Source organism: Lutimonas halocynthiae, assembly GCF_030409835.1.
GTDB classification, from domain to species: domain Bacteria; phylum Bacteroidota; class Bacteroidia; order Flavobacteriales; family Flavobacteriaceae; genus Lutimonas; species Lutimonas halocynthiae.
In genome coordinates this window covers 115,344-216,612 of the sequence record NZ_JAUFQO010000005.1, presented here as the reverse complement: position 1 = coordinate 216,612, position 101,269 = coordinate 115,344, and the positions used below count along the sequence as shown (strand labels likewise).

Below are 101,269 nucleotides of genomic sequence, written 5' to 3'. Positions count from 1 at the left end.
ACCAACCATGACCTGGACCCTGGCCAACGCATGGCCCACCAAAATTACTGGGACCGACATGAAATCAGATGCCAACGAGGTAGCAGTAGAAACATTGGAATTGGCACATGAAGGTTTGACCATTAAAAATGGAGGGTAATGAGTAATGTTTACCCTCCAGTAGCCTTTTATTTTAAGCTAAGTTTTAGTGGGGTTTCCAATTCCGCTGATGCCGCATTCAAAGAGGCTACGGGAATTTCAATGGAAATGGATACAGAGGAAATTACGGAAGGCGGAAACAATAGCTATAAACACCGAGTTCCAACTAGTGTAAAATTCTCAAATCTGGTGCTGAAGCGAGGATTGGTTCCACAAGATTCTGAAGTTGTCCAATGGTGTATGGAAACATTGAGTGGCGGACTTTCAGATTTAATTGAAACCAAAACTATCATTTTATCATTGTTGAATGAAAATGGGCAACCCCTTAAAACATGGAATTTTGTAAATGCCTGGCCAGTTAAATGGTCTGCATCAGATTTGAATTCTATGAACAATGAGATTGTCATAGAAACTCTTGAATTTGCCTATAGTTATTTTAAAACGGTAAAAGTGCCGGTTTTCCCAACACCTGAAACAAATTAATTCAATTACAATGCCAATAGAAATTAGAGAATTATTGATAAAAGTTAAGGTTCAAGAACCTGTAAATGAGGGCAACAATCAAAAGGATACCTATCAATTACGGCAATTCCTTCTTAAAGAATGCAAGAATGAAATAAGGAAGCAATTGAGCGCCTTAAAAGAAAGATAGTATGAGTTTGAATAAGATGAAAATAGTGGCATATAGGAACAACAAATACCTGGGAAAGGGTAAAGATACCTGCGTTGTTAAAATCAATCCAGCCTCCTATAGTCATAATCATAAAGTGAATTATAATAATGAAACATCACAAGGAGCTCCTGGTACACCTTTGAAATTTAGAGGAATTCCACCTGAAACTGTTTCTTTTGACATCTATTTTGATGCCACTGGTGCCATTAAATACAGTAAAATGGCTGTTCATGATCAGATTAAGGTATTTAAAAATGTTTGTTTTGATTATAATGGAGATATTCATGAACCCAATTATTTAATTCTTTCATGGGGTACATTAGTGTTTAAATGTAAATTAACATCTTTAGACATTAATTATTCACTCTTCAAACCAGACGGAACACCTTTAAGGGCCAAATCTTCGGTTAAATTTGAAGAGGCTAGTGATACTAATACCATTGCTAAAGAAGCAAATCCACAATCTCCTGATTTGACGCATTGGGTACTTGTAAAAGAAGGTGATACACTGCCTATGATTTGCTATGATATTTATGGGGATTGTAGCTATTATCTTGAAGTCGCCAAGCAAAATAAAATTATCAATTTTCGAAATTTAATACCTGGAACAGAATTGTATTTACCACCAATTAAATAGTATATGTCAGTATCACCCCTTATAGAAGAAACGAATCTGATTTCATTTAATATCCTCTCCAATGGAAAAGATATTCCCTCGACCTATGAGGTTTTAAAAATCACGGTTCGCCAACAAATAAATAAAATATCCGAAGCCGTAATATCATTAAATGATGGCAATACAGCCAATCAAACTTTTGATATTACAGATTCGGATAATTTTAAGCCAGGCAGCGAAATTGAAATTAAATTGGGCTATCACAATAAAAACAACAGTGTTTTTAAGGGTGTCGTCATAAAGCAAATAATCAAGGTTGATGGTACAAGTGGATCTCAATTACAGGTCATTTGTAAAGACAAATCAATAGGTATGACAATAAACAGAAAAAATGCTATCTATTCCGACATGAAGGATAGTGCTGTTATGGAAGAGATTATTGGAAAATATAGTTTAAGCACATCTATTGACAGTACCAATGCTCAGCATAAAGAAATTATACAATACTATGCTACAGATTGGGATTTCATTGTAAATCGAGCGGAAATAAATGGTATGATTGTTTTAACTGAAAGTGGAAAACTCCTTGTTCAAAAACCTGATGTTTCTTCGTCACCTGCCCTTCAAGTTCAGTTTGGTTATGACATTATTGAGTTTGATGGCGAAATAGATGCAACCCATCAATACTCGGGAATTCAAGGAAATGCATGGGATATGTCCTCTCAAGCTGTTATAAATGCTACGGCTAAGGAACCATCAGTAAATGACCAGGGAGATCTTAGTGGTTCAGATTTAGCCAAGGTTTTGAATTCGGGGACAAAAAATTTAAACAGTTCTGCTTCAATTAGTCAAGAAGATATTCAATCTTGGGCGGATGCTGGACTGCTTAAATCGAGATTGTCAAGATTTATTGGAAATATAACCTTTCAGGGAAGTTGGAAAGCAAAAATCAATTCAACGATTAAATTAATGGGTCTAGGAAAACGATTCAATGGGAACGCATTCATTTCCGGATTAACGCACACCATTGATCAAGGAAACTGGAATACTGAAGTTAACATAGGCTTATCTCCCGACTGGTTTGTCGAACGTAACAAAGTTGAAGCACCTGAAGCTTCAGGGCTAATCCCAGGAATTAAAGGGCTGCAAACTGGAATTGTTAAAAAAACGTATGAGGATCCAGACAACCAATTTAGAATTCAAGTAGAAATTCCCATATTAGGTGAAGACGGTAAATCGGTTTGGGCGCGACTATCGAATTTTTATACCGGGAATTCCTTTGGGGCCTATTTTTTACCTGAAGTTAATGATGAGGTGATTTTGGGATTTATGAATGACGATCCAAGATTTCCAATAATTTTGGGAAGTGTATATAGTAGTTCTATTCCTGCACCAGAGACTCCAGATGAAAAAAACACCATCAAAACCCTCATTACCCAGAGTAAATTGCAAATTAAATTTGATGAAGAAAATAAAGTGATTACAATCTTAAGTCCTGAAGGGAATTCTATATGCTTGAGTGAGGAAGATAAAGGGATCATTATTACGGATCAAAATGAAAATAAGATCGAAATGAACGACCAAGGCATTGTCATAGAAAGCAAATCTAATATGACTCTAAAAGCTGCCGAAGAGGTCAAGATTGAGGGTAGTTCGATAAAAGTAAGTGGTACAGAATCAATCGATAATACAGGTGGTTCAGTGAGTATTACAGGAAATGAATCCACAACCATAAAGGGAAGTGCTCAATGTGATATTTCCAGTGATGGTCAAGTAAATATTAAGGGTTTAGCAGTAATGATTAATTCATGAAAAAAAACAATAAAAATAATAAATCATTTTTGGGTAAGGGTTGGAGTTTCCCTCCAACTTTTGAATATGATGGAAGTATGGGTATTAAAATGGTTGAAAACGAACAGGATATAAAGGAGTCTTTGGCAATTCTCTTCAGCACCAATTTAGGAGAACGGGTTATGCTCCCTGAATATGGTTGCGATCTTCAAAGGTATTTGTTTGATACAGTATCCAATTCGCAAAACCATTTTTTAAGAGAATTGATTCGTACTGCAATACTCAGATATGAGCCAAGAATAGCGGTAAACGAGATTAGAATTAACACCAAAGATTATCTCGACGGTATTATCAGAGTTTCCGTTGACTACACCATTCGAGCTGCGAATACCAGATTTAATTTAGTATTTCCATATTATAAAACAGAAGGAACCGATCTACCGCAGTTATATCATAATCAAATCAGTCAAGACTCAATTATTGAACAATCATGACAGTATCTAGCATAGGCATACATAGAAGTAAAAGATGGAATAATGAATTACTTAACAATTCCTTTAAACCTGATGATCGATCATTTTCGGATTTAATGGGGTATGTACAGGCATTTTTTACAAAAATAAATTTTTATGACACTAATGATGAAGTAAAAGACACCTGGAATAAAATTATCCAAAATGATGCAGTATTTTTTATGATTACCATTATTAATGAACCCATAGATGAGTTTGACACATTCATAAAAAAAATCGTTGATAATAGTACTGGTAAGGATGTAGATTCTCAGAAAATCGAAAAGTTTTTGTTCTATTGGTATGACAAAATTGAAAGGAACTGGTATCGAGGATTGTTAGTTCATCAAGAAGAAAACTTAGCTGCGAAAATAAAAAGTCTGCATCAGGACATTCTGAAAATTAAAATCGATCAACTCAAAAAATCTCAGGATAATCACATTACAGATTATGTTGCGGAACGACCAATTGATTCAAAGAATATTATAATATTAAAATCCCCCCCGCCACCTCGAGATGATTATAAAAACGAATTCGACAGATTAAACGGCATTTTACATTCCTTTAAAAAAACCATAATTCACATTCAAAAAATAATTGAAGAGCACCTAAAGGATCATTTGTTGTCAAAAAATAATCAGCTGCCGCATAATGCCATGTATATCACATTTACGTTGCTTTTTAAAGCTCTTCAGGAAAAGTTAAACGGTATACCCCAAAGACATTTAGATTTTTATTACAAGGATATATTAAAACAAAAAAGAAATGAGGCTCGAGCCTCTAAAACTACTGTGAGTTTTAATTTATTGCCAATTATTAAACATCCTTCATTAATTGAAAAGGGCAGTATTTTGTCGGCAGGAAAACTTTTCGGAAGTAAAACTGATATTCAATTTGAAACCTTAGAGAAGTTGGTTGCCAATAATATTGAATTGATCGAAATGGAAACGATCTATTTCAATGCAAGCCCATATATTCGATATGGTAATAAAAAAGCACTCATAGCCTCGGTATATAAAAATAAATTAATCCATTTAGGCAAAGACGCTAAAAGCACAAGAGATGATTGGATGTTATTTGGAGCAAATGGAGAAAGTCTGCAAGATTCTGGGATTGATAAAGAAAATATTGCTGACATAGGTTTTATTCTTGGTTCTCCAGTATTGTTTTTAAGTGAAGGACAAAGGGAGATCGTTGTCTATTTTAACTTAGAAGAAAGTTCTTCTGAAAAATACTTTTGGAGATTGTTAAGGCAAATTCAGAAGAAAAATAACATAACCTTGGATCTGGCTTTTTCTATGGTTATGGAACAAGGATTTAAAATTTCCTATTCGAGTAAAAATGGTTGGCTAGAAGTAAAAAATTATGCGGCAGATTTTGACAAGAATAGTATTTCTATTGAGCTCAATCTAGAAATTTCTGATCCGGCGCTTGAAAAATTTGATGAAGATACTTTATGGCCATCTCTTAAGTTTGAAATAAACCCTTATGCACCAATTTATCTGTATTCATTCCTTAAAGAGGTTGAAATGGATTCCATAAAGATTGACGTTTCCGTTAAGAAAATGCGAAATTTAGTATTATACAACAATGTAGGTAAAATTTCTGCAGACAAAGCTTTTGATATTTTTGGACCATTTCCATCGGCCGAGCCTTATTTAATGATAGGTAATACAGAATTGTTTAAAAAGAAATTAGCTGCTCTTGAAGTTGAACTATGTTGGGAATCTCTTCCTAAAAATAGCGGTGGATTTGATAGCTATTATGATGGGTATTCTCAAGAAATTAACAATGAGTCATTTCAGATAGCTAAATTCATTCTCACTGATAACTTCTGGATACCAATGGTCTCAAAGAATCAAGAAAGGAAGACTGAATTACTATTCAATACTACCGATATTATAAGTCCAGAAGGTTTTAAAAGCAGTTATCTGAACGATTTGAGTCTTATTCAATTTGAGGGAGTAAATGATTTAGGTTTAAACGAAACTCTCATGCTAAAAGAGCCACTGACCTATGGTGTAGGCACTCAAAGTGGTTTCATTAAAATCATGCTTAAAAGTTCATATCCAGATTTTGGGGCTGCAATATATCATAAAGATGTTACTGAAATAGCTATTTATAACGCGAAGAATAATAAAAACTTACCACTTCCTAACAAACCGTATAATCCTAAATTAAGTTCGGTAACTGTAAACTATAAAACTTCTGACACACTTTTTTTTAATCGAATTAAAGCAAAACAGAATAAAGGTCAAATGATACATATCAGGCCGTTTTGGAAAGATACAGCCCTTGAAGGATCCTTCGTTAAAGAATTTACTTTACTTCCAAATTATGAATCTCAAGGCTATTTGGTATTAGGTCTTAAAGGGGTCATAGATGAACCTATAGTTAGTATTTTCTTTCATTTTCTTCGATCCGGAGCAACCAATAAGATTAAAAATAATAAGCTGAAATGGAATTATTTCGATGGAATACATTGGGTAGAATTGGAAGATAGCAAGATTATGAAAGATGGCACAAGTAGATTAACGAAATCTGGAATTATTGAACTTATCTTGCCAGAAGTTGATGGTGTTCCTGACGGCGAGTTGTATTGGTTAAGGGTGTCGACTCAAGCATATGCTGATTTCTTCCCAAAGATTAAAGGAATTTATTTAAATGCCGTTCAAGTTATTTGTAAAAGTGATGACCCCTTGATCAGAGGGAAATTATTCCCTCCAAAGAGCATTAATAAAGTATTGGGTAATCTACCTGATATTAAAAGTGTTATTCAACCCGGCTCAACCTATCAAGGAATGGATGCAGAATCCACGGAAGATTTTTATGGACGTGTTAGTGAAAGATTGAGGCACAAATCAAGAGCCGTATCTGCGTGGGATTATGAACGAATATTAATGGACAAGTTTGATAATATTGAAGTAGTGAAATGTACCAATCTAGATAAGGGTTTTCATCCTGATCCAGGAAAAATAAAAATAATCGTTTTGAATTCTAAATGGACCTATTACGAAAGATACTATTTCAAAAAATCAACTTTGAAATACATGAAAAAATACATAAAAAAAAGATGCAGTTCCTTTGTTAATATTGACGTCATCAACCCAATTGTTGAATATTTGTTGGTCAATTGCGAGATTCAATTAAATCAAAATGATAGCGCTGGATTTTATATTGATGAATTGCGTAGTGAAATATCAAATTTCTTATCGCCTATTTCTAAACTAAATCAGTATGAAGTAGGCATTGGTGGTTCTTTTATGCCCAAAATATTGCTCAAATTTATCGAGCAATTGGATTATGTGAAAAAGGTAAAAGATCTATCCATAGAACATATTGTAAAAAAGAAACGGCAATATTCTATTAGAACTTATAGTGAGAATCAAATAATTAAAACTAAAACCCCCTATTCAGTTTTTAATCCGGTTAAGAATCATCGGATAATTGCCTTTAACAAAAAAGGTGACCAAATAAATAATAAGACAAATTTAGGATTTGACAGAATGGAAATTGGAACAGATTTTATTTTGCAGGGAAAATGTAAAAATAAAACTGAATTGGAAAGCAGTACTAAAGTTCATAAAAATGCATCAATGTCAATGATTAAATTCAAAAATAATTCTAAGTAATCATGAGCTCAAAACCTCTTAATAGACAAAGTTTAAAATCACTCTTCAAGAATGGAAAAAGGCCCAATGAGACCAATTTTGCAAGTCTTATAGATTCAACTTTGAATCAAGTTGATGATGGAATCTCAAGAAATATTGAGGAAGGCTTAATACTTTCTCCAAAAGGGAAAGATGCTGTGAGATTAATTAGTTTTAAAGATAAAATTCAAAACAGGCTTTCAAAATGGGGAATTGATTATGTGCAAAAAGGTTCGGAAGGCTTAGCTTTTGTGGAACCGGTTTCAGTAGATAAAGAAGCGACTCGATTATTTCTTGCCAAGGGTGGAAATTTGGGTGTTGGCACAGAAAAACCTAGAACTTCCTTAGAAGTAAATGGAATATTATCAGCAGAAAGTAGAATAGGAACCTATAGACTTTCCAAAGTTCCTGCAGATGGTAAATGGCATACCATCCTAAGTAATTTGAACGGATATTCTGCGTTTGAAATTGTTGCTCAAGTGGGTAAGCCAAAATCAGGCAGACATGCCTTATTACATGCCCATGCCCTTAGTACATATGGTAAATCAAGGAGCCGCATTAGAAAAACTCAAGCACGCTATAAATGGTGGTGGTGGGATAAAATCAATCTGAGATGGACCGGAGATACCTATAATTATCAATTGCAAATTAAAACCAGATCGAATTATGGTAGTGATCAGGATATTAAATACTATATCACCAAATTATGGGATGATGATATAATGACTCTTTTTAACGATTTATAAAATGTCGGAAACACCATTAAAAAATCATATAGATATAAAGAAATCGGGGTCGGGTGAATACCAGGAACTTTATCTTAAAGGGATTGAATATCTTCAAAGTCTCTCATCCGATCATTGGACTGATTTTAATGAACACGATCCAGGGGTAACGATTTTGGAAAACCTTGTTTATACGCTCACTAATCTATCCTATAAAGTTGATTTACCCATCAAGGATATTCTAAAGGAGTCCAAAAACGGAAAATTAAATTCAGGAGATAATGGTTTTTTTGTTCCGTCAGAAATTCTTACAACAAATCCGATCACAGTTAAGGATTTGAGCAAAATATTTATTGATAAAATTTTAAATATAAAAAATGTCTGGATTGAAGCTCCTAATGCTAAGTGCAAAAATAAAAATGCTCTGGAGCAAAATCATCTTAAGGGTCTTTATAATATCTATGTTGAATTGTTCCATTATGACGAGAATACTGCTAAATTAGAAAAGGAGAAAGAGAGAGTTCATGAAGAGACCAAAAGATTGTTTCTTGAACACAGAAATCTCTGCGAAGATATTTATGAAACGATCATTTTAGACCCTATTAGATTTCAAATGGAATTGGATTTGAATTTGCGCAGTAATGTGAACGGCGAAGAAATATTAGCTAAGATCTATTACAAAATCAATGATTATTTATCTCATGAAGTTAAGTTTTCCTCTTTAAATGATTTAATTAATAAGGATTTTGGAATCAACTTCATTTTCAATGGCCCTTCATTGGATAATGGATTTATTTTAAATAAGGAATTAAAAAAAAGAAAGAATAAAATTCGAAAAAAGATCCTATTAAGCTTGATCAATGAAAATTCTGATATTATTCATATAGAAAAATTTATGCTAAAAGTTGCTGATACTGGGGTGGATATATTTTTGGAAAATGACCAATATACATTTCCTAAAAACAAAACGGCTTTGTTGGAATTGCCAAAATCAAATGATCATCTTCAATTTAGAGATAGTGATATTAAGTTCAAACCTGATATAGTTGAATTGAAACATGCTTATGATTATTTAGTTTCAAAAAACTATGGGAATTATAAGTCTGTTTCTAATGCGATGAATATTGTAAATATTCCGGACGGAAATCAATTAGGGATTCGTTCTTATCACTCTATCAGAGAACAGTTTCCAGCAACTTATGGAATTAACAAATATGGGATTCCAAACAATGCATCATTGAAAAGACATGCTCAGGTAAAGCAGTTAAAAGCTTATTTGTTGCCATTTGATCAAATCATGATTAATTTTTTGGCTCAATTAACAGGAATATATCAATTATATGATGCTAACAGCAGGGAGTTTCAGTCATATTTTTATGGCCAACTGAAAGATATGTTGGATCTCAAACCCTTAGTTTCGGGTTACGAAAATTCGAAGGATTCTGATTTTATCATTGCATGGCAAAACATACTTGAAAGTATTAATTCCCGATTTGATACTTTAGAAATAGAAAGACACAGTGATGTTACTAATAATTTACTGGCAAGATTTAGTGAAAATATTCCAGAGTATTCTTTGGAAAATATCAACAAAGAGAGTTTCGGCAACGACCATGAAAGGAGGATATTTAAAAAAGAAGCTATTCTCAGCAAGCGCAAATTAATTGCGAATTATGCACGATTGAGTTATTATAGATCCAGAGGGTATAATTACAGCATGAACTACGATGACAATGTTGAGCAAAAGGAATCACATGCAACAGACCATACGGTTCCAAGTTTGATTCAAAAAGTAGCCATTATAATGGGTATTCAAAATTTCAATTTAAGGTTTCTTTCCGATGTCCTCTCCAATCATAAAATCAAACTGTTTTCTTTAAATGAAACTGAAACTTCTTCTTCAGAAGTGTTTTTAGAAGTTATTTACTTAACAAAAGGGATAGAAATTGTTGAAACAGTTAAAACCGAAATAGAGACTTCAGATAAATATTTGACACACACATTTTGCTTTAAAGGAAACTCTGAAAATATTCTGAATTCTGTCTTAAAAGACGGTATTATTAAGGATAATTATACCATCCCTGAAGAAAAACCATTCAATATTAAATTTACATCAGAAGAAAGTGTACCCGAAATTGTTCATGTTGCCAATTCTAAGGATAAGGCGAATCAAGCTATTCAATTCGCCATAAATCAATTGCGAATAGTAAGTCAACAGAGTGAAGGTCTTTATTTGGTTGAGCATTTGTTATTAGCACCTCCGTATCATGGTAATCATTTTGGTTATTCCTTTGTAATTAAAGTAAATAAGGATACAAAATTGCATTTTATTCAAGATCAATTGTTATCGTACCAGAGAAGAAATGAGCAATTGAATGAAATAACTTTAGGGAAAAGAAAACATATAAACTTCCAATATGTAGAGGCTGAAAACAAATTCTTCCTTCAAATACGTAACAGTAACGATTGTATTATAGCTAGAGGAACCAATGCCTTTAAAAATTTGGGATCTATCAATAAACAAATTAAGTATTTAGAGCTTCTTAATGGAAATACCAAATTTAGAAAGTCTATAAAAAAACTAAAATGTTATGCATATTATAATGAAGGAAAGGTAAATGAATCTTTTTTTTCATTTGGGATGAGTATCGTTTTACCATCATGGCCAGTCCGGTTTCAACAATTGGGTTTCAGAATCAAATTTGATGAAGTTCTATTAGAAACCGCACCAGCTCATATTGCTCATCATACATATTGGTTGAATATTGAAAAATTACATTCTTTTGAATTGGATTTTTATAAATGGATGGGCTTAAAAGATAATTGTGAAGAAAAAATGGAATATTCCTACAAATTGATTAATAAATTAAAAGAATACCACCATTCATGTCAATATTAGTTGAACATAACACACATTTGATTAAATCTCATGCATATGAAATTGAACTAAGTGATCAAAAAGACGCTTATCAGTTTCAATCGGATATTATATCTCTACAGAACAGTAGAATAACCCCGTTAATTGAAAAGGTTCTCAATCATTTTATACCTGAAAATTATTCATTTTATATCGATTCCATAGAACTCGATTTGGGAGTTGTTTCAAAATATAACTATGAAAATGAACTGCCAATCCTTATTGAAGAGAAATTGATTCAATATTTTAAATCTAATATGTTAGACAATGGAACCTTGAGGTCGGCCAAAAGAATAGAAGGCAATATTTCAACTTTGAATAATTTGGAATATTTTCTTCTAAACGGCTATTATTCCTGGCAAAATAATTCAGAGAAATCACCATCCCTTGTGCTCAAAGACCTGATTAAAACCAATGCAATAGATGTTGTATCGATGCTGAAGAAGATTGGTAAAAAGGAATTGGTTCGTAAACGAATGGTTTATCAATTTACAGAGGAATTATTAGAAAATATTGTTTTAACGGTAGTGGGTAAAGAGAATAAGTATATGATTTCTTTTAAGAACTATATTTTTCAACAAAAGGAAGAGAGCAATCAATTTAAACGGTCATCAATTCATTATAAAGATGCTATATGGGAGGTTATTCTGGCATTTGTATTTGAAAAAACCGGTGATTATACCAATAAAAAAACTTTCGTAAAGTACTTAATTGTTCACATATCTCAAAAGTATCAAATTGCCTTAGAATCCTTTCTTCTACAAATCACTCAGGGTATTGGGATTGAAAAAAGCAAAGAGAGCCCATCATTAGAATTTATAAGATTGATAAAAGAATTGAAAGGTCAAGAATTGAGGATAAATAATGATGCTAAGTATTCTTTGAATAAGAATAAAATCAATTGGGTTTATGAAATTGATTACTTTTTAAATTTTGGTGTTTTCAAATCAAAAATATTCATTGGGTCACAAAAAGAATTCAACAATCGATTAAAGCTTTTGATCCAGGAGAAAAATAAGGATTTTATCAAGCAAATTAGAAAATGGATTCTAGAACCTAGTCAATTAAATAGACTTCTAGTTTATTCAGATCATCATCTTTTTGATGAATTAGTTACTTTTTGTCCATCATCATCCTTTAAAGTCATTGATGATTTTATTCTTCATGTTGACAATAATAGAAACCGGCTAACACATGACACAAACAAATTATGGACTAGAATAAAAGACCAAAGATCAAAACTTACACTTCATTCTTTTCTTTATAATCCAAAAAATCTAAGTGATCGTTTACCTAGCTTTTTGATGAGTATTTTGAAAGAATTCGAGAAAGAGGAAGGTTTAATACATTTACTGATCAATGAAATATATCTGGTTCTGCCGAATAATTTACAAGACCCACTCGTAAACTCGGAAACTTTTGTGAGTGGATTATTAATTCAATCTGAAGTTCAAAAAATAATTGATGAAATAAATTTGTTTGCTTATCAGAATGAAAAAGTATTTTGGGAATTATGGTTTAAAAATAATTCGATTGAATGGTGCCAACGGCTTCAATGTACTCAGCAGGAATTGATTTTCAGATTTGAAAAATCCTTTTCACTGTCAGCATCTAAACAGCCCTTACAACTGATTTTAGAAGAAATTAGGAAGAAAGATTCAGGAATCTTGCCAGTACATTCTGACATAGAGAGAATAAACCCTAGGGAAAAGCATGATCCATTGGTTTTACCAACTTCTTTTGAGCCCGTTTTATATATTATTGACAAAGGAGAATTACCCTGGTGGATTCCTTCATTCAGTAAATCTATGATGAACGAATCATTTTCTCGAATATGGAAACATTCCGAAAAAAGAGAGAAGTTAATTAGTTCTCTTTCGAAAAGTAAAAATTGCAAATTGTTTTATAGGCTAATTGAATTCGAACAAATACAGAACATATGGAAAGCTGGGCATTTGGAACATAATGAGGGCCTTGATTCAATATTTATGGAATTTCAAAATTTATTTGCAAATAAATTTGTGCCTATAGGACTTCTAAAACACATTGATTACACCACGTTCATTTCAAATGTTACTTCTATTGGCTTTAATTATTCAGGTAGCAAAGCAACAAGTAAGGTATTTGATTATTTGAATGATTGGCTTTTAAAGGTTGAATTTATTAAATATGAAAATTCGGGTCTATATTTTTATCAACTCATTGACAACTTGTTAAACAAAGCCTTAGGTCCCAGCATAGAAAAGGAACTATTAAATACAAAGAGCATTCTTAAAGATCTTTCAAATAAATTAATCAAAAAGAAAGCTAACAAGTTATCAAACTCAATAATTACGCCCAAGTATGAAAAGGATAATTTAAAAATGGGATCTATTGCTTCTTCAACTTTAAACGAAATTCACAAGGATCTTTCGCAGAAACTGAATTCTGAGCAAGAAGACTATTTTGAGAAAAGTATTTCTTTTATATATGCGTTTAAAAATCTCTTGTCTATCGTTGAGTTTGAAAAAATCAGATTGCTTTTTTCCGAACTTGTATGGCTCTCATATCATTCAACTGGTTTAAAATCATGGTCAAAGCTTAAATGGAATCTATTGACTTTTCACAGTTTTTCTCAAATCATTGGTGTCCGAAAAAGTAAGTCATTAATAATTGAAAATGATCAGAAGCTTATGTCAGACCCTCAAATTAAGCTTTATCAAAATGGAATACTGGAGGCCTTAATTCAAGACAACAAAATTTTGTTGGGGTCTACAGTTGTAAAAATGGGCTCAATAACCAATGGTAATTCGGATTTCGAACAAGAAATTGACAAAACAAAAGAAACTAGTTATAATGAAATATTCGAAAATCAATTTAAAGAAATAGAAGCATTCAAAGACCCTATATTTGTAAACAATGCCGGATTGATCATATTATCGCCCTTTCTGGGGACCTTATTTGAAAAATCCGGGCTGTTGCAGAATGGAGATTTTATAGATGAGCAGCGTAAAATGAAAGCTGTTCGACTGCTATCCTATGCAGCTACAGGGTCTATCGATCTAGGAGAGGAGCACCTTATCATTCCAAAAATACTAAGTGGATTGGCCATTCAATTGCCAGTCAACAGAAGCATCCAACTTAACAGCAAAGACAAGGAGCTGGTAGATAGTTTATTATCTTCAATTACACAACAATGGAAACCTTTAGAGAACTCTTCAATCGATACACTGCGAGAGAGTTTCTTTCAAAGAAAAGGAAAATTAGAAAACAAAGAAGATTTCTTGCAACTGCATATCGAAACGAAAGGAATTGATATTTTATTAGATCAAATTCCTTGGAATATAGGAATGGTTAAAACGCAATGGATGGACAAATTATTACAAATAGCATGGAGGTAATAAAAAACCTAGCAAATAGTTTAGAAAATGAATTAATATGGTTTCAAGCTGTAGTTAATACAGCACTCACGCTATATTTTAAAAATGAGTCCAAAGAGACTAGCATCAAGGATCATGCTGCCCCTTCATTAAAAAATGATCCTTCCCCTTACGCCAAAATTATATCCGAATACGAATTAACATTTGAAGACAGAATCATTTTAATTCTAGCCTTAATTCCTATTATTAGACCTCAATTGTTAGATGTTTTTTTAATAAAAAACCAAAATTTAAACTGTGATTTTTCTGAGTTTGGAGGTATAAAAGAGAATAATTCAAAGGGTTTCCTTCCTACCTTAGAAACAGCTTGCTTCATCCTTGGTGATGATGAGCTAGAGAAACGATTTAATTTTTTAAAAACCTATAATCGCGAACATTTATTGTTTAGAATGAGCATCATAGAATTGGATGGAAATGATGATTTTGGACTTCATAGAAAACTATCCATTTCTAATGAATATATGGGTTTATTTACAACAGGGAAAAGATTATTACCTCAATACAGTACAAAATTCCCTGCAAAAGAAATTAAGACGGATTTGACTCGGGAAGATTTAATCGTTGAAGAGCAGGTTACTGACGATCTTGATGAAATACGCGATTGGTTGATTCATAGTGACCGAATTCTAATTGATTGGAATTTGGAAAAGAATTTAAAACCCGGTTTTAGGGCCCTGTTTTATGGTCCACCAGGAACCGGGAAAACATTTGCTGCTACCTTACTAGGTAAAGCAACCGACCGTCCAGTTTTTAGGGTAGATCTCTCAATGGTTGTTTCAAAGTACATTGGTGAAACAGAAAAAAACCTAGGACGACTTTTTGATGAGGCAGAACACAAGGATTGGATTTTATTCTTTGATGAGGCTGATGCCTTATTCGGAAAAAGGACGCAAACAAGAGGTGCCAATGATCGATATGCAAATCAGGAAGTAGCCTATTTACTTCAAAGAATTGAAGATTTTTCAGGTTTAGTGATACTGGCTACAAATATTCAATCGAATATTGATAAGGCTTTTTCACGACGCTTTCAAAGCATGATTCATTTTCCTAAGCCCAAGACGAAACAACGCAGACAACTATGGGAGAATCTATTTAAAGAGAACTTTATTGTTGAAGAAACACTAGATCTGGATACCTTGGCCGATACCTATGAACTGACCGGAGGAGAGATGATCAATATATTACGTTATTGTGCCTTAGAATCAGCTAAAAGAAACAAAAAAGAATTATTATACAAAGATGTAATTACCGGAATAAGAAGAGAATACGCCAAACAAAATAAAACTATTTAATATGCCACAACAAGTATGTATGGGAGCCATGATGACCTGTTCCTTTGGAGTAGCACCGTCCTCGCTCATTGTTTTGCCACAAAACAGAGTTATGACCAGTAATATGCCCGCAGCCAATATTATGGACAATAAACCTATGGTGAATATTCTTCCATTTGGAATGTGTTCTTCCTTGGCAAATCCTACAGTTGTTACTGCGACTACAGCAGCATTAGGGGTATTAACACCCATGCCTTGCATTCCAGTAACGGTGGCGCCGTGGGCACCCGGCAGCCCCACTGTAATGATTGCCAATATGCCGGCTTTAAATAATACTTGTACCTTAAATTGCACTTGGGGAGGGGTGATTTCGATTTCTCAGGCAGGGCAAGCACAGTGCGACGTGGCTTAGCGCAATGTGACCGATTATTGAAAACTATAAAAAAAGTAGAATTGTAAAAGATTAATTATGAAGAGTCATCTTGACAAATCGAAGAAAGACCAAAACCTAGCTCATGAATTCATTCAAGACCGGGGATCTAATGATAATGCTTTGCAATTTAATGACCATCGTTCAGATACAATTTTTCAACGCAAGGCACAGGAGATGGCTGATGAACATACTATGAGTCAGAACCCTCCTAAGTCTAAAAACAACACTGGCTTACCTGACAACTTAAAAACTGGAATTGAAAAACTCTCAGGTTATTCAATGGATGATGTTAAAGTACGTTATAATTCCAATCAACCAGCTCAATTGAATTCCCACGCTTATGCCCAGGGAACTGCTATTCATATAGCATCTGGCCAAGAAAAACATTTACCTCACGAAGCATGGCATGTGGTTCAACAAAAGCAGGGGCGTGTAAAACCAACTTTGCAAATGAAGGGAAATATTAATGTTAATGATGATACCGGTTTGGAGAAAGAGGCTGATGTGATGGGGTCTCGGGCCATTCAGATGCAAGATTATTGTAGATCTGAGACAAAAATGGCTTCAAGGTATTCTTCACCGATTCGACAGTCAAGATCGATCGATAGAATACAGAGTTTTGAAGTTTCGGATATTTCTTCTTCAAAATCAGTGATTCAAGGAAAATGGTTTGTCAATGCTAAAAATGAAACTTATTGGATCAAGGAACCGAAAGAAAATAACAAAGAAGGAAAACACCCCCCTAAAGGGTTCACATTTGTAATAGAGCCAACAGACCGCGAAGGAGAACGGCCAGCACCTGGATACATCCATGGGACTGCTGCAATTGGAGAGATCTTAGAAAGCGGGCAAATTCGAGGAGGGAATGCGGCTAGCAAAAATCTAGGTCCACGTGCTAAGGAGGTCATGAAAGAAGGAGAATTTAAACAGAACTTGCATTTCTTTACAACAGATGAATCTGATTCAGAAAATATTGGTGCTTCATTAGGACGTGTCACTAAATATTATGCGAATGACCTATCTGCAAACAAAGAGAAGAAGAATGGTGAATTATCTTTGGCAGCGTTAGTTAGAAACTGCCGACCCATTCCTGGTGTTCTTGTCTTTAGTCGAGAGCTTGAACTAATCAAAGATTTTCACCCTGGAACGGAACAAATCAATGCATCAGAAAAAAAATCGATCAATGCATCAGAAAAAGAATCGATCAATCGTTACCCCGTCATTTCCTGCGATGAAAGTGGATACTCTAAACTTAGCGTATTACCGTTCTCAAAAGTGCGCTTGCTAAATAAGTATGACTTATTATCTGTAATCTTCATATTGAGAATGGGAGGAAAATCGTTATCCAGTATTGTAGATTTTGTTCAATATGCGGACATGGAAGAAGTTACAAGAGATAATGTAAAAAAAGGCTTATCTGATAGTTTTCGAGAATTTGAAACGAAATCTATCGAAAAAAAACTAGAAGCATTGATTAAGGAAATTCCCTTGAATTTGAAACATACATTGGAAAATAAAAAAATGTTTCGTAAGCGATTCGTCAAAGAAATAATTGAGAAACATGAGTTATTCTGTTCAGAAGGCAAGGAAATCTTAGAGCAACCTGAAAAAAAGATTTCGACAGTAAAAATGGATGACTCAAACAACAACAACAACAACAACAACAACAACAACAACAACAACAACAACAACAATAATGAAGACAAAAAAAGATGAATATTTTATGATTTTAAACTACAATTAATTATCTCAAACTAATATGTGTTTGACTTTCTTATGAAGAAATATTTGTAATAATTATGGATAATGTTAATAATAGAATTTTAAACCCTTATAATAAAAAATAAACATCATTCAAAAGACCATCTATTGAATACCATGTACGAAATAAACTAAAACTATAAAAGATGAATCTATGAATACTCATGTAGACAGGTTAGAAGAACATACCAGGCCTACTGGAAGACATGAAAGCCAATCGGTTGCTAAGGTGACCGCTCAAGAGCAAGGCCATAGAGAGTCTATATTTCAGTTCGCAGATAATCGAATTGAGACTGTTATGCAATTCAGAGTTTTTCAGGATATGGCCAATAACAGCCAACAGGTAGATCAAATAGCCCAATTACAGGAAATGGTGAACAGTCGATCTACTGAACCTAGGGACTGCATACAAAAGAAAGAAAATAACACCGGCTTACCAGATCATCTAAAATCGGGTATCGAAAGTCTTTCCGGCTATTCGATGGACGATGTAAAGGTGCATCGAAACTCTCATAAACCAGCTGGATTACAAGCGTACGCTTATACCCAAGGAACCAATATTCATTTAGGTCCTGGGCAAGAAAAACATTTGCCTCATGAAGCTTGGCATGTTGTGCAGCAAAAGCAAGGGCGTGTAAAACCAACTTTGCAAATGAAGGGAAATGTTAATGTGAATGATGATTCAGGTTTGGAGAAAGAGGCAGATTTGATGGGGGGACAAGCACTTGGCAAATTGAGTACAACGGAAGTGAATAGATTAAGCAACACCTCTAATAATTGCGGAGAATCAATTCAATTTCGAATTATCGAAAAGACATATGATAATTTTCTCAACGAGTTTAAAAAGAAAATATTCTTAAAAAAAAACAAACATGATGAAGATTTGAATCCTGATTTTTATGAAATTTTAGATAATATTAGGTCTGTATACAAAGCAAGACTCGGAGGGCCTGACAGAGGAAAACAGGCTATCCTATTAAAAGATAAATTGCAGAAATGTTTAGAATCAGGTAAAAAACTCGGACATATGAAAATGGAATTAGATACGATTATGGAGAAACTGAAGGATGAATTACCAGAGCAAGTTCATAAAACTCTCACTAATCCTATTGAACTAAATGAATATTTAGAGAAGAACTTTCCTGCAATTGACCGGTCCAAAATAGAAAAATTGAGATCTGATAATGCAGAAGAGCGTTTTAATAGTGATGACACAAAATTGTCAATTTATAAGGCCATTCGACGTGTAATTTTATCTCAAAGCATAACTTCCTTAGGCAGAGCAATTTTACCCGATAAAGAATTAGATTCTGCAAGGCAAATTGAACAGGTTGAAAATTCAGCAGGAAAAGGAGCATGTCAGGTGGTTTCAGATACGATTAAAGAGATTGCAGGATCAGGTGCAAAGGTTATGAATGTAAACAATATTAAAGGAGCAGATAATCATTCTTATGTAGTTGCAGAATACCATAATACGAAGGAAAAAATAATTGTTGATCCCACGTGGCGTCAGTTTACCAAACAATTTGAAATTGAGAATTGGAAAGATTGTCCAGTTGTACTTTTCGGCACAAAAAAGGAATTAAAGACTAAAATAGTTCATTATGGTGCGAAAAATCCTGGTTTTGTTGATGATTTATATAAAATTTAAACACCTTGTATATTTGTTATAATCAAAATCACTTTCAATTAATAATGAATTGAAAAACCGTTAGTAATATTAAACAGGATTAAAGCGACCATATTTGGAAACTTTATTAAGTTAATAAAACAAAGAATGAAACAATTATTAAATGATAGCTCTTTTATTGATTACTCCAATACTGCTCCAACTTTTTAGCGTATTCTGAAGGCGTAATTTTAATATATTCAATAAACTGCTTTTCAGTCTTATGACCAGTTATTTTCATTATGGTTAATGTGTCTAGTTTACCGTATAGATTGGTTGCAAATGATCTCCTACATATGTGGCTGCTGACAAGTTCAAACTTTTTGTACTTACCAAAGGTTTTTCGAAACGCCTTCTTTCCGTTTATCATTTTGGCTACCATTTTTGATCCTTCCACTTCATTGGTGATTTTTGCAAGTTGGCAAACCGTCTTAATATAGGAATTGAATTTTTGGTCGCTTATTGGTCTTGGGAATTCGCCCTCTCTTTTGGATAGAATTTGTTTCACTTGATTATGAAGAGGTATTATTACAGGAATACCAGTCTTGATATTGGTAATATGAATTTGAGACTCTGCTAAGGACTCCTTTTTTAGAGTCAATAGATCGGAAACTCTTAACCCGGTCCAAACACCAATAATTAGCCAGTCTCTAACATTATCTAACTTTTCCTTTCCATGAAGATTCAATTCAAATATGCTTTTAATTTCAGCTTCATTTAAATAAATATCAATTGTTTTATTACTTGGGACATAGAAATCAGAACTTTTATATTCGTTATTAATATTAATCCCTTGTATGTCTGCTTCCTTACAGAATAACTTTAATTTTGAAACATAAAACCCTATCGTATTTGGATTAAGTTGTTGTTCTGTGGATAAAAATGTTACGAACTCTTGATGGAACTTAGTATTGACATCAATGAATTTAACTTTTTTCCCTTTAAATTCTTCAAAGGTTTTCAATTTATCCAATGTCATATGGTAATATTCAATTGTCCTTGGTGACAAAGTTCTGCCCAATTTTAATTTTACTGTATTTTTTGATTCGTTTATATAGTTTTCAATGAATGATCCTAAGAAGTAATCCTTTTCATTGTCAATTGTATCAGGCCGATTAAAGAACTGATTAACCTTTTTCTTGAGCCATAACTGAGAAATACCATTTCCATCACTTAATTCCTTAAAATATTCAGCCTCGATAAATGCTTTCAGTTTTCTTAGTTTAATATTTACTTTGTCCTTGTATGTGGCAACCGCAATATTTTTTACTGTTTGTTTTGGTTGACTCCAATGTTCTAATCTGCATTTTAATCCTGTTGATATTTCATAGTCAAAAGCATCACCTTGCTTAACTCTAATTCGAATATTACCTGGATTAGCCTTTCCTTTAATTCTATATGTGAATGTTGCCATATTATGATACAACCCCTGATGGGACCCCTGATTAAATGAATTTACATGAACATTAATGAACCAAATTGCACATTGTATTTCTTAAGTCATTGAAAATTAGTCAATTTATTTTAAATTTTGATCAGTTATATTCAAAGGTTTCACTTCTAGCGAGGGTACAAAAAAAGCCCTACAGTTATTTAGATTTGTAGGGCTTTTCTTTTAATTATAATTTCTAATTCAGCTTTCTTGACATCTTTTATCAATCAAAAACCAATTCACCACGAGATTCTTTGTCTTTTAATTTTTGAACCAATTCTAAAGCATCTGGAACTACATCGCTACACAAAATGATGAGTGAACCTTTTACCGCATTTTTTACTGCATAGGTAATGGCTTCTTTTTCTGATGGGATAATAGTAGTTTTCTTATTTGGATTTTTCATTTTTATTCCATCATTCACCATTTTAATAAGCTCTTCTTCTGTTTTACCTCTAAGACGTTTGTCTTGACGGATAATAATTTCATCAAACATTTCGGCTGCAATTTCTCCCATTTCATTGTTATCCTCTACTCGCCTATCCCCGATTCCGGCTATGATACCAACTTTAACTGTTGCATCTAATTCTTCAACAAATTTTTGAAGTGCTCGCATTCCAGCTGGATTATGTGCATAATCTAAAAGAATCGTAAAGTTGTTGAATTCGAATAAATTTAGACGTCCAGGAGTTTGAGCGGCAGAAGGAATAAAGGTTTCTAAACCAGCTTTCATATCTTCAATACTTATCCCTTGAACATGCGCAGCAAGAACAGCTGCCAATACATTTTGAATCATGAACTTCGCTTTTCCACCATAGGTTAATGGAATGTTTTCAGCTTTCATTAAACGCATTTTCCATTCACCTCTACAAATAGTAACATAACCATTTTCGTAAACTGCAGTGATTCCATTCAAGCGTTGTAAAGCTTTAATACGAGGGTTATTTTCATCTAATGAAAATAAAGTCACATTGCAATCCAAATTGCGTCGCATATCATATACCAAATCATCATCAGCATTTAATACAGCAAAACCATCTGGCAACACCGTTTCGGGCACGACCGCTTTTACTTTTGCTAATTGCTCAATTGTATGGATACCTTTTAAACCTAAATGATCTGCAGCAACATTCGTCACAACTGCAATATCACAATTTTTAAAACCTAAGCCAGCCCTCAATAAACCGCCTCTTGCACATTCTAAAACAGCAAAATTTACAGTAGGATCTTTCAATACAAACTCTGTACTTGCAGGCCCCGTGCAATCGCCAGTCATTAATAATCTATTCTGAATGTAAACGCCATCACTCGTCGTATAACCAACACGGTAACCATTCATCTTTGCGATATGTGCAATTAAACGAGTTGTTGTTGTTTTTCCGTTGGTTCCAGATGTTGCCACAATCGGAATACGACCTGTGTCTCCTTTTTGAGGAAATAATTTATCAATTACTGGTGCCGCAACATTGCGAGGTAATCCTGATGTAGGTGCTAAATGCATTCTAAATCCTGGACCAGCATTCACCTCTAAAACAGCACCTGCAGTTTCTGACAAAGGTTTAGAAATATCTGTGGTCATAATATCAATCCCACAGATATCCAAATCAATAATTTTAGAAATCCGTTCAGCCATACTTACATTGGCAGGATGGATGATATCTGTAATATCTTCGGCAGTTCCTCCGGTACTTAAATTCGCTGTGTCCTTCAATATAAGTCTCTCACCTTTTGAAATAACGCTATCTAAAGAATAACCTGCATCTTTAATGATAGTTTGAGTTAATTCGTTAGTTGTAATTTTTGTCAATACATTTTCATGCCCAAAACCACGACGTGGATCGCTATTTACTTTATCAATTAATGCTTGTATTGTTGACTCTCCATCCCCAATAACGTGCGCTGGTGTTCGAATAGCACCCGCCACCAACACATTATTGATCACTAACAACCGATAATCGTCACCCGTGATAAATTTCTCAACAATTATAGCACCACTTCGTGAGCTTTCTTTTGCATGATTAAAGGCAACCAGTGCGTCATCGTAATTTTGTATATCTACGGTAATACCTCTACCGTGATTCCCGTCTACGGGTTTAATCACTAAAGGGTAGCCAACATAGCGGCACGCCTCTTTCAAACTGCGTTCACGACGAATGATATCGCCTCGCGGCACATCTACTTCAGCTTTTTCCAATAAATATTTTGTGTCTTCTTTATCACAGGCAAGTTCAACACCAATACTACTGGTTTCACTTGTTACCGTTGCCTGGATTCGCTTTTGATTCGCTCCGTAACCCAATTGACAAAGGGAATATTTATTAAGTCTAATCCATGGAATTCCTCTACTTGCAGCCTCTTCAACAATAGATCCAGTACTTGGCCCCAAACGATCAGCTTCTCGAAGTTCCCGCATTTCCTGAATGTCATCAGATAAATCATAATCCTCCCCTTTAATCAATGCTTCGCAAATGCTAACTGCAGATTTAGCAGCAAAACGCCCAACGGACTCCTCCATATAAGAGAATACAACATTATAAACACCTTTTTCACCATATCCTCTGGTTCTACCAAAACCGGTATCCATGCCAGCAAGTGTTTGGATTTCAAGCGCAATATGTTCTATAATATGGCCCATCCATGTGCCATCATCTACACGCATAAAAAAACCGCCTTCACAACCTTCAGAGCAGCGATGCGAATACATGCTTGGAAACATTGTTTTTAAGCGCTCCGGAAAACCATCAATTTTATTAGAAGGTAATTCTTCCATCTCTTCAAGATCAAGAACCATTACTATTAATTTATGACGTCTAACCGACCAGTAATTTGGCCCTCTCATGGCGTTAATTTCGCGAATCTTCATGTTAATGGATTTAAGATTGATTTAGTGTAAGATTATAAATATAAATATATTTCTAATAAAAAATTACCTTATTTTTGCCCAAATTAAAAATTAACTGCAATTTTTATGCTGAATTATAAAGGAACATTAATTCCAATTGGCGGAAACGAAGACAAGGGGAGCGATGAAAATGAAATATACACGCTTGAATTTATTGATGAAGGTATTCTATATCATGTCGTTAAAGAAGCTGGTGGTGTAGAGGCTAAAATTGTAATAATTCCTACGGCATCAAGTATTCCTGTTGAAGTTGGTCAAAATTATATTGAAGCATTTACAACCTTAGGTTGTAAAAATTTGACTGTTTTAGATATTAGAAGTAAAGAGGATTCTGAAAAAAAAGAATCAATAGACCTTATAAAATCTGCTAATTGCATCATGTTTTCAGGAGGTAACCAATCTAAAATTACAGATAAAATTGGAGGCACAACTATTCATGATATTTTAAGAGATCGATATAAAAACGAAAGTGGATTCGTAATTGCCGGTACTAGTGCCGGAGCTATGGCTATGGCTAGCCAAATGATTGCAGGAGGAAGTGCTACTGAAGCATTTGTAAAAGGCGCAGTAACCATGTATACAGGTTTAGGCTTAATTCCTGAATTAATTATTGACACCCATTTTATTCGTCGTGGCCGTTTTGGAAGACAAAGCGAAGCGGTAGCAAAATATCCAAATTTAATTGGTATTGGTCTTGCAGAAGATACAGGTATGATTATCAAAAACGGTAATGATTGCACTGTAATTGGATCTGGTATGACCATTGTTTTCGATGGAAGTCAACTTACCCATAACAACGAAAAAAACTTAAAGGAAGGTACACCAATGACCATGGCTAATCTTAAAGTTCATGTGCTTTCTAATAGTGATCATTATGATATTAAGAACAGGAAAGTAACAGTCTTACCTATTGAAGCACCTTTTATATAGTTCTATTAGTCCTATTTAGTATCTGCAATAAATCGAATGATTTTCAAATCTTTGATAAGAAAAGGTCAAAGACGAGACTTTTGAAGTTTTGAAAATCAAGGAGTTCACTTTCGTGAATGACTGTTTTCAAAACGAGAGTAACGAAGTGATTGCCGTTTTCTTGCAAAGACTATTTATAAATAGAGATTTCCTCTTTACCGCTTGAAGATTTACTGGCGCGGTACATGCCTTCAGTGTTAAAAGGCATTGCAATATTTCCATTTGCATCAACAGCAATTAAACCACCATCTCCCTTAATTTCTAAAAGGCGTTTATTGACAACTTCTTGCGAAGCTTCTTTTAAAGACAAACCTTTGTGCTCCATTAAACAGGAAACATCATAGGCAACAACAGCTCTAATAAAAAACTCCCCGCTTCCAGTGCAACTCACGGCACAAGTCTTATTATTCGCATAGTTTCCTGATCCAATCATTGGGCTATCTCCAACGCGTCCCCATTTTTTATTAGTCATTCCTCCTGTAGAGGTGGCCGCGGCAATATTTCCATCTTTGTCACAAGCAACCGCCCCTACGGTGCCAAATTTGGAATCCTTTTTTGTTGAATGATCTAATTGAAAACTATCTGTGTCCTTTATTTCTAACCATTGATTATGTCTAAATTCATCATAGAAATAAGAATCATCTTCAATTTTATAATCTAATTGTTTCGCAAACTCCATAGCACCCTCACCAGCTAAAAATACATGTTCACTTTTTTCCATAACATCTTTAGCCAATGTTACCGGGTTTTTAATTCCCGTAATTAAGCTAACAGCTCCAGCTTCGAGCGTTTTTCCATCCATTATTGAAGCATCCATTTCATGGGTTCCTGCCGCCGTAAAAACGGAGCCTTTTCCTGCATTAAACAAATGTGAATCTTCTAAATATTTTACAGCAACTTCTACCGCCTTTACGGCATTTCCATCATTTTCTATAACCTTATAACCTTCAGTTAAAGCCAATTTTAAAGCACTTTTATATGCTGCTTCCAAATCTGGAGTCATCATGCCTTTCACTAAAGTTCCTGCACCGCCATGAATGGCTATCGAAAATGTTTTCATTCAATTTATTTAAGGGCCGTAAATTACAAATTGCAATTCAATTAATTTCAAATAGACCCTACGAATATATAAGTAAAAGTGTTGTAGCGACTCTACATGAACCCAAGCAAGTTTAAGAACTTATGATTGCTGACTACTGCGAATTCTATCCAATTTAACTACTTTCCTGTGGCCCCTTCAACATAGCTCTTGCATCCTCATCTGTTCCAAGTAAAACAGCTAACCATTTGGTACTCGGTTTTTGCTCTAACATGATCTTAATTGCCATCGTAAGCGGCACAGAAAGAAACATACCTACAGTTCCTAAAACAAAACCCCAGAAAATAAGGGCAACAAAAACCACAAAGGTTGAAAGCCCTAAGCCCTTTCCCATTATTTTAGGTTCAACCAGATTTCCAACAAGCATATTTACACTTATAAAAATGATAATAGTCCAAAAAGCACCTCCGGCACCCAATTGAATTAAAGCAAATAAAACCGCAGGAAACGCTGCAATGATAGATCCTATGTTAGGAATGAAATTAAGTAAAAAGGCAATGAGAGCCCAGATAATAGCATAATCTACACCAACAATCATGAGGCCTATCCAAATAACCAAACCGGTTAACAAACTCGTTACCGTTTTAATAGAGAGATAATGACGAATACTTTTACCAATAGCATTTAAGTAACCTATAGAAACATTAGAATTTGCGGCTATCGCTCGGGTTTTTATTGAAAAGCTATCCAACTCCATTAACAAAAACAACATGAGAAAGAAAATGGTAAAAATATTACTCATTACGCCACCTAACTGCCCTAGTGCTCCTGCCGTATAGCCCATTACTTTTCCAGGCGCAATAATTTCTGTCAGCCTATCAGTACTAATATCGATGCCTCTTTCATTAAAAAACTGCATGAAGCCCCCCCATATTTGTTCAAGGCGTTGTTCATAAAGATGGGCGTCTTTAGAAAAGGATGAAACTGAGTTACCGATAATATCGGCAAAACCTATAAAAATTGCAACAATCCCTAATAACACAATGAGAATTGCTATAACCGAAGGCACTTTTCTCTTTTGCATCCAAATAATTGGCTGGGCACAAACAATACTAAGGAAAATGGCCAAAAGCATAGCGTTTACAAAAGACTGGGCATACATCACCCCAGCAATTATAATAACTAATGAAGCGAATATTGAAATGATATGTAAGCTTGGTTTGGTTGTTTTTATGGTTTCCATTAGGAAAGGTTTAAATTAGTTCTTAAAATTTATTTCTGATAAGCTATCAGCATTGATATGGCCGGAATCTTTATCATACCATTTACTTCTACGCCCTGCTCCATTTCAATGGCATCACCAAACACTGCGATGTGCCATTCTCCTTCCATATCATAGCGAACAGACTCATTGCGGGCATTATAAACGACTAAGATATTTTTCCAATCATCACCGTTGGCATGATCACTGATCTGATACGAAATCAATCCGTTTTCCTTCTCTTTAAAAGAAAGGTGTTTCCTAACCTGATCCCCTGAGGCCATTCTAAATGCCGGATGTGCTTTGCGCAAGGCGATCAAATTTGAATAATAGTCAACTACTGCCTTGTTCTTCACTTTCCAGTTCCAATCAATTTGATTGATCGAATCTGGCAGGTTGTATGAATTGTGTTCTTCATTTTTCGTTCTTAGCATCTCTGATCCTGCATGTAAAAAAGCCACGCCCTGAGAGGTCAAAACGACTGCATTGGCAAGCTTATCCATGGCTATAAGCGTTTCTTTACTAGCACCTGGTTTGGACACTTCCAACTTGTCAATTAATGTGTGGTTATCATGGCAAGACACATATGAAATAGCCTGCCACGGATCATTCGCCCAAGATTCTTTTGAATAATTTACTTGGGAATAATCAATATCTGCATGCTCAATCGACCCTACGACACCAAAAGCAACGGACGTTTCCGTTCCTTGGGCACCGCTTACAAAACCTGTACTTTCATTTTCAAAAACTGAGCCTTTTAACCCGTCTCGAATGTCATCGCTAAAAGCCGAAATTTGCGGCATCTGCTTGGTATGTTTTTTGAGCGCTCTGTCTTTCTCGGGTAAAGGAGAATCGGAAGCCGTCCATCCTTCACCATATACCAATATATTAGGGTTAACCTGTTTTAAAGTAGCCACCACTTCATTCATAGTATTGATATCATGTATACCCATCAGGTCAAAGCGAAATCCATCCATATGGTATTCTTCTGCCCAATAACGTACAGATTCCAAGATAAATTTACGCATCATTTCATTCTCTGAAGCAGTCTCATTGCCACAGGCAGCAGCATCTGAATAACTGCCATCTTCCCTGAAACGATAATAATATCCTGGGTTCTCCAGATTGAAATTTGATTGCTCTGTACGGCCTGTATGATTATACACCACATCCAAAATAACACCAATACCATTGTCATGGAAGGCTTTGACCATTTCTTTAAACTCTCGAATTCTTACCTCTGCCTTAAAGGGATCTGATGAAAATGACCCTTCAGGCACATTGTAATTCTGCGGATCATACCCCCAGTTAAATTGAGCGCTGTCTAGGCGTTTTTCATTTATAGCGTAATGGTCAAAGGTCGGCAATAGGTGTACATAGTTGATGCCTAATTCTTTCAAATGATCTATACCCGTAGCCACTCCCGCTGGCCCCTTGGTTCCTGATTCAACCAAACCAAGATAGCTTCCAGGCATACTCGAACCTGATGCCGGGTGTATGGTCATATCCCTTATATGCAATTCATAAATAATCGCTTCATTCGGGTAGTTAAGCTTCGGACCTTTATCTTCATCCCAACCTTCCGGATCGGTAGTTTTCATGTCAAGTACCATCGCTCTTTTACCATTCACACCAACTGCCTTAGCATATATCCCTGGCGTTTCATCGAGCCACTTTCCGTCAATTTTCACCTGAAAGGTATAATAAACACCTTGTAAATCTCCGCTTATCTGTTTTTGCCATATCGTTCTTCCATCTTTAGGCTCCAATAAATAGGTTGCATAGGCTTCTCCTTCGTTTCCTGCATCATAAAGATAGATTTTCACCTTATCCGCGTGAGGTGACCAGAGCTTAAAAACTGTCGATTCTTTTGTATAAGACAACCATAAACCATCAGAATTGGATCTTTTACTGTCTTTGTCTGTATTGTGATGCTTGTCTGAACAGGATAATATCATGGTGATCAATAGAAAAGTAAAAGCAAATTTTAATTTGTGTATCATTACTACATGTTTTGATTTTCAACCTTACTGGTCGTCTTCATATAATCTCAGCCTACTTTGCATACTGTACACTTCATTTTGTAATGTATCCACTTTTTCCAATAAGTTTAAAACCACATCAATGCCTTCAATATTTACATTCAACTCTCGATGAATCCTGATAATTCGTTCAACTTTATAAAGTTTTTCCTCCAGCACATACATGCTGTTCTGTCTTGAAACCAATTCTATCAATCCCTCTTCATTTAATTCTTTAAAAAAAGAAATTTCTATTTGATACAAATCACAAAGATGAAGTACAGGTATATATTTTTCAGTATCCATATCTATCTCAATTTTGACAATTCGTTAAACAATTCTTTTTCCTTTTCAGTCAGGTTAACTGGCGTTTTGATATTAAATGTTATAATGAGGTCGCCAAACTGCCCTTCTTTTTTATAAACTGGAAATCCTTTTCCTTTTAACTTAACCTGAGTGCCATTTTGGGTTTCAGGAGCAATTTTAAGTTTAACCTTGCTTTCAAAACTATCTATAACCACCTCTCCTCCAAGTATTGATTTATACAAATCTAAATCAATACTTGAATATAAGTTATTGCCATCTCTTTTGAAATTCGTGTGATTGTCAATTTGAAAAGTAATATTCAGATCACCTTTAGGCCCTCCATTAACTCCTTCTCCACCATAACCTTTTATTTTAATGGTCTGTCCGTTTTTAACGCCCGCAGGAATTGTCAACCGGATGTTTTTCCCATTAATAGTAAGCGTGCGCTTATGGGTATGGTAAACATCCTGAAGATTTAAATGCAAGGAAGCTTGAAAATCCTGCCCCCTGAATTTCACATCTCTTTGACCTCCTCGAGCTCCGCCAAACATCGAACCAAAAAAATCCGAAAAATCTTCTTCTGAATACTGACCAGAACTTGGTCTTTGATATGACTGCTGAGACCTGCTCCTCTGACCTGCTTTTTCAAATTCCTCGGCATGTTTCCAATCCTTGCCATACGAATCATACTTTTTCCTATTCGCTGCATTACTAAGCACCTCATTGGCCTCATTAATCTCCTTAAACTTCCTTTCTGCCTCCTTATCATTAGGGTTCAGATCAGGATGGTATTTACGGGCCAGTTTTCTGTAAGCTTTCTTTATATCTGCTTCCGAGGCCTTTTTTGTAATACCTAAGGTCTTGTAATAATCGACAAAATCCATTTTATTCAAGTTTTCATTTTTCGCCTCTTCCCAATTAATCAACTGGGTTTTTCGAAATAATTTTAAGTCTACTAAAGATAAGGATAATTTAAAAGTTTCAACCTCTAATCAACCGAATTTAGTGGCGTATGTTCCATAATGTAATCGCTAATTAAAGTAAACAAATGCTTTCTGGTATTGTCACCCTCATAAATGCCATGAGAACGATTTGGATAAGACATCATTTGAAACTTTCTATCTTGTTTAATCAATTCATTGATCAAAATTTCAGCACTTTGATAATGTACATTATCATCTGCTGTACCATGGATAAGTAACAAATTGCCTTCCAAATTCTTAGCATAAGTTACCGGAGAACCATCTATAAAGTCTTGCATGTTTTCTTGTGGCAAGCCCATATAACGCTCCTGGTAAATATTGTCATAAACCAGTTGATTTGATACGGCAGCTATGGCCACACCAGTCTTATATATTTCTGGGTATTTGAACATTAAATTCAAGGTCATGGTACCACCACCACTCCAGCCCCAGACAGCAGTTCTGTCTGCATCCAGGTAATCCAGTTTTAAAATTTCCTTGGCTGCCATAGCCTGGTCTTTAGAATTAATCCTACCAACTTGCCTGTAGATACTCTTTCTCCATTTAGAACCATTTAAACAAGGGGTGCCTCGGTTATCCATATCTATTACCACATAGCCCTTTTGCGCCATCATAATGTTCCATAACCCTACCTGCGTATCTGTAGCTACTTGTCCCCAAGGCTCTCCATATACATGAAAAACTACTGGATACCTTTTACTTTTATCAAAATTGACAGGAAGTACTATTCTCGCATCAATCTCAATACCCTCATCAGTTGTCACCTTTTTAAAAATGACCTCCGGCAATGCTAAACCAGCCAATTGCTTTTCATAAGCACTATTATCAACAAGGGTTTTAATGACCTTATGATCAGGAAGACTGATCAGCCTAACCGTTCTTACCTTTTTAGAACTCTGATGCGTATGAATGGCAAAAGCCCCGTTAGGAGACACATTATAGTTGTTCAGCCCGTCAAAAACCTCAGGTGTAAGACGCTTCGACTTCCCTTTGCCTTTCAAATCAGTTTGAAAAAGATAGCGTTGCATGCCATTTTCAGGAGAAGCCATATAATACACGTTTTTCTCTGTAGGGACACGCATTGAAGCAACATCATAATCAAAAGGCGTGATCAAAGTTTGGTCTCCCGTTGTAATATCCACTTTATAAATATGTCGCCATGCGTCATTTTCAGTCATTCGTAAAAATGCCTTTCCGTCCGCAACTATTGGCAAATCATTACTCCCCCAAGCATTGGATGAAAGGTCAGGGTAATTTAATTCAATATAGGTTTCCTCTTTTTCGGTGTAGATTTTCTTTAATTCTCCACTTGAGGGCATATAAGTCCAAACGATCAATGTATTCTGATGCCTGTTCATTTGCTGGATCAACAATAAGTCATCTTGCACCCATTGCATCCCAGGTATATAATTTTCTCGTTCCCCGCCTGGCAGAGGTATCCAAGCTGTTTTTTTAGATTTTAAATCGATCACACCAATTTTGGCAGCAGAAGGTTTCTCCCCTACCTTTGGGTATTGTACCGGAATAGGTTTTGAATAAATGGAATCCGTATTGTTGATCATATAAAAAGTACCCGTATCACTAGCATCCAAATGCCAAAATGCCAGATTAGAATCTTTAGAACTTAGCAAAAAGCCATCTCTTTTTCCGAACTCTTCTTCATAGACCCAATCAAAAGTACCATTAATGATATCTCCTGTACCGTCAAAAGTCAATTGCTGAACCTCATTGGTTTGCGTGTTTTCCTGATAAACATTGAAATCATGAACATAGAACACGGCCTTATTATCAGCTGAGAATTTTGCAAACATGAGCGATGAAGCCTCAAAATTACTACCTACCTGATTCAATTTTTTAGAATGTAAGTCATACACCCAGTAGTCACCTTTTGTATTGGTTCTCCAAACCCTACTCGAATTAGTAAAGATCAGCACTTTGCTTCCATCAGCGGACAACGAAAAACTCTCTATCGGCAAAGAACCTGAATCTATCTGTAATCCTTTTGCCGGAACGTAGATACTCTTTTCCAGGCTTTTGCTATCATAGCGTATCAATTCATCTGCTCCTTCTGACGACGCCGACTTTTCAATAATAACATAGGCATCTCCATTTTCAATCCATTGGATCTTTCGCTCTGTATCCTCCTTAAATTCATCTGAATAGATTCGGTCAATATTCAAAAGACCTGTATGATCTACTTCTTGAGCAGACATAAATAATACTTGAATGAGCAAGAAGAGGCTCAATTTGGCTTTAATTGATTGTAACATTTTTAATATTTACTTGGTTAGTTTGTTAATATATCCGTGAATATGAACTCATTTACATGGATTAAAAGACGGTTTTAGGCTGTAAGTTCGATCCAATTACCTTCAGGGTCTTCAATGACGCTTTCAAAATATCCATCTCCAGTGGTTCTTGGCTCCCCTATGATCTTGAGTCCCATTTCTCGGGATCTCTCCGTTAATTCAATCACTGCCGTTACTGATCCTAATGAAAAGGCCATATGAGCCATACCGCTGATTTGCCCCCTTTCACCCAAAGCCTCTTTGATATCAGCCCTATGCATTAATTCTATCCTTGTACCAGATTCAAAAGTGAGAAAATAAGATGAAAACCCTTTTACTTCATTTACATATTTTTCATTACTACTCATTTTAAAATGAGTCACATAGAAGTCTTTCATTGCTTCCAGGTCTTTTGTCCAAAGCCCTATATGTTCTAATTTCATAAGAAAGATTTAATCGAAATTGGTATTGTACTTCGGTTAGTCTGATGTAGAATTGAGACACAACTCAAAACTAGTCAATTTCAATTTGGTACTTCGTAAGCAAACCTGAGAGACCGGATTGTGAAAATTTACTTTTCTTTACTTTATTCATTTCAGGGTCAATTAAAAAATTGATGGTGTTTCTAAAATCAGCTTGTTCTAGATTTGACATATTAAATACAGCCCCACCTAAATCACTCCCATCAAAGACCGACGCCTGAAGGTCGGCATTGCTAAAGTCAACTTTATGCAATTGACATGCTTTAAAAACAGTCTTCTGCATCTTTGTTTCATAAAATGAAGAATGATCTAGAACGCAGGATTCGAATTGTACTGAAAGTCCAAATTTATTGCAGTTTTCGAACCTCAAGCCAAGCATTTTACAACCTTTAAATGAACATTCCTGAAACAAAGTGCCATTAAGTGTTGCCAGACTGAGGTTGCAATCTATAAACTCGCAGTCAATGAAATCTATCAATGAGAAATCCGCATTTGACAAATCACAGGCATTGAAAACACAGTTTTCATAGTCTGCCTCTTCAAAAGTGCCTTCGGAAAAAACCAATCTGTTAAAGTCTTGTTCTCCAAAATACTTTTCCTTCATAAACGATCTGAATTCAGTCTAAAACTAATCAGTGATTAAACTGAAGGAGTTCATAAACTTTGAAATTGATTCGTTAGAATCCTTCTCTGTTTTAGTAATGACTTGCAGCATGTAAACCTTATTCTCAACAAGGAAGACGCGGATTCTTATAACAGCCATCCCATCTTGGAAATTGATCTTAACTTCTTTACCTGGATATGAATCGATCTTAACCTCTTTTTTGGAGAGTATTTCTCCATCAATAGAACTTACCAGACCATCTAAAGTTTCTTTAAAAAAGCCGGCTAATTGTTCTTTTCGATCTGAATGCACCAATGAATCAGGGTATTGCGCAAAACTGCTTAAGTAGATCATGTTACTGTCCTCATCTTTCTTAGAAAGATCCAGCATGTTGATATGCATGTCTAACGGCCCAGCCTTTGTATTAACTGTTTGGACACTTACAGAAGGTTCTTTAGGGAATTCAATCTGATATCCCTGGTCTTTGTTTTTCATTAAAAACCAGTCTGAAGTAATTATAAAGCCTGAAGAAAGCGCACTAATGAAGAAAATGAGTGAAAGGGTTGAAATTTTTTTGAAATCCATCTTTTTAATTTTTCCATAAATATAAAACATGCAATTCAAAAATCCTTGTTTCCTTCTGTGTTTTCCACAAAAACGCAACAAATTAGACAAGCAAGAGAAGCTATCCTGAAAAACCTCCTCCAATAATAATCCAAAAAGCACTTAATTTGAGAAACCTTAATCCCAAGTAACACTCACGGTCAGTTAAACCAGACGAACCTCTTTCAAATTAGCTGAATTCATCTCATTTCGATTTTACCATCAACCCATGGAGAACCAAACAAATACATATCAATACCTGTTTTGTTTTGCACTTCCACCAAGTCATTTCTCAGTTGCACAGATCTTAGACCGATGGCAGCGCGCAAGGAATCTGTTTTCGTCAGACTTTTCGCAAAAGGAGCCTCTAAAAATCCATAACTCACCTCTGAAGGCTCCGTCATGGTAGCCATTCTCCATTCCTCAATAAAAGCAAAATCAACAGGTTGCATTTCCCCTCTATCGATTGCTTCAATCAGTAATGGTCGTAGTTGCGGATATAAAGTATCCTTCTGTACATACTTTTGTGAAATGGAATTATGGTGGCTTAAAATTATAGACATCCACATATCATTCCCAATGAGCCTCCCTCCCGGATAACCTACTTGGTTTAAAATAATCAAGAGTTGGGCCATCTGTTTTTCACTATGAGGAGCAAATTTTTTCTCCGCATATTTATCCTGAGATGCTGAACTCAACTTAAAAAGAGCCTTTATAGCGAGCTTTTGATCTCTTTTGAACATATCGTGCACCTTAGCAGCTAAAGTATCATTGACACCCTGCTCAAAGCTTTCATGGTACTTATCGTAATCAAGAAGAATAGCCTTTCCATCTTGAGTATCAAGCCAAGGCTTAAGTAGTTCATTGTTTTTAATAGATTTCTTCGTCCATCCGGTTTCGATGCCTCCTCGTAAAAATAAAGCAGCTTCCTCATCCTTCTTTAGTTTTATCGCCAATTGTGTGGCCAGCTGATATTCTCTCAATAAAACATAATCATAGGTTTTAAAAATATCTTTATAAACAACAAGAGCAGAATCAAGTGCTTCCCTAGCTACAAATGTCTCAGCTAAGATTACTTTTTGGTGGTATTGCGTATAGCTATATTTATCGCTATTCTTTTGAGTTAACACATTTGAGAAGTGTAATGACCCAATTAGAAACATCAATAATAAAATATAATTATACATCTGAACCATAAATAATTACGATTTATTAATTAAAATTATTGTTGAACTTATTTTTATGATTTTATTTAGAGTATAAGCTTATTCTCTGAGTCTTAAACCCTTTCGATTTGACTTCTAATATGATTTCTCCCGGCGTCAATTTTGATTCAACCAAGACCACTAATTTACCACTAAATAATTTCATTTTTGGCAGATGAAACATTTCCAATGACGTTGGGTCACCGTTACAAACTGCCTTAAAACTGCCATGACCTTTCACTTTAAATTGCAGATCATTGTCTGCCAAAGGACAAAAATTTCCATCCCTATCAACGGCTGATACCGTTATAAAAGAAAGGTCTTTACCGTTCGCTGAAAGTGTAGTTCGATCAGCTTCCAAAGAAAAATTTATGGGTTTACCTGCAGTGTGAACTTCCTTTACAGCCTGTTCTTTTCCATTTTCATCATAGGCTAGCACTTTAAGTGTTCCCGGCTCATAAACCACATCCATCCACATCAAACGATAGCGTGTTTGCGCCGTAGCTTTATGCTTTTTCTGGACTCCCATGCTTTTCCCGTTAACGAACAATTCAGCACTCGGATAGCTTGTATAAACAAATACGGGCGTTTTCTCACCCTCTCTGCCTTCCCAGTTCCAATGCGGTAAAACATGTAAAGTCTCCTCCTTCGTATTCCATCGACTGCGATATAAATAGTATCTGTCTTTAGGGATTCCTGCCAAATCACATATTCCAAAATAAGAGCTTCTGGATGGCCAGACTTCATCATATGGTGTTGGCTCCCCTAAATAATCAAAACCCGTCCACACGAACTCTCCAATAACCCAGGGCTTATCATCCTGTAACACAAAATCATCATCCGGAAGATTTGACCAGCTGCAGCATTCCAAATCATAAGAAGATGAATGCCCGTCATCATATTGTTTCATCTTGCCTTGCTCAACCGGAAACTTATAAACCCCTCTTGAACTTACTGTAGATGCCGTTTCAGACCCTAGTAAAAGTCCTTGTGGAAATCGCTGATAAGCCTCTTCATAAAGATGTAATCTATAATTTAAACCCGGAATGTCCATAAGGGCACCAAACCCTGATTCCATTGTGGCTTCAACCTGATCCATACCAACCGTCACCGGTCTTGTCGGATCTTCCCGATGAAATATATCTTGTAACCATTTTGCTCTTTTAACACCTTCGGCACCCCATTGATCAGGCACTTCATTCCCGGAACTCCACATCACAATGCAAGGATGATTTCGGGTGGCATGAACCAGACTAACAACATCTTTTTCAGCATCTTCTTCAAAATACAGGTTATAACCATTCTCAACCTTTGGTTTGGCCCATTCGTCAAAACTCTCTGCCAAAAACATAAAACCCATTTCATCGCAAAGCGCTAATTGCTCTAATGATGGCATATTATGCGAACTTCTTATGGCATCAACCCCCATATCTTTAAGAATCACCAACTGCCTTCGCAATGCAGCTTCATTGATCGCCGCACCCAAAGGCCCCAGATCATGGTGGAGACAAACTCCTTTAAATTTCCTGGATTCACCATTTAAACTAAACCCAGTTTTTGCTGTATAACTGATACTTCGAATTCCAAAAGTTTCGCTTATCTCATCTTTTAATTCATCTCCAACATAGAACTTAAGTACCGCTGTGTACAAGTCTGGTGACTCAGGGCTCCATAGATTAGGATTATTAACCGCCAGACTTAAATCAAACTCATTTAAGAATAGTTCAGTAGCTTCTCCTTCAGCTACTGTTTGTCCATTTTTATCAATTAATTGCGCCTCCATCCTGCCCTGCTCAGCAGTTACTTTCAATTTGATGTTCACCTTCGCCTTAGCTGTTGTTACAACTGGAGTTGTGATATAAGCTCCCCAGTGTGCTATGCTTTCCTTTTCTTTCATGATTAATTGGACTTTGCGATAAAGCCCGGCTCCAGGATACCATCGTGACGATAGCGGTCTGTTAGTTAGCTGAACAGCCAAAGTATTGCTTCCTTCTTTTACATAATCGCTCACATCGAAATAGAAATAACTATAGCCATAATTATGTTGACCTACCAACTTTCCGTTTATATAAACTTTAGCCTCACTCATGGCTCCGTCGAAACTCAGGATCACTTTTTTGCCCGCCTCTTCAGATGAAAGAGAGAATTTATTTCTATACCAGGCTTGTCCAATATGCGGCAAAGACCCTGTTCTACCCGTCTTTTCTGTAGCAATTTCTTCCCCATTTTGCTCTATCTTCACAAGCTGCTTATCTATTTCTTTATCGAATGGACCATAAATGGCCCAATCATGTGGAACCGAAACTGTTTCCCAGGAGGAATCATCAAATGAGTTTTGATAGGCTTCGTCATTTTGGCCTTTTTCAAACCTCCAGTGATCGTTTAACTCCTTCACTTCCCTTACTTGAGACATTATTAACATTGGCAACATAAAAATTAAAACAAAAGCTACAATTCGATAGGATCTAACTTCCATAAGCAGGTTGTAATTTATTAAACGTTATAAGTACATTTATTCAACTTCAAATATATCATAATGGTTTATGATTCCTAGACCTTAGACCATTAAGATTTAATTATTTTTTAGGTCGCAAATAACTTTCCATTTTCATTAATGGCAGGTACCTCCCTTTCGGGAAACTTTCCTTCTTGTCATAGGTAACAAAACCCTGCTTCTTATAAAATACCTCAGCATTTGGATCAGCCTCAACCAGGATGGGAAGATCCTTATTCACTGCACTCTCCAAAGATGCTAAAAGAAGTGCCTTACCCAAGCCCTTCCCTATTGTATCTGGCCTGAGCCAAAGATGCTCTACTTCATAATAACTATCCGCTTCTCTTATCGCACAAAAGCCCTTTATTTGGTCGTCTATTGTCACGACCCTAATCTCCAAATCAATCAAATCTAATTCACTGATACGTAAATCATCCTTCCAACGCCGTATCCATTCTTCAGGGTAATTCCAATACCTTTTTGAGGCCAGACTAATATGATTAAGCGCCTCAATATCCTTTATTTCTGCTGGCCTGAATTTCATTCGAACAATTCTATGGTATACTTTAATAATGTTGCGCTACCTGGTTCACCATGACCAGGAACAACAATTTGAACTTTCGGCACCATGACGCTCAATTTCTCGATTGTTTTTGGCCATTCAACCGTATTTGCATCTTCTAAATTCCCTTTCTTAGCTCCCAATGCCTTGACAAGACAGCCCCCAAAAAGAATACCTTCATTTGAAAAATACCCTACTATATTATCTTTGCTATGTCCTTCACCGACAAACAAACTAATCACCTTACTATTTCCAAACTGATGCTCATAGGAAGAAGTTATGCCGTACTCCGGCACAACAAGCTCCTTTTCTTTAGCAATATCTATGGTAAAACTATTCGCAAAGGAAGTAATTTCATTTTTGTGAAATGCTTCTAAGCCACCCATCGCATCAACATGAAAGTGTGTAACAATTACAGAACGAACCTTGCAATTCATATCATTCTTTAACCAATCTATTAGTTCTTGAGATGTTTTATTTGTCGTGGGCGTATCAAACACAAGCGCTTCAAGCTCATCAATAAAAACCATTCCATTGCAAGGAACTTTCCCATACGCTTCTGTATCCAGGTAGGATTCATGTATATAAGCATGCTCCGATAATTGATTTATTTTTAAATTTTTCGTTTTGTAAACTTCGTTTAATTTTATTGATTCATCACATGAGAAAAGTGATGATAAAATAATGATTATAAATATTTTAAATAATTTATAAAAAATAATATTCTTCATTGAATGTGATTTGTTTTTGCACACCGCTTAAGAATGTGCTCAGTAATATTCTAATAGATCCACATTACAAACTTAGCATTTGATTCAGGAAAGAATCAATCTTTATAAAAGCTAGATCCTGGCTTGTTTTAATTTTGACATGGCGTCGGTATTTCCCACCTCCTTGCAATATCCCATCAGGATCATCAAATCTATAACCTTGACCAAATTCAAGCGAAACATGATTTTTATAAACAAAAATACCACCTAAATCTTCTTCTAACGACAACATAATCCCACCATACATCATTCTTTCCTGAATAGCTGGCTCAAGATGCTTCACCTTAGCCCTTAACTGCATGACTATACCATGCTTTTGAGGATCTGTTAATACCAAAGCATCTAAAAATTCTTGAACCGTTTGTTTCTTCATCACTATATCCTGACTATTTTTATTGTATCAATCCATAATACAAGACATCTACCAATTCACCAGATGAAGTCTTGTAATCTTTACGAATAGTACCCTCAATTTCGAATCCAGATTTCTCAGCAATCCTTCTCGCCGGCAGATTACTTTCATGGGTTCGTAAAAACAATTTCTCGAAACCATATTCTGAAAAGCAGTGATCAGAAAAGACCTTCAAGGCTTTTGCTCCTATTCCTTTCCCTGTATATTCAAGGTCAATAAAATAACCGATCTCTGTCTTCGGAACTGACCATTCGATATTCTTAAGGTCATAAAACCCAATCAATGATACAGTGTCGTTGTCAACCAGAACATAAGGAAAATAGCTTCTTTCCTTTATTCTCTTTTCCATGTCTATCAGAAATTCTTTTGTGTCATCAAAATTTTTCGTTTTGGAAACCGTACCTGCAAAATACTGCAGAAGGCGCTCTCTGTTTCTTGACATCATGTTGAAGTAAGCCTCGAGATCCTCCATTGTAAGGAGCCTTAAAGCATAATGTTCGAATTGAATCATAGTTTGCAAACGAGATTTAAACCCGCATTAAAAATAATAAACCTTTTCTAAGATCAGGCTACAAAATTACTGATCCTGTTATTTTTTTCTGGCAATGATGACAGTGTGCTCCTCCTCCACATCCTCCTTTTTCTTATAAATCAAGCTAATGATATCAATTAGTTGAAATCCATACATCTCTAGTTCTTTTTTGAGTTCCTCAGTCTGATGATAGAAAAAATACAGGCTGTTACCTTCTTTATCGGTCATACAAACTGGCTCTGTTTGATTACCTGCCACATAACTCAAATAGAGCACACCTTTATTTGAAAGTAATTCAGTACAGTCCGAAACTAATTTTAAACGATCTTCTTTCGATAAATAGGGTAGCGTAAAGCCGCAAACAATGCCATCAAATTGTTGTTTCATGCTTGACATATTTCTGCAATCCAATACCTCAAATTTAACTTGAGGAACATTAGATTCAGCTCTTTTGATCATTTGAGCTGATACATCGGTTGCAGTATAATTCAGGTCAGGAAATCGTTGCATCATAAAGCGAGTTATCATTCCCGGGCCACATCCCAGTTCTAAGATCCTGGCATTCGGTTTATCAAGTGAAGACAAAAACAATTTATAGCTATCATTGTACAAACTCAAATCCATAAACTGCCTTTCATAAGCTGAGGCTATGGCATCCCAGGTTTTAAAAGTGATTTTATAAGTATCCATCTTAGCGCAATCGATCTGGTTTAAAAATAAAAAAACTACAAGTTCTTACAGTTCATATATATCTCCCGTCCTCGCAATTCTGAATCCTTTTTTTATCACAGTCTTGGAGGCTTCGCTTTCAGCTCTTAAAACCGGATTTGTATGGTTAAAGTGGATAAATATTATTTTAGATTTCTCCTCTGGAGAGAGCCATCTAAACTTTTCCATACTTTCAATTACAAAAGGATGTGGTATTTCACTAATAGCTCTATTGTTAATCTCTTCACCATCATAAAAGGTAGCATCTAGAAACGCATAATCAACAGTCTTGACTATTTCAATAATATCGGTCTCCCATTTCTCCCATTTGTCGATATCAGGTAAGAATAAAGCCTTTTTATTTGGCCCTTCAATTATATAACCTACCGTTTCAGAATACTCGTCACGATGTGGCACAAGCAATGGCGTTACACTCACATCTTGATTTAGTTTAAATTTCACCTGATTCTCTAAACTTTTAAGCGAAATATTTTTATTAGTTACCAGTTGATCCCAGGGCCCATTTGTTTCAAGATATCCTTTCATTTTTGGCATGGCAAAAACGGCAACCTGTTCCGCATTCATGGCCTCCTTGCCCAAATACATCAATCCGGTATAGTGACCAATATGCGCATGGGTTAAAAATATACCGTCTGGAGTTTCATTATTGTCTACCATCCCTCTATTTTTTAACTTCTTCAACTGGGTAGGTAAATCAGGGGTGGCCTCAAAGATATACTTGGAAAAATTTATCTGATCCACCAAACCCAATGAAACCACTTTTCTGCTATCATCATGGTTTTCAAACAAGAGGGCACAACATTCTTTTTTACAGGCTATATGCGGAGAACCAGCATCTTGAACCGTTCCTAGAACGATAAGAAAAACACTTGGATCAATTAAATCATTAAAGGGGATCGTCCTTGTCTCTTGTCCCCAAGTAATTAAAGAAAATAGGAGACAGATCAAATTAACGCTATAGATTTGAATTCTTGTCATGCGCTTGGCTGTTAGCTGGTTCGCAATTTGTATTAGGTTTAATCTATTCATTAAGGACAAATTTAAAAGACGTCTTCAATATAACTATTTCACAAGATTTAATAAGCATTCTTAGCTATTAAAAGCTTACCAATTCAAAGCTTATTCACTTATTTCTTCTCGTATCGATTGTACTTCTTAAGGGTTTCAATAAGCAGATCATGTGGCAAAGCATAAGCCTTGTTCCCATGAATACCTTCCATCGTTTCCGCAGCAACCATGGCATTGATAATCGCCTCCTCTACCACCTGTACTGTAGCTTCAAATAATGGGAAGGTTTTATCATTAGAAATCACCTCCACTTTCTGTTTGTGATCGCGGTGAAAAGCATTTTCATTGGCTGTTGAAAAAGCAATAAAAATATCACCTGAGCCATTACTACCTCTTCCACCAACGATACCGACACCTAAAGGTATTCTTTGAGCTACCCGCTTTAATTGATGCGGCAATAAAGGAACGTCTGTAGCGATCACCACGATAATTGAACCATCTCCTTCTTGTCGTCGGGAGATAGGATCTGCTTTGTATTCATAGTTTAAAGTGTCTTTTAAGGCAATTCCAACAGGCACTCCAGCAATACTCAAGTTTCTCTTAGCCCCAAAATTTGATTGCACAAGCGCCCCAACTGTATAAGTTGTATCATTTATTTTAAAAACCCTTGACGAGGTCCCGGTTCCGCCCTTAAAGCCAAGACACATCATACCAGTTCCTCCACCCACATTCCCTTCTTCTATGGCACCTCCTTTGGCATCATTAATCGCTTCTCTCACATGTGATTCCTTCACATGAAAACCATAAATATCATTTAAAAAACCATCATAGGTCTCTCCAACCACTGGGTAAGTATACCACCAGGTTTCTCCTCTATACCAATCTGTATCAACATACCATTTCAAAACAGCATCTCTTACTACACCTACACTATTCGTATTGGTAATCATTACAGGTGTTTCTAAAAAACCTGATTCTGTTACCCATGTGGTTCCTGTCATCTCACCATTACCATTTAAACTGTACCAATTCGCATAGACAGGGCTAAATTTTTTGGCTTTGCCTCTTGGGAAAATAGCAGTAACGCCTGTTCTAATAGGGCCTTCTCCTAAGATATTCTTTCCAGTGCCTTTGATGATCGTACTGTATCCCACTTCTACTCCCTTAACATCAGTAATGGCATTAAATTCTCCAGTGGTTCCCTTAAAGGGCACCCCTAAATCTCTGGCTCTTGGTTTTTGAGCGTGTAAAATACTGATGCATAGCAATAATAATGATAGGCTAATAATTTTTCTCATGTTCTGGTTGTAAGTTGGTTAATAAGCTGTTTTTGGTTTATTTATTTTTCAAAAAGTAATTTACTCTGTTTCCCTAAGACACCAGCAACTCCGCCGGCTATACCTCCAACAATAGCGGTTACTAAAATTAATGCGTAGGCATTACCTCCGAGAGGCAGTAACACTGCTATTTTTTTTGCCAAGATAAAATCATTGCCATTTGACAAAATAAAAGCATACACTATCCAATAGAAAAAAATCGCTGAGAAAGGAACGAGAAATACTGAAATACCTTTTACAGAAAAAAACAATCCAGCCAATAATGCAGCTAACATAACTGACCACCAAGGCATGAAGAAAGAAAACAGTATTGCCAGAAAAAGAGTCGTCAAAAAATTAAGGCTCGTATTGTTCATTTAGTTTGAGTTTAATGTTTGTGTACCTATCACGAATTCGGTTTTTTCTGCAGATTGCATAAAGTTCAGCTCATGGTAATTCCCCGCTGCCCAGGTATCTATAAAATCATCGTAATGCATACTACCAGGATTACCCGACTGACCTCCAGGGTAAATCCCCAAGGCTTTTGGCGGGCTGCTCATCTCAACAATCATACGCCATGAAGGGCCATGGTTTTCTTTGGTTGCATTCACAATTCCAGAGCCTCCACCAATAGGGATATTAAATCTTGAAAAGGCTGGTAAACCTTGTAACAAATGATCAACATGAGTTGCTTTATATGCGTTCCAATTATAATCCCCGTTTTCAGTTTTCCACTTCGTCAATGATGCAACCGTTTCCTTAAAACTGATCAAAAACAGGTCATCAGCCTTTTCGATTTTTGGGGTATTCTTCATATCGATAAAGGAATCCATGGCGTTATTCTTTAATAAAGAAATCGTATGATAAGATCCTGGCCTAGCCATCGCCACATCTTTAATATCGAACTCATCCCATAACAGATTGTTAAAATTCCACCACCAATAAGACCAAATGCTAGGGCCAACCTCATCCATATTGTTCATATAATTCCAGGCCTTCACTTCGCCTAGCATCTTTGATTCTTCGTCATTCAAGTCATCACTTTTTATACTCGCAATCATATACGGCAAAATTTCCGCAGCTTTTAAATTGTAATTATTATTGTGTAAATCTTTAAAATCTTGGATTTCAAATTTCTCCTTAGTATTAAAAAAGTCATTAATTACACGGTTTCTATAGTTCTCATAGAAATCATCAATTACATAATACGGATAAGCATCATTCACAGGACGCTGATTAGCAGAACTAACAAAACCTCGTTTAGGATTCTTTGTATGCACATTAAAACGCTGAGGAATAAATCCTTGCCAATCGTGTTCTGGATTGCTACCATCCATTAAAAACTTACCTTGCCCATTCCATTTATTTGGAAACTTACCTTGAATCCATAATGCAATATCTCCGTCTACAGAAGCAAATACAAAGTTCTGTGCAGGCGTAGCATAATGTGACAACGCATTCACATAATCATCATAATTCTTGGCGCTATTCAATTCTAGAAATGTCCTTTGGTTATTTCCGCCATGATGACCTATCCATTTCATGGCATAACCCTGATACCTGTCATTTCCCATAAATTTATCATCATAAGTCACGGGCCCATGATGCGTGTATCGAACCGTATCTTTAAATGGCATCTCACCTCTGATTTTAATCTCTTCCATGCGAAAAGAAACATCCTTCCATTGCTCATCATGCTTATATTTTGATGGATCAGTCTTGTCAAATTCAATTTTATACCAATCCACGAGATCTCTCCTGGCGTTCGTTTCACCCCATGATATGTGATTGTTAAAACCTGAAATAACACCTAAAGCACCGGGCAAGGTAGCTCCAAAAGCATTGTGCTCAGGAGTACTGAGCTGCATTACGAACCAAATTGAAGGTAAGCTTAAACTCAAATGCGGATCATTGGCCAAAATTGGATTTCCTGAATAGGATTTAGCTCCAGAAACCGCCCAATTATTGCTCCCATTATCAGGGTCAGGTTTTTCAATAACCATAGAAATAGAATCCATAACCATCTCAGGAACTGGAGTTTCCGTCATCGGGACATCAATAAAGCTCCAATCAGTATCTTCAGGGATCACAGGTTCTCCATCATTAAGGTAATCCGGGAATAAAAAATCAAATTTTTCCTTGCCAAATATTCTTAAGGCATTCGTGCGTTCGAGATCGTTGTCAGATGATGCCAGATCTTTGGTCATGAGCATTAATAACAAAGCTGTTTTTTTAGAACTCCATTGTTCTGGCTTATAGTCAAGCAACTTATATTCCACAGGGATGTCCTTATCATCCAATTGATTTATATAGTCATTTACACCCGATGCATAGGCTTCAACTAGTTCTGCTGTTTTTGGATCTTCACGCATTGCCTTAAGAGCCTGCTCTGCACCAAACTCCATACCCATCCTTCTTTCTTTACGGTCATAATCCAAAGCTGCTTCACCTATGATTTCGGAAATCCGCCCTGCCGCACTATGCGTCTGAAATTCCATTTGCCACAGTCTATGCTTTGCCGTTATAAACCCCTGAGCCCTATATAAATCTGCATCGTTCTTCGCAAATACATGAGGAATTAATTGCGCATCATAATGAACAGTTACTTGATCTTTAAGACCATTAATAAGCACTGTACCTTCAATAGACTCGTCTGTTTCATTTTGCCAAAATCCAGAATAAGGGTTCAGAAATTTCCCAATGGGAGGAATCGAACCAAATTTATTATTTAAGCCATAAAGGACGGAAATCGCAAGTATAAGAGAAAGAAAAAACTTTAAGTACTTCATAAATAATCGCAAATTAAGACCCTTAATTTACTAAATAAAAACGACTCAAATTCTAGTTCCAGTCAATTCAACTAACTCATTAAAAAGTTTAAATTCTAATAAAATATTCGTAAAATATTACTTCTTTCGAAGGTTGAACTCAAAAACATCTGGTCTGGCATAGTGTCCTGTAGCGTCAAACATCCTTTTGGCGTGTATGATATCCTTTAGGTCTATTTCAGCATAGACGATCTGTTCTTTTGCTTCAACAGGCCCGGCTAATAATTTTCCATTGGGAGCAATGATGCAACTATTGCCCACATTGACCCACTCCCTTCCTTCAGGATATAATTTTTTAAAATCATAACGATCAGGAATGTCATCCATTTTTAGCGGCATACACGCAGAAATGATAAATAGCCCCCCTTCACGCGCTATATGCTGCATACTTTGCAGCCAATTTGGGCTTTTATCCCAGGTAGGTGTAGCCAATATCTGGGCCCCCTGCTCATATATGCAATTTCGAGCCAAGGGCATAAAATTCTCCCAGCAAACAAGGCCGGCTAATTTGCCAACAGAAGTATCGTAGGCTTTTAAGGTCTGTCCATCTCCCTGCGCCCAGATAAGTCGCTCTCCCCCAGTGGGTATTAATTTTCTGTGCTTTCCAATAATCTCTCCCTGATCATCTATAAAAAGTAAACTGTTAAAAAGACTGGCATTACTCGTTTCTGAATTTCGTTCATGCATTCCCATGACCACATGTATCCCTGCGGTTTTAGCAGCTTTGCAAAGCTTTTTCGTACTGGTGTCTCCAACTGAAATTGCATTTTCTACCAGTTCGACATATAACTTATTGAGCTCGCCGCCTTTGCTATTTGGAATAAGCCAGACCCAATCAGGATAACCCGAAACAAAAGCCTCCGGAAAAACAATGAGTTCTGCTCCAGCTGCACCTGCCTCCAGAATTACTTTACAGGCTTTTTCTATGGTTTCTTCTTTGTTTAAAAACACAGGAGATACCTGAGCCGCTGCCACCTTTTTAATATTATTCATAGTTCTATCATTCTTGTTTTCTAAGCATGACCCCGCCAACCCTCATACCAAAGTCAAATGCGTAGTTTGACTTAACGTGAAAATTCGCATCGATCACTTTTAAGTTTTGACGATTTTCATCTGGTAAAACCAGTAAAAATACCACATGGTCTTTCTCAAAATCAATAGTCTCTTTTATCCTGGCATCCAAAACACCTCTTAGTTCAATACCGTAATTAGCCTTAGCAATTTCAATCTGAATCAAATGGGCTTCTCCGATTTTTGCACTGATGTTGTTATAAGCAGCTATGTTAATTTCTACCGGAACTTCTCCCATAGATTTAGCAAAATCCACGTGCATAAAACCTCCAACTCCTGACCACTCCCCAATCAAATATGGATGCGAATCAAGAATTTCCTCAGGGCTTGATTTATCATGAGCACAAGAAGTGAATAACACAATAAAGCAAAGCAAGAAAAATTGTTTCATAACCAGGCGTTTTGAATCTTCCTCCTCAAGTTAATAAAGAATTGTCAAAAAAATGCTATTCATCAGAAGAATTAACACTCACTTGCTCAATCAGTTCAAGTCTTTTTACAATTGATTTTCTTGGTAGTAATGTGCCAGGAGATAATACTGCATTGGCTCCTATTTTAGTGCCATCCCCTATAAGTGCTCCGAATTTGTGGACACCCGTATTGATCACATCAGCCTCATACAGAACAAAAATAGCCTTATTTTCACGTTCATTAAAGTGATTTGCTGTAATAGATCCTGCTTCAAAATTAACATGACTACCAATGATACTATCTCCAATAAAATTAAAATGAGCCACAGCACTATGATCAAAAATAATAGATGATTTTATTTCGCAGCTTGTTCCTACTCTGGCTGATTCGCCTAAAATCACACCATTTCTCAAATATGAATTTGCACCGATAAAACAATCCTTACCAATGATTATAGGCCCCTTTAAAATTACGTTTGATTCAATCTTCGCTGTTTTATGGATGGCAATGCTGTTATCAATAATAAAATCATCATCAAGTTCGGCGATCATTCCTTCAATAATTGGCTCCAAATTATGAACCAATTCCCATGGCTGATTTTGGTCTTGATTGATTTTAGTCGAAAATTCCTCAATGTAAGTATCTATAGCTATCATCTTTCGTATAATTCTAAGGGTAAATCATCTGGATCAAAAAAAAATGTAAACTTCTTGTGCGTCATGTCATCAACTCTAACCGGTTCAGCTTGCACACCCTTCTTGGCCAATTCCTCGATACTTGCTTCAAGGTCATCCACCTCAAAAGCCAGGTGTCTTAATCCAAGCCCTTCTGGTCTGGTCAATCGCTTTGGCGGATTTGAAAATGAAAAAAGTTCAATCATATACTGCCCATTAAGCGAAAGATCTAACTTAAATGAATCCCGCTCCTTACGGTAGATCTCCTGCTCTATTTTAAACCCTAACACCTGCGTATAGAAATGCTTTGATCTTTCATAATCACTGCAAATAATGGCAATATGGTGCATTCGATTGATCTTAATCATGAACCGAATTATTTAATTTATACACTCTCAAACTTTCTATGATTACTGTAAATATAATTATCCCTCCTCCAATAATAGTATTCAATTTAGGGTATTCATGCAAAAATATCATTCCGATAATGATCCCATAAACCGGTTGCGCGCAACTCACTATGCTTGCCGTAACCGTTGAGAAATACTTTAAACTATGTAAGAACAAAGTATGCCCGATAGAAGTGGTTAATAAAGCCAAAACAATTGTGGCCGGCAAATATGCTATCACATTTGAACTATCGAGAACAAAGGCAAAAGGGCTCAAAACAATGGTGATTACAAGTAATTGGTATACCATCAACAAAGAACCATCATAATGATTGATTTTACTCTTCATGATGATGTTCCGGGTAGCATAGCAAAAGGCCGAGAAAATACCAAAACCAACTGCTTTAAAATCGTCGTTTTGCAGATCAAAATCAGGAACCAAAAAGTAGATGCCTACCAACACCATCAGGCTTAATATCAAATGTATTTTTAAAATTTTTGTCTTAAGAATAATGGGTTCCAAAACAGCTGTTATAGCAGGATAAGTGAATAATGACAACATGCCGATTGCTACATTTGACAATCTCAAGGCATAAAAATAAGTGATCCAGTGAAGGCCCAGTAACAAACCTCCTAATAGTATTGTCTTTCTGTCACGACCCTCAACATAAAAACTTATCTTTTTCCATCTGCAAAAAAAGTAAAGTGCAACGCCACCTAAAAGAGACCTTAATCCTATAGTAAGGGGTATGGGTAAATCTATAAACCTTCCTAATGCTCCGGAAGTACTTATAAAAAGTATTGCCAGATTAAGTTCAATAAAATTAATGGTCTTTATCCCCTTGTTCATTTATGTCTATAGCGGTTCTTATAAATTCAATGCAGCAATTTACAAAATACCTTTGGGTAGAATTTTTCTAGTCCAGGTTTTAACCCTTTTAATTTTACTCACCTCAGCATCTGGATTATATTCAAAGGTTGTTTCCCATGAATTCTCGGGCTGAAATTCTTGCTCCATACCCTTTAAAACGCCAGCTGAAATTTTTTCTGAATGAATTACCGTGATACATTCAGTGTTCAGGTTGGCACTTCGAGGATCTAAATTAAAAGTTCCTATGACCGTTACCTGACCATCGATTACCATCGATTTGGCATGTAGACCAAATATTGGTGTATGATTTAGGGTTCGTTGTAATTCACCGGTCATCACCTTAGTCCGTTCTTCAGCATCAGGTCTGAACTCAAATATCCTAACACCTGTCTCAAGGAGTTTTTGCCTGTCTGTTTGATAACTACTAAAAGCCTCAACATTGTCAGTTGAAGCCAGGCTATTTGTCAAGATTCGAACTTTCACGCCTCGCTGTACAGCTTCACGAAATAAGTTCTGACTCAATTCAGAAGTAATCAAATAAGGCGTTTGAATATCCAGAGAAAACTTTGCACTTTTCACTAGCTGAAGCAGTGCCGTTGTTGTCTCACCTCCTCCACCAAGGCCACTTGTTTCTTCATTTTTACCTGGAATATCTGAAATAAATTCAACCTCATCAACCCATGTTAAGCCACCGGAGTTCTTTATCTCATCGAAACGAGATGGTAAATTTTCTATTTTTGTTCTGACCTGAGGCCAGAAATTTTCAGGATTACAAGCATACTCATGAAGCCGCTCAAAAGTTACTTTATTAATGGAGTCGTTAGAGACAGCATCACTTAAGTCTGTGATCGGAACGCTTAACGAATCTTTCCAAAATTCATCAAAAGAAACAGCCACATCTTTTGTCACTTTCCCTAATAATAAGACGTCTCTGTCTCTGAAATTGTATTCATGATCATAGTCAAAGTATTCATCCGCTATATTGCGGCCTCCGGTAATTACAACTTGCTGATCAACTATAAATGTTTTATTATGCATGCGTTGGTTAGCAGATCGAAATTCAGTGACAAACTTTTTCGCTTTTTCAAAAATACTTTTCCCAAGATTCACTCCGGGGTTGTAAATTTTAATGCTAATATTCTCATGCGAGTCCAAAGTCAAAATGTCTTCAATTTCAGCATTAACCATAATATCATCTACCAATAGTCTTATTTTCACACCGCGATCAGCAGCTCTAACCAAATAATCTATGGCGATCAAACCCACATTATCTGTTGAAAAAATAAAGTACTGTATGTCAATTGTCTTTTCAGCATATGAGGTAAGCCAGGCTCTTGAGATCATTGATCCGGCGCCATCTTCTAAAACATACACTCCTGTTTTAGACTCCATCAAGTTTTTTACATCTTGTAACTGTTCAGTTAAACTAATGCTGTCGTTGCGGTGAATGTTTGCACAAAAATCAGTCTTCTCATCTAAAGGCTGTGTTGCCTCCTTGCCGCAAGACCAGCTCATGAGAAAAAGGATGATATAGGTTATTTTTTGCTTTCTCAAGCTCCAAAATAAATTTAGATTTGGTTCTGACATTTTGATATCCTTATTCAGTAATTATTATTCCATTCTTCATCTCCTCTTCTGTTGGTCTTTCAAACCAATTCTCCATAAATTCAAAATTCTCATCTGTCACCTCAAATTCAAAGGTTGCACCCTTTTCCTTATTGCGACGCCAGATTCGTTCTAATCTAGTTTCTCTGGAAATATCCAGAAAATGGGTTTTTAGCTCAAATCCATTTTCTGTCGCAAAGTCTCTGAATTTTTTCCGATGTGTCGCTTTAGAAAGTCCTAAATCTAGAATTGCATCGGTCCCGGAAGCTTCCAATTGTTTGATCAAGTCGATCATAAGGCCTTCAGCCCGCTCTATGCGTTCAAGAAACCAATCCAGCCCATCATCTTCTTTTTTGTCAGGAAAAAACAAGGCTTTGTTCCATTGGTCTATACTAAATATGAGACCGCCTGTTTCTTGTTTTAACTTATTTGAATAGGTCGTTTTTCCAGACCCTGTATTCCCTACAATAAGGTGTATCATACTTTTTGATAGAATTCATTCCCCATATTTTACTTTCCTTCTTCCAATTTCAGAAATTTGGCTGCATTATGATATAGAATATTACGCTTATCTTCTTCGCTTAAAAACTCCATACTATTGAGATAGTCTATTGACCGATCAATCGCATCTGGCCAGAACATTTGATCTGAACCAAACATCACGCGATCCAGATAGCCTGCTTCCTTTGCATTTCTTAAAAAGTTTTTTATAAACCTTTTTGTATTGTTATTGACCCACAACATCACTGCTATATCTGTATACAACCTTGGATAATAGTCCATCAATCTGATAGCGTGTTCAGGCCAATCTTCACCTCCTGCATGCATCATATAGATTCTTAACTTGGGATGTTTTACCAAAGCATCTTCAATAAGATAAGGATCTCCTAAACGTAACCTTGCCTTTGGTGACCAGGTATAAGTTCCTCCTGGCTCGCCCCCTCCAGTATGCACTGCCACTGGAATATCATATTGTTCGCAAATAGTGAGGTAGGGCTCCCATTCAGCATCACTTAAAGTACTCCCTGAATAATAGGGGCCTATTTCACCAAATACCTGAATCGTTCCATCTTTTACCAGTTTTTCAAAAAGGGCAGGATTCATGCCTTCATCTTTCGAAGATGCCATAAAAATGCCCCGTATAATCCTGTTATCAACATCGTGCTCTTTCCAATACTGAACACTTTCTAACGAACCACTTACTACTGCTTTGGTTATATTATATTTTCTAAATCGCTCATAAGTCTCCTTAAAATGTTCCTCTTTGCTTAACGCCCCTTCATGACCGTAAAAATCTTTAATCCCATTAAATTCAATCTCCTTTAATGTGGCTGAATCATAGTCATAAGAATGCACGTGCATATCTATGATTGGAAGTTTTTCTTGAGCAACCATAAGGCTCAAACTGCCCACGAACAGGAGTGTAAAAAGCTTACATTTCATATTATTTCTTTATTGTTTTTTTGATTCTTTTTTACATTAGATACACTAGAACGAAGTGTTGACCTACTTATCATTTAATACATGGTATTATTATGAGCAGACGTTTCAGGGATCTGCTGCATCGCATCCCAGTGCTCAACAATCTTACCGTGCTCATCAAATCTAAAAAAATCCATTGTCACGTATTGATCATTGCCTGGCCATACCTGATGTGTATGCAAAGCCACTAGTTCTCCTTCTGTTATTCCTCTGACAAATTCAATTGATTTCTCAGGATACTCGGCATGCATTCTTTCAAAATAGTCAATAAATGACTGCTTCCCGTCTCCTACCAGCGGATTATGTTGAATATACTGATCACCAACAAATAATTCAACTGCTTTTCTTGGATCCCCTTCATAGGCCATTCTATAAAAGGCAATTGCATTTTCTTTATTCAGGTCCAATCGTTTTTCCATTTGTTTACATATTTGGTTAAACCAGGTCATCATTCCCTAGGGATTAAGATAATATTTAATCATCTAAAGTCAAATTTAAAAACCTCCAAACTATTCTCAGCAATTCTATAAATCAAGAATACTTTCAATATCTGTTGCTGGGATGGTCAGCAATCCAGAGGCTGGAAGCCTTCTGGTTAATTCCCGCCAATTTTCATCTTTTGCAAAAACCTGTTTAAAAATAGGCAAAGCTTCATCCAGACGGTTATTGTTTGCAAGGGTAACTGCCTTCCAATACTTCATTTCCAAATTATCGGGAAACATCTTTTCTGCAGCTCCGTATTCATCAAGTGCCAGTTTCATATCCCCTTCTTCCATGGCAACGTCACCACGATTAAGGTGGGCAAATGCCTTGTGTACCTTTAACAACCTTTCCAGCTCTTCTAAAGGTGCCTGATGATCATCCACTCTCAGGTCAATTTTCTTATCCAGCCATGGTTCTTTTACTTTTTCTGCATTGACTACAATCAAAGCAGCTGATTGCTGTCCACGGATATCTCCACCTGCTTCTTGAGCAGCTATCAAGACCTTTAAAACACGATCTCCTAAAGGTAAATTTTTATGCTCTTCAAAAGCGCGAACCATAGCCGGAACCACTTCATCATTGAGCATCATATTGGCTTGAACAGAAAAGTTTTCACCAACATAATGACTGGCAGATTCAATGCATTTCTTACCGGTATAGGCACTAACTTTACCATTGACATCCAACATAGCTACCTGCCTGACATCCCTGCCTTCATCTTGTGCAATTAATAGGTCAAGTACTTCTGGAGCACTCTTGCCCTCATCCATCAATTTCAATCCTTCCGGACCTAAGGCCGGGTTTACAAATGATTGGGTAGCGACAACTCCAACACCTGATTGGCCCCATGAAACGATCGTGCCTACCGCGAACCAATGACTTTGTACCGCCACAGCCATTTCACCTGTGACTTCATCTTTGGCTACAATAGAAAAGGTATGGGCGAAAGCATCTTTATAAACGCGCTGTGCATTTGTTTGAAACATGGTGATACTTGTTAAAATTAAAAATAAGGTTCTAGTTAGTGTTATTTTCATATCTGTTTAATTAAAGTGTTAAAAGAGAAACCAGCCGTGACTTCCTGCTACGACACCTGCAGTTGTAATCAAACTCAATAAGAGTAAGAACCAATGTGCCTTGTGCATAATAGAGAAAGTTTTACCGGGATTTATTTCTGCATATTTTCTAAATAATTTGTGTAATACCAATGGTTCTAAAACGTATAAAACCAATGTAAATAAGACCCAAACCAAGGTCATGGCATGAATCCACCAAAACTTAAGGTTTAAGTATCGGTCCCATCCATCTATGGCATACAGCATATAAAAACCAGTTATTCCAGTGAGTAAGGTTGTTACCTTGGCCTGGACTGCAAACCTACCTTCGATCTGCTCGAATGTCTTGATTTGATCTTCCTTGGATTTTAATTTTTTGATGGCCGGTATCAAAACGGTTGTTACCATGCTGACTCCGCCGATCCATAAGATGACAGCAATCACATGAACAACCCGTGCCAATGTATAATATTCCATTTCCATATTAGTGACTATTACAATCTAATTTTTGTCTTTTACCCACTTTAACCTTAAGCCTGAATTTGCCTTTTCAACTGGCTGTAAGATCAAGGTATCTCCTTTAAAAGTATACCTTCTCTTAACGACTGCATTCCAGTCACCAGGGTTCGAATGAGATATTCTGGCGTGCTCAACCGTACCTGCTTCTTTATCAACCTTATATTTTGCGACATAAACATATGAGCCGGTCAGGTGTTTTAAAGCAGCTGTAGAAATGGTATCCGTGAAATTTGCAAACCGAATCTCAGTATCTTGATAACCCGAAGTAGTAAGATGAACTGACATATTGTTTAGATCATCATATAAAATATAACCCTGCATGCCGTCTCTCCATTGTTCCCATTGATTCGTTTCCGGATTCAATTGATCCATAGCAGCTAATGACCACAAGCCGGTAAATGGATTTGTTTCTTTTTGTTCTACCGCTTTACTACAACTGATTGTTATACTAAATACAAATAGGGTAATGATGATTCTTAAATAATTCATATATTTTTAATTATGGGTTGTTTTTTAGGCTACTTAATAGTGCAGCACATATTAATTTTTGTCATTGTAATTTACCCTTCAAAAGCAGCTTAACACCATCCTGCCATTCATTTTTTAAAATGCTAAGCACAATACTGTCGCGTCTTCCATTAGGGCTTGAACAGTTGCTCCTTAGAACACCTTCTTCGATACAACCTATACTTTTCATGGCAGCTATTGATCGTTTATTAGTGGCATCTGCTCTAAACTCAACACGTTCCATATGCCAGGATTCAAAAGCATGACTTAATAGTAAATACTTGCAATGCTTATTTAAGCCTGTACCTTGAAATTTTTTACCATACCAAGTATAGCCTAACTGTACCGTCTTATACAATTCATTATAATCATAAAATCGCGTGGAGCCAGCCACCTCATTTGTAGCCTTATCAATAACCAAAAATGGATACGACTTGCCCTCTTTTCTATCATGAATTGCCTTAGAGATATAGTGTTCTAAGTTCTCAACACCACTGGCAGGTGTTAAAGAGTAAGTCCACAATTCAGGTTCATTTAGAGAAAAATGCATTAACAGTTCTTTATCCGAGATGGCTAAAGGTCGTAGCAAAACCCTTTCATTTTCAAGTATGATATCTCTGTTAAAATCCTCGCTCATTGTTTTATTTCAAATATACCAAATCCATACTACTTATATAAGTCGAAAAAAATTGTGCTGGTCGAATATAATCTTGATTACTCGGATGAGAAACATGAATTGTTTAATCCTCAAAAACAGCTACGGCTCTTACAGGAGAACCAGTACCGCCCATAATCTTAAGAGGAAGCCCTATAAATCTAAACCTGCCTCTACCAACTAGTTTATAAAGATTGATCAAATTCTCATAATGCGTAAAGCCCAATTCACCACAAATATGATGCACTTCTTTATTTGAAACTCCAGACACACCAGGAGACATCGTTTCTACACCAAAAGCCGAGACCTGTTTCTCTCCCAACCAACGAGCTGCCTCTGCAGTTATCCCTGGGCCATTATTCCAGTCGTTTTTACCAAACATTTTTCTATAGTGATCGGTATAAAGCAATACCGTATCTCCTTTTTGAATAATCAATCCATTTTCTTGGCAGTAGGCTTCAATTTCAGCTGATGTGATTAACTGTCTTAAACCCTTATGTGAAAAATCCAGACAAATTCCTTCGGTGTAAAACATGGATAATGGCATGGTATCGATTGACTGCCCTTTGTATTGTTTTGCCATGTGGTTTATGGCATCAACGTGAGTCCCTGTATGTTCTCCCAGTTCTAATTTATGGACCGCCGGCGTCTTTACTTTTGGATTCTTAATTCCTTCCCATTCTTCATGTGAATTATGAATTGTCATCTTTACCCGAGGAAGGTCCTTAAAAACAGGCATCCCCTGATAAATCCCTTGACTTAAATCAATAATCTCTGCCATAAACGCTATTTAAAAAATAAATCTACTTACTATTACAAATCGCTCTGACCCTGTCTTGCAGTATAGGAATCACTTCTATTTCAAACCATGCATTTTTACTTAACCAAATGTTATTTCTCGGAGATGGGTGAGGCAAAGGTAAATATTTTGGCAAATATTCAGCATGATTCTTTACCGTCTCAGTCAGTGTTTTTTTCTTTCTTTCCTTCAGATAATAGGATTGCGCATAAGTCCCGATTAAAATGATGATTTGTAGGTTCTTCATTTCCTTAAATAAGGATTCATGCCATTCAGGAGCACATTCATTTCTTGGTGGCAAGTCTCCACTCTTTCCCTTCCCGGGATAACAAAAACCCATAGGGATCAACGCTACTTTTTCAGCATTATAAAAATCAGTGTTATCTATGCCCAGCCATGCTCTCAACCTTTCTCCGCTTTTATCATCCCAGGGTATTCCTGATTTATGGACCACTGTTCCCGGAGCTTGTCCAATAATGGCGATCTTGCTATTCCGGTGGGCAGCCAATACAGGATTTACCCCATTGATTAAATGCGGAAGACAAATGGTACAACTTCGTATTTTATCAAGTAGTTCTTTCATCCCTTAAATAGATCTAAAAAAAAAGTCTTCCTCACAGTGGTCTGTATATGGCACGAGGATAGTCAAGTATATTAACTGTATCTAACTCCAATTTTCTGATGGCATCTTTTCCGATCCATTTACTCGCCTTACTATCCAGGTTTACTATTTCATGAGCGAGTTGAATAGCCTTAAGATTCAAATCAATATTCCGTTTCCCTATGCTTCTCAAGGCCCAGTTAACCGCTTTTCTCACATAAAGACGGTCATCATTTGCTTCTCTTTTAATGATAGGTAAAAATGTCTCAAAAACTACATTAGCCGCTTTCTTATCTGCCATACAATAAGCAGCCATGATGGCAAAACCAGCCCTTTTCTCAAACTCAGCTTCCCTCTTGGTCCAGTTTTGTATTTTATCAATTGCCAGCTCGCTTTTAGCAAACAACCCCATGCAGAAACTGTCACAAATCTCCCAGTTCTCAAAAGTAATAACCCAAGTCTCCATAAGTTCAGCAGTCAGGTCTTTTGGATTAAATATCTTGCTGCACAGCAGTCTGGCTTCATAAATGCCGCTGTCAAATAGCTGTAGTGCAAGGTCATTGTTTCTTCCTATCTCTTTGGCAATAACACGTAAGTCTTTGTGGTAGATACCCAGGGAATTATGAGAAATAGCTCCAAACTTCTTTTCCTTATAACGAACCACCTCTGCATCCTGAAGATCATAAAGGCATGCCAAGACTTCTTCTAATTTCACAAGTTGTATTTACTGATTATCCTCATTTTCTTTTAACTTCTTTTCAGCTTCAAATGCCTCAGATCTTTTGATTTGTTCCTCAAGATCCCATTCAAAATCAAATCGCGCTTTCAAAAACTCCGCAATGGGTCCTAAACCAATTTCGGCCCTTCTTTTATCAATATTTACCGGGTCATAAACAGGCCATACATTGAAACTTTTGGTTTCAGGATAGTACTTCATCTGACCGCCATATATCTGAAGGTCGCCTCGTTCAGTTGCGATACGGTCTTCTGCTCTAACTAATAACTGAGGATTTAAATTCCCATCTTTAACAGCCTTTTTCATCATCGGGAGGTAAAGTATCCTGACATCATTGTCAGCGTGTTGAATTACATTGCAAATGGTCCGATTCCCTCTTTCTCCTATGATCGCTACATCCGGCCATCCATCATTATCTAGCATCTCACGAATCTTCCGCTCATTGATGATATGGTTTTGTTCGTAAATCTTTTGCTGTTCTTGTGCTTCTTTGGAATCAACACCGTACTTGTCTATATATTCATCTCTTAAACTGATAGGCTCTTGTTCTGAGCTAAAAACAGTATCAAGCATGGCCACCAGATCAACACTAACATCCTTAATTACCGGCGCTTCCTTATTATCATTTTTTGTATTGCAGGCCATTGTCATGATAAACAACAATACATATATAAGTTTCATCTTAATTACTTTCTTGATCATATCCTTATTTATAGTATCAACTAATCTATTTTTTTGCTTTTATCCAGCGTTCTTGAACCCATGACTTCTCTTCTTCATTATTTAAAAAAGTCCAGGCTACAATTCTACTGGTTTTGTTTCCTTGTCCCATAGGGATGGTTTTATATTCTTCTACCTCCAACTCGTCTAGTAAAGTATAAATTTCCTTTAAGGTTGATTGCTTAGAGACCAAAGTCGAAAACCAACAACAGGCTTTGCCAAACTTTTTACTTTCCTTGATCATCCTTCGGATAAACCGCTTCTCTCCTCCATCTGTCCATAATTCTCCTTCTTTCCCTCCAAAGTTCAGTTCTGCTTTTGTGACTTTTTCTTTCTTTAGGTTACTTAGTTTACGCAGCGTGCCAGCCCTTGACTCAGCCTGAGAAGCATGAAATGGTGGGTTGCAAATAGTAAGATCAACGCGCTCAGTCTTTAGCAGCACTCCATAAAAGATATCAGATGATTTAGGCTGTAACCTACATTCAACTTTTTCTTTTAGATGCGGATTCTCCTCAATTATTTTATTGGCAGCATCTATAGCAACAGGATCAATATCCGAGCCTATAAATGACCAGCCATATTCATGCACCCCAATGATAGGATACACGCAGTTGGCACCTACTCCTATATCCAGACAAGTGATCCTTTCTCCATCAGGCAACCTGCCGAAATTACTTATACGCAAATGATCTGCCATATGGTGTATATAATCTGCCCTTCCGGGGATGGGTGGGCACAAATAGCCTTCTGGAATATCCCAATCCTTTAGCCCATAATAATGGATAAGCAAGGCTTTATTGAGCATTTTGACAGCGGCTGCATTGAAAAAATCAATTGATTCGTCGCCATATTTATTCTCAACGACAAATTGTTTCAATTCCGGGCAACTGCCTATAAGTATTTTAAAATCATATCGCTCTCTATGTTTGTTTCGAGGATGTAATTTTGGCTTTTTATCAGGGTGTTTCTTCTTTTTATCAGACATGAAATTCTAAAGCTGGTTAAGTTGGTAAGATAAGAAAATCTCTTGGGACAATTTCGTCTATTGAAAGCCCAAAGTAAGTACAATTTAATAGTTGAGACTGCTTTTAAAGATATGCTTGAATTGAAAGGTATAATTGTTCTACTTTTTCTCTGGCCCATGGTGTCCTTCTCAAAAATTTAAGACTAGACTTTATCGTAGGATTCTTTTTAAAACAATTAATATTAATTTTTGATGCCAGTTGTTCCCATCCATAATGGTCAACCAATGACTCTAAAATGGTAGCTAATTTGACTCCATGCAACGGATTGTTAGGTTGTTCCTCCAATGGTTTATTTTTATCTTTCATCTGCCTCTTGATTTGCGATTTATTAGACCATTGACTTATTACAATAAGTCGCCTTTTCAAAATCTCTTATATTGATTGATATAATAGGAACAGCAGGAAACATCGATTTCAAGGCTGCAACAATCTTTTCTGACAAATCCTTTTTCTGACTTATGGACCTTCCTTCCATCATATTGGCAAATACATGAATGAAATCATCCTTTGAATTACCAACATTGTAATATTCAAAAGGGTTTATTCTAACCTTTATATCACCTTTTTCAAAAAGTGCGCTGTCTTCAGCAGTATCATAAACCTTTTGAATAATTTCATCAGGTGTTTTCAATTCAATGATATGTTTTGAGCAATCTATTATAAAATGTGGCATAGCTTATTTTTACGCTGTATATAAATGAATTCGTCTTTGAATTCTCCGCTTATGGCTTTGTTTGCATTTCTAAACAACTCTATAAAGATCCAAAGCCTTGCGCAAAAGTACTTCAATCATTTGTTTTGGAAGGTCTTTATTTGGGTTCACTCTTAAAATTTTCATTCTGGCGCGCCCACCTGTTTCTAATTGTGGATGTTCAAGCGGGTTACCTTCAACAAATAGAATATACGGTTCATCTGTTTTTTTATCTTTCCATAAATAGCAAAAAGCCTTGTCCTTAAAACAAAAACAAGGCATTCCATATTTCCTTGTTTCTGAAATCAATGTGTTTTGATGAAGAATCAGGTCACGCAGTGCCAGGAAACAACTTCTGTTGGGTTCTGTCTTGCTTAAATAGAATTCATCCTTTGACATCATTTGAGGCTATACCTTAATTCAACAACCCCATTGCTATATGATTTTGATTCGAGTAATTTGAGCGCTGTTTCATTAGGAATTGCGCCAAACAAATCAATGCCTTCACTTAAAACAATTGGCATCACAAACAAAATAATCTCATCAAGCATTTTGTTATTCAAGAAAAATGAATTCAATTGACCTCCACCAATAAGCCAAATTCCGGATCCTGCTTGCGACTTCAATTGCTCAATAAACGCTATATGATCATCTGATATAAAATCAACAAATTGGGTGTCACTTAGGTTTGTCTTCCTGGTAAATACATAATTTTTTTTATCAGCATACGGAAAATCTATTCCCCAGCCCATTACCTGATTATAGGTTGAATAACCCTGAATAGTTGTATCGATAGAAGCATAAAAATCTCCATAACCATAGTCACTTTTGTCAGGGTTTGGAATGGACTCCAGCCAATCAACGCTGCCATCTTTTTTGGCTATTTTTCCATTTAAACTCACGGCTATATAGGAGATGATCTTTCTCATTTATTCAAGATTTGTATTATATTACAAGGTAAGAATTTTATAAATCAATCTGCACCACCTCTGCTCTGGCACCGAATCTTATTGGCAAAACACTTGTTCCTATTCCTTTTGAGACATACATATGTGGTGTAGTATTTTTATACCAGCCTTTTAAGTACCTGCCACTTCCTTGAGGCTTAAACGGAACAAATCCAAGAATTGATATCTGACCTCCATGGGTATGACCTGAAAGTACCAGGTCAATCGACAAGTTTTCTTTTTCCTTCTCCAAAACATCTCGATATCCAGGACAATGAGAAAGTACAATGTTCGTTTCGGTCTGTTTTAAATTTTTTAGGGATTTTTCGAAATCAGAATTGCCCCCAACAAAATCATCAAGTCCGATGATCGACAATTCTCTGTTTCTTAAAGTCAGCGTCCTGTTTTCATTAATTAGCAGTTCGCAATTATGTTTTGCATACACGTTTTTAAGTTGAATCAAATCAACATCCCCCCAATACTCCCAGTTCCCGGTAATTGCAATTTTTTTTATAGAATGGTCAATCAGAGAAAGAAAATCATCAAGCCCTTTAATTTTATCTGTAGCATCTACCGAGTCTCCGGTAATAAAAATGAGATCTGGCTGAATTTTATTGATTTTTTTAGCCATTGACTTATGAAAATACCGCAATTTATCAAAATGTAAGTCAGAGATTTGAAGCGTCTTAAGTTTATCCGATCCTGGCTTTGAAATGTCAAAATAATTCCAGTCTATCACATATTTTTCGAACCAAAAAGAATCTAGTATAACGAGTGCCAAGGCGCTTAAAACACCTCCTTTGATAAATTTTCTTCTTGTAAATTTAGCCATAATTAAACCTCCTAAAAGACTGTTATTTTAAAGCAATGGGTAAAGTTCTTTTCACTTTTACTGGATTTCCATCTTGCATGGCTGGAGACCATTTTGGCATATCCATAACCAACTTTATGGCCTGGTAATTGGTCATAGGATCAGCCGTTTTTCGCATCTTTGCATCAATTACTGAACCATCTGTGTCAATATAAAAGCTCACTTGCACCTTTGTGAAAATACTACCTTCAGGCACCTTACTTACATCAAAATTATCTTTTACATACTTATGCATCGCTTCGAGACCTCCTGGGAAAACAGGATTTATTTCAAATCTGTAAAAAGGAACTTCTACACCTTCTTCATCCCAACAGGTTCCTTCAACAAATTTTCCATTCTTAAAAAGGTCTTTTCTTTTTAGTTTGCCGCTTTCCCAATAGGATATAAAATCTCCATGATTTTTCCCTTGGTGGTATGGAATAAGTAAATGTATTTTCCCGCTTTTATAATAAGACTTTTGAATTCTTACTTGCTTCTTTTTCTTATAATATTTATAGACACTCCTATACATAGAAAGCGTATCATTCATGTAAAATGTCCTTTCCTCATACACGTCTTTCTCGCTAGGATCAGGCGTTACTATACGGTATTTCGTCGCTTGTGATTTATTCTTAACAATACCGCTACCAAATTCACCTAAATAAATTGTATCCTGACTATGAGCACAAAGGCTACATGTCAAAAGTAAAAAAAGTACTAATTTTTGCATATTAATTTGTGCTTATTCTGACAGCATCCATTCTATCAAATCCTTTTCGTCAACAATTGACCAGCTATGTGGGTGACGTTCTCCATTGGCTCTATAACCTTTATTTTCTGTTGGAATATAGACAACATCTTTGAATTGTTTGGCTCGTAAAGACGCAGCAAGTTTCTTGATATAAAAGGCATTTGTTTGCTCATAAGCTGCCATTCGGTTTTCTTGCCACCATAGTGTATCCGGCTCTGTATACAATCTGATTTTAGTGTTTTTCAGCTCACTGATATTGTGCGTATCATCAGTCTCTAAGGTAAATACCGAATGGTATTCATATTTGGAAAGGTTGAGATGTGGGTTACCAAATTGAGTGGTAAATTGCTCTATAATCCAAGTGCTTTCTTCAACCGATGGTTTGGAAAAATTGTTTTCCAAATTTTTCTCTGCTGCATAATACAAAGCAGCCAGGTCGATTGGTGAATCAGCAATAAAAACACCTTTAGGACTGAAATCTAATTCCGGATGCCCTATAATATAAGAGCTCAACAATAAAGAAACATTTCCTCCGCTTGAGAATCCTCCGATGTAAAGGTTATCAAGAGGCAGTTTATGCTCTTTTAAAATACCTAAAAGTCGTTCGGCCAATTGCTTCTTCTCCTCCTCTTCTAAATACAATTTTTGATTGTAATTCACAATAAGAACTGCAACTTGATTCTCTTTTGCTATGGGAAGTATGTTAAATTGTTCTTTTACATCTTTAGGGACTTCAGGATATCCGCCAAACAAGACCAAAACAGCCTTGCTATTTTCTCCGTTACTGCTCAACTCATAACCTTCTTTAATTACTTCCAGATAGTCTATGTGCTCCTCTTTTTCACTATTTTTAGACAACTCTTTTTTGCATGACATGGTCATGATGAAGAGGCTTAATAATCCAATGTATTTCATCTGTTTAATTCTTAAAATAAATATAGCCATTTAACGAAGTAGCGATGAGTAGCCATATAAAATAAGGAAGGATAAAAAGCGTTTTTAACTTTATTTGAGGCCAATAATAAAAAAGAAAAAACCCCACTAGCAAAGTAAGACTCGTTATAATAGCAAGTCCTGTGGTAATTTGATGCAAATAAAAGAATGCAGGATTCCATGATACGTTAAGAATCCATTGGACTATAAATAACCCGATAAGGAGATTCTTATTCTCAGTAGCTGGCCATAAATAGGCCATATAAAAGCTAAAACAAATCATGATGGTAGTCCATGCTGCTCCAAAAACCCAACCTGGCGGTGTCCAGGGAGCTTTAATAAGACCCGCATACCAATCTGAAGGAACTCCTTTACTTGTAAACAAACCTCCCAAAGCGAGGGCGGCAAAATTGATGACCAAAAAAATTATAATTCTATATATCATGTACTTTTTACATTACTCGTGATTCTCATTAACCATCGAAAAATTCCTGGCATAAACCTATTCAAAAACACCATCATTGACATCATAAATGGCTTTATAACAGTATTTTTTTTAGTCTCTACGGTTTTCATTATAACCTTTGCCGCTGTATTTAAAGTCATTGTTGGAATCAACCAATCAGCAATCTTAGGAATACGGTCTTCACTTAAGGGGTTATTATCAAAATATGGAGAATCCACCTTACCCAAGGCAATCATCGAAACCTTAAAATTGGTATCGTAAAGATCTGCTTGTAAGGCTTTTGCAAATCCCAGCATTGCCCATCTCGCCGGAGCATAACCCGTAGTCCCGGGAAATGAAAAATAACAGGCTGCAGAATTGATAATGATAAAATGCCCGGATCCTCTTTGTTGCATTCGGTCAAAAAACACTTTGCATGTAGAAGCTGTTGCCAGGTAAGGAGAATTTATAGTCTCTCTATAATGACCTAGATCTGCCTCATTAAAAGACAACCACTCACCTGCTCCTGCACTATTGATAATCACATCAGGAAGTCCTTCTTTTTTAATTAGTTCATCTGCAACAGAGATAACCTCATCTTCATTGCTAAGGTCAGCACTATAATAACTAATCCTTTCTAGGTTTGGGTCGATCTCTTCAGCCGCCGCTTTTAGCTTTGCTAGATTTCTGGCTTGTAAAATAATTTTGGCGCCATTTCGATGCAGGGCTGCAGCTGCAGCTTTACCAATGCCACTGGAGCCACCTGTAATTAAAATTAATTGCTGATCTACTCTTGTGTTCATCTATTGGTATATATAATTATCTGGGTTCATCAAGCTTTATTCCCACTCTGGAAATTGAGTCACATTCAGATCTAATTTGCTTATTGCTTTCATGTCAGCTTCTGACAATTCAAAATCGAAAATATCCAAATTTTCAATCATATGGGCTTTATTAGAAGACCTTGGGATAGCCACAACATCTCTTTGAAACAGCCACCTAAGACATACATGAGCATTCCTCTTATTATACTTTTTCCCAATGTCAGCAATCGTTTTATTCGTGAAAATTCCATTTCGTCCTGCCGCAAATGGTGACCAGGCCTCCATTTGAATATTAGATTCTTTTAAGAATTTATGCGATTCATCCTGCTGGAAGAAAACGTGGTTTTCAATTTGATTCACCGCTGGCTTTACTTTGGCATAAGTCATTAGTTCATCTATTTGTTTAGGACTAAAGTTGCTAATACCAATGGCTTTAATTTTACCTTCTTTATAAAGTTCTTCCATGGCTTGCCATGAGCCTTTTACATCACCTCGAGGTCTATGGATAAGATATAGGTCTAAATAATCCACACCCAATTTATTGATAGAGGTTTCAAAAGCTTCTTTTGTACTTTCATAGCCCGCATCGTCAACCCATAGTTTAGATGTTATAAAAAGTGCTTCCCTTTTGATACCACTTTTCTTGATACCTTCTCCCACAGCTTCTTCGTTTCCGTATATGTGGGCAGTGTCTATCAGGCGATAACCCACTGAAATGGCAGTAGCTACAGATTTCACACCAAGCTCGTCTCTTAATGTATTGGTACCAAAACCAAGCATGGGCATCTTAACACCATTGTTAAGTGTTGCAACAGGAATTGAATTCTCCAGATGACCTGTTTTAAATGCACCATATATTTTTGAAGTTCCTAAGGGTAAAAACATGCTAGCAGCTGCAAAGGCTGATCCGGTTTTTAAAAACTTTCGACGATTGACATCCTTGGATTTATTTTGATCTTTCATGATATGTGCTTTGGTTATTTGCATACCAAATATAATATATTCTTCAACAATAATTTAGCTTTTAAAATGCCTGATTCAGCATAAGATACACTGCATTTTCTCCAATGCTCGTTCTGACAAAATCAAGTCGTAAATCTACACCTGTAATTTGCTGTAATTTGTACCTCAGACCAACACCCCCCGCTGAATACCATCCATCATCATCTCTTGATCTATCATCAATGCCGTAAGAGCCACCAGAAAGGTTGGCCAGACCATAAAAACCGGTTATCCGAAACCTTGATTGCCCAGGGGTATAACGGTATTCAGATTGGGCCCCTGTCATATATTTAGCCTTAAATTGACCCGCCGGAAAACCTCTGAGCATACTCTTACCCGAAAGTGTTGGAAGACCACTGTCTGGTGTTTTCTCAGAACTATACTGACCATAAACCTGCCAGGCCCAGACATCATGATCTGTAAATCCATTTGCATAATAACGTGCATCTAAAATGAGAGAACTATAATTATCAATTGCACCCAGCCATGATGGGTTTAGATTAACATTCAAACTCACAAAGGCTGCATCCATAGGATAGTATTTATTCTTACGGGTATCATAGCTTGAAGAAATACCTACACCAAGTGAGTTTTCATCTTGAAAACCATTGTCGTATAGGAAATCTTCTCCTTCATCATTATTAGCCTTGTATTTAATGTTCTTGTATTTTAAAGGGCCTCCGAGATAAATGTCTTCAGCCACTCTAAACATGAGCTGTTCAGAGATAAACAAGGTATTCACATTATATGCAACGTCTTTTCCATCAGAAGTAAATTCATTATTGATTCCCGAATAGGTCATCACCGTAGCAGATAAAATTCTATTATTCTTGAACCAGGCATTGTTCTTAAGAAAGATGCTATAACTATCTGTGTTTGAATATTGACCTCCTATTTGTAATTGCGATTTTGATGATGCTCCTTTATCAGTTGCATATAAATAAGAAACCGCTGCTCCAAAACCAAAACCCATTAAGGGTGAACTCGTAATCAGGGGTACAATCTTAAATGGCTTTTCAGTTTTAGTACTGTCTTGAGCAAAAGAATCTGTTGTCAAAAAGAGAACAGAAACTAATGCAAAACATTTTAATAGCCTCATTAACAATTTTTTATTTTGTCCGGTTCTTTATAATTCTCATATAAATATAGTCTCCATTTTAGTATAAAACCATTATTAATTAGACGTTTTTATTAATCCGAAATATTTAACTTTCACGAGCTTTCTTCTTGCCATAAATAACACAGGGACCAAAATAAAGGCTACATCCCATAAAACAGGATTAATAAATGCAAGACCAGCCGCAAGTATAGCTATAACAGGTTCAGTGAGTATTTGCTTCTTTGCTTCTTTGATACTGTTGTCAGTAACATTTTCTTGTAACATTCGATGTTTAGGATTGGCAGCATAATTCAAGCTTAAAAAAGAAAAAACCCCTACTAAAACCATATTAATACTCAACAATACTTTAATCGCAATGTTCTCAGGAAACTGCTCTATATAGGAATTCCAAAATGGTATCAACATAACACTAACTAAAAACAGCAACTGAAACCAAATGAATGTTTGGTTTACAATTCTAATAACACTGAAATGTTCTAAGTGTTTTATCCAATAAACCGCAATAACCATAAAAGCTATAAAAAACACCCACATCTTACTTAATTGCTTCAGCAGAAAAGTAGTTAGCTCTTTGGCGTCTGTAATATGTCCAAATTCAGGAATATCTAAATTGAGAACCATAACCGTCATGGCTGTGGCAAAAATAATGTCTGCCAGAAATCGCAGGCGTGTCCGCCATTCTTGAACTTCTAGATTGTTTGATGAGTCAGTTTCCATGTTATTCACTTTTATTTTTTTTATTCAATACTGGCTGGTATCCTTACTGAATGAAATAGACCTTTTTTATTTTATTATTTTCAATATGATAAATGGCTACTGCCTCCATTACCTTATCTCCAAATCGAACTCTTTCTTTATCAATAACAACATTGCCCTGAACAATTCTACCAATTAATTCACAGTGCAAATTAGGTGTGTTGTCAAACATCTTAGAATAGCCTTTTCTCATCGTTTCTTTTCCTTTGAATCTTAAATCATTCGGATAATTATAAACTTCGACGTCATCGGCATAAGGTTCTAAAAACGCATCAATATTTCTAAGATTATAGGCGTTTAATTGTCTTTGAGCCAGAGCAGAAGGTGTTTCCTTCAATATAGAATCCGGCTCCAGTACTACCCCATTATTTATTATTTTATCAAGGGATGTGATGTGGCTTATTTCCTCTATGGGGTTGGTATTTAATAACAATAGATTGGCTTTTTTACCAACAGTAATTGATCCAAACTCATTTTCTTTACCTAAAACTTTTGCACCATTAATAGTTGAAGCCTGGAATATTTGCCAATTTGACAAACCACTCTTTTTCATTGCCTGCAGTTCAGCTAAATAAGATGAAGCATGCAGTGTTCCTATATTCCCAGCATCTGTACCCGTTGCGATTAAAACACCTGCATCTGCTAATATTTTAAGGTTGGCCATGCTAATAGAGTCTGTTTTTTTTAAACGGGCCTTGCTTCGCTCAGAACTTGCCCCTTTTTTATAATTATTAACCAATAAAGTATCTGACAGATGATTAAGGTCTAATAAGGTCCCTAACTGCTTCGGATCAGCCTTAAGTAAATCATAATTGCTGATTTTCAATTCTTGACTAAATGTGCTGTTATAACCAATGTGAACTAGCAAGGTCGGACAAAGTATCGTATTGTTTTTTTTCAACAAGGCAACGAAATCATCTTTAACAATCTCATCATCAACACTATGTACCAAATAATCACATCCATTTTCTACTGCAAGCTGAGCTGTAATTCTTTGTGTGGCATGCACAGCTACTTTCAAATCATGCTTATGTGCTTCATCAATAATGGCCTTTATGACTGGTAAGTTTTTTCTTGCGCTGGCTTCAACTTCTAAAGGGTCTCTGGAAGTGATATACCAGATCTTAATAAAATCCGGATGATATTCTAGTTGCTCTAGAACCATTTTGATTCCATCTTCAACAGTTTCTACTAGACTAAAAGGTTCTTCTTCACCCAGACCTTCATAAACCGAAGGTTCATAAGTAGTAAGTAATGGGCCGGTCATATATATGGAAGGCACAAGGTTATTGTTTTTAAAACTCTCTCTTTGCTTGAGAAAGCTATATGATGCGCCTACATCTATAACATTTGTTACCCCAACTTGTAAATATCTTTTTAAGGTCGTTTCCATTGAATTGTGAACCAAATCAAGTTCCTTGTGATATGGCATTACTTTGCGTAAATCAATGGCGTCAGGACGGGCATACAGCCCACCGCTTTGAAAAAAATGGATATGTGCATCCGTCAATCCCGGGAATAAAAATTTTCCTGAACCATCTATTATACTAGCATTTTCAGGAATTTTAAATTTCTTTGTTCCTTTTATATTTGAAATTATTTCATCGGTTATTTCAACTGTCTGGTTATGGATTAATTTCTGCTTTTCAACATCAGCAATAGTCACATTAGTAATATATGTCTGTGAAAAAATAGATGAAAAGGATAAAAAAAGTGTGAAGTGAATGAATGATTTAAATGTCATGGAGCTTGGTGTTGATTTTGAATTGTACTAAGTTAATATTTCTATATTGATTGGTCTTCGAATTTTAATCTTCGTAAAGTTTAGCTGTAGCCTCCTTAAGCTCGGCCTTCGGTAAAAACTCATCGCTAATCGTCAAAACAGCGTGAATATTATCTCTCAATCTTTCCAAATTTATATCTCCAGGCTTTATAGCTGTTTGCAATAAATGCAAGGCCATATCGGCAAGTAAAAAGCGTTGTTTCTCCAACCATTCATCATCACCACGACTCGCTTTATGATTTAGGTAACTCGCTTCTACCTGGCTATGCAATTCCCAACTGGTTTTAATTAATTCTAATTTGTCAACTTCCGTCATAATTTCTATTAAACTGAACTAGATATATTATTTTTATTAATGAGCCTATCCCTGTCTTTTCGCCGATTCATTGATCTAAACATCACCTTTCAAAAATAAACAGTAACATTATCCAAACTCCTTATATATTAAATTAAGTTGATTTTTTTACCCGTTTCCGCAGCTTTGTAAATCGCGTCAATGATACGCATGTCTTTCAAACCTTCCTCACCTGAAATATGATTGGGAAGCTTATTCCCATCCAGAATCACTTTCGAGATCCCATCCATTTGAATGGCCTGTTGATTTATTACAGGAAAATTAAATTCCTTTTTACTTGTTCTCCCTTTAAAAGGACCATATCCCATTGCAGGAGATAGTTCGAAAAATCCCTGCTCTGCAGCAGCATAAAAACGATCGGCTCTGCAATTAGAAGCAGCGGTTGAAGTACCCACTGCTCCGCTGGGAAAATTGAGTTGCCAGCTAATATTTTCTTCAACTTCAGAAAAGAGTTCGGGCTTGGTTTTTGGAGAAAATTGTGCCGTGACAGAAACAGGTTCTTCTCCTAAAACGTAACGATTGATTTGTACGCAATAAACACCCAAGTTCATTAATACGCCTCCTCCTGAAAGCGCTTTATTAAAATGCCAATCATCAGCCGGCATTCCTTTTATATTATACCCAAGAGAAGCTTCAATATGCCTGACGGGGCCGAAAATTTTTTCCTGACCCAATCTTTGAATTTCCAGATGATGTGGCTCATAGTGCAATCTGTAGCCTACTGCCAATTGAACACCAGCTTTGTTGCAAGCATCTATCATTTGCTTGCACTCAGCTGCAGTATTCGCCATAGGTTTTTCTACAATAACATGTTTTCCTGCTTTTGCAGCTCTTATAGTAAACTCCTTATGCATTCCGTTGGGCAAGACGACATAGACCAAATCAATGGCCTTATTTTTACTGATTTCGTCAAAATTTTCATAATTGTAGATATTTTCCTCAGGGATTTGATATTTATCCTTCCAGTTTTTGGCCTTTTCTGGTGTCCCAGTAATGATCCCAGCCAAAGAACAAAATTCTGTTTCCTGAAGACCGGCCGCAAGAATGTTGGCATATCGCCCTAATCCGCAAAGTGCTATATTTATTTTTTTACCCGTGTAGGGTATGCTACTCAGCAGAGAACTATTTTCAAAAGATACTAAGGTTGGTAGAATAGCAGCCGAGCCAACACCCAAACCGATATTTTTAACGAAAGATCTTCTTGTCACTTTATTCATATCGTACAATTTTATAGTATGTCTTAATTAATTATTATTTGGTAAGGCATCAAATTCTTTTCTTTTCTTGTCAAACCAATTGGTCATATCCTCAGGTGTCTTCATCAAACTCCGCATATCATTCATAGCTTTTAGATGCGCTGCATCTTTCTTTTGAAACATATCCATTCCATGCTTCTTACTCATTTCAGCCATTTCTTCAAAAGTATCGGCATTGAACTCCAAATCACAGGCGCCTCCTAATTGTTGACAGGTCATTGTTTTCATAATCTTGTATATTCATTTTAAATTCGAGTTGTATTATTTAAGCAACTGAGTAATCAGTGACACACTAAATATGGTCAACATAAACCAGCCTATAAATCCTTGAATAATAGCCAGGTACCTCGGCAGTCCTTTGATTGGTATTTCACCGAAACCCAAAGTTGTAAACGTGTTTACAGAAAGCATTAATGCATTGAGCATTTTTATAAAAACATCATAAATAAGTACCACACAAAAGGCGCTTATTAAAAGTACTTTTTTCCAAAATCGTTTCTTTTCTGGTAACTCCTCCCAATTCCCTTCTAAAAAGTCTATTCTTTTAAGTAACGAAACAGATAGTTTTGTACCAGAAACAGCCCATTTATAAATTGGTAGTGCGGTAATCGTAAAGAATTTGGGCACCGTTTTTCCGGATGACTGCACCATCGCCTTGAATTCATCATATTCCAAAAGTGCTTCCTTCTTCTCATCCATATACACTTCATGCATACCGGCCTTTTTATTCATATATTTAATAAAGAACTTATACCTGTCTAAAATTCTATTTTTTCCGTGAGAATCCCATGTATTGGGGAAAAACAAGTAGATAAAAGCAAAAGCCAAGATGACATAAATAGAAAAAATAATGGCCTTTGAAGGATCGGTACCATAGTCACTAAATACTTTTAAAAACTGGTTGATTTTCCATTTAAAATAGGTTTTGAAAGCCGGGTTTGATTTATATAGGAATTTTAAACGCTCAGTCTCCAAATTCTTAAGTGCCATATAAACCATATTGGCTTCCTCCGGATCGTGTTGCTCTTCATAAAAATCACGAAATTTAGCAAGCAACTGTATTTCTTTTTTATAACTGTTCTTATGTTTAATATATATTTTGTTGACAAAATAATCTTTTTGTAGCGAATCAATTCTAGATAAATCACGCCAATCATACTCATCACCTCCCACCTCTTTATTTAAACCTCTTAAATAAAATTCATAGCCCTCAGGTGACATAATTTTAGAATTCAATTGCTCCCATGGAATTACAAAATTTGGGCTTAAAACATCAACTGAAAATGGCACCCTATCACTTATCTCGTTACCAATGATGGATACATCATATGATTCCTTAAAATTTTTCAGAACAATACTTGGATTAAATTCTTTGAAATTATTATAGCCTATATCTAAATTTTGAACATTATTATAGCCAATGTATATTCTTGCACTTCCATAAAAAGTATTATTTTTAAAATCAGCATAAGTTATATGATTAGCTGATATACGCGATCCATTACTCATATCAGGTGGGTAAAAATCACAATGTGTAATTGACAATGCAGTGAAAAATTCATGATTCTCTAAAAGAAAAGCCACATTAGGGCTTTTTTTAAACGTAACGCTATCAAAAGAAATAAAACCTGAAAACATACCCCAATTTTTGTCTAGCCATTCTATCCCTTCGCTAATTTCTTTATGACTTCTTATTTCAAATTCATCAAGAAACACACTGTTTTTTATGACTAAAGTACTTGTGTTGACAAAACTAACTGGCTTAACAAACTTTATATGATGCATTGTTCCTGTCATATACGGGTATCCTGTTGTATGTTCAAAATGAACATTGTAAAAATCCAAGGCTTTGTTTATAATGATTGTGTCAGTCCTTATAAAATCTGATTGGTTGGTTTCCTTATTGTAGATCGTTCCGGAAATTGAATCTTTTTCTCTATCAAAAATGATGATAGCATCTTTTAATTCAAAAACCGAATCCTTTTCGGCTGCTATCATCTCAAATAACTCGGTATGGGAATAGGTATTAAACTTTGTTTCTTGAGAAAAACTTAAAAAAGAGCTAAAAAGAAAACCTAAAAGAAATATTTTTTTTAACATAAAGCTATTATCCATAAAGACAGTAACTACCTACTCTAAAGATTTATTCAATGACCCATTAATAGTCAGAATTGAAATCAAGTGATTCCGCATGGTTAATTGCCTTGTTGAGCAACTAAAGTAACAAATAAAACGGAATATGCCTGTTGCTTCATGCTAGAAAATCGCTGCAGACTTTTTCATTTGATCAACGCGTAACATCCAACACATCATTATAACCGGTATATTGTTCATGAATTACTTCAAAACATCATTTTAGGAAGCCGAAAAGTGAGTTGGAATCAATATTCCTAAAGATGATCTAGACTGAATATAGCATGTAATCGATAATAAAGCCTATTTTAGATAAAATTTTAATCCAAATCAATTTGAAAAATATCATACTTCTATTATTGGTCATGGCATCACTCCAATCTTGTAAAAAACACGATGATTATACTTTATTCTCTGACGTCCCAGATCTAATTATGCCTGATAATGGGCTTCGTTTTAAAGAAATTAAAGATTATAAAAATTATAAAATTGTTGCCACTCATTATGTTACTGACAATAATGAACTTCGTTATATTCTAGCCAATAAAAAAGCCTATAAAGCGCTATATGAAAAAGAAGATTTTCCTGAAGGAAGTATCTTAGTAAACATCGCCTGGAGTGTAAAAAAAATGTCAAAATTTAATGAAGCGATTGAAGCAAATGAAATTCAACAAATTGATTATTCGATAAAAGACAGCAGTAAATTCTCTAATAATCCGGGAAACTGGGGTTATGCAAGTTTTGAAAAACGTAACGGAACCTATCAAAGCTCAACAGAAGGTACTGCCCGATGTATTGCATGTCATAATTTAGCAAAAGACACTGATTACAAATTTAGTAGTTTTCAATCTTTACAATAATTGACCTTGCCCCAGTAGCTTGATTCTATGTACTATGCTTAGATTCTTGATGTCTTTTTTTAATCCATTTCATTACAAAGAAGACGATACTGGCAACCGCAATAAAAATAAGCGTTGACGCGATTTCCCATTCGCTAAGACTGGTAAGCAACCAAATAATAGAAGCAATACCAATAATTGGAAAAATCAACCCTCCAGGTGCTTTAAAAGTCTTTTCAGAACTGTCTTGTTTTTTCATTCTTAATTTAATCGTTGCGAAAATCACGAGCAAATAAATCAATAGTATGGCAGCACTGGCCAATATGGCTAATTGCTCAAAGCCACCGGAGATCGCAAAAACAAAAATCAAGCCTGCAAAACAGAATATGGACCAATGCGGGGTAGCAAATTTTGGGTGAATCTTACTTAAGAATTTTGGAAATAACCCATCATGAGATCCTGCATATAATACACGAGGTGTATTCAAAACATCTGTACTAACTGCCCCAAAACATGAAATCGCAGCAGCGACCAATAAAATGGTGCCACCTATTGGTCCTACAATGTTTTCTGCAACTGCCGCTAAAGGCGCTTCTCTAACCGCTCCTATTTCAGCACCCAAAATGCCTTGCGTTACAGTTTGTAACAGTAAATATAAAACGAGAACAAGACCACCTCCAAATAAAATTCCTAGTGGTATAGTTCGTTTAGGATTCTTTATTTCGCCACTAACACCTAATGCCGTTTCAAAACCGGCAAATGCAAAAAATAAAATAAGCGTGGTGTTTCCAAAAGTTGAAATGGATGGTAAATTTTCCCAATGCAGATTTTCATAATTTATCAGGCTGAATCCGAAGATAATAATACCTAATAATGGCAATAATTTTACTACAGTAATCGTCTCTATTAAGGCAACACCTTCTTTAGCTCCACGAATATTTGTGACAACTAAAAAGCCCAAAAGTATAAAATATAATAAGCCTCGAATCCATGCATTCTCGAATATCGGAAATATAACCGCCAGTGAATCGGCAACAAGATTCATTAATGCTGCGCTTCCTAAAATACTCCAGCCAAAAACGGCCAGCCAACTGACAATAAAGCCTGCATAGTCTCCAAAGGCAGCTTGCACATAGGCATAACTTCCTCCAGCAGTGGTTATACGCGTACCAATTTCTGCGTAACAGAGCATGATGGCAGCCATCATAATCCCGCAAAAGATATAGGCAAATACGCTAAACCCTCCTAACTCTATTCCGACGATAGCAGGTAAAGCGAAAATACCTGCGCCAACTGTTCCATTTATTATATTCAGCGATAAGCCTGTTACGCCTACAACACGTTTTAATCCTTCATCCTTATTCTTATCAGCCATGCTTGGTTTGGTTTAGCTCCTAAGATAGTTAAAATGTGAAGATGGCTTCTGATACAAAATAAATGTTTCGAAATAAGGAAAGACAATCATTAAAATTCCATTCGGTTAATATGAAATTTTATTACCAAGGTAGGTTCAGTTCTTTCACTTCATGCTGATAAAAATTCTCAAACTTTTCGGCGAGTTCTCTTGAAATTGGTTTTGTGATGCTGTCTATATTATTCTCTAACTGTTTTATTGAAGCATTACCTGGTATAACAGTACTTACTGCATCATAAGCCAAACAAAATGAAATAGCTGTTTGCGACAGGTTATGCTCCTCGTCAATCATTTTTTTTAAGCTTTCTATTAAAGATGCCCTCACTTTAATATCATTTTTCGACCAACGTTTTCTTATATCGTTAAATGCACTGTCAGCATCATATTTTCCGGAAAGCCATCCTGAATCAAGCGGAATTTTTGCGATAATACCTACCTTTTTTTCTAATGCTAAATCAAATGCTCTTGCTGTATCCTGATGAAGAACATTAAAGAAAGCTTCAATTACTTCACAGTTTGTGGTTTCCATAAAAAGCTTCATCTGATCATGAGTGTCTAAAGATGCGCCATATGCTTTTATTTTTCCTTCTTCCTTAAGCTCTTCGAGTATTTCATAATGGTCATTTTTATTTCCATCAAGATACTCAGGCGGTGGGTTGTGAAAAATCAGTGAATCAACATAGTCCAAGCCCAGTCTTCTTAAGCTGCCCTCTAAAGATTCTCGAATGTAATCTGAATGATAATTAGTATCTCCTGAATCTGTATGACCAAATTTTGTATTCACAACAATTGTGTCTCTGTCGATTCCGCTCAGCGCTTTTCCTAGTCTTAATTCACTTGTTCCAAATCCATAATTAGGAGCCGTATCAAAAAAATTAACGCCCAGTTCAATTGATGCATGAACCATTTTAATCGCCTCTTTTTCGGACAGACTTCGCCAACCAGATTCTGCTCCAAGTTGCCAGGCCCCAAGGCCTATTTCAGAAACTGCTGGAGAATCCTTTATGTATTTATTATATTTCATCTTGGATGAAAGTCATCATAATGGTAATTATTCTACCTTCTTAATTAGGATTGAAGGATCGTATCCTTCTTCTCCCTTACTTACTTGTTCGCTAGGATTATAGTGGCGGATAAGAACATTAAACTTACCGGTAGTATTTCCTTCTAAAATAGGAATATTATTAGGCTTTCCTTCACAACCAAAATGTAACGTATAGGTACCATCTGCATTTGCTACAGGATTCATTTCGCTGGAAACATGGGCGATATCATTAAACATACGACCATCACCATTATAAACAGTTGCCGACCAAAATGACTTATCCTTAGGATCTTTAAAAGTCACCTCATAACAAGCATCATTTTCAAAGTATTGACTGGTTTGGTAGATATTATCTTCTACCATGGCACCACCCCATCCACCGGCCGCTCCAACATAATTCATATAAGGAGTTTGACCACTCTCAACATTTCCAAAAGCTTTAGATTGATCATAACCATCGCTGAAATCAATATTCCCTGCCGCGTCAATTTCTTTAAATGACTTCATATCCCATTTTTTAACCTCAAAAGGCTTTGCGCTGCGTGACTCAACTACAAGATTACGACGTGCAGCATCTTCAAGAGCACGAACGATCACAAAAGCATGACTTGTTTTAGCATTAATATGGTGCCTACCTGATCCGTAGATCATTGGCTGTGTTTCGTGATTCTCGTCAACAATCTGCAACGAGACATACTTATCTGTTTTCGGTATGTTCACAAAAGCCCCTCCATTTGACAAGTCTATAACTGATACTGAATAGTAAGTGTCTCTGTTCATCCTAACAACAAACTGTTCTTCAGGAACACTGCTTGGCACTGGCATCTCGAAAAATGTATTCACACCACCTGATTTTTTAATAACGGCGGCTAAACGCATATTTGTATAGGCGCGTGGAAAATTGTCTTGTGTTACGATTGTTCCCTGAGGCTCCTTTGCTACCTCCTCAATTATAGGTTTTTCTGAAGTATCTTTCTTTGAAGTTTGACAAGAAAACAACAATCCACAAATCATAATGCTAGATACTAATTGACTCACTTTATTCATAATGATATTAACTTTTATTTATTATTTAATCTTTACTAATTATAGAATATGTTCTATTTTTCAAATTTTAAGCATCATTTATCTGACCAAACAGCTAATTCATTTTGAGAAGGGTCTATAAAATGAAATCTTCGACCCCCTGGAAAAGAGAAAATGTCTTTTGAAATACTTCCACCCGAAGCTACAATAAGGTCTTTTATTAAATTTAGATCTCGATGGTACAAAACTATTAATACCCCATTAACAACCTCGTTTTCGGTTTTTTCAAACCCTCCGTGCAGCCCGCTTTCCGAAAAGGCTGTATAATCTGGTCCATAATCTTTAAAAGTCCAATTAAAGCATCTTGTATAAAACTGCTTCACTTTTTCAAGGTTTTTCGCCTTGAATTCAACATAATTAATGTGATTGTCTAATAGTTCCATCGTGTCAAGTTTGTTTTTTTTCTATCCACCAAGCCCATAATACAAAGAGCCACATAGCATTTGCAGACCAGGCAACAGCGTTCATTGATGGAGGTGGTGGGCCATAAATATTCATGAAATACATCCCTAAGAAAAATATGATGAGCGTCCAAAAAGCAATTTTTCTCTTTGGACTAACCGTTTTAAAATACAAATAAACACCCGTAACAAATAAGCCTACCTCAACAATAATTTCTACAACAGGAAAATTCCATAAACCCAATCCAACCCTTGTACTGCTGAAAGGTGATAGTTGTAAATCAGGTGCGTGCGTTAAGAAATCTAATACCCAATGACTGCACACCAGCAGACCTAACAAAACAGAACCTTTTTTATTCTTAGTAAACAAAAAGTAAACTGTTGAGAAAAGAACAGCCCATATTATTGCAGCAAATAAACTGTGTGAATAAGGATAAGAGATAAAGTTAAGTGGCGTCATCGCCGTATTACCCACTTCGACTTCAAATGTTTCAATTCCAAGTAATACAAAAATCGGCCATAGTAAATCCAATAATTGCACCGCAATAAACATGATGGCCAGAGATGGAAGTCTGTCGAATTTTTTTCCTGCAAAAGCAAGTGCATAATGCCCTATAAACATAGTGTTTTTATTATTCTGTTTTTATTTTCACCGCCTTTGTAAAGGTCAAAATAAGGCGTTTATTGATCATGTTTTGCGGTTTTGTTGATGCACCGTAATAGAGCTCGGCAAAAGCGACAATATCGTTGAATGCAATCCAAACTTCTTTTTTATCATTTTGATATACCAACAGTTTTTGACAAAAGGCATCCAAGCCAATTTTAGGCGATGTCATCATAGCCTTACCACCAGGTGTAGGCCCACCGAAAAGCAACAATGTATTTGGATTTAATTCCACATCATATGCCTTGGCTTCACTCTTATAATCAATCTCTCCAAACCAACGTGTATCCGATTGCGCATTTACAATTGTCTTTAACTTCTCTACAGTCGTTTCAAAATCAAAATCAGACTGAATTTTCACCATACCAAAACCAGCTTCCACTCCTTCAATATTTGAAGTAGAAATAACCTTAGCATCAAATGATGCTAATGACTTGTTCAGTTTACTATTAAACTCAGCTAGGGTTTCATCACTTAAATTATGTCGTTTTGCGATAAAAGCAGCTGAAGTATAAGCCAGGCTGGTTTTTAAAGTATCTGCCTCGCTGTAACATAAATACTTAAAGGGTAAATCCAAACCTACAAGCGGGTCACTTTTGGCGAGAATTGCTGTGTTTGTTTTTGGATCTGAAAAAATTCCGGCAATAGCAGGGGGCGTATAAACCCCTACTTCTTTCGCCATTCTATGGTGGTCTAATGAGGCAACCAAAGTCATCCCTTTATTGGCTTTATGCAACTGGCCATTTAGCGCATCTACTTTTTCTAATATGGTTTTATTAGTAACTTCATCCGTTTTGTAAAGCGCTTCCCCTTCTTTGGTTTTAGCCTTATCGGAACATCCTATTGTTACAATGAGCAAGAATACCCATACTAGTGTTTTGTAACTTATCATCTTATCTAACTAGAATTTATATTTTATAAAAATAAGCCTTTTTGCTCTAAACAATACCGTTTCAATTTTAGTGGTAAGCAGCTTCAATTGTATTTCGTAATGTATCTTTAATAGCGTCACTGGCAAAAGAATGTTTGATGGCTTCCATGATACAATGTTTAATGCGCTTCTTTTTCCAGTCAAATGTTTTCTCCATAAGCGCATATTCATCGGCCAATGTGACATTTGATATGGTTCGAGAATCTGTATTAAGGCTCATAGAAACTCCGTATTCGAATAATTTATTAGCTGAGTGATGTTCTATGTTTTCAAAAACATCTGTTTGAATATTACTGGTAGGGCAAACTTCTAAATGAATCTTATTTGCTTTTAAATGAGCAAGCAATTTTTCATCTTCCACACTCCTAACACCATGGCCAATTCTCGATGGGTAAAAATTCAACAAGGTTTCCCAAACACTTTCTGCTCCTTTAGCCTCTCCTGCATGTGAAGTGCAAGGAATATGCTTATCATGAGCATACTTAAAGGCCTCAATATGATTGTCTATTGGAAACCCTGCTTCATTAGCAGCAATATCAAACCCGACTACATTGGTATTTTTGTATGCTTCAACAAGCCTTACCGTTTCCAAACTTTGCTCCTTAGAGTAATGTCGCAAAGTACATAGTATAAGATTTGCATCAATCCCATATTTTCTTATCCCTTCTTCTGTTGCTCGATTAACAGATTCAACAACCTCAGCAGAACTAAGTCCTTTCATAGTATGTAACAGGGGTGCAAAACGTATTTCTGCATAGATTACATGATCGTCTTTGAGTTGTTTAAAAAGATCTAACGTTACAAGTCTTAATTGCGCTTTGGTTTGCATTAAATCAACCCCTCTATTGGCTCGATGAAGATAATCGGCCAGATCCTTGCACTTTGCAGGTGCTATAAAGGATGCTGAATAGTCTTTAAATGACACTGATGGATCGATCTGACTCACAACATCAAAGCTCAAGGAGCAGTCTAAGTGTAAATGAAGTTCAACTTTAGGTAGTTTTTTATAGTCCATCATTATCTATTCAAAAAAACGGATTAGAATTTGGCTAAGCTCATCCGCTTGATCTTCTTGTATAAAATGACTAGCATCTAAAATATAATGGGTTCTGTTTTTAGCTCCAGCAATGCTGTTTTGTAGCAAAACATCTTTTCCTTTCCACATCAAATCTTCGTGATTCCCCCAAATGGTTATGAATGGTTTTTCGAAAGACACCAGCTTTTTATTCAGTTCTCGATTCAAACCAGCTTCCTCATCCGCTATTTCTGTTGGAATCATTGAAGGGAATTTTCTTACTGCATTGTAATCAGTTTCAGCAGTATAATAACTATCGTATACTCTTTTTATACTATCAGGCAATGCTTTCTTGCTTCCCCAATTGACAATGTTTCCGGCCGAAAATGCAGGTTCATTCTTGGCATAATTTTTAAAACCCGTAAAACTTTCTGGAATCATCTCATTCCCTTCAAAAAGATAGGCATAAGAAACTGCGACTTTTTTGAATTTATCTTGATGTTTTGCTACGATTCGCAGGCCAATCATACCGCCCCAATCATGAGCAAATAAATTAATTTCATCCAATTCCATTTTTGTAATAAAGTTGGTCAGCCATTCGGTTTGACTTGAATACGTAATTGCATCAGGATTTTCTGGCTTGTCAGAATATCCAAAACCAACCAAATCAGGTATAATAACCCTGAACCCTCTAGCAGCAATTTGCGGTGCAATATTCCTGTATAAATAGGCACTAGCAGGCTCACCGTGAAGTAGAAGAACGATTGGGTCATTCTTATTTCCGATATCCAGATAGGCCATCTGTACGTGATTACCTACTTCTAAAAAATGATACTGGCTTTTATCTGAAAAATCTGTTTTGAATATATCCTTGTCTGCCTTACTTTCTCTTGTAAAAGCTGAAAAAATGAGTATTGACAATAAAATTAACAGGCTTGAATAAGATAAGATTCGTTTCTTCATAGATATGGCTGTTATGGAGATAAATCAAAAGTTGACATATGCTCTAATTATTGACTAAAATAGTCAAAATAGCCCTTCAGCTGCATTCAATTTATTAAGACTTTAATATCTTCGATAATACGCTTCAGTTCTTCGGTGTCAGTTCCGTCATATTGGCCCCGAATTTGCTTGTCTTTATCCACTAAAACAAAGTTAGAAGTATGAATAAAGTCTTGTAAATCTCCATCGCCTTGTTCCACAACCGCAAAATAGCTTTTACGCGCTAAGTTATAAATGTGTTTTTTTTCTCCGGTAGTGATATTCCATTTTGAGGCAATCACACCTTTATCCATGGCATACTTTTGCAATACAGAGACACTATCGATATCCGGAGTAACCGACAATGACAGTAACATAACATCTGAATCATTCATAAATTCCTTTTGGATTTTAGCCATATTATTAGTCATAATCGGGCAAATCGTTTGACAGCGCGTAAAAAAAAAGTCAACCACATATATTTTATTCTCATAAACCTTTTGCGTAATAATATCACCACTTTGATTGATTAGTGAGAAATCAGAAACCTTGTGATTTTTATTTGTATCCCGAAGACTCCTATCGACTAAAACTGGATCAAAGTCTGAGGGATTATAAATGGGTAGCGTTTCTTCCGAAGCCTGATTGCAAGAAGTTGATGAAATGAAAACAAGCGCAAATAGAATAATGAAACATACTTTTAGATTGCTCATTTATGATACTTGTTAGATTACTTTTCTCGATACAAATTCTTTGGCTTCTTTCAATTCTGGCCTGTCACTATTTGAATTTTCAGTCAAGTGAAGGAGCTGATCAAAATACAAATCAGCTTTTTCTTCATTACCCGATTCTTTGGCCGCAATAGCGGCACCATACAAGCCATTAAACCTGTTCGGATGACCCTCAAGATTTACCTCATAGGCCACCAATGCTTCCTCTGGCCTATCCAATTCTAGCAGCATATCGCCCAATAATTCATCCGCAGGTAATATTTCTCCGGGGGTTACAGGATGTTTTGTTGTTTCACTTTCCAGTCTGGCTGCAAGTTTCATTAAAGTAAGTGCTTCTTCATTATCACCTTTTGCCAGGGCTGTCCAGGCTTCGATTATTTTGATTTCAATTGCTACTTGACCCGCCTTATAAATTGACTGAGCATCGTTTATCGCTATCAGTTGTTGATGGAAACTTTTGATGAGTTCCAGCTCGCTTTCCGCAGAAGCGATATCTCCTGAACGCACCGCACCAAATGCTTTTGCAAAATGCAAAATCGATCCTTCCCATGGAAAATTATCCCATTCAAATTCTAATGCAGGCCTCTCTAAATTGGCTGCCTCAATCCAGTTTCTATTCTCAAGTGCAATTCTGGCCGGGATGGCATTTGCCGAATAGGCAACAGCAAAATCATTAACAGGAAAGGCTGTTTTTATCGACTTCATATATTCGTTTTGTTCTTTCACCTTTTCACTATCTCCTTGCTGTAAATAAGCATAAACAAGGTAATCCATGGCGTGTATTTCTTGAGACCAATGCCCTTCTTCTTCTACACTTTCTGAATAACAAATCGCTGACGATGAAGAATTTAGATTGGTATCGATCGACTCTTGCCAAAGCCCGAGTCGGGTAAAAATATGTGATGGCATGTGTTGTGCATGTGCAGAAGAAGGCGCTATTTCAGCATACCTCCTTGCTGTTGTCAGACCTAATGAAGCAATTTCAGGATAATCATAGGTGTGAATAATATAATGTGCAATTCCGGGATGGTTGGGATATTTCTGGAAAAGTGCTTCTAAAATAGCTCCGGATTTTCGTTGGTTCTCATAGGTCATATCATTAGGATCTGCTGAAGAAGTTAAAGACAAGGAATATAAGACTGCCGCCTCTATATCATCTTTATTGTTCAAATAAACCTGTTCCATTTTTTCTTCATACAATAACTCTCTGGTCTTGTGGTCAAGGGTTTCCCAATCTTTATAAAAAACACCAATTGCATCCAGATACTCCTCAGCACGTTCAGATTTTTGCAATGTTTTTGCAATGTCAAGAAGTTGTGAGCCTTTTTCTAATTCCTTCGGACCTGGAGGAGCCCATAACTCATGGTAAATACTCATGGCAACGCCCCAATAGGCCATAGCACATTCAGGGTCAGCATCGATTACTTTTACAAATGCTTTTTCAGCTTCTGCATATTCAAAGGAGTGCAACAAGGATATTGCCAAGTCAAAAGCCTCTCTTGTATCATATTTACATTCTAAAGCAAAACTTACATCGCCAAATTGTGGATTTCCGCACAACAAAATATCACCACGACGTAAATCAATTGATGCCAATGCCTCGGTTGGGTCGGATTTATCTTTTTTACAGGCCGAAAGTGAAAAGAATAAAATTGCAACTAAATAAATCAATACTTTTTTAGAATGTTCCATTCTTTAAAGATACTGAAATTTAATAACTCATTGATTAAGTGACTTTTGAAAACCAATTAATCCCCATATTGGTCAAAAATTTATTTACTTTCTTTATTATATTCCCCATCTGAATATCAACTGAATTACTGTAACAACACCAATAAAAAGAATAAAAAATAAGGATAACCTCCGAAATTTGGATTGAGGTATGTAGACAAGTATTTTTTTTCCAATAAAGGAGCCTAGTAAACCAATAATAAATAAAAAAGGAACGTATTTCAGATCGTGCTTGTGTATGTAACCATTATTGTAGTAAACAAACATCCTTGAAAAATCTATCATGAAATCTATAAAGGCAGATGTTGCTATAAATACACTTTTATCTAAATTGAATGCCGCCATGGTCAGGCCTCTTATTGCACCACCAGTTCCCAGTAAACCAGCTGAAAATCCTGAAAAAGAGCCACCGATAATGGCGTTTTTCTTATTCGGTGAAATAGTGATTTTTCTTTTGATCAGAAATAATGAACTGAATCCAATTAAAAATAATCCTAAAACGATTTCTAAAATGTCAGTATTCAAAAAGCTGGAGAGGAATCCTCCAATGGTCACAAAAACTACAGAAGGGATACCTATACTTAACAATAACTTCTTGTCTAAGCCTTTCTTAAACAAGAAAATTTTACTCAAATTACTTGACAAATGAAATAGTGCAGTCAGTCCTAAAACTGAATAGAAATCAAAGTAAAAATTACCCAATGGAACAAAGAAAACTGATGAACCAAAGCCTCCAATAGTTCCAATTATTTCAGCTATTAGCGCTAATAGTAAAAAAATATAGTTGACCTCATTCATTTATATTTTTTTGATACAGCTCTTTATCATCTGGTAAATAAAGCAATCAATTATTTGTGATATTCGCCTTTGTTAACATTTGATTTAATTTTCACGGATTGTTAGAATGATTTATGCTCCCTTTAAGGCCTGTGAACACATTGTCTTGAAATTAGAATTTAGGCCAGTAAGGGTATACTAATTTAAGCTTTTGTATTATCGCTGCCAATGAATTATCCTCATTTTTGTGCAATACTCTCAAAGTCAGGTCCTGAAGCAAATCTGTTCTATCAAATTGCGTATTTGATTCGAAAATAGTTTGGCGCAACTAAGATCAATATTATAGGTTTATTCCTAAGTGTCCTATATCATTGCACATCACAATCACTATTATTACAATGGCTGAGTAGCCGACTAATCTATATAATGTTTTTCATTTAGGGTTGATTAATAACCCGTCATCATTTAATGAGCAGCACCATAATAGACCATATCAATAACGATTAAATCAGGCCTTTCCAATGATCGCTGTTTTGAGCTTTTGGGTGGAATAGCACCCATAACAAAATCAAAATTAAACATCATGTGCATTTTTGAAACTACCGGAGTTCCACCAATTGATGCAGGGAGCCATCCTTTCTTTATATTTTCAAAAGCTTTCTCCAAAGCTTTATTCAAATTATTATCATAAGACGTCTCCATTTTATAACCTTCTATTTCTCCTTCGGTATTAATATCAAAGGAAACCATGACCACGCCTGGTTTTGCTTGAGCATAGACACTTGGTGGCGGCTTGAGTACCGCTATCATAGTCCGTTTAATTTCATTTTTGAAACCTATATAAACAGCTGGATGATCAACATTTGTCATCTTAAAGTTACCTTCTTTTTTGACTTGGACTGAAGCCTCTTTAAAGTTTACGTCTATGATCTCAATTAACTTTTCTTCATTATAATCATAGGATATATATTTACTATTATCTGCTCCCATAAATGACCATATCCCAACCTGCTTATCTTGCTCATATTGGCCTTTTACCAGGGTATCTCCTGAATATTTACTAAGTTTCAAATAATCTCCTTGCTTCTTTTTTGAGCTTTTGTCGATGGTATATATCTCTTCATAAAAATATGCTGAGTTTTTCTTTTTTTTCAGTTGTTGACCTGTCATGTTTGCGCACATGACTATGGCGAGTAGCAATGTTATCTTTTTCAATTTTTTTGTGTTTTATGCTCTACTATGATTCATATAAGGGTTCATTCTCAAGGGGCAAATATAATAAATATACATTATCTGTATGTTTTGAATCACTGCTTGATACTGACATAAAGACCATGCATAAATCATATTCTAAAAACTTTATTCAATAACCAAGCTTTTGTTTTTTGGGTACTTGACAATATATTTTAAATCTATGTCTTTGTTTTCTTTAGGCTGCAAATCAAATTCCCATTTCACTTCACCGTTGCTTAAATTATGCTTCCCTTTTGAAAGTTCAAGCACCTCCACTTTGATTTCATCAAGTGTTGACACGGGTATTTGGTCTATAACCAGCATGTTTATGCTCTGAGATTTATTATTTTTAACAGAAATTGCCCAGTCTCTACTTTCTTCTTTCTTACTTCCCATAAATTTCTTGGAGGCATAATTAGATATCTTTTTTCTATCCACAATTACATTTTTATCCCGACCAAGTGATATTTGCAAACTATCTGAAGTAAACCTTACATCAAGTAAAGTCTTGCCTACATAAGTATTCTCAAAAAAGATATTCGCCTCACCTTCTAATAAATTATATTGCTCCCAGTTATTAATACTGGCAATTAAAAATGCTTGTTTTTGAATTTTCGGGACGCTATAATACTGATAATCAGCAGCAAGTTTGTATTTCGCCATATCAACAGCATAACTCTTGTTATCAGACATAATGGAATAAGGCACATCAATCTCAAAATTGATACTCGTCTGGTTTTCCACTTGAACTAAAGGAATAGAATTATCATAGTCATCCTCGTTTACTTTTTGAGTAGCATAACCCATTGATTTTTTTTTCCTTGAGATTCCTAGAGATGTCACAACAACTTCGTCCAAGGTTTGTTCATCATACGCTAAAACCACATCATGTCTTGAACTGTTTACATTTATAGTTTTGCTCTTAAATCCAATAAAAGTAAATTCAAGCTGGCTGGAAGTTTCAGGCATTGTTAAAGTATATTTACCATCAAAATCTGTAGTAGTTCCTATGGTTGTTCCTTTAACGAGAACCACAACTCCTGGCAATGGACCTTCTGCATCTGAAACGATTCCTTCCACCTGATTGATCTCACCTTTATACTTGGGGGGTGCTGTATGGTAATTTAAGTAATAGGTTTTTAATGATGGAGCCACACCCGATAAATTAGGGTCTGCAGATGAAAGACTCAACTTCACATTCTTCCAATCAATTTTTGTATCCTGCTTTACGTTGGCCTTGTAAATTAGTTCTATTGGCTCATTGATGTTTTTTGCTCTGATATCATATGATGGCAACCATCCGGCATTTGAAACCAAATATGAAATTTCAAAATCAGTCTTTGATTGCTCCTCACTTTCAATCTTAACCAGAACTTCTCCATTGGCATAATTCCTTTGACTTGTCATCGATTTAATTTGATTCTGGAGATCAAATTCCTTTTCTCTTAGCTCGTACAAAGTGGTATTTCTATCAATTTCTTTTAGCTTTAATTCGGTGAGTTTACTGCTATAAAAGCTAGAGGCTTCTTTTAGGTTCGAAACACTTAATTCCTGGTTCTTACCTCCAATACTTCTATTTTCTTTTAGGAAGGATAATTCTTCATTGAGAATATCGAGATGTGTTTTTTCTAATTCAATTCGTTTTTTAATAGTCTTAAACTCCAATTCCAGTTTCTCTAACTCCTTGTCTTTTTCCAATTTATCAATAAAATTTTGCTGGTGATTAACTGATAAAACGGTAACATTGCCATTTGCTTTTACCTGAACACTTTTTGCATTTATAAAGGGAGAAAGATTTGTAAATTTTAAAATTGTTTTACCCTTATTCAACACAACAGCCTTCTTTCTGACTATTTGCGCTCCTTTTATAAATACAGTGACTTCGCTAATTTCTGTTTCATATGCTTGTTCATTTATCTTTTGCGAAAATGAAACGCTAAAGCTTAAGCATAAAATAATAAATGCAATTTTTTTCATAGTTATTTTGTTGAATCTTTATCTTTTTTCAATGTCTAATATAAGAATAGTAGCATAATATGCTACAAAATATTCATTAACTAACAGAGGAGTTTAGTATTTAATTTCTGATACTTCTCTTTTCTTAGCAATTAATAAAAGAGAATCTGCCTCTTCAAATTCATCATAAAATTCAATCATGAGAATTTCAAATTGTTCCGCAAAGAAATGCTTTAACGATTGCTCTGTGTGATAGTTGACAAACAGACCTTTAAAAATTTCTGAACCTTCTCCTCTCCAAAAAGAATGGCAAATGATTCCATGAGGATTTAAAACGTCATTTTGCCTTTTTACAGCCTCTACAAGTTCGCTGTCTTTTAGGTGATGCATTACTTTATTAGAATAGATTCCATCAAAATTTTGATTGGTTTTGAGCGTAATCGCATCCAATTCAAGAAAGGTTCCGTTAGGGTGGTTCGCATTGAGGTGTTTTAGAAATTCCGGTGAATTATCTGAACCCACTACCTCATAATCATCTTTTAAGATGTTCCAGTCTGTTCCAGGTCCTGTCCCAATTTCAAGTAAGCTCGATTCGGATGGCAAGAAATCTTTCAGTTTTTCAATCAGCTCAGCTCCATTTACATCCTTTGCTAAGCTGATGTATTCTTCAACTGACTCTTTGGTTTTATAATATTTTTTTGTCATTTTCTAAATGCCAATTCAACTGCTTATCCTAATTCAATGGATATACCATACCGACATACTCTTTGTATACATTCCAACCAGCAATTAGCTCTTCTTTCTTGTCTGGAAACGCAACGGAGAGATCATTAATTTCTGAAGGATCTTGACTTAGGTTATACAACTGCCAGTCTCCTGTACCAAAAGGACTGACAAGACTAACAATTTTCCATTCATCTTTAAAATAAGCCCTGTTACCATGCAATTCATAGCCTACGCCTTCGTTGACGTGAATATTTTCTACATCGCCAGTCAATAATGGCACAAGCGATTTCCCCATCATGGGTGGCGTGCTTTTGCTTTCTTCACTTGGGTGAATGACTTCTGCCAAGGCTAAAAAAGTAGGCATTAAATCTGAAATATGACCAAAAGAGTGAATCATCGATTCATTTGATTTTTTCGATTTTGGAAGTTTAATAACACAAGGTGCTCTGATACCCCCTTCTGTTGTAAACCCTTTAAATAGACGAAATGGTGACATACTGGCTGAAGCCCAATTAGGGCCCATATCACCAAGAGAATTTGGAAGACCCATGTTTTCTAAGCTATTGTTGAATGAATCCATAAACTCCTGTGTTTGACCTGGATAAGCCGTGAAATGGTGCCCGTTTGCGCCATTGTCACTAATAAATACAACCATGGTATTGTCCATCTTTCCAGATTCCTCTAACCATGTGAATATTCTTGAAATTTGTGCATCCATGTAGTCAATCATGGCAGCATACACTTCCATTTCTCTAGCTGTAATTTGCTGCTCTTCTTCAGATAATTCTTCCCATTTCACACCATTCCACGGAAATTGATTGGTATCCTCAGAAATGATTCCTAACTCCTTTAATTTGTTGTATCGCTCAGTTCTTAATACATCAAAACCGGCGTCATATGCTCCTTTGTATTTGTCTATATAATCCTTCGGAGCATGCAATGGATCATGCGGTGCGGTATAGGCCACATATGCGAAAAATGGTTTACCATCAACCTTGTCTGCTTCTAACCATTCTAACAAGTTATCTGTATAGTTTTTAGTAGAGTAAAAATCTTCGGGAAGTGTTTCAATTTCTTCACCATTTCGCGCATAGGTCATAGGTTCAGTTGGACTAACAGGAAGTTGATCTGGCCAGTGGCTTCCTCCGCCATTAAGCAATACAAATGTTTGCTCAAAGCCCCTGTCAGATGGTTTAAAACCATCCTCCTCTCCAAGATGCCATTTACCAACCATATAGGTATGGTAACCAGCTTCAAACAGTATTTCTGGCAAAGCAGCAACCGTCTTATTTAAAACACCTTCATAACCTGGATTCTTCTTTTGTTCGGCCGTCATCATTTCTCCCATAGCACCCAAGCCTGCAATATGATTATCAGTACCTGATAACAATACTGATCTTGAAGGCGAGCAAGTTGGTAAAACATGAAAATTGCTCAATAAAATTCCTTGCTCGGCAAGTCTGTTTAAAGCTGGTGTCTGAATTTCAGAACCGAAAGGCCCTATATCGCTTAGCCCCATATCATCGGCAACCAGCAAGAGAATATTAGGTTTTGAATTTACTATTTCGGTCTCTTTTCCTTTTGAATTACAAGAAATTGTAATCAGAAGAATTATCAAATAATAACTATAATATATTTTTTTCATAAGGACATATTCAAATATTACCGCCAAGGGCTTTAGCATGATTACTTGTGTCTAATCAAGATCAACTAATACCGCATGACGAAGATAATAATATAAGTGAATATTGGATGAATATATTGCGTTCCTTTGAGGATAAGGCCGCATATTTACTACTAACATTTATAAGGAAGTGTTTTCTTGTGCTAACTGAATCGGCAATGCAAATAAGGCTCGATAAGATTGAATGAATTATTGTAGCAAAACTCAATTTACGAAAGGTTTTTTATGCTTAATATTTAATTTTACGGTAAGGATTTAAGTAATAATACTATCCTTTTATCTTTATAATTTTAACCTTATTTAGCGCCCTCATTAAGAAATATGTCGGATCAATTTCATGCCATCGCACACCACCAAAATTTGCCCTGCTCCCATGCTTGTGATGGTTGTTATGATAAGCCTCTCCCATCATTAGAAAATCAATCGGTAATAAATTTTTAGAGGTATCACTTACTTTGAAGTTCGTATAGCCATAAATATGGGCATACCAATTTATAATTACACCATGGATAGGTGCCATTAATATGATAACTGGTAAAAATAACCATAACCACCAAAATGATGCGAATTTGATAAAGAATGCGACATATAATGCTGTCCAAATAATTCTCGAAATTTTAGAGCTGGCCATTTGATCAAAACGATACCATTGCGGAACATTCTTTGTGAATTTCTTATCGACCTCAATTTTTCCCCTATTGATGCTTTGATAAATAGACTTTGTTCTCCACATCATTGCAAAAACATTCTCATCATACTTCGGCGAGTGAGGGTCTTTATCAGTATCTGCATAGGCATGGTGCATTCTATGCATTACCCCGTATCCATAGGCGCTTAAATAGTTTGAACCTTGAAATAACCATGTTAAAACAAAGGTTGTTCTTTCAGCTGCCTTCGACATAGTGAATGATTGATGTGCAGCATATCTATGAAGAAAGAATGTTTGAAAAAACAAACCTCCATACCATAAAACTAAAAATAAAACTATAATTTCCATTTGCCTGTATATAACACTGCAAATTTAGGAAGGACTTGCATCAAGTACAATGAACCTAAGTTAAGAAATTCGCTTTCTGATTCTGCTTAATGCTTGTGGCGTTACGCCAATATAAGATGCAATATATTTTAATGGAATTTGCTTGATCACATTTGGGCGGTCTCTAAAAAGGTTCAGATAACGTTGTTCTGACGTTTCATTTAATAGCGCTTGCTCTCTTTTAGATTTAATCAAAAATAATTTTTCTGCTACATAACGCCCCATAGTATTGCCGATTTTAGTAGTTTCATAGACCTCCTGCAGATCAGCATAAGAAATACTCCAAAGTGTTGTGTCAACCAAGGTTTCTACCTGATATGTTGATGGGGTTTGTCTTAAAAATGAATCATAGGCGCTTATAAATTCATCTTGAAAGCTAAAGCCAAAAGTGATCTCCTTTTCTTCATCTTCTTTCGGAATATACAAGCGTACCTCTCCCCTTTCAATAAAAGAGATATAATTCTCGATTTGACCTTTTTTCACCAAAACACTTTTCTTCGAAAACACTCTTTTTTCTAGACGTGATGAAAAAAGAAGCCAGTCCTTTTCATTAACGGCTGCTATAGTTTCTATGTATTTTCTAAGTTTATGCATTTCAGATTTTTGAAGCCACAAAAATAGGTAATTTTAATTGACAAAATTACTTTGTTCGGTAGCTCTTGCGTCTTTGATAATTATATCAGGGTATTTATATAATTCCAGAATTTTAATTGCATTTCTAGTCTTTAATTTTCCAGCTTTCAATTTATGGTCAAAATACAGTTCGTCGTTTTTAATATTCTCACTGAAGTGATGTATATCATTCTCTTTTTCTTTTTCTTTTTCTTTTTCTTTTTCTTTTATTATAGCAAAATATTACTAAGAGCAGCTGCTATCTGCAACTATTTGTTTGATTTCCTGATCTCTTTTATCGTTACATACATCGCTATAATTAATAGAATATTTGATATAATACCTAGAACAGGTCCTGTTTCAAATCGCAAATTCTTGACGTCTAATTGACTTAGGTTCATAATCAGTAAAATAGCCCCAGCCAGCATTATTATTTGTGCTATTCTTATTTTATTCATGTTATAAATTTTATTCAGTGAAAATCAAAGTTTCGTTCAACAGGCGCATCATTTCAATACGCCACTATGACACCATATTTAGTATTAAAGATCAATAATTTTATGAGGACAGCGTCATAACCTTTTGCCACACCCCTCTATTAACAGGCATACCCTCCTTCAAATTCCTGGCTCTTATGAGTGAACTTTGCTCTCCGGGATAATAGGTTTTACCTCCGGGATTCATCGGTTCAACATCATGTGTATAGTCAATAATTTCTTTGATGAGTTTTTCTTGCAAATTTTTATCTTTAAAAGCCGCTGGGTAAATACAGAGATATACCTGAGAGACCCCCGTTTCAAAGTCTTTTTCCCCTATTTTTGAAGTAGAGTCCCCTGCTGATAATAAAGTAGCCAGCATATCCAACACTATTGAAAGGGCTGATCCTTTCCAATAACCAATGGGTAATCCACGCTCATTTGATAGAATTTTTTCTGGGTCATTAGACAGCTCATTATCGTCATCCCAACCCCCGTGAAAAGGAAGCTTTTTTCCTCTTAGTTTATAGTCGTTTATTTTTCCAAAGGCAAATTGTGAAATAGACATATCTAAAACAACATGCCCCTCTTCTCTAGGTATAGAAATAACAAGTGGGTTATTGCCAATGCGGCTTTCTTTTCCACCCCATGGCGGCATATTCGGTTGGGTATTTGTAAAAAGTATTGAAATGCAACCCGCATCTGCTGCCTGCCTTCCATAAGTCCCACCTCTCATCCAATGATTGGTATTGCGCAAAGCCACCATACCCATTCCGTGTGATTTTGCCAACTCTACAGCCCTATTTGTACACTTTATTGCATTAATAATACCCGGACCGAGCTTACCATCCCATCGTTCAATACTCCCAAAATTTTCTAATTTTTCTGCCTCATTATCAATTTTTATGATGCCTTTCTCAATATAATCAATAAAAAGAGGGAGACGATTTATACCATGAGAATTAACACCTACCAAGGTGCTTTCGGTAAAGACATCAGCCAATAATTTGGCCTTTTCTTCTGTAAAGTGATATTTCAGAAACAGTTTTTGGAGGACATCCTGCATTTGTTTAGGCGCAATTCCTATGGTTTTTTCTGTCATTTTTATAATAACTTTAAACGTTCCTGTATAGTTTTATGTCTTCCTGATTAATGTGACTGTACATAGCAAGAAATACGATTCATTTTAACAACATTTTTTGTCTAACTGTATCGGCGGACATGGCACATTACCAAAGGAGCAATACACACAACAGTCACCTTCTTTTGGTTTTAATATTTTATGACATTTGCTGCATTCATAAAAGTACTCGCAAGAGTCAGTTGGCATCGTCTCCTCCTTTTGATACCCGCAACTCGGGCAACTTATTGTCGATTTTAAGATTGTCTTCATTGTTATTGAATTACTTTGTATCGAATCATGATTATACTGATAACACATAAATATACGAGAATTTCACAAAGCGATAAATCAATCACATCATCTTTAGACCTGACTATGCTGCCGAAATATGTCTGAAGTTCTATTCCTTTGGAATCGGAAGCTTATGCATTCTCAAAAATGATAATTTATCCCAATAACCACGTTGAAATTTAATTTTTCCATCAATTATTTTAAAAAACCCGCAACCTCTTAATCCCAAGGGGTCTTTCCATTCTAATATTGCCCATTCGCCATCTTCAAATATATTTTCAGTTATGCAAGTCATATTCGCAGCGCTAAATTCAGCGGCAAACATTTCTCCAATTGCTTTTTTTCCTTCAATCGTGTCGTTAGCTACTTGGTGATTTATGGCGTCGAAATGATATAGCTCTGCAATTTCGTTGGCATTACCCTCGTTGAATAGTTTAACCCATTTTTCTATTAGCTCTTTTCTACTCATTTATTTTTAAATTGGATTCTTTATCAAAAGTAAAAATAGATTTGATGACTATTTACCTTGCCAATACTAAAATACCAAAACAAAACGAACCAATAGAATAATCTCTGTTTCTAATTACCTATTTCTTCAACACTTCAATGAATTCCCCTGGATTTAGTTCCGTTTTTTCTCCAACATCTTTCGCATTTAGCAGATTGGATTTACTTCCAGAAATTTCAACAGAGAACGCAGCATCTCCTATGGAATGAATAGTAACCTTGCCCTTCTCGTTTTTAACAAAAACATCAGCTTCTTTTGAAAATGCGATTTCAATTCCATCAATTGTTATTTTATTGACATTGAACAATAAGGTCTCTTGATCTGTGGAAAGTGATTGAATATCATTTCCTTCAACATCGCAAAAAGGATTATTTACTTTCCAGCCTTTTAAGATGACTGTTTCACCCGCTTCATCCACTCTTTTATCATAGCCCTTATACGGAAATATTATAGTGGTAAACTGATGGTTTTTTTGACCATCTTGTGATACTACCGTCCATTGTTTTCCTCTCGAACCCGAGCTTTCCACTTTATTGACAGCGCCTAGTTGCAGAATATCGCAGCCACTGGCATCATTAAAAACAGCCCGTAAAAGTTTGGGGCCTTCTTCGGTTGTATAATGCCCTTGCCATACTTGTTTGTAAGTGTGCTGCGCATCAGACTTGAAGTTATCTTTTACAAGCCAGAAATCATCTTTTATGTAAATGACTTGTCTTGTATAGGTCACACCAACATTTTCAAAGCCATCATGACTGCCAACAAACAGATCAAATTCCTCATTGCTTTTCCAGGTTATCGTTGTTGGCTCTGGCAGATCTGCATATTGGCCGTAACCAGTTCTTCCGGCATTAGGAGTCCATTTTTTCCCGATAAGTTCATCGTCAACAAGGGCTACATTTTTAACCATTGAATTCTTAAACAAATCAAAATCAGGCAATGAATAACGGACCTGATAATTTGGTAATATATTTTGTCCATTAGCTATAGCCTGAATGCCAAGCATATCCCCATGCTGGTGCGATGGTTTTTCGTCATCTAGCCCGGCACTAATAATCATCATCTTATCATTTTTATCCCAGCCTTCCCTCATGATATAATAATTGGTTTCAGGGAATACTAACGAACCGTAGCTTGGTTTTTTCGATTGTATGTTTTCTAGTAAGTCGAGTTGCTTTTTATTCAAAAACCAATACATTTTTCTTTGTACGCCCTTGTCAGCAAAATATCCAAATTCCGGATCTTCAAACAATAAATAACCCAATGTAACTGCTCCTGAAATATCGTTCTTTTCAGCCCATGGATTGTCAGTATCGTCCTGCAACACCGGCGCTGATTTATCTGGGTAGGCAATTTTCACTAAAGTCGTAAACAGTGTTTGGAGTTTATCTTCCCACACTTGTGGCACTTTAATCCCGCTAATTTTAGCCAACTGATAAACGTAGTAATAATTACCAATATCACTCATATGATAATGTACTGATCGTTCAGATTGAAAACCGTCATCATTAACCTCTTGTGAAAGATGTTCTCCCAATCTGTCCATGGCTCTTGTATACCATTGGTCTGTGCCAACAAAATCACGTAAAAGAATGGATAACATGGCAAGGCCAGATACCCCTCTGGTTTGATGATTACCAGGCGTAAAGCTTCCATTAATTGAATATAAATGAGCCCCTTGTTGCAATAGTGTGGCAATTGTCTTTAACTGATCTCTATCTGAATAGTTTTTTTCGCCTAAAAACCTGTTGTGGATTTCAAGCCAGTTTAGTGCACGGTAACTTGATCGGAAATTTTCATAGGTGCCATTTCCATCTTTTATCTTTTCATAGGTACCCAATTCTAATGCCGCATTCAACGAATTCCTTTGGTTGACGAAATACTCAATATACTTGGCGTTCTTTTGTTCATAGAAATAAAGAAAAGAGATGTCAATCATCTTGTGCTGTCTGGCCAAATGACGCAGTCCATAGGCATTTACAGGGTCTCCGTTTAAGTAGTTAAAAGGTAAAACCCATTGTGTTGAATCGGCATACTTTTGCATATGATCCTCAGCTCTTGTATAATGGTTTAACTTATTTCCATAGATTTTCTCATACTGTTCAAATCGTGCATCAACCGTTCTCCAGTCGTAAAAAAATCGTTCTGAAAATTTCTCTCTAAAATAAGCTGCCAAAGAAGCTTCTGTAATTTCTCCATTAGCGGTAAGTTGCTTTTTAACATCTTCTTTAAGGAACTGAGTCAGCTCTTCAACAGGAATGACACTATGGGTAGGAATGTCTTGCGCAGACATTGAGATTGTCGACAAAAGAACGGTAAGAAAAACAGTTAATAATTTCATCTTATTTTTAATTTATTTTAATGAGTCTTGAGTAACTTCTCGGTTAACAATCTCAATGTGTAACATCGCATAATCCTATAGCATCTTGACACAATTTGTATCGGTTTGTATTGCTATACATTTTTCTTATTCTGATTCTTATAAGGCAGTTTGTTCTTCTGTTGGCTTTTCACGCCAATAATCTGTCAGTCTGAATACAGAATAATTATTATATCTACAAAATAAATGAATTAAGTACAGATAAACAAAGGACTTGTAATAAATATTTACAAGTATTAAAATAATTATTTATATTTGCCAAAAAAATGATGCAAAAGACAGCTTAATTTAGTTTAAAAGTATCTTTTCTGTCTAATATCATTAAATAAAAAGTATTTACACGCTAAGCTTGTAACTTATAATAACAAGATGTGTGTACTCCTTTTTAATAATAAAATAATCATTACCAATATGTTAGACTCAACCAGAGAAAAGTTAAAAAGAACAAGCACGCCAACAATTGCAACCCTGTTATTCAAACTGGGGCTTAAGAATCAATTTATTCAAAATGTAAAGCCCGTAAAAACAGGAAAGCCCACAATGGTTGGTGAGGCATTTACACTGCGCTATATTCCGGCAAGAGAAGATTTAAATCCAATAACAGTGTTCAGAGATCCGAAACATCCACAACGTGTTGCAGTAGAAACCTGCCCTGAAGGAGCTGTTATGGTTATGGACAGTCGAAAAAGTGCCAGAGCGGCATCAGCGGGCTCTATTTTAATTACGCGTCTAATGAAACGAGGTGCAGCAGGTGTAGTCACTGATGGCGGTTTCAGAGATTCCGGGATCATTGCCGATTTAGACTTCGCTTCATTTCATAGTGCTCCATCAGCTCCTACAAATCTAACATTGAACCAGGCCATGGAAATCAATATTCCTATTGGCTGTGGTGATGTTGCCGTATATCCTGGTGATGTGATTTTGGGTGATGATGATGGCGTTATGGTGATTCCGGCACATTTAGCTGACCAAGTAGCTGACGAAGCCTCAGGAATGGAACTTTACGAAGAATTTGTGACAAACAAAGTTCTTGAAGGAGCTCCTGTAATTGGCTTGTATCCACTTACTGATGAAGCGATAAAGGAAGAATTTGAAACCTGGAAATCAGATAAGAAATAAAACCAGCTATTTTTAATAAAATTCAAAGGGCTCCTATTGAAAGGGGCCCTTTTTTTTATGCAACATCAGTAATGTCACTACCGCTATTTCTTTTGAATATTGGTAATACGTTGCTTTATTTTCGAAATATGGTAGCGCATTGCCAATCTGGCTGATTCTTCATCTTGCAATTCAATGGCATCTACAATTCTTTGGTGCTCATCCAGTACTAGTTTGTTTCTGTCTGGTGAGATATTACTTTTAACACTTACACGTGAAAGACTTTGTGCTACGGCCATCGTCTTTTTCAACCCTACATGAAGATCTCCAAGCAATTGTACAAAAATGTCATTATTAGTGGCTTGAGCCACACCCAAATGGAAATCATAATCCGCCTTTATGGACAAATTAGAGGCTTCAAAATCGCTACGCATTGTATCTAAAGCATCTTTAATAAATTGAAGTTGCCCAGGTGATCGCCTCGTAGCTGCAAGCGCTGCCGCCTCTCCTTCTAATGCCATACGCACCTCGTGACTCTGAAGAATTACTGCAATATCATCGGCAGATGCAAACTTGCTTAGCCCTTTAGAAGGACTATGTAGTACAAAGGTTCCTATTCCCTTCTTTGTCTCTACCAACGCATCAGTCTGAAGCTTTAACATGGCCTCACGAACAATGGGTCTAGAAACCTGAAAGGACTTACAAAGCTCGTTTTCAGAAGGAAGTTTTTCACCCTCAGACAACATACCGGATATGATCCAATCTAATATCTGCTCATATAATTGGTTTGCTAGTTTGTCTGCCTTTTTTGGCTTTAGATTTAGGGCGCTCATACTTTAAAGATATCCATTCTGAAAATTGTGATTTATTTTTCTATTGAACTACAAATATAGAAAATATGAATAAGGCCACTAAACTTTACTGACAGTTGCTTGAACTACTGTTTCGGCTTAAATTTATAACCAATTTTAAAAAGTATGTTTATGCCTACTTCTCCTTCATTTTCAGCAAAGCCGGCATTTTTAGCGAAGTAATATACATAGCCAATACCAGCACCTGTTTCAAAATTAAAGTGCTGCCCCAGGTTCCTTCTTAAACCCCAGGATGGAATTATTGATATATCACCCACTATATTAAGATCTGGGTTAGAAATTACAAACCAATTTGGATGATAATTAATTCGTAAGGAAAGAAAGTTCCCACTATTACCGTCTATTCTTTTCCCCTTAGATTCCCTTTTGTTAAGATTGTAGTACCAGCGTGGTTCAACAGCTATTAAAGGGCTTAGGAAAAATTCTGAGTTGTTATAATACGTCCCTTCAGTGATGCCAGCATCCAGGCCTATTTCGGTTCTAAATGCAAACTTGTCTGACATTCTAAATTCATTATGTGCCCAAATACCAATAAGCCCTGTTTGAATTCCAAATACAGATTTTTCAACACTTACCTCTTGCCCATTGGCAAGGGTAAATGTCATTATCATGATACTCAATAATAGTTTCTTTTTCACTTTATTCTTTTTTCATAAAAAAGTTAAGTCAATGTCTATTTTTCATTGCATAACCAGATATAAAACTAAAACTAAATATTAAATTGATAGTAGAAAAAGAGCATTTAATTAGAGCCTTCAAATACAATAGCTTATCTGCTGACTATCAATTATATAAATAATTAATTTATATAAAAGTTCAAAGATTGTTTTGTAAATGTTTCATTTTTTGAATTCATGGAGCATCTGGTACAAAATTATTCAGATCATCCTCCCAAGAGTATTTTTTATACTTGATTTTATAATCGGAAATATCTTTATTCAGTTGCTCTTTATAGATTTTTTTTATGCCTTTTTTTCCGCCAAAGTCAGCGTAAAACCATTTGAATAAAGCTGTTGTATAAACTATTTTCTTCTGATCATTAAACTCACTTTCAACATCCAAAAATCCTTTCGTCGCCTTGTTTAACTGCTCATCAATGTCTTTCACGTTATAAAATGCTATTGGAGGACAGCTTTCTGCTCCACAATTTAAAGCAAAATGTATGCGGTAATCAAGTTTTTCTACTGCGTGCCTCTTAACGAATTTTGAGGCCCATAAATTTGCAAAATAGCCCAGAGAATATTTATACCTATATCTCCTTAAAATACCATGTTCAACATCATCAAGACTCAATAATTCACCTGTAATTGAAAATAATTTCTTGCTGTAAACTGCTGACTTACTTAGGTTTTCTTCTTTTCTAATAATCTGATAATACGCATTATATACATTAATCCAGAATGCTATTTTCTTATGATCATTTGACAAGTTTATAAGTAGTGTATTTGGATTCAAACTTTCTAATTCCAAGCGAATTGCTGCCGTATGCTCCTCCATTTTCACTTTAAGGAGCAGCTCCTCTGAAAGTTTATTAAGAAAATTTTGATCCATAAATTGCGAAGCTTTACTCTTGTTTAATTTTAAATATAAGGATTAAATTTTACCTGAAATAAGTTTATTCTAACAGCTATTGATTAAGAAATGTTGATCTGTCAATCTTATACCAATTCAGCTTATCACCGTCTAGTTCAAAAACTTCAACAAACTGAAGTCCTACTTTCTTTAAAATTCTGTTTGAAGCATCGTTTTCACAGTCTGCCATGGCACAAACTTCTTTTGCCTTAAGGGTCTCAAAAGCATATTCCAATGATGCAATAGCTGTTTCAGTCGCAATTCCCTGCCCCCATTTTCTTTTAACCAGTCTATAGCCTAGATCATAATAGTTGCTATGT

Annotated in this window: 100 protein-coding genes (1 of these 100 running past the window's edge); 17 read left to right on the top strand and 83 right to left on the bottom strand. The window is 35.9% G+C overall.

The annotated features are described in order from the left end of the window. The first annotated feature begins 7 nt into the window (after positions 1-7). The 14 genes from QWY87_RS11650 (at position 8) to QWY87_RS11585 (ending at position 19,557) form a co-directional block, all read left to right on the top strand. On the top strand, positions 8-139 hold the full coding sequence (locus QWY87_RS11650) for a phage tail protein (protein ID WP_435389528.1): 132 nt from the start codon (positions 8-10) through the stop codon (positions 137-139). Next, positions 139-621, top strand: a complete 483-nt coding sequence (locus QWY87_RS11645) for a phage tail protein (RefSeq protein WP_290291333.1) — start codon at positions 139-141, stop codon at positions 619-621. Before QWY87_RS11650 ends, QWY87_RS11645 begins: the two co-directional genes overlap by 1 nt. Before the next feature lie 10 nt (positions 622-631). After that, on the top strand, positions 632-790 hold the full coding sequence (locus QWY87_RS11640) for a DUF5908 family protein (RefSeq protein WP_290291332.1): 159 nt from the start codon (positions 632-634) through the stop codon (positions 788-790). A gap of 1 nt (position 791) precedes the next feature. Beyond that, complete coding sequence (locus tag QWY87_RS11635) at positions 792-1,448, top strand: CIS tube protein (protein WP_290291329.1); 657 nt, start codon at positions 792-794, stop codon at positions 1,446-1,448. A gap of 3 nt (positions 1,449-1,451) precedes the next feature. Continuing rightward, positions 1,452-3,239 carry a type VI secretion system tip protein VgrG gene (gene vgrG / locus QWY87_RS11630; RefSeq protein ID WP_290291327.1) on the top strand — a complete coding sequence of 596 codons (1,788 nt, stop codon included), beginning with the start codon at positions 1,452-1,454 and terminating at the stop codon, positions 3,237-3,239. After that, positions 3,236-3,712 (top strand): GPW/gp25 family protein, encoded by a 477-nt coding sequence (locus QWY87_RS11625; RefSeq protein WP_290291325.1) that lies wholly within the window; start codon positions 3,236-3,238, stop codon positions 3,710-3,712. Before vgrG ends, QWY87_RS11625 begins: the two co-directional genes overlap by 4 nt. After that, positions 3,709-7,362, top strand: coding sequence for a baseplate J/gp47 family protein (locus tag QWY87_RS11620; protein WP_290291323.1), 3,654 nt, complete (start codon positions 3,709-3,711; stop codon positions 7,360-7,362). Before QWY87_RS11625 ends, QWY87_RS11620 begins: the two co-directional genes overlap by 4 nt. A 2-nt stretch (positions 7,363-7,364) precedes the next feature. Next, entirely contained in the window at positions 7,365-8,126 is a 762-nt protein-coding gene (locus QWY87_RS11615) for a hypothetical protein (RefSeq protein WP_290291321.1), read from the top strand. A gap of 1 nt (position 8,127) precedes the next feature. Then, complete coding sequence (locus QWY87_RS11610) at positions 8,128-11,004, top strand: hypothetical protein (protein ID WP_290291320.1); 2,877 nt, start codon at positions 8,128-8,130, stop codon at positions 11,002-11,004. Beyond that, positions 10,992-14,402, top strand: a complete 3,411-nt coding sequence (locus QWY87_RS11605) for a contractile injection system tape measure protein (protein WP_290291317.1) — start codon at positions 10,992-10,994, stop codon at positions 14,400-14,402. Before QWY87_RS11610 ends, QWY87_RS11605 begins: the two co-directional genes overlap by 13 nt. Then, on the top strand, positions 14,393-15,733 hold the full coding sequence (locus QWY87_RS11600) for an ATP-binding protein (protein ID WP_290291316.1): 1,341 nt from the start codon (positions 14,393-14,395) through the stop codon (positions 15,731-15,733). The genes QWY87_RS11605 and QWY87_RS11600 overlap by 10 nt, the downstream gene beginning before the upstream one ends. Position 15,734: 1 nt before the next feature. Beyond that, positions 15,735-16,124, top strand: a complete 390-nt coding sequence (locus tag QWY87_RS11595; RefSeq protein WP_353959169.1) for a DUF4280 domain-containing protein — start codon at positions 15,735-15,737, stop codon at positions 16,122-16,124. Positions 16,125-16,181: 57 nt separating this feature from the next. After that, complete coding sequence (locus QWY87_RS11590; protein WP_290291314.1) at positions 16,182-17,861, top strand: eCIS core domain-containing protein; 1,680 nt, start codon at positions 16,182-16,184, stop codon at positions 17,859-17,861. 199 nt (positions 17,862-18,060) lie between these two features. After that, positions 18,061-19,557: an eCIS core domain-containing protein gene (locus tag QWY87_RS11585; protein ID WP_290291312.1), complete on the top strand. Its 1,497-nt coding sequence runs from the start codon at positions 18,061-18,063 to the stop codon at positions 19,555-19,557. A gap of 154 nt (positions 19,558-19,711) precedes the next feature. On the opposite strand, the gene QWY87_RS11580 is transcribed toward QWY87_RS11585, so the two are convergent. Further along, complete coding sequence (locus QWY87_RS11580; protein ID WP_290291310.1) at positions 19,712-20,989, bottom strand: tyrosine-type recombinase/integrase; 1,278 nt, start codon at positions 20,987-20,989, stop codon at positions 19,712-19,714. A gap of 241 nt (positions 20,990-21,230) precedes the next feature. After that, positions 21,231-23,870, bottom strand: coding sequence for a cyanophycin synthetase (gene cphA / locus QWY87_RS11575; protein WP_290291308.1), 2,640 nt, complete (start codon positions 23,868-23,870; stop codon positions 21,231-21,233). 105 nt (positions 23,871-23,975) lie between these two features. On the opposite strand from cphA, the gene QWY87_RS11570 reads away from it, so the two are divergent. Further along, complete coding sequence (locus QWY87_RS11570) at positions 23,976-24,839, top strand: cyanophycinase (protein WP_290291306.1); 864 nt, start codon at positions 23,976-23,978, stop codon at positions 24,837-24,839. Positions 24,840-25,008: 169 nt separating this feature from the next. On the opposite strand, the gene QWY87_RS11565 is transcribed toward QWY87_RS11570, so the two are convergent. From QWY87_RS11565 to QWY87_RS11295, 55 genes are all read right to left on the bottom strand, one after another. Beyond that, positions 25,009-25,938: an isoaspartyl peptidase/L-asparaginase family protein gene (locus tag QWY87_RS11565; protein ID WP_290291304.1), complete on the bottom strand. Its 930-nt coding sequence runs from the start codon at positions 25,936-25,938 to the stop codon at positions 25,009-25,011. Positions 25,939-26,092: 154 nt separating this feature from the next. Beyond that, a complete protein-coding gene (locus QWY87_RS11560) occupies positions 26,093-27,160 on the bottom strand; it encodes an AI-2E family transporter (RefSeq protein WP_290291302.1) in 1,068 nt (355 codons plus the stop codon). Between the two features lie 29 nt (positions 27,161-27,189). Further along, a complete protein-coding gene (gene pulA, locus QWY87_RS11555; RefSeq protein ID WP_290291300.1) occupies positions 27,190-29,181 on the bottom strand; it encodes a type I pullulanase in 1,992 nt (663 codons plus the stop codon). 24 nt (positions 29,182-29,205) lie between these two features. After that, the gene (locus QWY87_RS11550; RefSeq protein ID WP_290291298.1) at positions 29,206-29,505 is read right to left on the bottom strand and encodes a chaperone modulator CbpM; all 300 of its coding nucleotides are present in this window, start codon (positions 29,503-29,505) and stop codon (positions 29,206-29,208) included. 2 nt (positions 29,506-29,507) lie between these two features. Next, positions 29,508-30,389: a DnaJ C-terminal domain-containing protein gene (locus QWY87_RS11545; RefSeq protein WP_290291297.1), complete on the bottom strand. Its 882-nt coding sequence runs from the start codon at positions 30,387-30,389 to the stop codon at positions 29,508-29,510. A 104-nt stretch (positions 30,390-30,493) separates the two neighbouring features. Further along, complete coding sequence (locus QWY87_RS11540; protein WP_290291295.1) at positions 30,494-32,758, bottom strand: S9 family peptidase; 2,265 nt, start codon at positions 32,756-32,758, stop codon at positions 30,494-30,496. Positions 32,759-32,832: 74 nt separating this feature from the next. After that, the gene (locus tag QWY87_RS11535; RefSeq protein ID WP_290291293.1) at positions 32,833-33,219 is read right to left on the bottom strand and encodes a VOC family protein; all 387 of its coding nucleotides are present in this window, start codon (positions 33,217-33,219) and stop codon (positions 32,833-32,835) included. A 70-nt stretch (positions 33,220-33,289) separates the two neighbouring features. Next, positions 33,290-33,862: a pentapeptide repeat-containing protein gene (locus QWY87_RS11530; protein ID WP_290291292.1), complete on the bottom strand. Its 573-nt coding sequence runs from the start codon at positions 33,860-33,862 to the stop codon at positions 33,290-33,292. 24 nt (positions 33,863-33,886) lie between these two features. Beyond that, positions 33,887-34,447, bottom strand: a complete 561-nt coding sequence (locus QWY87_RS11525; protein ID WP_290291289.1) for a hypothetical protein — start codon at positions 34,445-34,447, stop codon at positions 33,887-33,889. Positions 34,448-34,665: 218 nt separating this feature from the next. Continuing rightward, positions 34,666-35,661: a hypothetical protein gene (locus tag QWY87_RS11520; protein WP_290291288.1), complete on the bottom strand. Its 996-nt coding sequence runs from the start codon at positions 35,659-35,661 to the stop codon at positions 34,666-34,668. Positions 35,662-35,713: 52 nt separating this feature from the next. After that, the gene (locus QWY87_RS11515; RefSeq protein ID WP_290291286.1) at positions 35,714-38,146 is read right to left on the bottom strand and encodes a DUF4982 domain-containing protein; all 2,433 of its coding nucleotides are present in this window, start codon (positions 38,144-38,146) and stop codon (positions 35,714-35,716) included. Between the two features lie 100 nt (positions 38,147-38,246). Continuing rightward, positions 38,247-38,708, bottom strand: coding sequence for a GNAT family N-acetyltransferase (locus QWY87_RS11510; RefSeq protein ID WP_290291284.1), 462 nt, complete (start codon positions 38,706-38,708; stop codon positions 38,247-38,249). Then, positions 38,705-39,457, bottom strand: a complete 753-nt coding sequence (bla, locus tag QWY87_RS11505; RefSeq protein ID WP_290291283.1) for a subclass B1 metallo-beta-lactamase — start codon at positions 39,455-39,457, stop codon at positions 38,705-38,707. The genes QWY87_RS11510 and bla overlap by 4 nt, the downstream gene beginning before the upstream one ends. A gap of 64 nt (positions 39,458-39,521) precedes the next feature. Further along, positions 39,522-39,869: a DUF1801 domain-containing protein gene (locus QWY87_RS11500; protein WP_290291282.1), complete on the bottom strand. Its 348-nt coding sequence runs from the start codon at positions 39,867-39,869 to the stop codon at positions 39,522-39,524. Between the two features lie 19 nt (positions 39,870-39,888). After that, positions 39,889-40,419, bottom strand: coding sequence for a GNAT family N-acetyltransferase (locus tag QWY87_RS11495; RefSeq protein WP_290291281.1), 531 nt, complete (start codon positions 40,417-40,419; stop codon positions 39,889-39,891). 78 nt (positions 40,420-40,497) lie between these two features. Then, positions 40,498-41,130: a class I SAM-dependent methyltransferase gene (locus tag QWY87_RS11490; protein ID WP_290291280.1), complete on the bottom strand. Its 633-nt coding sequence runs from the start codon at positions 41,128-41,130 to the stop codon at positions 40,498-40,500. A 45-nt stretch (positions 41,131-41,175) separates the two neighbouring features. Next, positions 41,176-42,198, bottom strand: a complete 1,023-nt coding sequence (locus tag QWY87_RS11485) for an MBL fold metallo-hydrolase (RefSeq protein ID WP_290291279.1) — start codon at positions 42,196-42,198, stop codon at positions 41,176-41,178. Positions 42,199-42,296: 98 nt separating this feature from the next. Further along, complete coding sequence (locus QWY87_RS11480) at positions 42,297-43,475, bottom strand: DmpA family aminopeptidase (RefSeq protein WP_290291277.1); 1,179 nt, start codon at positions 43,473-43,475, stop codon at positions 42,297-42,299. A 41-nt stretch (positions 43,476-43,516) separates the two neighbouring features. After that, positions 43,517-43,870 carry a hypothetical protein gene (locus QWY87_RS11475; RefSeq protein ID WP_290291275.1) on the bottom strand — a complete coding sequence of 118 codons (354 nt, stop codon included), beginning with the start codon at positions 43,868-43,870 and terminating at the stop codon, positions 43,517-43,519. Then, complete coding sequence (locus QWY87_RS11470) at positions 43,871-46,282, bottom strand: penicillin acylase family protein (RefSeq protein WP_290291274.1); 2,412 nt, start codon at positions 46,280-46,282, stop codon at positions 43,871-43,873. Between the two features lie 117 nt (positions 46,283-46,399). After that, a complete protein-coding gene (locus QWY87_RS11465) occupies positions 46,400-47,314 on the bottom strand; it encodes a carbon-nitrogen hydrolase family protein (protein ID WP_290291272.1) in 915 nt (304 codons plus the stop codon). A gap of 7 nt (positions 47,315-47,321) precedes the next feature. Continuing rightward, complete coding sequence (locus tag QWY87_RS11460; RefSeq protein ID WP_290291270.1) at positions 47,322-47,783, bottom strand: hypothetical protein; 462 nt, start codon at positions 47,781-47,783, stop codon at positions 47,322-47,324. Between the two features lie 55 nt (positions 47,784-47,838). Continuing rightward, positions 47,839-48,459, bottom strand: coding sequence for a DapH/DapD/GlmU-related protein (locus QWY87_RS11455; RefSeq protein WP_290291268.1), 621 nt, complete (start codon positions 48,457-48,459; stop codon positions 47,839-47,841). Next, on the bottom strand, positions 48,456-48,845 hold the full coding sequence (gene gloA2, locus QWY87_RS11450) for an SMU1112c/YaeR family gloxylase I-like metalloprotein (protein WP_290291266.1): 390 nt from the start codon (positions 48,843-48,845) through the stop codon (positions 48,456-48,458). Before gloA2 ends, QWY87_RS11455 begins: the two co-directional genes overlap by 4 nt. Then, positions 48,838-49,716 (bottom strand): DMT family transporter, encoded by an 879-nt coding sequence (locus QWY87_RS11445; RefSeq protein WP_290291263.1) that lies wholly within the window; start codon positions 49,714-49,716, stop codon positions 48,838-48,840. Before QWY87_RS11445 ends, gloA2 begins: the two co-directional genes overlap by 8 nt. A gap of 39 nt (positions 49,717-49,755) precedes the next feature. Next, complete coding sequence (locus QWY87_RS11440) at positions 49,756-51,291, bottom strand: phospholipase D family protein (protein WP_290291261.1); 1,536 nt, start codon at positions 51,289-51,291, stop codon at positions 49,756-49,758. A gap of 43 nt (positions 51,292-51,334) precedes the next feature. After that, positions 51,335-51,823 carry a P-loop nucleotide/nucleoside kinase family protein gene (locus QWY87_RS11435; protein ID WP_290291259.1) on the bottom strand — a complete coding sequence of 163 codons (489 nt, stop codon included), beginning with the start codon at positions 51,821-51,823 and terminating at the stop codon, positions 51,335-51,337. A gap of 29 nt (positions 51,824-51,852) precedes the next feature. Then, on the bottom strand, positions 51,853-52,785 hold the full coding sequence (locus tag QWY87_RS11430; RefSeq protein ID WP_290291257.1) for an amidohydrolase family protein: 933 nt from the start codon (positions 52,783-52,785) through the stop codon (positions 51,853-51,855). A gap of 74 nt (positions 52,786-52,859) precedes the next feature. Beyond that, positions 52,860-53,243 carry a nuclear transport factor 2 family protein gene (locus QWY87_RS11425; protein WP_290291255.1) on the bottom strand — a complete coding sequence of 128 codons (384 nt, stop codon included), beginning with the start codon at positions 53,241-53,243 and terminating at the stop codon, positions 52,860-52,862. Positions 53,244-53,348: 105 nt separating this feature from the next. Further along, complete coding sequence (locus tag QWY87_RS11420; protein WP_290291253.1) at positions 53,349-54,344, bottom strand: DUF1028 domain-containing protein; 996 nt, start codon at positions 54,342-54,344, stop codon at positions 53,349-53,351. 18 nt (positions 54,345-54,362) lie between these two features. Beyond that, positions 54,363-54,839 carry a hypothetical protein gene (locus tag QWY87_RS11415; protein WP_290291251.1) on the bottom strand — a complete coding sequence of 159 codons (477 nt, stop codon included), beginning with the start codon at positions 54,837-54,839 and terminating at the stop codon, positions 54,363-54,365. 24 nt (positions 54,840-54,863) lie between these two features. After that, positions 54,864-55,370, bottom strand: coding sequence for a lipocalin-like domain-containing protein (locus QWY87_RS11410; protein WP_290291249.1), 507 nt, complete (start codon positions 55,368-55,370; stop codon positions 54,864-54,866). A gap of 61 nt (positions 55,371-55,431) precedes the next feature. After that, positions 55,432-56,025 (bottom strand): GNAT family N-acetyltransferase, encoded by a 594-nt coding sequence (locus QWY87_RS11405; RefSeq protein ID WP_290291247.1) that lies wholly within the window; start codon positions 56,023-56,025, stop codon positions 55,432-55,434. Between the two features lie 103 nt (positions 56,026-56,128). After that, positions 56,129-56,824 carry a cyclase family protein gene (locus QWY87_RS11400; RefSeq protein WP_290291246.1) on the bottom strand — a complete coding sequence of 232 codons (696 nt, stop codon included), beginning with the start codon at positions 56,822-56,824 and terminating at the stop codon, positions 56,129-56,131. A gap of 22 nt (positions 56,825-56,846) precedes the next feature. After that, positions 56,847-57,425 carry a uracil-DNA glycosylase family protein gene (locus QWY87_RS11395; RefSeq protein WP_290291245.1) on the bottom strand — a complete coding sequence of 193 codons (579 nt, stop codon included), beginning with the start codon at positions 57,423-57,425 and terminating at the stop codon, positions 56,847-56,849. A gap of 31 nt (positions 57,426-57,456) precedes the next feature. Further along, positions 57,457-58,158: a DNA alkylation repair protein gene (locus tag QWY87_RS11390; protein ID WP_290291243.1), complete on the bottom strand. Its 702-nt coding sequence runs from the start codon at positions 58,156-58,158 to the stop codon at positions 57,457-57,459. Between the two features lie 9 nt (positions 58,159-58,167). Next, complete coding sequence (locus tag QWY87_RS11385; RefSeq protein WP_290291242.1) at positions 58,168-58,881, bottom strand: DUF6624 domain-containing protein; 714 nt, start codon at positions 58,879-58,881, stop codon at positions 58,168-58,170. A gap of 25 nt (positions 58,882-58,906) precedes the next feature. After that, positions 58,907-59,884 carry a 23S rRNA (adenine(1618)-N(6))-methyltransferase RlmF gene (gene rlmF, locus QWY87_RS11380; protein WP_290291240.1) on the bottom strand — a complete coding sequence of 326 codons (978 nt, stop codon included), beginning with the start codon at positions 59,882-59,884 and terminating at the stop codon, positions 58,907-58,909. Positions 59,885-59,987: 103 nt separating this feature from the next. Then, the gene (locus QWY87_RS11375; protein WP_290291237.1) at positions 59,988-60,230 is read right to left on the bottom strand and encodes a VF530 family protein; all 243 of its coding nucleotides are present in this window, start codon (positions 60,228-60,230) and stop codon (positions 59,988-59,990) included. A 22-nt stretch (positions 60,231-60,252) separates the two neighbouring features. Then, a complete protein-coding gene (locus QWY87_RS11370) occupies positions 60,253-60,597 on the bottom strand; it encodes a 5-carboxymethyl-2-hydroxymuconate Delta-isomerase (RefSeq protein ID WP_290291236.1) in 345 nt (114 codons plus the stop codon). A 69-nt stretch (positions 60,598-60,666) separates the two neighbouring features. Continuing rightward, positions 60,667-61,014, bottom strand: a complete 348-nt coding sequence (locus QWY87_RS11365; protein WP_290291234.1) for a DUF1801 domain-containing protein — start codon at positions 61,012-61,014, stop codon at positions 60,667-60,669. After that, a complete protein-coding gene (locus QWY87_RS11360) occupies positions 61,014-61,544 on the bottom strand; it encodes a dihydrofolate reductase family protein (protein WP_290291232.1) in 531 nt (176 codons plus the stop codon). Before QWY87_RS11360 ends, QWY87_RS11365 begins: the two co-directional genes overlap by 1 nt. A gap of 37 nt (positions 61,545-61,581) precedes the next feature. Then, entirely contained in the window at positions 61,582-62,394 is an 813-nt protein-coding gene (locus QWY87_RS11355) for a metallophosphoesterase (RefSeq protein WP_290291230.1), read from the bottom strand. A gap of 22 nt (positions 62,395-62,416) precedes the next feature. Next, positions 62,417-63,142 (bottom strand): energy transducer TonB, encoded by a 726-nt coding sequence (locus QWY87_RS11350; RefSeq protein WP_290291229.1) that lies wholly within the window; start codon positions 63,140-63,142, stop codon positions 62,417-62,419. 12 nt (positions 63,143-63,154) lie between these two features. Further along, positions 63,155-64,078, bottom strand: a complete 924-nt coding sequence (locus QWY87_RS11345) for an alpha/beta hydrolase (RefSeq protein WP_290291228.1) — start codon at positions 64,076-64,078, stop codon at positions 63,155-63,157. A 4-nt stretch (positions 64,079-64,082) separates the two neighbouring features. Beyond that, positions 64,083-64,541, bottom strand: coding sequence for a TspO/MBR family protein (locus QWY87_RS11340; protein WP_290291227.1), 459 nt, complete (start codon positions 64,539-64,541; stop codon positions 64,083-64,085). Continuing rightward, positions 64,538-65,344: an SDR family NAD(P)-dependent oxidoreductase gene (locus QWY87_RS11335; protein WP_290291226.1), complete on the bottom strand. Its 807-nt coding sequence runs from the start codon at positions 65,342-65,344 to the stop codon at positions 64,538-64,540. The genes QWY87_RS11340 and QWY87_RS11335 overlap by 4 nt, the downstream gene beginning before the upstream one ends. A 36-nt stretch (positions 65,345-65,380) precedes the next feature. Next, positions 65,381-66,328: an aldo/keto reductase gene (locus QWY87_RS11330; protein ID WP_290291224.1), complete on the bottom strand. Its 948-nt coding sequence runs from the start codon at positions 66,326-66,328 to the stop codon at positions 65,381-65,383. Positions 66,329-66,389: 61 nt separating this feature from the next. Then, positions 66,390-67,466: a BamA/TamA family outer membrane protein gene (locus QWY87_RS11325; protein WP_290291222.1), complete on the bottom strand. Its 1,077-nt coding sequence runs from the start codon at positions 67,464-67,466 to the stop codon at positions 66,390-66,392. A gap of 75 nt (positions 67,467-67,541) precedes the next feature. Beyond that, positions 67,542-68,204, bottom strand: coding sequence for a TMEM175 family protein (locus tag QWY87_RS11320; RefSeq protein WP_290291220.1), 663 nt, complete (start codon positions 68,202-68,204; stop codon positions 67,542-67,544). Between the two features lie 43 nt (positions 68,205-68,247). After that, positions 68,248-69,987 carry an amidohydrolase family protein gene (locus tag QWY87_RS11315; RefSeq protein WP_290291218.1) on the bottom strand — a complete coding sequence of 580 codons (1,740 nt, stop codon included), beginning with the start codon at positions 69,985-69,987 and terminating at the stop codon, positions 68,248-68,250. A 64-nt stretch (positions 69,988-70,051) separates the two neighbouring features. After that, the gene (locus QWY87_RS11310; protein WP_290291217.1) at positions 70,052-70,342 is read right to left on the bottom strand and encodes a hypothetical protein; all 291 of its coding nucleotides are present in this window, start codon (positions 70,340-70,342) and stop codon (positions 70,052-70,054) included. A 128-nt stretch (positions 70,343-70,470) separates the two neighbouring features. Then, complete coding sequence (locus QWY87_RS11305) at positions 70,471-71,598, bottom strand: Gfo/Idh/MocA family protein (RefSeq protein ID WP_290291215.1); 1,128 nt, start codon at positions 71,596-71,598, stop codon at positions 70,471-70,473. A 27-nt stretch (positions 71,599-71,625) separates the two neighbouring features. Further along, positions 71,626-71,865, bottom strand: a complete 240-nt coding sequence (locus tag QWY87_RS11300) for a DUF1059 domain-containing protein (RefSeq protein ID WP_290291213.1) — start codon at positions 71,863-71,865, stop codon at positions 71,626-71,628. 33 nt (positions 71,866-71,898) lie between these two features. Further along, positions 71,899-73,737 carry a potassium channel family protein gene (locus QWY87_RS11295; protein ID WP_290291211.1) on the bottom strand — a complete coding sequence of 613 codons (1,839 nt, stop codon included), beginning with the start codon at positions 73,735-73,737 and terminating at the stop codon, positions 71,899-71,901. 368 nt (positions 73,738-74,105) lie between these two features. Between QWY87_RS11295 and QWY87_RS11290 the strand changes: the two genes are divergently transcribed. Next, entirely contained in the window at positions 74,106-74,630 is a 525-nt protein-coding gene (locus QWY87_RS11290; RefSeq protein ID WP_290291209.1) for a cytochrome P460 family protein, read from the top strand. 25 nt (positions 74,631-74,655) lie between these two features. On the opposite strand, the gene QWY87_RS11285 is transcribed toward QWY87_RS11290, so the two are convergent. From QWY87_RS11285 to QWY87_RS11180, 22 genes are all read right to left on the bottom strand, one after another. After that, on the bottom strand, positions 74,656-75,984 hold the full coding sequence (locus QWY87_RS11285) for an APC family permease (protein ID WP_290291207.1): 1,329 nt from the start codon (positions 75,982-75,984) through the stop codon (positions 74,656-74,658). A 121-nt stretch (positions 75,985-76,105) separates the two neighbouring features. Continuing rightward, positions 76,106-77,047, bottom strand: coding sequence for an aldo/keto reductase (locus QWY87_RS11280; protein WP_290291205.1), 942 nt, complete (start codon positions 77,045-77,047; stop codon positions 76,106-76,108). Between the two features lie 27 nt (positions 77,048-77,074). After that, entirely contained in the window at positions 77,075-78,115 is a 1,041-nt protein-coding gene (locus tag QWY87_RS11275) for a DUF1254 domain-containing protein (RefSeq protein ID WP_290291203.1), read from the bottom strand. Between the two features lie 74 nt (positions 78,116-78,189). Beyond that, positions 78,190-78,537 carry a VOC family protein gene (locus QWY87_RS11270; RefSeq protein WP_290291202.1) on the bottom strand — a complete coding sequence of 116 codons (348 nt, stop codon included), beginning with the start codon at positions 78,535-78,537 and terminating at the stop codon, positions 78,190-78,192. Positions 78,538-78,541: 4 nt separating this feature from the next. Further along, entirely contained in the window at positions 78,542-79,177 is a 636-nt protein-coding gene (locus tag QWY87_RS11265) for a metal-dependent hydrolase (protein WP_290291200.1), read from the bottom strand. A gap of 10 nt (positions 79,178-79,187) precedes the next feature. Continuing rightward, positions 79,188-80,111 carry a DUF302 domain-containing protein gene (locus QWY87_RS11260; RefSeq protein WP_290291199.1) on the bottom strand — a complete coding sequence of 308 codons (924 nt, stop codon included), beginning with the start codon at positions 80,109-80,111 and terminating at the stop codon, positions 79,188-79,190. Positions 80,112-80,178: 67 nt separating this feature from the next. Then, on the bottom strand, positions 80,179-81,165 hold the full coding sequence (gene add / locus QWY87_RS11255; RefSeq protein WP_290291197.1) for an adenosine deaminase: 987 nt from the start codon (positions 81,163-81,165) through the stop codon (positions 80,179-80,181). A gap of 6 nt (positions 81,166-81,171) precedes the next feature. Beyond that, on the bottom strand, positions 81,172-82,128 hold the full coding sequence (locus QWY87_RS11250; RefSeq protein WP_290291196.1) for an alpha/beta fold hydrolase: 957 nt from the start codon (positions 82,126-82,128) through the stop codon (positions 81,172-81,174). A gap of 86 nt (positions 82,129-82,214) precedes the next feature. Then, positions 82,215-82,859: an SCO family protein gene (locus QWY87_RS11245; protein ID WP_290291195.1), complete on the bottom strand. Its 645-nt coding sequence runs from the start codon at positions 82,857-82,859 to the stop codon at positions 82,215-82,217. Positions 82,860-82,871: 12 nt separating this feature from the next. After that, positions 82,872-84,569: a tetratricopeptide repeat protein gene (locus QWY87_RS11240; RefSeq protein WP_290291194.1), complete on the bottom strand. Its 1,698-nt coding sequence runs from the start codon at positions 84,567-84,569 to the stop codon at positions 82,872-82,874. Positions 84,570-84,665: 96 nt separating this feature from the next. Beyond that, the gene (locus QWY87_RS11235) at positions 84,666-85,406 is read right to left on the bottom strand and encodes a sulfite exporter TauE/SafE family protein (RefSeq protein WP_290291193.1); all 741 of its coding nucleotides are present in this window, start codon (positions 85,404-85,406) and stop codon (positions 84,666-84,668) included. Positions 85,407-85,850: 444 nt separating this feature from the next. Next, positions 85,851-86,600, bottom strand: coding sequence for an energy transducer TonB (locus QWY87_RS11230; protein ID WP_290291192.1), 750 nt, complete (start codon positions 86,598-86,600; stop codon positions 85,851-85,853). 144 nt (positions 86,601-86,744) lie between these two features. Continuing rightward, positions 86,745-88,595 carry a DUF4139 domain-containing protein gene (locus QWY87_RS11225; RefSeq protein WP_290291191.1) on the bottom strand — a complete coding sequence of 617 codons (1,851 nt, stop codon included), beginning with the start codon at positions 88,593-88,595 and terminating at the stop codon, positions 86,745-86,747. Positions 88,596-88,688: 93 nt separating this feature from the next. Continuing rightward, positions 88,689-89,279 carry a class I SAM-dependent methyltransferase gene (locus tag QWY87_RS11220; RefSeq protein WP_290291190.1) on the bottom strand — a complete coding sequence of 197 codons (591 nt, stop codon included), beginning with the start codon at positions 89,277-89,279 and terminating at the stop codon, positions 88,689-88,691. Positions 89,280-89,307: 28 nt separating this feature from the next. Next, on the bottom strand, positions 89,308-90,945 hold the full coding sequence (locus QWY87_RS11215; RefSeq protein ID WP_290291188.1) for an arylsulfatase: 1,638 nt from the start codon (positions 90,943-90,945) through the stop codon (positions 89,308-89,310). Positions 90,946-91,252: 307 nt separating this feature from the next. Beyond that, positions 91,253-91,981 carry an acyl-CoA desaturase gene (locus QWY87_RS11210; RefSeq protein ID WP_290291186.1) on the bottom strand — a complete coding sequence of 243 codons (729 nt, stop codon included), beginning with the start codon at positions 91,979-91,981 and terminating at the stop codon, positions 91,253-91,255. Positions 91,982-92,041: 60 nt separating this feature from the next. Continuing rightward, complete coding sequence (locus QWY87_RS11205; RefSeq protein WP_290291185.1) at positions 92,042-92,614, bottom strand: Crp/Fnr family transcriptional regulator; 573 nt, start codon at positions 92,612-92,614, stop codon at positions 92,042-92,044. Positions 92,615-92,901: 287 nt separating this feature from the next. Then, entirely contained in the window at positions 92,902-93,090 is a 189-nt protein-coding gene (locus QWY87_RS11200; RefSeq protein ID WP_290291184.1) for a hypothetical protein, read from the bottom strand. A gap of 100 nt (positions 93,091-93,190) precedes the next feature. Then, entirely contained in the window at positions 93,191-94,210 is a 1,020-nt protein-coding gene (gene yiaK, locus QWY87_RS11195; RefSeq protein WP_290291183.1) for a 3-dehydro-L-gulonate 2-dehydrogenase, read from the bottom strand. An 84-nt stretch (positions 94,211-94,294) separates the two neighbouring features. Beyond that, positions 94,295-94,501 (bottom strand): GDCCVxC domain-containing (seleno)protein, encoded by a 207-nt coding sequence (locus QWY87_RS11190; RefSeq protein ID WP_290291182.1) that lies wholly within the window; start codon positions 94,499-94,501, stop codon positions 94,295-94,297. A gap of 130 nt (positions 94,502-94,631) precedes the next feature. After that, complete coding sequence (locus QWY87_RS11185; RefSeq protein ID WP_290291181.1) at positions 94,632-94,991, bottom strand: nuclear transport factor 2 family protein; 360 nt, start codon at positions 94,989-94,991, stop codon at positions 94,632-94,634. A 118-nt stretch (positions 94,992-95,109) separates the two neighbouring features. Next, positions 95,110-97,368, bottom strand: coding sequence for a heparinase II/III family protein (locus QWY87_RS11180; RefSeq protein ID WP_290291180.1), 2,259 nt, complete (start codon positions 97,366-97,368; stop codon positions 95,110-95,112). Positions 97,369-97,818: 450 nt separating this feature from the next. On the opposite strand from QWY87_RS11180, the gene QWY87_RS11175 reads away from it, so the two are divergent. Next, the gene (locus QWY87_RS11175; protein WP_290291178.1) at positions 97,819-98,526 is read left to right on the top strand and encodes a ribonuclease activity regulator RraA; all 708 of its coding nucleotides are present in this window, start codon (positions 97,819-97,821) and stop codon (positions 98,524-98,526) included. A gap of 83 nt (positions 98,527-98,609) precedes the next feature. Here the strand turns inward: QWY87_RS11175 and QWY87_RS11170 are convergent, their stop codons facing one another. The 4 genes from QWY87_RS11170 to QWY87_RS11155 form a co-directional block, all read right to left on the bottom strand. Further along, positions 98,610-99,338, bottom strand: coding sequence for a FadR/GntR family transcriptional regulator (locus QWY87_RS11170; protein ID WP_290291177.1), 729 nt, complete (start codon positions 99,336-99,338; stop codon positions 98,610-98,612). Positions 99,339-99,442: 104 nt separating this feature from the next. Next, on the bottom strand, positions 99,443-100,015 hold the full coding sequence (locus QWY87_RS11165) for a hypothetical protein (RefSeq protein WP_290291176.1): 573 nt from the start codon (positions 100,013-100,015) through the stop codon (positions 99,443-99,445). Between the two features lie 214 nt (positions 100,016-100,229). Further along, positions 100,230-100,928 (bottom strand): DUF547 domain-containing protein, encoded by a 699-nt coding sequence (locus QWY87_RS11160; RefSeq protein WP_290291174.1) that lies wholly within the window; start codon positions 100,926-100,928, stop codon positions 100,230-100,232. 76 nt (positions 100,929-101,004) lie between these two features. Beyond that, positions 101,005-101,269, bottom strand: the end of a protein-coding gene (locus QWY87_RS11155) for a GNAT family N-acetyltransferase (protein ID WP_290291172.1). The gene runs 272 nt beyond the window's last position; only the last 265 of its 537 coding nucleotides appear in the window; its start codon lies beyond the right edge, outside the window — the gene reads right to left on this strand; the stop codon is at positions 101,005-101,007.

Bases quoted from the DNA above. Each gene is read 5' to 3' on its own strand.
- QWY87_RS11650 (WP_435389528.1), top strand. From the start codon at position 8: ATGACCTGGACCCTGGCCAACGCATGGCCCACCAAAATTACTGGGACC.
- QWY87_RS11645 (WP_290291333.1), top strand. From the start codon at position 139: ATGAGTAATGTTTACCCTCCAGTAGCCTTTTATTTTAAGCTAAGTTTT.
- QWY87_RS11640 (WP_290291332.1), top strand. From the start codon at position 632: ATGCCAATAGAAATTAGAGAATTATTGATAAAAGTTAAGGTTCAAGAA.
- QWY87_RS11635 (WP_290291329.1), top strand. From the start codon at position 792: ATGAGTTTGAATAAGATGAAAATAGTGGCATATAGGAACAACAAATAC.
- vgrG (WP_290291327.1), top strand. From the start codon at position 1,452: ATGTCAGTATCACCCCTTATAGAAGAAACGAATCTGATTTCATTTAAT.
- QWY87_RS11625 (WP_290291325.1), top strand. From the start codon at position 3,236: ATGAAAAAAAACAATAAAAATAATAAATCATTTTTGGGTAAGGGTTGG.
- QWY87_RS11620 (WP_290291323.1), top strand. From the start codon at position 3,709: ATGACAGTATCTAGCATAGGCATACATAGAAGTAAAAGATGGAATAAT.
- QWY87_RS11615 (WP_290291321.1), top strand. From the start codon at position 7,365: ATGAGCTCAAAACCTCTTAATAGACAAAGTTTAAAATCACTCTTCAAG.
- QWY87_RS11610 (WP_290291320.1), top strand. From the start codon at position 8,128: ATGTCGGAAACACCATTAAAAAATCATATAGATATAAAGAAATCGGGG.
- QWY87_RS11605 (WP_290291317.1), top strand. From the start codon at position 10,992: ATGTCAATATTAGTTGAACATAACACACATTTGATTAAATCTCATGCA.
- QWY87_RS11600 (WP_290291316.1), top strand. From the start codon at position 14,393: ATGGAGGTAATAAAAAACCTAGCAAATAGTTTAGAAAATGAATTAATA.
- QWY87_RS11595 (WP_353959169.1), top strand. From the start codon at position 15,735: ATGCCACAACAAGTATGTATGGGAGCCATGATGACCTGTTCCTTTGGA.
- QWY87_RS11590 (WP_290291314.1), top strand. From the start codon at position 16,182: ATGAAGAGTCATCTTGACAAATCGAAGAAAGACCAAAACCTAGCTCAT.
- QWY87_RS11585 (WP_290291312.1), top strand. From the start codon at position 18,061: ATGAATACTCATGTAGACAGGTTAGAAGAACATACCAGGCCTACTGGA.
- QWY87_RS11580 (WP_290291310.1), bottom strand. From the start codon at position 20,989: ATGGCAACATTCACATATAGAATTAAAGGAAAGGCTAATCCAGGTAAT.
- cphA (WP_290291308.1), bottom strand. From the start codon at position 23,870: ATGAAGATTCGCGAAATTAACGCCATGAGAGGGCCAAATTACTGGTCG.
- QWY87_RS11570 (WP_290291306.1), top strand. From the start codon at position 23,976: ATGCTGAATTATAAAGGAACATTAATTCCAATTGGCGGAAACGAAGAC.
- QWY87_RS11565 (WP_290291304.1), bottom strand. From the start codon at position 25,938: ATGAAAACATTTTCGATAGCCATTCATGGCGGTGCAGGAACTTTAGTG.
- QWY87_RS11560 (WP_290291302.1), bottom strand. From the start codon at position 27,160: ATGGAAACCATAAAAACAACCAAACCAAGCTTACATATCATTTCAATA.
- pulA (WP_290291300.1), bottom strand. From the start codon at position 29,181: ATGATACACAAATTAAAATTTGCTTTTACTTTTCTATTGATCACCATG.
- QWY87_RS11550 (WP_290291298.1), bottom strand. From the start codon at position 29,505: ATGGATACTGAAAAATATATACCTGTACTTCATCTTTGTGATTTGTAT.
- QWY87_RS11545 (WP_290291297.1), bottom strand. From the start codon at position 30,389: ATGGATTTTGTCGATTATTACAAGACCTTAGGTATTACAAAAAAGGCC.
- QWY87_RS11540 (WP_290291295.1), bottom strand. From the start codon at position 32,758: ATGTTACAATCAATTAAAGCCAAATTGAGCCTCTTCTTGCTCATTCAA.
- QWY87_RS11535 (WP_290291293.1), bottom strand. From the start codon at position 33,219: ATGAAATTAGAACATATAGGGCTTTGGACAAAAGACCTGGAAGCAATG.
- QWY87_RS11530 (WP_290291292.1), bottom strand. From the start codon at position 33,862: ATGAAGGAAAAGTATTTTGGAGAACAAGACTTTAACAGATTGGTTTTT.
- QWY87_RS11525 (WP_290291289.1), bottom strand. From the start codon at position 34,447: ATGGATTTCAAAAAAATTTCAACCCTTTCACTCATTTTCTTCATTAGT.
- QWY87_RS11520 (WP_290291288.1), bottom strand. From the start codon at position 35,661: ATGGTTCAGATGTATAATTATATTTTATTATTGATGTTTCTAATTGGG.
- QWY87_RS11515 (WP_290291286.1), bottom strand. From the start codon at position 38,146: ATGGAAGTTAGATCCTATCGAATTGTAGCTTTTGTTTTAATTTTTATG.
- QWY87_RS11510 (WP_290291284.1), bottom strand. From the start codon at position 38,708: ATGAAATTCAGGCCAGCAGAAATAAAGGATATTGAGGCGCTTAATCAT.
- bla (WP_290291283.1), bottom strand. From the start codon at position 39,457: ATGAAGAATATTATTTTTTATAAATTATTTAAAATATTTATAATCATT.
- QWY87_RS11500 (WP_290291282.1), bottom strand. From the start codon at position 39,869: ATGAAGAAACAAACGGTTCAAGAATTTTTAGATGCTTTGGTATTAACA.
- QWY87_RS11495 (WP_290291281.1), bottom strand. From the start codon at position 40,419: ATGATTCAATTCGAACATTATGCTTTAAGGCTCCTTACAATGGAGGAT.
- QWY87_RS11490 (WP_290291280.1), bottom strand. From the start codon at position 41,130: ATGGATACTTATAAAATCACTTTTAAAACCTGGGATGCCATAGCCTCA.
- QWY87_RS11485 (WP_290291279.1), bottom strand. From the start codon at position 42,198: ATGAATAGATTAAACCTAATACAAATTGCGAACCAGCTAACAGCCAAG.
- QWY87_RS11480 (WP_290291277.1), bottom strand. From the start codon at position 43,475: ATGAGAAAAATTATTAGCCTATCATTATTATTGCTATGCATCAGTATT.
- QWY87_RS11475 (WP_290291275.1), bottom strand. From the start codon at position 43,870: ATGAACAATACGAGCCTTAATTTTTTGACGACTCTTTTTCTGGCAATA.
- QWY87_RS11470 (WP_290291274.1), bottom strand. From the start codon at position 46,282: ATGAAGTACTTAAAGTTTTTTCTTTCTCTTATACTTGCGATTTCCGTC.
- QWY87_RS11465 (WP_290291272.1), bottom strand. From the start codon at position 47,314: ATGAATAATATTAAAAAGGTGGCAGCGGCTCAGGTATCTCCTGTGTTT.
- QWY87_RS11460 (WP_290291270.1), bottom strand. From the start codon at position 47,783: ATGAAACAATTTTTCTTGCTTTGCTTTATTGTGTTATTCACTTCTTGT.
- QWY87_RS11455 (WP_290291268.1), bottom strand. From the start codon at position 48,459: ATGATAGCTATAGATACTTACATTGAGGAATTTTCGACTAAAATCAAT.
- gloA2 (WP_290291266.1), bottom strand. From the start codon at position 48,845: ATGATTAAGATCAATCGAATGCACCATATTGCCATTATTTGCAGTGAT.
- QWY87_RS11445 (WP_290291263.1), bottom strand. From the start codon at position 49,716: ATGAACAAGGGGATAAAGACCATTAATTTTATTGAACTTAATCTGGCA.
- QWY87_RS11435 (WP_290291259.1), bottom strand. From the start codon at position 51,823: ATGATACACCTTATTGTAGGGAATACAGGGTCTGGAAAAACGACCTAT.
- QWY87_RS11430 (WP_290291257.1), bottom strand. From the start codon at position 52,785: ATGAAATGTAAGCTTTTTACACTCCTGTTCGTGGGCAGTTTGAGCCTT.
- QWY87_RS11425 (WP_290291255.1), bottom strand. From the start codon at position 53,243: ATGGAAAAACGATTGGACCTGAATAAAGAAAATGCAATTGCCTTTTAT.
- QWY87_RS11420 (WP_290291253.1), bottom strand. From the start codon at position 54,344: ATGAAAATAACACTAACTAGAACCTTATTTTTAATTTTAACAAGTATC.
- QWY87_RS11415 (WP_290291251.1), bottom strand. From the start codon at position 54,839: ATGGAATATTATACATTGGCACGGGTTGTTCATGTGATTGCTGTCATC.
- QWY87_RS11410 (WP_290291249.1), bottom strand. From the start codon at position 55,370: ATGAATTATTTAAGAATCATCATTACCCTATTTGTATTTAGTATAACA.
- QWY87_RS11405 (WP_290291247.1), bottom strand. From the start codon at position 56,025: ATGAGCGAGGATTTTAACAGAGATATCATACTTGAAAATGAAAGGGTT.
- QWY87_RS11400 (WP_290291246.1), bottom strand. From the start codon at position 56,824: ATGGCAGAGATTATTGATTTAAGTCAAGGGATTTATCAGGGGATGCCT.
- QWY87_RS11395 (WP_290291245.1), bottom strand. From the start codon at position 57,425: ATGAAAGAACTACTTGATAAAATACGAAGTTGTACCATTTGTCTTCCG.
- QWY87_RS11385 (WP_290291242.1), bottom strand. From the start codon at position 58,881: ATGATCAAGAAAGTAATTAAGATGAAACTTATATATGTATTGTTGTTT.
- rlmF (WP_290291240.1), bottom strand. From the start codon at position 59,884: ATGTCTGATAAAAAGAAGAAACACCCTGATAAAAAGCCAAAATTACAT.
- QWY87_RS11375 (WP_290291237.1), bottom strand. From the start codon at position 60,230: ATGAAAGATAAAAATAAACCATTGGAGGAACAACCTAACAATCCGTTG.
- QWY87_RS11370 (WP_290291236.1), bottom strand. From the start codon at position 60,597: ATGCCACATTTTATAATAGATTGCTCAAAACATATCATTGAATTGAAA.
- QWY87_RS11365 (WP_290291234.1), bottom strand. From the start codon at position 61,014: ATGTCAAAGGATGAATTCTATTTAAGCAAGACAGAACCCAACAGAAGT.
- QWY87_RS11360 (WP_290291232.1), bottom strand. From the start codon at position 61,544: ATGAGAAAGATCATCTCCTATATAGCCGTGAGTTTAAATGGAAAAATA.
- QWY87_RS11355 (WP_290291230.1), bottom strand. From the start codon at position 62,394: ATGGCTAAATTTACAAGAAGAAAATTTATCAAAGGAGGTGTTTTAAGC.
- QWY87_RS11350 (WP_290291229.1), bottom strand. From the start codon at position 63,142: ATGCAAAAATTAGTACTTTTTTTACTTTTGACATGTAGCCTTTGTGCT.
- QWY87_RS11345 (WP_290291228.1), bottom strand. From the start codon at position 64,078: ATGAAATACATTGGATTATTAAGCCTCTTCATCATGACCATGTCATGC.
- QWY87_RS11340 (WP_290291227.1), bottom strand. From the start codon at position 64,541: ATGATATATAGAATTATAATTTTTTTGGTCATCAATTTTGCCGCCCTC.
- QWY87_RS11335 (WP_290291226.1), bottom strand. From the start codon at position 65,344: ATGAACACAAGAGTAGATCAGCAATTAATTTTAATTACAGGTGGCTCC.
- QWY87_RS11330 (WP_290291224.1), bottom strand. From the start codon at position 66,328: ATGAAAGATCAAAATAAATCCAAGGATGTCAATCGTCGAAAGTTTTTA.
- QWY87_RS11325 (WP_290291222.1), bottom strand. From the start codon at position 67,466: ATGAGGCTATTAAAATGTTTTGCATTAGTTTCTGTTCTCTTTTTGACA.
- QWY87_RS11320 (WP_290291220.1), bottom strand. From the start codon at position 68,204: ATGGAAACTGACTCATCAAACAATCTAGAAGTTCAAGAATGGCGGACA.
- QWY87_RS11315 (WP_290291218.1), bottom strand. From the start codon at position 69,987: ATGACATTTAAATCATTCATTCACTTCACACTTTTTTTATCCTTTTCA.
- QWY87_RS11310 (WP_290291217.1), bottom strand. From the start codon at position 70,342: ATGACGGAAGTTGACAAATTAGAATTAATTAAAACCAGTTGGGAATTG.
- QWY87_RS11305 (WP_290291215.1), bottom strand. From the start codon at position 71,598: ATGAATAAAGTGACAAGAAGATCTTTCGTTAAAAATATCGGTTTGGGT.
- QWY87_RS11300 (WP_290291213.1), bottom strand. From the start codon at position 71,865: ATGAAAACAATGACCTGTCAACAATTAGGAGGCGCCTGTGATTTGGAG.
- QWY87_RS11295 (WP_290291211.1), bottom strand. From the start codon at position 73,737: ATGTTAAAAAAAATATTTCTTTTAGGTTTTCTTTTTAGCTCTTTTTTA.
- QWY87_RS11285 (WP_290291207.1), bottom strand. From the start codon at position 75,984: ATGGCTGATAAGAATAAGGATGAAGGATTAAAACGTGTTGTAGGCGTA.
- QWY87_RS11280 (WP_290291205.1), bottom strand. From the start codon at position 77,047: ATGAAATATAATAAATACATAAAGGATTCTCCAGCAGTTTCTGAAATA.
- QWY87_RS11275 (WP_290291203.1), bottom strand. From the start codon at position 78,115: ATGAATAAAGTGAGTCAATTAGTATCTAGCATTATGATTTGTGGATTG.
- QWY87_RS11270 (WP_290291202.1), bottom strand. From the start codon at position 78,537: ATGGAACTATTAGACAATCACATTAATTATGTTGAATTCAAGGCGAAA.
- QWY87_RS11265 (WP_290291200.1), bottom strand. From the start codon at position 79,177: ATGTTTATAGGGCATTATGCACTTGCTTTTGCAGGAAAAAAATTCGAC.
- QWY87_RS11260 (WP_290291199.1), bottom strand. From the start codon at position 80,111: ATGATAAGTTACAAAACACTAGTATGGGTATTCTTGCTCATTGTAACA.
- add (WP_290291197.1), bottom strand. From the start codon at position 81,165: ATGGACTATAAAAAACTACCTAAAGTTGAACTTCATTTACACTTAGAC.
- QWY87_RS11250 (WP_290291196.1), bottom strand. From the start codon at position 82,128: ATGAAGAAACGAATCTTATCTTATTCAAGCCTGTTAATTTTATTGTCA.
- QWY87_RS11245 (WP_290291195.1), bottom strand. From the start codon at position 82,859: ATGAGCAATCTAAAAGTATGTTTCATTATTCTATTTGCGCTTGTTTTC.
- QWY87_RS11240 (WP_290291194.1), bottom strand. From the start codon at position 84,569: ATGGAACATTCTAAAAAAGTATTGATTTATTTAGTTGCAATTTTATTC.
- QWY87_RS11235 (WP_290291193.1), bottom strand. From the start codon at position 85,406: ATGAATGAGGTCAACTATATTTTTTTACTATTAGCGCTAATAGCTGAA.
- QWY87_RS11225 (WP_290291191.1), bottom strand. From the start codon at position 88,595: ATGAAAAAAATTGCATTTATTATTTTATGCTTAAGCTTTAGCGTTTCA.
- QWY87_RS11220 (WP_290291190.1), bottom strand. From the start codon at position 89,279: ATGACAAAAAAATATTATAAAACCAAAGAGTCAGTTGAAGAATACATC.
- QWY87_RS11215 (WP_290291188.1), bottom strand. From the start codon at position 90,945: ATGAAAAAAATATATTATAGTTATTATTTGATAATTCTTCTGATTACA.
- QWY87_RS11210 (WP_290291186.1), bottom strand. From the start codon at position 91,981: ATGGAAATTATAGTTTTATTTTTAGTTTTATGGTATGGAGGTTTGTTT.
- QWY87_RS11205 (WP_290291185.1), bottom strand. From the start codon at position 92,614: ATGCATAAACTTAGAAAATACATAGAAACTATAGCAGCCGTTAATGAA.
- QWY87_RS11200 (WP_290291184.1), bottom strand. From the start codon at position 93,090: ATGAATAAAATAAGAATAGCACAAATAATAATGCTGGCTGGGGCTATT.
- yiaK (WP_290291183.1), bottom strand. From the start codon at position 94,210: ATGACAGAAAAAACCATAGGAATTGCGCCTAAACAAATGCAGGATGTC.
- QWY87_RS11190 (WP_290291182.1), bottom strand. From the start codon at position 94,501: ATGAAGACAATCTTAAAATCGACAATAAGTTGCCCGAGTTGCGGGTAT.
- QWY87_RS11185 (WP_290291181.1), bottom strand. From the start codon at position 94,991: ATGAGTAGAAAAGAGCTAATAGAAAAATGGGTTAAACTATTCAACGAG.
- QWY87_RS11180 (WP_290291180.1), bottom strand. From the start codon at position 97,368: ATGAAATTATTAACTGTTTTTCTTACCGTTCTTTTGTCGACAATCTCA.
- QWY87_RS11175 (WP_290291178.1), top strand. From the start codon at position 97,819: ATGTTAGACTCAACCAGAGAAAAGTTAAAAAGAACAAGCACGCCAACA.
- QWY87_RS11170 (WP_290291177.1), bottom strand. From the start codon at position 99,338: ATGAGCGCCCTAAATCTAAAGCCAAAAAAGGCAGACAAACTAGCAAAC.
- QWY87_RS11160 (WP_290291174.1), bottom strand. From the start codon at position 100,928: ATGGATCAAAATTTTCTTAATAAACTTTCAGAGGAGCTGCTCCTTAAA.